This is a genomic window from Gilvimarinus agarilyticus, from assembly GCF_000832015.1.
Classification (GTDB): Bacteria; Pseudomonadota; Gammaproteobacteria; order Pseudomonadales; family Cellvibrionaceae; genus Gilvimarinus; species Gilvimarinus agarilyticus.
On the sequence record NZ_JXCJ01000001.1, the window covers coordinates 2,004,671 to 2,120,013 of the forward strand.

At 53.8% G+C, this 115,343-nt stretch carries 97 protein-coding genes and 1 riboswitch (2 of these 98 running past the window's edge); of the genes, 67 read left to right on the plus strand and 30 right to left on the minus strand.

Annotation, left to right across the window (positions count from 1 at the left end):
- Positions 1-1,331, minus strand: the 5' portion of a protein-coding gene (gene metG, locus SD69_RS08520; protein ID WP_041522877.1) for a methionine--tRNA ligase. It extends 688 nt beyond the left edge of the window; 1,331 of the gene's 2,019 nt are visible here — the first part of the coding sequence; its start codon is at positions 1,329-1,331; its stop codon lies beyond the left edge, outside the window.
- A 240-nt stretch (positions 1,332-1,571) separates the two neighbouring features.
- On the opposite strand from metG, the gene apbC reads away from it, so the two are divergent.
- From apbC to SD69_RS08535, 3 genes are all read left to right on the plus strand, one after another.
- Positions 1,572-2,663 carry an iron-sulfur cluster carrier protein ApbC gene (apbC, locus tag SD69_RS08525; RefSeq protein WP_052481005.1) on the plus strand — a complete coding sequence of 364 codons (1,092 nt, stop codon included), beginning with the start codon at positions 1,572-1,574 and terminating at the stop codon, positions 2,661-2,663.
- A 490-nt stretch (positions 2,664-3,153) separates the two neighbouring features.
- On the plus strand, positions 3,154-4,044 hold the full coding sequence (locus SD69_RS08530) for a lytic polysaccharide monooxygenase auxiliary activity family 9 protein (protein WP_052481006.1): 891 nt from the start codon (positions 3,154-3,156) through the stop codon (positions 4,042-4,044).
- A 175-nt stretch (positions 4,045-4,219) separates the two neighbouring features.
- Positions 4,220-5,644 carry a mechanosensitive ion channel family protein gene (locus SD69_RS08535; protein ID WP_052481007.1) on the plus strand — a complete coding sequence of 475 codons (1,425 nt, stop codon included), beginning with the start codon at positions 4,220-4,222 and terminating at the stop codon, positions 5,642-5,644.
- Positions 5,645-5,659: 15 nt separating this feature from the next.
- On the opposite strand, the gene SD69_RS08540 is transcribed toward SD69_RS08535, so the two are convergent.
- The gene (locus SD69_RS08540) at positions 5,660-6,571 is read right to left on the minus strand and encodes a ChbG/HpnK family deacetylase (RefSeq protein ID WP_084591520.1); all 912 of its coding nucleotides are present in this window, start codon (positions 6,569-6,571) and stop codon (positions 5,660-5,662) included.
- A 242-nt stretch (positions 6,572-6,813) separates the two neighbouring features.
- On the opposite strand from SD69_RS08540, the gene dcd reads away from it, so the two are divergent.
- A complete protein-coding gene (dcd, locus tag SD69_RS08550) occupies positions 6,814-7,383 on the plus strand; it encodes a dCTP deaminase (protein WP_041522879.1) in 570 nt (189 codons plus the stop codon).
- A 251-nt stretch (positions 7,384-7,634) separates the two neighbouring features.
- Positions 7,635-8,447: a putative porin gene (locus tag SD69_RS08555; protein WP_041522880.1), complete on the plus strand. Its 813-nt coding sequence runs from the start codon at positions 7,635-7,637 to the stop codon at positions 8,445-8,447.
- Between the two features lie 78 nt (positions 8,448-8,525).
- Here SD69_RS08555 and aroA read toward each other — a convergent pair whose 3' ends face one another.
- Together aroA and SD69_RS08565 are read right to left on the minus strand one after the other, a co-directional pair.
- Positions 8,526-9,809, minus strand: coding sequence for a 3-phosphoshikimate 1-carboxyvinyltransferase (gene aroA, locus SD69_RS08560; protein WP_041522881.1), 1,284 nt, complete (start codon positions 9,807-9,809; stop codon positions 8,526-8,528).
- A 107-nt stretch (positions 9,810-9,916) separates the two neighbouring features.
- Positions 9,917-10,909, minus strand: a complete 993-nt coding sequence (locus SD69_RS08565; protein WP_052481008.1) for a Gfo/Idh/MocA family protein — start codon at positions 10,907-10,909, stop codon at positions 9,917-9,919.
- Positions 10,910-10,995: 86 nt separating this feature from the next.
- On the opposite strand from SD69_RS08565, the gene SD69_RS08570 reads away from it, so the two are divergent.
- From SD69_RS08570 to SD69_RS08595, 6 genes are all read left to right on the plus strand, one after another.
- The gene (locus SD69_RS08570) at positions 10,996-11,550 is read left to right on the plus strand and encodes an NUDIX domain-containing protein (RefSeq protein WP_041522882.1); all 555 of its coding nucleotides are present in this window, start codon (positions 10,996-10,998) and stop codon (positions 11,548-11,550) included.
- A gap of 179 nt (positions 11,551-11,729) precedes the next feature.
- Positions 11,730-12,878, plus strand: coding sequence for a hypothetical protein (locus tag SD69_RS08575; RefSeq protein WP_198144076.1), 1,149 nt, complete (start codon positions 11,730-11,732; stop codon positions 12,876-12,878).
- A gap of 33 nt (positions 12,879-12,911) precedes the next feature.
- Positions 12,912-14,906: a BCCT family transporter gene (locus SD69_RS08580; protein ID WP_041522883.1), complete on the plus strand. Its 1,995-nt coding sequence runs from the start codon at positions 12,912-12,914 to the stop codon at positions 14,904-14,906.
- A gap of 50 nt (positions 14,907-14,956) precedes the next feature.
- Positions 14,957-15,667 (plus strand): ZIP family metal transporter, encoded by a 711-nt coding sequence (locus SD69_RS08585; protein ID WP_041522884.1) that lies wholly within the window; start codon positions 14,957-14,959, stop codon positions 15,665-15,667.
- Positions 15,668-15,707: 40 nt separating this feature from the next.
- Complete coding sequence (locus SD69_RS08590) at positions 15,708-16,451, plus strand: TIGR01458 family HAD-type hydrolase (protein WP_041522885.1); 744 nt, start codon at positions 15,708-15,710, stop codon at positions 16,449-16,451.
- Positions 16,452-16,480: 29 nt separating this feature from the next.
- Complete coding sequence (locus SD69_RS08595) at positions 16,481-17,383, plus strand: Gfo/Idh/MocA family protein (protein ID WP_041522886.1); 903 nt, start codon at positions 16,481-16,483, stop codon at positions 17,381-17,383.
- A gap of 12 nt (positions 17,384-17,395) precedes the next feature.
- Here the strand turns inward: SD69_RS08595 and SD69_RS08600 are convergent, their stop codons facing one another.
- The 3 genes from SD69_RS08600 to SD69_RS08610 form a co-directional block, all read right to left on the minus strand.
- Entirely contained in the window at positions 17,396-17,782 is a 387-nt protein-coding gene (locus SD69_RS08600; protein ID WP_041522887.1) for a hypothetical protein, read from the minus strand.
- A gap of 27 nt (positions 17,783-17,809) precedes the next feature.
- Entirely contained in the window at positions 17,810-19,018 is a 1,209-nt protein-coding gene (gltS, locus tag SD69_RS08605) for a sodium/glutamate symporter (protein ID WP_041522888.1), read from the minus strand.
- A gap of 165 nt (positions 19,019-19,183) precedes the next feature.
- Positions 19,184-21,262, minus strand: coding sequence for a TonB-dependent receptor domain-containing protein (locus SD69_RS08610; protein ID WP_041522889.1), 2,079 nt, complete (start codon positions 21,260-21,262; stop codon positions 19,184-19,186).
- Between the two features lie 128 nt (positions 21,263-21,390).
- On the opposite strand from SD69_RS08610, the gene SD69_RS08615 reads away from it, so the two are divergent.
- From SD69_RS08615 to SD69_RS08625, 3 genes are all read left to right on the plus strand, one after another.
- Positions 21,391-22,350 carry a helix-turn-helix domain-containing protein gene (locus SD69_RS08615; RefSeq protein ID WP_041522890.1) on the plus strand — a complete coding sequence of 320 codons (960 nt, stop codon included), beginning with the start codon at positions 21,391-21,393 and terminating at the stop codon, positions 22,348-22,350.
- Positions 22,351-22,490: 140 nt separating this feature from the next.
- A complete protein-coding gene (locus SD69_RS18065) occupies positions 22,491-24,386 on the plus strand; it encodes a metallophosphoesterase (RefSeq protein ID WP_052481009.1) in 1,896 nt (631 codons plus the stop codon).
- 326 nt (positions 24,387-24,712) lie between these two features.
- Positions 24,713-25,693 carry a malate dehydrogenase gene (locus tag SD69_RS08625; RefSeq protein ID WP_041522891.1) on the plus strand — a complete coding sequence of 327 codons (981 nt, stop codon included), beginning with the start codon at positions 24,713-24,715 and terminating at the stop codon, positions 25,691-25,693.
- A 77-nt stretch (positions 25,694-25,770) separates the two neighbouring features.
- Here the strand turns inward: SD69_RS08625 and SD69_RS08630 are convergent, their stop codons facing one another.
- Positions 25,771-26,862 (minus strand): CvpA family protein, encoded by a 1,092-nt coding sequence (locus SD69_RS08630; protein WP_041522892.1) that lies wholly within the window; start codon positions 26,860-26,862, stop codon positions 25,771-25,773.
- Positions 26,863-26,987: 125 nt separating this feature from the next.
- On the opposite strand from SD69_RS08630, the gene SD69_RS08635 reads away from it, so the two are divergent.
- From SD69_RS08635 to dkgB, 3 genes are all read left to right on the plus strand, one after another.
- Positions 26,988-27,791: a putative RNA methyltransferase gene (locus SD69_RS08635; RefSeq protein ID WP_041522893.1), complete on the plus strand. Its 804-nt coding sequence runs from the start codon at positions 26,988-26,990 to the stop codon at positions 27,789-27,791.
- Between the two features lie 135 nt (positions 27,792-27,926).
- Positions 27,927-28,220 carry a type IV pilin protein gene (locus SD69_RS08640; protein ID WP_052481010.1) on the plus strand — a complete coding sequence of 98 codons (294 nt, stop codon included), beginning with the start codon at positions 27,927-27,929 and terminating at the stop codon, positions 28,218-28,220.
- A 250-nt stretch (positions 28,221-28,470) separates the two neighbouring features.
- Positions 28,471-29,286 carry a 2,5-didehydrogluconate reductase DkgB gene (gene dkgB / locus SD69_RS08645; protein ID WP_041522894.1) on the plus strand — a complete coding sequence of 272 codons (816 nt, stop codon included), beginning with the start codon at positions 28,471-28,473 and terminating at the stop codon, positions 29,284-29,286.
- Here the strand turns inward: dkgB and SD69_RS08650 are convergent.
- Positions 29,280-29,537: a DUF7218 family protein gene (locus tag SD69_RS08650; RefSeq protein WP_041522895.1), complete on the minus strand. Its 258-nt coding sequence runs from the start codon at positions 29,535-29,537 to the stop codon at positions 29,280-29,282. The two genes, dkgB and SD69_RS08650, sit on opposite strands and share 7 nt — an antisense overlap.
- Positions 29,538-29,860: 323 nt before the next feature.
- Here SD69_RS08650 and SD69_RS08655 point away from each other — a divergent pair, with 323 nt between their 5' ends.
- The 11 genes from SD69_RS08655 to SD69_RS08705 all read left to right on the plus strand — a co-directional run bounded on the left by SD69_RS08655 (position 29,861) and on the right by SD69_RS08705 (position 42,881).
- Positions 29,861-30,394, plus strand: coding sequence for a sigma-70 family RNA polymerase sigma factor (locus tag SD69_RS08655; RefSeq protein WP_041522896.1), 534 nt, complete (start codon positions 29,861-29,863; stop codon positions 30,392-30,394).
- A complete protein-coding gene (locus tag SD69_RS08660) occupies positions 30,391-31,095 on the plus strand; it encodes an anti-sigma factor (RefSeq protein WP_041522897.1) in 705 nt (234 codons plus the stop codon). Before SD69_RS08655 ends, SD69_RS08660 begins: the two co-directional genes overlap by 4 nt.
- A 390-nt stretch (positions 31,096-31,485) precedes the next feature.
- Positions 31,486-33,075: a DUF4331 domain-containing protein gene (locus SD69_RS08665; RefSeq protein ID WP_041522898.1), complete on the plus strand. Its 1,590-nt coding sequence runs from the start codon at positions 31,486-31,488 to the stop codon at positions 33,073-33,075.
- A 10-nt stretch (positions 33,076-33,085) separates the two neighbouring features.
- Entirely contained in the window at positions 33,086-33,613 is a 528-nt protein-coding gene (locus SD69_RS08670) for an Ig-like domain-containing protein (protein ID WP_041522899.1), read from the plus strand.
- Positions 33,614-33,673: 60 nt separating this feature from the next.
- Positions 33,674-34,921 carry a hypothetical protein gene (locus tag SD69_RS08675; protein ID WP_041522900.1) on the plus strand — a complete coding sequence of 416 codons (1,248 nt, stop codon included), beginning with the start codon at positions 33,674-33,676 and terminating at the stop codon, positions 34,919-34,921.
- A 2-nt stretch (positions 34,922-34,923) separates the two neighbouring features.
- A complete protein-coding gene (locus tag SD69_RS08680) occupies positions 34,924-36,045 on the plus strand; it encodes a HupE/UreJ family protein (protein ID WP_052481011.1) in 1,122 nt (373 codons plus the stop codon).
- 113 nt (positions 36,046-36,158) lie between these two features.
- Positions 36,159-36,521 (plus strand): hypothetical protein, encoded by a 363-nt coding sequence (locus tag SD69_RS08685; protein WP_157471641.1) that lies wholly within the window; start codon positions 36,159-36,161, stop codon positions 36,519-36,521.
- Between the two features lie 72 nt (positions 36,522-36,593).
- Complete coding sequence (locus SD69_RS08690) at positions 36,594-37,874, plus strand: TolC family protein (protein WP_041522903.1); 1,281 nt, start codon at positions 36,594-36,596, stop codon at positions 37,872-37,874.
- Complete coding sequence (locus SD69_RS08695) at positions 37,871-38,809, plus strand: efflux RND transporter periplasmic adaptor subunit (RefSeq protein WP_052481012.1); 939 nt, start codon at positions 37,871-37,873, stop codon at positions 38,807-38,809. The genes SD69_RS08690 and SD69_RS08695 overlap by 4 nt, the downstream gene beginning before the upstream one ends.
- Before the next feature lie 14 nt (positions 38,810-38,823).
- Positions 38,824-41,907: an efflux RND transporter permease subunit gene (locus SD69_RS08700; RefSeq protein ID WP_041522904.1), complete on the plus strand. Its 3,084-nt coding sequence runs from the start codon at positions 38,824-38,826 to the stop codon at positions 41,905-41,907.
- A gap of 95 nt (positions 41,908-42,002) precedes the next feature.
- The gene (locus SD69_RS08705) at positions 42,003-42,881 is read left to right on the plus strand and encodes a chemotaxis protein (RefSeq protein WP_041524612.1); all 879 of its coding nucleotides are present in this window, start codon (positions 42,003-42,005) and stop codon (positions 42,879-42,881) included.
- 21 nt (positions 42,882-42,902) lie between these two features.
- Here the strand turns inward: SD69_RS08705 and SD69_RS08710 are convergent, their stop codons facing one another.
- A complete protein-coding gene (locus SD69_RS08710; RefSeq protein ID WP_041522905.1) occupies positions 42,903-44,165 on the minus strand; it encodes a DUF2254 domain-containing protein in 1,263 nt (420 codons plus the stop codon).
- A gap of 193 nt (positions 44,166-44,358) precedes the next feature.
- Here SD69_RS08710 and SD69_RS08715 point away from each other — a divergent pair, with 193 nt between their 5' ends.
- Entirely contained in the window at positions 44,359-46,392 is a 2,034-nt protein-coding gene (locus SD69_RS08715; RefSeq protein WP_052481013.1) for an alpha/beta hydrolase family protein, read from the plus strand.
- Positions 46,393-46,433: 41 nt separating this feature from the next.
- Here SD69_RS08715 and SD69_RS08720 read toward each other — a convergent pair whose 3' ends face one another.
- Both SD69_RS08720 and SD69_RS08725 read right to left on the minus strand, forming a co-directional pair.
- A complete protein-coding gene (locus SD69_RS08720) occupies positions 46,434-46,925 on the minus strand; it encodes a hypothetical protein (RefSeq protein ID WP_041522906.1) in 492 nt (163 codons plus the stop codon).
- A 486-nt stretch (positions 46,926-47,411) separates the two neighbouring features.
- On the minus strand, positions 47,412-47,903 hold the full coding sequence (locus tag SD69_RS08725) for a hypothetical protein (RefSeq protein WP_041522907.1): 492 nt from the start codon (positions 47,901-47,903) through the stop codon (positions 47,412-47,414).
- A 488-nt stretch (positions 47,904-48,391) separates the two neighbouring features.
- On the opposite strand from SD69_RS08725, the gene SD69_RS08730 reads away from it, so the two are divergent.
- The 9 genes from SD69_RS08730 (at position 48,392) to SD69_RS08770 (ending at position 59,040) form a co-directional block, all read left to right on the plus strand.
- Positions 48,392-51,322: a TonB-dependent receptor gene (locus SD69_RS08730; protein WP_198144077.1), complete on the plus strand. Its 2,931-nt coding sequence runs from the start codon at positions 48,392-48,394 to the stop codon at positions 51,320-51,322.
- Between the two features lie 172 nt (positions 51,323-51,494).
- Positions 51,495-52,673: a Wadjet anti-phage system protein JetD domain-containing protein gene (locus tag SD69_RS08735; RefSeq protein WP_198144078.1), complete on the plus strand. Its 1,179-nt coding sequence runs from the start codon at positions 51,495-51,497 to the stop codon at positions 52,671-52,673.
- 115 nt (positions 52,674-52,788) lie between these two features.
- Positions 52,789-53,100: a helix-turn-helix domain-containing protein gene (locus SD69_RS08740; RefSeq protein ID WP_157471642.1), complete on the plus strand. Its 312-nt coding sequence runs from the start codon at positions 52,789-52,791 to the stop codon at positions 53,098-53,100.
- On the plus strand, positions 53,100-54,311 hold the full coding sequence (locus SD69_RS08745) for a type II toxin-antitoxin system HipA family toxin (RefSeq protein WP_041522910.1): 1,212 nt from the start codon (positions 53,100-53,102) through the stop codon (positions 54,309-54,311). The genes SD69_RS08740 and SD69_RS08745 overlap by 1 nt, the downstream gene beginning before the upstream one ends.
- Positions 54,312-54,566: 255 nt before the next feature.
- Positions 54,567-55,610 (plus strand): NADP-dependent oxidoreductase, encoded by a 1,044-nt coding sequence (locus SD69_RS08750; protein WP_041522911.1) that lies wholly within the window; start codon positions 54,567-54,569, stop codon positions 55,608-55,610.
- 50 nt (positions 55,611-55,660) lie between these two features.
- Positions 55,661-56,338, plus strand: coding sequence for a type 1 glutamine amidotransferase domain-containing protein (locus SD69_RS08755; protein ID WP_041522912.1), 678 nt, complete (start codon positions 55,661-55,663; stop codon positions 56,336-56,338).
- 138 nt (positions 56,339-56,476) lie between these two features.
- The gene (locus SD69_RS08760) at positions 56,477-57,457 is read left to right on the plus strand and encodes a hypothetical protein (RefSeq protein ID WP_041522913.1); all 981 of its coding nucleotides are present in this window, start codon (positions 56,477-56,479) and stop codon (positions 57,455-57,457) included.
- Positions 57,458-57,694: 237 nt separating this feature from the next.
- On the plus strand, positions 57,695-58,165 hold the full coding sequence (locus SD69_RS08765; protein WP_041522914.1) for a hemerythrin domain-containing protein: 471 nt from the start codon (positions 57,695-57,697) through the stop codon (positions 58,163-58,165).
- Positions 58,166-58,179: 14 nt separating this feature from the next.
- Positions 58,180-59,040: an SDR family oxidoreductase gene (locus tag SD69_RS08770; protein ID WP_041522915.1), complete on the plus strand. Its 861-nt coding sequence runs from the start codon at positions 58,180-58,182 to the stop codon at positions 59,038-59,040.
- A 98-nt stretch (positions 59,041-59,138) separates the two neighbouring features.
- Here the strand turns inward: SD69_RS08770 and SD69_RS08775 are convergent, their stop codons facing one another.
- The 4 genes from SD69_RS08775 to coxB are packed head-to-tail and all read right to left on the minus strand — an operon-like array spanning position 59,139 to position 63,842.
- Positions 59,139-59,945 carry a cytochrome c oxidase assembly protein gene (locus tag SD69_RS08775; RefSeq protein WP_052481015.1) on the minus strand — a complete coding sequence of 269 codons (807 nt, stop codon included), beginning with the start codon at positions 59,943-59,945 and terminating at the stop codon, positions 59,139-59,141.
- On the minus strand, positions 59,936-60,322 hold the full coding sequence (locus tag SD69_RS08780) for a hypothetical protein (protein WP_041522916.1): 387 nt from the start codon (positions 60,320-60,322) through the stop codon (positions 59,936-59,938). The genes SD69_RS08775 and SD69_RS08780 overlap by 10 nt, the downstream gene beginning before the upstream one ends.
- Positions 60,322-62,838, minus strand: a complete 2,517-nt coding sequence (gene ctaD, locus SD69_RS08785; RefSeq protein ID WP_041522917.1) for a cytochrome c oxidase subunit I — start codon at positions 62,836-62,838, stop codon at positions 60,322-60,324. The genes SD69_RS08780 and ctaD overlap by 1 nt, the downstream gene beginning before the upstream one ends.
- The gene (coxB, locus tag SD69_RS18435; protein WP_157471643.1) at positions 62,835-63,842 is read right to left on the minus strand and encodes a cytochrome c oxidase subunit II; all 1,008 of its coding nucleotides are present in this window, start codon (positions 63,840-63,842) and stop codon (positions 62,835-62,837) included. The genes ctaD and coxB overlap by 4 nt, the downstream gene beginning before the upstream one ends.
- Here coxB and SD69_RS18750 point away from each other — a divergent pair.
- Positions 63,834-64,289 carry a DUF2231 domain-containing protein gene (locus SD69_RS18750; protein WP_041522919.1) on the plus strand — a complete coding sequence of 152 codons (456 nt, stop codon included), beginning with the start codon at positions 63,834-63,836 and terminating at the stop codon, positions 64,287-64,289. The two genes, coxB and SD69_RS18750, sit on opposite strands and share 9 nt — an antisense overlap.
- A 64-nt stretch (positions 64,290-64,353) precedes the next feature.
- Here the strand turns inward: SD69_RS18750 and SD69_RS08800 are convergent, their stop codons facing one another.
- On the minus strand, positions 64,354-64,788 hold the full coding sequence (locus SD69_RS08800) for a CopD family protein (RefSeq protein WP_041522920.1): 435 nt from the start codon (positions 64,786-64,788) through the stop codon (positions 64,354-64,356).
- A 617-nt stretch (positions 64,789-65,405) separates the two neighbouring features.
- On the opposite strand from SD69_RS08800, the gene SD69_RS08805 reads away from it, so the two are divergent.
- From SD69_RS08805 to SD69_RS08815, 3 genes are all read left to right on the plus strand, one after another.
- Positions 65,406-65,840 (plus strand): hypothetical protein, encoded by a 435-nt coding sequence (locus SD69_RS08805; RefSeq protein ID WP_041522921.1) that lies wholly within the window; start codon positions 65,406-65,408, stop codon positions 65,838-65,840.
- A gap of 96 nt (positions 65,841-65,936) precedes the next feature.
- A complete protein-coding gene (locus SD69_RS08810; protein WP_041522922.1) occupies positions 65,937-67,913 on the plus strand; it encodes an ATP-binding protein in 1,977 nt (658 codons plus the stop codon).
- Between the two features lie 160 nt (positions 67,914-68,073).
- Positions 68,074-69,576 (plus strand): AAA family ATPase, encoded by a 1,503-nt coding sequence (locus SD69_RS08815; protein ID WP_041522923.1) that lies wholly within the window; start codon positions 68,074-68,076, stop codon positions 69,574-69,576.
- Positions 69,577-69,748: 172 nt separating this feature from the next.
- On the opposite strand, the gene SD69_RS08820 is transcribed toward SD69_RS08815, so the two are convergent.
- Positions 69,749-70,846: a Gfo/Idh/MocA family protein gene (locus tag SD69_RS08820; protein ID WP_041524616.1), complete on the minus strand. Its 1,098-nt coding sequence runs from the start codon at positions 70,844-70,846 to the stop codon at positions 69,749-69,751.
- 165 nt (positions 70,847-71,011) lie between these two features.
- A riboswitch (cobalamin riboswitch) is annotated at positions 71,012-71,170 on the plus strand.
- A gap of 103 nt (positions 71,171-71,273) precedes the next feature.
- Between SD69_RS08820 and SD69_RS08825 the strand changes: the two genes are divergently transcribed.
- The 15 genes from SD69_RS08825 (at position 71,274) to SD69_RS08895 (ending at position 85,464) form a co-directional block, all read left to right on the plus strand.
- A complete protein-coding gene (locus tag SD69_RS08825; protein WP_041522924.1) occupies positions 71,274-73,112 on the plus strand; it encodes a TonB-dependent receptor plug domain-containing protein in 1,839 nt (612 codons plus the stop codon).
- Positions 73,113-73,534: 422 nt separating this feature from the next.
- Positions 73,535-74,140, plus strand: coding sequence for a cob(I)yrinic acid a,c-diamide adenosyltransferase (cobO, locus tag SD69_RS08830; RefSeq protein ID WP_041522925.1), 606 nt, complete (start codon positions 73,535-73,537; stop codon positions 74,138-74,140).
- 499 nt (positions 74,141-74,639) lie between these two features.
- Entirely contained in the window at positions 74,640-76,178 is a 1,539-nt protein-coding gene (locus SD69_RS08835; RefSeq protein ID WP_041522926.1) for a cobyric acid synthase, read from the plus strand.
- Positions 76,175-77,197 carry a FecCD family ABC transporter permease gene (locus SD69_RS08840; protein ID WP_041522927.1) on the plus strand — a complete coding sequence of 341 codons (1,023 nt, stop codon included), beginning with the start codon at positions 76,175-76,177 and terminating at the stop codon, positions 77,195-77,197. Before SD69_RS08835 ends, SD69_RS08840 begins: the two co-directional genes overlap by 4 nt.
- Complete coding sequence (locus SD69_RS08845) at positions 77,194-78,030, plus strand: heme ABC transporter ATP-binding protein (RefSeq protein WP_052481016.1); 837 nt, start codon at positions 77,194-77,196, stop codon at positions 78,028-78,030. Before SD69_RS08840 ends, SD69_RS08845 begins: the two co-directional genes overlap by 4 nt.
- Positions 78,027-78,554: a bifunctional adenosylcobinamide kinase/adenosylcobinamide-phosphate guanylyltransferase gene (gene cobU, locus SD69_RS08850; RefSeq protein WP_041522928.1), complete on the plus strand. Its 528-nt coding sequence runs from the start codon at positions 78,027-78,029 to the stop codon at positions 78,552-78,554. Before SD69_RS08845 ends, cobU begins: the two co-directional genes overlap by 4 nt.
- 4 nt (positions 78,555-78,558) lie before the next feature.
- A complete protein-coding gene (gene cobT, locus SD69_RS08855) occupies positions 78,559-79,608 on the plus strand; it encodes a nicotinate-nucleotide--dimethylbenzimidazole phosphoribosyltransferase (RefSeq protein ID WP_041522929.1) in 1,050 nt (349 codons plus the stop codon).
- On the plus strand, positions 79,598-80,191 hold the full coding sequence (locus SD69_RS08860) for a histidine phosphatase family protein (protein WP_041522930.1): 594 nt from the start codon (positions 79,598-79,600) through the stop codon (positions 80,189-80,191). The genes cobT and SD69_RS08860 overlap by 11 nt, the downstream gene beginning before the upstream one ends.
- A 3-nt stretch (positions 80,192-80,194) precedes the next feature.
- Complete coding sequence (locus tag SD69_RS08865; protein WP_052481017.1) at positions 80,195-81,007, plus strand: adenosylcobinamide-GDP ribazoletransferase; 813 nt, start codon at positions 80,195-80,197, stop codon at positions 81,005-81,007.
- Positions 81,001-81,939: an adenosylcobinamide-phosphate synthase CbiB gene (gene cbiB, locus SD69_RS08870; RefSeq protein ID WP_041522931.1), complete on the plus strand. Its 939-nt coding sequence runs from the start codon at positions 81,001-81,003 to the stop codon at positions 81,937-81,939. The genes SD69_RS08865 and cbiB overlap by 7 nt, the downstream gene beginning before the upstream one ends.
- A complete protein-coding gene (locus tag SD69_RS08875; RefSeq protein ID WP_041522932.1) occupies positions 81,936-82,994 on the plus strand; it encodes a threonine-phosphate decarboxylase in 1,059 nt (352 codons plus the stop codon). Before cbiB ends, SD69_RS08875 begins: the two co-directional genes overlap by 4 nt.
- Positions 82,995-83,000: 6 nt before the next feature.
- Positions 83,001-83,945 carry a cobalamin-binding protein gene (locus SD69_RS08880; protein ID WP_041522933.1) on the plus strand — a complete coding sequence of 315 codons (945 nt, stop codon included), beginning with the start codon at positions 83,001-83,003 and terminating at the stop codon, positions 83,943-83,945.
- 59 nt (positions 83,946-84,004) lie between these two features.
- Complete coding sequence (yghU, locus tag SD69_RS08885; RefSeq protein ID WP_041522934.1) at positions 84,005-84,868, plus strand: glutathione-dependent disulfide-bond oxidoreductase; 864 nt, start codon at positions 84,005-84,007, stop codon at positions 84,866-84,868.
- 4 nt (positions 84,869-84,872) lie between these two features.
- On the plus strand, positions 84,873-85,223 hold the full coding sequence (locus SD69_RS08890; protein ID WP_157471644.1) for a hypothetical protein: 351 nt from the start codon (positions 84,873-84,875) through the stop codon (positions 85,221-85,223).
- A gap of 55 nt (positions 85,224-85,278) precedes the next feature.
- Positions 85,279-85,464: a hypothetical protein gene (locus tag SD69_RS08895; RefSeq protein ID WP_041522936.1), complete on the plus strand. Its 186-nt coding sequence runs from the start codon at positions 85,279-85,281 to the stop codon at positions 85,462-85,464.
- A gap of 123 nt (positions 85,465-85,587) precedes the next feature.
- Here the strand turns inward: SD69_RS08895 and SD69_RS08900 are convergent, their stop codons facing one another.
- Complete coding sequence (locus SD69_RS08900; protein WP_198144079.1) at positions 85,588-88,851, minus strand: LamG-like jellyroll fold domain-containing protein; 3,264 nt, start codon at positions 88,849-88,851, stop codon at positions 85,588-85,590.
- Between SD69_RS08900 and SD69_RS18935 the strand changes: the two genes are divergently transcribed.
- Complete coding sequence (locus tag SD69_RS18935; protein ID WP_198144080.1) at positions 88,799-89,299, plus strand: hypothetical protein; 501 nt, start codon at positions 88,799-88,801, stop codon at positions 89,297-89,299. The genes SD69_RS08900 and SD69_RS18935 overlap by 53 nt on opposite strands.
- A 198-nt stretch (positions 89,300-89,497) precedes the next feature.
- On the opposite strand, the gene SD69_RS08910 is transcribed toward SD69_RS18935, so the two are convergent.
- The 4 genes from SD69_RS08910 to purM all read right to left on the minus strand — a co-directional run bounded on the left by SD69_RS08910 (position 89,498) and on the right by purM (position 92,518).
- Entirely contained in the window at positions 89,498-89,980 is a 483-nt protein-coding gene (locus SD69_RS08910; RefSeq protein ID WP_041522939.1) for an FKBP-type peptidyl-prolyl cis-trans isomerase, read from the minus strand.
- Between the two features lie 61 nt (positions 89,981-90,041).
- Entirely contained in the window at positions 90,042-90,788 is a 747-nt protein-coding gene (locus tag SD69_RS08915) for a DUF3108 domain-containing protein (protein WP_041522940.1), read from the minus strand.
- A 6-nt stretch (positions 90,789-90,794) separates the two neighbouring features.
- Complete coding sequence (gene purN, locus SD69_RS08920) at positions 90,795-91,463, minus strand: phosphoribosylglycinamide formyltransferase (protein WP_041522941.1); 669 nt, start codon at positions 91,461-91,463, stop codon at positions 90,795-90,797.
- 2 nt (positions 91,464-91,465) lie between these two features.
- A complete protein-coding gene (gene purM, locus SD69_RS08925) occupies positions 91,466-92,518 on the minus strand; it encodes a phosphoribosylformylglycinamidine cyclo-ligase (protein WP_041522942.1) in 1,053 nt (350 codons plus the stop codon).
- A gap of 329 nt (positions 92,519-92,847) precedes the next feature.
- Here purM and SD69_RS08930 point away from each other — a divergent pair, with 329 nt between their 5' ends.
- The 3 genes from SD69_RS08930 to SD69_RS08940 all read left to right on the plus strand — a co-directional run bounded on the left by SD69_RS08930 (position 92,848) and on the right by SD69_RS08940 (position 96,590).
- A complete protein-coding gene (locus tag SD69_RS08930) occupies positions 92,848-93,873 on the plus strand; it encodes a DUF2066 domain-containing protein (RefSeq protein WP_041522943.1) in 1,026 nt (341 codons plus the stop codon).
- 9 nt (positions 93,874-93,882) lie between these two features.
- Positions 93,883-94,593 carry a DnaA regulatory inactivator Hda gene (gene hda / locus SD69_RS08935; RefSeq protein WP_041522944.1) on the plus strand — a complete coding sequence of 237 codons (711 nt, stop codon included), beginning with the start codon at positions 93,883-93,885 and terminating at the stop codon, positions 94,591-94,593.
- 197 nt (positions 94,594-94,790) lie between these two features.
- Entirely contained in the window at positions 94,791-96,590 is a 1,800-nt protein-coding gene (locus tag SD69_RS08940) for a glycoside hydrolase family 9 protein (protein ID WP_041522945.1), read from the plus strand.
- A gap of 200 nt (positions 96,591-96,790) precedes the next feature.
- Here the strand turns inward: SD69_RS08940 and SD69_RS08945 are convergent, their stop codons facing one another.
- Both SD69_RS08945 and SD69_RS08950 read right to left on the minus strand, forming a co-directional pair.
- Positions 96,791-97,318, minus strand: coding sequence for a rhodanese-like domain-containing protein (locus SD69_RS08945; protein ID WP_084591526.1), 528 nt, complete (start codon positions 97,316-97,318; stop codon positions 96,791-96,793).
- Positions 97,319-97,334: 16 nt separating this feature from the next.
- The gene (locus SD69_RS08950) at positions 97,335-97,640 is read right to left on the minus strand and encodes an ArsR/SmtB family transcription factor (RefSeq protein ID WP_041522946.1); all 306 of its coding nucleotides are present in this window, start codon (positions 97,638-97,640) and stop codon (positions 97,335-97,337) included.
- A gap of 165 nt (positions 97,641-97,805) precedes the next feature.
- On the opposite strand from SD69_RS08950, the gene waaC reads away from it, so the two are divergent.
- Together waaC and gltX are read left to right on the plus strand one after the other, a co-directional pair.
- A complete protein-coding gene (gene waaC, locus SD69_RS08955; RefSeq protein WP_041522947.1) occupies positions 97,806-98,849 on the plus strand; it encodes a lipopolysaccharide heptosyltransferase I in 1,044 nt (347 codons plus the stop codon).
- A 14-nt stretch (positions 98,850-98,863) separates the two neighbouring features.
- On the plus strand, positions 98,864-100,357 hold the full coding sequence (gltX, locus tag SD69_RS08960; RefSeq protein WP_041522948.1) for a glutamate--tRNA ligase: 1,494 nt from the start codon (positions 98,864-98,866) through the stop codon (positions 100,355-100,357).
- A 160-nt stretch (positions 100,358-100,517) separates the two neighbouring features.
- Here the strand turns inward: gltX and SD69_RS08965 are convergent, their stop codons facing one another.
- The 5 genes from SD69_RS08965 to SD69_RS08985 all read right to left on the minus strand — a co-directional run bounded on the left by SD69_RS08965 (position 100,518) and on the right by SD69_RS08985 (position 111,017).
- A complete protein-coding gene (locus SD69_RS08965) occupies positions 100,518-103,616 on the minus strand; it encodes an error-prone DNA polymerase (protein ID WP_041522949.1) in 3,099 nt (1,032 codons plus the stop codon).
- A 21-nt stretch (positions 103,617-103,637) separates the two neighbouring features.
- Complete coding sequence (locus tag SD69_RS08970; protein ID WP_052481018.1) at positions 103,638-105,077, minus strand: Y-family DNA polymerase; 1,440 nt, start codon at positions 105,075-105,077, stop codon at positions 103,638-103,640.
- Entirely contained in the window at positions 105,034-105,711 is a 678-nt protein-coding gene (gene imuA / locus SD69_RS08975) for a translesion DNA synthesis-associated protein ImuA (RefSeq protein ID WP_041522950.1), read from the minus strand. The genes SD69_RS08970 and imuA overlap by 44 nt, the downstream gene beginning before the upstream one ends.
- A 518-nt stretch (positions 105,712-106,229) precedes the next feature.
- Entirely contained in the window at positions 106,230-109,940 is a 3,711-nt protein-coding gene (gene metH, locus SD69_RS08980) for a methionine synthase (protein WP_041522951.1), read from the minus strand.
- 168 nt (positions 109,941-110,108) lie between these two features.
- A complete protein-coding gene (locus SD69_RS08985) occupies positions 110,109-111,017 on the minus strand; it encodes a D-hexose-6-phosphate mutarotase (RefSeq protein ID WP_041522952.1) in 909 nt (302 codons plus the stop codon).
- 229 nt (positions 111,018-111,246) lie between these two features.
- On the opposite strand from SD69_RS08985, the gene rapA reads away from it, so the two are divergent.
- The 4 genes from rapA to SD69_RS09005 form a co-directional block, all read left to right on the plus strand.
- Entirely contained in the window at positions 111,247-114,198 is a 2,952-nt protein-coding gene (gene rapA, locus SD69_RS08990) for an RNA polymerase-associated protein RapA (RefSeq protein WP_041522953.1), read from the plus strand.
- Positions 114,199-114,278: 80 nt separating this feature from the next.
- Complete coding sequence (locus tag SD69_RS08995) at positions 114,279-114,566, plus strand: hypothetical protein (protein ID WP_041522954.1); 288 nt, start codon at positions 114,279-114,281, stop codon at positions 114,564-114,566.
- 76 nt (positions 114,567-114,642) lie between these two features.
- Positions 114,643-115,179 carry a PH domain-containing protein gene (locus tag SD69_RS18070; protein WP_052481019.1) on the plus strand — a complete coding sequence of 179 codons (537 nt, stop codon included), beginning with the start codon at positions 114,643-114,645 and terminating at the stop codon, positions 115,177-115,179.
- Positions 115,166-115,343 carry the 5' portion of a PH domain-containing protein gene (locus tag SD69_RS09005; RefSeq protein ID WP_041522955.1) on the plus strand. Its footprint extends 1,316 nt past the window's final position, so only the first 178 of its 1,494 coding nucleotides appear in the window; it begins with the start codon at positions 115,166-115,168; its stop codon lies beyond the right edge, outside the window. The genes SD69_RS18070 and SD69_RS09005 overlap by 14 nt, the downstream gene beginning before the upstream one ends.

Genomic DNA, 115,343 nt, shown 5'->3' on the forward strand with positions numbered 1-115,343 from the left:
AGCGCCATAATCTCGCGCATGGCCTTGGAGAAATTACGTGCCTCATAGTGCCCGGCGATGCTCTCGCTGGCCGTCACAAACCGCTGCCACAGCTCGGTATCGGTGGGGGCGGCGCTGAGCTCGCCACCGGCTTTACTGACAAACTTAGCGGTGCGGCTGGCGATATTTACCACCTTGCCCACCAAATCCGAGTTCACCCGCTGGACAAAGTCGTCCAGATTTAGATCCAGGTCGTCCACATTGGCGGTGAGCTTGGCGGCAAAGTAATAGCGTAAATACTCCGGGTCCAGGTACTTTAAATAGGTCTGACCGTTAATAAAGGTGCCGCGCGACTTGGACATCTTTTTGCCGTTAACGGTGACAAAGCCGTGCACGTTAACTTTGGTGGGCGTGCGCATATCGGCGGAGTGCAGCATGGCGGGCCAAAATAGCGCGTGGAAGTTAACGATGTCTTTACCAATAAAGTGGTGCACCTCGGCCGTGGAATCTTTGTGCCAGTACTCCTGCCAGTCGATGCCTTTTTGGTCAGCGAAGTTTTTTAAACTGGCGATGTAGCCGATAGGGGCATCCAACCACACGTAAAAGTACTTGTTGGGGTGGCCCGGGATTTCAAAGCCAAAGTAGGGCGCGTCGCGCGAGATGTCCCACTCTTGCAAATCGGCGTCGAGCCACTCGGCCACTTTATTAGCTACTTCAGCTTGCAGGTGACCGGCGCGGGTCCACTGCTTTAAAAAGTCGGAAAACTCTGGCAGCTTAAAGAAAAAGTGCTCCGACTCTTTAGGCACCGGGGTAGCGCCGGTGAGTACCGATACCGGGTCGATTAAGTCCATGGGTGCGTAAGTCGCGCCACAGGCTTCGCAGTTGTCACCGTACTGGTCGTCGGTTTTACACTTGGGGCAGGTGCCTTTGATGTAGCGGTCAGCCAAAAACAACTGTTTCTCTGGGTCAAACGCCTGCACGATCGAGCGCTGGGCAATATGGCCGTTGGCCTCGAGTTTTGTGTAGATCTGCTCGGCCAGCTCGCGGTTTTCGGGCGAGTGGGTGCTGTAGTAGTTGTCGTGCGCGATTAAAAAGCCCTTAGAAACCTCAAGGTGCGCCGCGTGCATATTTTTAATGTGCTCTTCAGGGCTAATGCCTTGCTCTTCGGCCTTAAGGGTAATCGCGGTGCCGTGGGCGTCGTCGGCACAAAAGTAATGGCACTCGTGACCGCGCAGGTTTTGAAATCTCACCCAGATATCGGTTTGGATCTGCTCCATAATATGGCCCAGGTGCAGCTCTCCATTGGCGTAGGGCAGCGCGCTGGTGACCATAATCTTGCGGCGTGTGCTCATAGTCTCGACGTTTACTCTCGTTAGTGGCTGTGGTGCGCGGCCAATCAGCCGGCAAGGCCAGTCGCACGGCGGCAACGGGCGCAAAAATGGAGCGGCACTATACCATTTTCATGCTGTTTTTGCTCGGCGTTTCAGGGCTTTAGCGTTGGGTTTAGGTTTCTGTGGTTGGATTTTGCAACTGTGCCCCCACCAATAGGGCAACAATTTCTTTCAGGGCGCTTGCCAGAGGTTACCCACACTATGACTGATCAGACCGAAATTGCACGAGTACTCGGTGCTATTGTCGACCCACACAATGGCGCCAGCCTAGAGAGTTTAGGCGCAATTCAGTCAGTGTCGGTGGCCGGCGCTAAGGTAAGTGTTGCCATCGAACTTGGCTATCCGGCGGCCCGCGACGAGTGTTTGGCGCAGTTGGTACAGCAAACGCTGCTGGCGTTGGACGGTGTCGAGGCGGTGGATCTCGATTTAGGTTGGCAAGTGACAGCGCATCCGGCGGCCAACTCTGCTCAGGCGGTGCCGGGTGTTAAAAATATTATCGCCGTGGCCTCGGGCAAAGGCGGGGTGGGTAAATCCACCACCGCTGCGAATCTGGCGCTGGCGCTGGCGGCTGAAGGTGCCCGGGTTGGGGTGTTGGATGCCGACATCTATGGCCCAAGCCAGCCGCAAATGCTGGGCGTGGGGCAGCGCCGGCCGCAAATAATCGGTGAGGGCAAGGCGCAGCAAATGCTGCCCATCGAGGCCCACGGCCTGCAAACTATCTCAATGGGGTATCTGGTTACCGAGCAAACCCCGATGGTGTGGCGCGGGCCGATGGTAAGCGGCGCCCTAAAGCAACTGCTGACACAAACCCGCTGGGATGAGCTGGATTACCTGATTATTGATATGCCTCCGGGCACGGGTGATATCGCCTTGACGCTATCGCAAAGCGTGCCGGTTACCGGTGCGGTTATTGTTACTACGCCGCAAGATATCGCGCTGCTTGATGCTATTAAAGGCATTGAGATGTTTCGCAAAGTGCATGTGCCGGTACTGGGTGTGGTGGAGAACATGGCCACCCATGTGTGCAGTAACTGTGGGTATGAAGAGGCGATCTTTGGCGCAGGAGGCGGTGAGCGCATTGCAAAAGATTACGACACTCAGTTGCTGGGCTCGCTGCCTCTGTCGTTAGATGTTCGTCAGCAAGCTGACGGCGGAGCACCTTCAGTGGTGGCCGAACCGGACGGGAAGCCGGCGCAGGCATACCGGGCCATCGCGTTGTCGCTGGCGGCTCGCCTGTGGCGTGTTGCTGCTCAAGCGGCTCCTGCCACGGTGTTCAGTCAGGTGGATGATTAGCTGCCGAAAATAAGGTCCAAATAAAACTTATGGAGATATAGCGATGATTTTATATCTCCATAAGTACTTAATTAAATTTGAAATAAAATTTATTTTGTATATTTCATTTCGTGATTAAAACTCCGCCTCTTTGTGATTTCCAGCACGTATATTTCTACGTTGATGCATTTTTGGGGTGTTAAGTAGCGTCCCGCCCTCTATTGTGTCTGTTAGTAAATACCGTTCCGATTATTCATTGTTGAAACTAAGTAACCTGTGTGATTACATCAAGTCTCCCTGAGGTATAGGGGCCTGACGCGTTCGCATACCGATGAGGTGTGTGACTTAACGCTCAGGCTTGCAATGCTTTACTTGGCATGAGTGACGGTTTCGCCAGACAACGTTGTCTGGTGTGTTCGGTTAGCGCAAACCATGGAAAGTAACAGAAAGGATTTTAGTCATACGCCCGAGTAAAGCACCCGTTAGTGATAATGTTAAGAGGGTATTACGGATGAATGCAAAATGGTTAAGTCAAAAAGCTTTTAAAGGTATGTTGGTTGGTTGCGTTACGGTAGCTAGTCTAAGCGCCACCTCGATGGCGAGCGCTCACGGCACCATCACCTCGCCCGCGAGCCGTATCTGGAACTGTAAGTCGGAGGGTGCCGAAACCTTGACCTCGGCGGCTTGTCAGGCGGCAAAAGCCGAAAGTGGAACTCAGCAGTTTTACGATTGGAACGGTATCCGTCAGGGTGCGGCTGGAGGCAACCACACCTCGGTAGTACCAAACGGTGAGTTGTGCTCCGGTGGTGATCCGGGCACTTTTGGTGGTATGGATCTGGCGCGTAACGACTGGGTTGCTACCGATGTTGGCGGCTCGCAAACCTTTAGCTGGTATAACTCGGCGGCTCACGCGACTGAGTACTATCGCTATTACATTACCAAGCCGGGCTACGATTCAACTCAGCCTTTAGGTTGGGATGATCTTGAGCTAATGCTGGAAACACCACCCGAAGCAGCTGAGCACTATCCGTCACACTTGGTTAACTTGCCAGCTCGCAACGGTCGTCACGTGGTTTACGCCGTATGGCAGCGCTCAGACAGCCCGGAAGCCTTCTACGCTTGTGTGGACGTGAAGTTTGATAATGGCGGTGGCAACTCAAGCTCGTCGACCAGTTCAAGCTCTTCCTCTGTGTCGTCTAGCAGCTCGTCTTCAAGCTCGCAAACCGGCAACACCTGTGTGGGCATTCCTAACTGGGGCACCCGCGATACTTACACCCAGGGCGATCAAGTGCGTTACAACGATAGCCGCTTTGAAGCTAAGTGGTGGACTCGCGGTGACGTGCCGACCGAGCACGATGGTCAGTGGGAAGTGTGGATTAATCAGGGCTCTTGCGCAAACTAATAGCGCGATTTGAAATAACACGGATGTTGTAAAAAGCCGCCCCTCGGGGGCGGCTTTTTTGTGCCCCATTACTTTTGTCGGGGACGTTAGGGTTATTTGTGTAGCAGTGGCCAAATGCAACCATTACCACGTAGTATTAACGCTATTCTAAAGAGCTGATTAGAGCGGTAAAGGCATGATAAATAACAGTGGTCGTCTGGTGAAATGCGCAGCTGCGGTGCGGATACTTGTATTGCTGACCCTGATCGGCTCAGGGTTTGGCTCGCTACAAGCGGTCGCCCAAGAGCTTGACCCAAGGGAAGATGCCAAACTCGACAATGCGGGTCGCGTTATTGAGCTCTCGGCGCCGTCGCAAGATGCCGCGATACAATCTCGCCTGAGGGCGATATTGATCAGTTCCGAGCAATTTACAGAGCTGGAGGTCAGGGTCGACAATGGCTTGGTGTTTTTACATGGCACCAGTACCGAGACGGACTTTATTGGTTGGGCGAGCGAGGTTGCTAAAAATATCGATGGTGTGGTGGCGGTGGTGAATAATATCTCGGCGGCCCCGACCGATTATTTTAGCACCGATACATTAACCGCTGAGTTCTCGAAGGTGTGGGGGCAGTTTGTACAGGCACTTCCGTTATTGCTGGCGGCGGTTGTGACTTTTTTGTTTTTCTTTTTTGTTTCGCGCCCCGTGGCCGCCTTTTTGGTTCGTCCGGTGGGATTTATGACCGATAGCTCGTTATTGCGGGTTGTTATGCGACGGCTTGTGGCCGTTTTTATATTATTGTTAGGCTTTTATTTCTTTTTGCGTATCGCCGGGCTAACGCAATTTGCTCTGGCGTTAATGAGCGGCACCGGCTTGCTGGGCTTGGTGGTTGGCTTTGCGTTTCGCGATATTGCCGAGAACTTTATTGCCAGCTTGCTGTTAAGCGTACAGCGGCCGTTTCGCTTGGGCGAGGTGATCGATGTCTCGGGATTTCGTGGGGTGGTGCAAAAGGTAACGACCCGCGGCACAACGTTAGTGGATTTTGATGGCAACCATATTCAGATTCCCAACGCCATTATTTATAAAAGCGTGATCCAGAATTTTTCGGCCAACCCGAACATACGTGGGAGCTTTGATATCGGTGTTGGCTACGATGCCAAAGTGCGGTTTGCCCAGGAAACCGCGATGGCTTTACTGCTAGAACMCCCCGCCGTATTGACTGATCCAGAACCTCAGGTGCTTATTGATAGCTTAGGTTCGTCGACCATTAACCTGAAGGTTTATTTTTGGGTTGATGCCACCGAATTTAGTGTGGTCAAAGTGGCCTCGGCACTGATGCGTGAGGTAGTTCGCGCCTTTGAGGCGGCGGAAGTATCCATGCCGGATGACGCCCGGGAAGTTATTTTCCCTCAAGGGGTGCCTTGGGTGGGCCCGGAAGGCGATGCTGAACAACCGGCGGATGCTTCGGTGGGCACGGCAGAGGTGCCCCCAGAGGCTCCCGCGCCGGACGCCAAGGCAGCAGACGCCGGCAGGTTGTTGGATGACCTTGCGAGCGATACCGACGATATTCAACAGCAAGCCCAGCGCTCCCGTGACCCAGAGGGTGGGGCCAATATCATTTAGCTCGCGCTGTGTGATTTATTTGTGCGCAAACGGATTGTCGGTATCGGCGTAATTGATGAGAGTAATATCCCCGCGACTAAAGCGTTTTTGAACGGCGGGCGATAACAGCATATCGAGCTCGGTGGCCCGGTGCTGAGACACCAACGGTGCCATATCGGCGGTGTTCATAATCGGGTTGTTTAAATCGATCAGTGCCTGCATCTCGGGGTTAGGGCGTGCGGCGTGCAAAATCACAACATTCACCTTGCTGGCATCCAGCTCGTTATCTAAGTGCGCTAAAAAGGTATCCGCTTTGTCTTCGATGGGTACGTCAAACATAGTGCTGTATGCCTCGCCCATGCGCATCGACATCCGCAGCTGATACTGTTGCGCCAGTTCGGTCACCACCTTAACCATCTCGTCCGTGGCCAGTGCGGTGCGCATATGGTAGTCCACATAGGTGATTGGTAGTCCGGTGTCGATAGCGCGCTTAATTTGCGCCTCTAACTCCAGCCTTACCTCGTCAAGATTAATATCCTGGGCCAGAAACTCCGCCGTCGACGGATAGAAGTAGCCGGTGTCATTGATTAGGCTAGGCACCTCATTGCGCCCGGCGATGGGGCCCCAGCGGTAATGGCGCCACTCAGCGTTTAGCGTTAAGTGTACTCCCACGGAAATTTGCGGGTTTGCCCGCAGGATCTCGACCGCCTCCTGATACCAGGGCGTGGTGAACATAACCGAGGCGGCAAACGGAATTTTTAAGTCGGCAAGATCCTGCAGGCCTTGATTGGTGGCGTGGGTCATGCCGATGTCGTCCACGCGAAGAATCAGTTTGGCAGGCTCGGCGGCGAATGCCTTGAGGCTCACCAGTGAGGCTGCCAGTGCAAAAGCGATAGCGCCGATGGGGGCGAGCCAAGTGCGCCTCGAGAGGGTGGGTAGGTTGCTCATAATGGCGGTTCCTTTGTTATGTTGGTCTCCGGAAGTGTCAGCATGAAATGACCGGACAACGTTGTCAATGGGCGTTAGGTAAAGTACTGTTGAGCTTCAGCGGTATAAAGCCGTCAGTCATCACGGGCACACCGGGCTGCGCAGGGCGGCGTGCGGGTGAACCTTGCCGGCGGTGCTCCCAATATGAGCCAAAAACCGCTATCATGCGCGCCGGAATAACATCGTAATCTAAGGGGGTCACAATGAGCATCAAGTCCGATAAGTGGATGCGCCGCATGGTCGAGCAACAGGGCATGATCGAGCCGTTTGAGCCAGGGCAGGTACGTTATGGGCCCGACGAGAAGCGCATTGTCTCCTACGGMACCTCTAGCTATGGCTACGATGTGCGCTGCGCCGATGAGTTTAAAATTTTTACCAATGTCTATTCCTCGGTGGTCGACCCCAAGAACTTTGATGAAAACAGTTTTGTCGATGTCAAAAGCGATGTGTGTATCATCCCGCCCAACTCCTTTGCGTTGGCTCGCACCGTCGAGTACTTTCGCATACCGCGCTCCGTGTTGACGGTTTGCCTGGGCAAGTCGACTTACGCTCGCTGCGGCATCATCGTCAACGTCACTCCGCTAGAGCCCGAGTGGGAGGGCCATGTGACGCTGGAGTTCTCCAATACCACGCCACTTCCCGCCAAAATTTACGCCAACGAGGGTGTGGCTCAGATGCTGTTTTTTGAGTCTGACGAAGAGTGTGAAACCAGCTACCGCGACCGCGGTGGTAAATATCAAGGTCAGCGCGGTGTTACCTTGCCAAGGACGTAAGTCCTTGGTGAGCCTTTGAGTTTGTCGTTGAGCTACGAAGATCACGGCTATTACGAGCTCCGCTATGCACTCTTTGAAAGTGCACTTTTAATCGAATTTTTTGCAATAGTGACGTTAGTTAACGGCGCCGGGTAGTTACACTGGCGCGTTTTTCGGGCAGCCCATACCCGAGCGCAAAACCCAATAAAAACAAAAAAAACAGAGATATACTGTCCTCCATGGAGAGCGTTTAATTACGATAAGGAGTTTGTATGAAACGAGTATTCTATGGCGCACTACTCAGCGCCGTTAGCCTGTCTGCGATGGCAGATCCCTATAGTTATCAAACTGAAATTGGTGGCCGTTATAGCTACATAGATGGCGGTTATTTTGATGGTGACGACAGCTACGGTGTGTTTGGTACCTATTATTTTTCGTCGGTGCAGTTAAGAAACCACGTATATGGCGAGGCGGCTTTTCTGGAGCGTGCAAGTTCCATTACTTTGAATACGCGCTTTTCCGACAATTCGCGATCCGACGATCGAAATTGTATCGGTACATGCTCTGCAGTGCTCACGAATGAGTCTTCACAGCATTACTCACTGACCTCAGAGGGCTATGTTCTAGACTCTATCGTCTATGCTTCGGCTACGTACAACTATTGGTCCGGTGATGCCGAGTATTCGAACGGCCATGAAGCCTCATATTCTGATTCAAGCTGGTCGGGCAAGTTGGGGGTGGCGCCACTGGCCGGGTGGCTGTTGACTACAGGCTTCTCTGACTCTTCGGCGCTGTTTGAAGATGAGTGGAATGTGCAAAGCAAATATGTGGGTGAGCTGGCAGGCGGCCGTGCGTATAATCTGGAGGCGGGATATACCGATTGGCATGACGGCGGTAGTACCTGGACCGCAAGCGGAGACTTTTACTTTACCCGCGGGTTTAGTGTAGGTGGCAGTGTTGGCGAGAATGATGTCTATTCGTTGCGGGCCCGTAACTTTTTTACCCCCGACGTGAGCCTGAGCCTGGTAATGGGAAGCTACGAAGAAACGGACTCTTATTCGGTTGAGTTAATTGGACGCTTTTAGGTCACGCCTGGATACTATTTGAGAATCAAAAAAGCCGGCGGTATCGCCGGCTTTTTTGTGCGCGTAAGTTTTGTTGCGTTACCGGGTAATCCGCGCGAACTCATCAAAGTAGGTCGGGAAGGTCTTAGACGTACATTTGGGGTCGTTAATAACAATCTCGGCATCGCCAAAACTTGCCAGCGAAAAGCACATCGCCATGCGGTGATCGTTGTAGGTGTCGATGGCCGCGGCTGTTAGCTGCTCGGGCGGTTCGATGTATATATAATCCTCGCCTTCATCGACTGCGGCGCCCACTTTGCGCAGCTCGGTGGCCATGGCTGACAAGCGATCCGTCTCTTTAACGCGCCAGTTGTAGATGTTGCGAATGCGGGTTGGCCCCTTGGCAAACAATGCAGCGGTCGCGATGGTCATGGCGGCATCGGGGATGTGGTTTAAATCCACATCGACACCTTTAAGGTTGCCGGTGCCGGTAACCTCAATCCACATATCCGAGTAAGTCACCTCGGCGCCCATTTGCTTTAGCACCTCGGCGAATTTTGCATCGCCCTGAATGCTGTCGCTGCCGGTGCCGTGTACTTTGACCGGGCCACCACCGATTGCGGCAGCAGCTAAAAAGTAGGAGGCTGACGAGGCGTCGCCTTCGACCATAATCTCGCCAGGCGATTGATAGGTTTGCTGGCCGCTTACGGTAAAGCTTTGATAATTGTTGTTGGCGACGGTGACGCCGAATTTTGCCATGGTGTCGAGGGTAATATCGATGTAAGGCTTTGAGACCAGCTCGCCGTCGACCTTAATGACCGTATCGCCATGCAGCAGCGGCGCTACCATCAGTAGTGCGGTAAGGTATTGGCTGGAGATGTTGCCCTTGATGCTGACCTCGCCACCGGCCAGCGCTTTACCTTTAATGAGCAGCGGCGGGAAGCCATCGTCTTGCTGGTAGCTAATGTCGGCGCCCAGTTGGCGCAATGCGTCGATGAGATCGCCAATCGGGCGCTCGTACATGCGCGGCTCACCGGTAATGGTAAATTCGCCAGCGCTGGCGGCCAGGGCGGCGGTGAGCGGGCGCACCGCTGTACCGGCGTTGCCCAGATATAAAATGGCGGCCTCGTCGATGGCAAATGTGCCGCCTTTACCGGTAAGGGTGCAGGTTTGTTTATCGGCGCTTAACTGGTAATCCACCCCTAGCGCGGTAAGCGCTGTGAGCATATGGCTGACATCGTCACTGTCGAGCAAATTGGTAATGGTGGTTTGACCCTTGGCCAGCGCTGCCAACAACAGGATGCGGTTGGACAGGCTTTTGGAGCCCGGCAGGGTTACTTCGCCCCGAGCGGAGGTAACGGGTGGTAGGGTCAAGGTTTCCATAAATAGCCGGCTCGCGTCAGAAAAAGGCGATATTTTACCGGAAACCGCCTACTTTGCGCTACGGGCAGGGGCGAATCATTCGCCCCGCGCGACGCCTACTGTTTTTGCTATTCAAAGTCATATTTAAGCGGCAGTTGCTCGCGGATACTATCCAGTACCCGCATGATGCCTAGCGTCTCACCCAGCGGAATAATGGGGCTCTCTAGCTCGCCGGCGCGGATGCACCGGGCCGCTTCGCGCACCTGAAAGATAAAGCCATTGTCGGCGTTGGTGTGAGTATGCTCTTTGTGTTCTGCCCACTCGCGCCCATCCAGACTACGCATTGAGAAGGTGCCCGATGATTGAAAGTTGGGATAATCAATGCGGCCGGTTTCGCCAAATAAACTGACCTCTTGCCCCAGCAGTAAATTAAAACTGGTGTTGATGGTGGCGATACAACCGGAGGGAAAGACCAGCTGGTAAGAGGCAATTTCATCGACGCCGGTATCGCTAAAATGGCAGTGACTGTGGATTGTGCGTGGCAGCTCGCCCAGCCAGTAACACAGCATGCTGATTGGATAGATGCCCATGTCCAGCGTTACACCGCCGGCGAGCTTAGGGTCGATTAAACGCGGTAGGTAGTGGTCGGGGGCGATTCCGCCGAAGTTAACATTGGCAATTTTAACCTGACCGATACAGCCGCCGTGCAGCGCATCGCGCAGCGCCACCATCGAGGGCAAAAAACGGGTCCAGATCGCCTCCATCAAAAAGACACTGTGACGCCGGGCGCAATCGATTAAAACCTGTGCCTGTGCCGCATTTACGGTGAAGGGCTTTTCGATGACCACGTGCTTGCCATGGGCCAGTGCGAGCAGCGCGTTATCGGCGTGAAAATTATGAGTGGTCGCAATGTAGATCACGTCTATATCGTCGCGCGATACCAGCCGGGCGTAGGTTTCGCTGGCTATGCCGTGCTGCCCTGCAAAGGCCTGAGCGCGCTCAGGGGATTTCGAGGCAATGGCCACTAGCTCGTTATCGGGCTCTAGCGCTATGGCCTCGGCCATTTTATGGGCAATAATGCCGGCACCAATAATGCCCCAGCGAATTGATTGGTTGGACACAGGATCTCCCTATTGTAGTGTGAAGTTAGCCGACGCATCGGCTCTAAGCGCAGCAAAGCGTGGCGTAATTTAGCTCAGGAGTAAATATGAGTGATGCAAAGATAGCTCAGTTGAGTAGTAAAGAAGTGTATAAAAATCATTGGTTGCGAGTACGTGAAGACCGTATTCGCCGCCCCAGTGGTGCTGAGGGTATTTACGGCGTGGTCGAAAAGCCCGACTTTGCCGTGATCGCAGCGATTGAAGACGATCATATTTATTTGGTGCAACAGTACCGCTACACCGTGGGCGGGCGTTTTTGGGAGATGCCGCAGGGGGCGTGGGAGCAAAGCCCCGATGCCGATCCAGCCCTATTAGCCGCCGGCGAGCTGCGCGAAGAGACAGGCCTGGTGGCCGATAAAATGACTCAGCTGGGCTATCAATATTTGGCTTATGGCTTTTGCGACCAGGGTTATCATATTTATTTGGCCGAGCAGCTCACCCAGGGCGAGCGCAAACTGGATGCCGAGGAAGAAGATCTGGTGGTGCAACGCTTTAGCCTGAGCGAGATGCGAGAAATGATTCTTAACGGTGAAATACGCGACGCCACCACGGTTAACGCTTATGGCTGGCTCCACTGGCGGGGTTACCTGTCGCTCGGCTAATGGCGTTGCAAGTGCGAGGTGGTGGTCTATAGTTTTAAGATGGACGTATAAGTAAACGGTTACGTCATTCTACGATTGGGGCCCTATATCGACATCTCTTATTGTCGCCAGTGATAAAGCCAGGTGACCAAGGCTCCGTATCACGCTCACACAATCGCCTACGGAGCTGTTGAGACCCCATGAGATTACCTGCGTCGCTGCTACCTCAGAATGCCTCTCAAATTGCTAGGTTAGGCGCGCTATTACTGGCGGGGTTGCTCTTTGCTTGTTACACGCAGGCTGACGATACCCCACAAAGTGACGATACCCCCAACCCTGCCAGCAACGTGCTGTCGGCGGGTGTGTGGGGCACCTATCAATACTTACCGGACAACCCGGCTAATAAAAATAGCGGTGGTGAGTTTACCGGTGAGGCGCTCATTTTGTACGCCGACGGCGATGCCGCCGATAGCGGTCGCTGGCTGTACTCGGCCGAGTTTCGCGCCGGCCCCGGCAGCTTTACCGATCCGGCTAACAACTCTAGTGGCGATGAGTTTGCCCTGCACAAAGCCTGGGTGGGATGGCGGCTGGGGCAAAATCATACGCTCCGTGTGGGTAAGTCTCAGGTCCCTTTCGCCTGGAAGACCGTAAACTTTTGGCCCGGTGACATGCTGTTAGGCGGGTACGGTGACCAGATGGATGTGGGGGTTAAGCTGACAGGCAACGCCCACAAGCTCCACTATGATGCCGCCTATTTTCACGCCGATGACTGGGGCAGTACCAGTACCGACACATTAGACGACAACGGCCACTGGGGTAGCTCTAGCACCTACCGTAAGGTGAAAACCTGGGTGGGTAATGCTGCCTACGATCTCACTGATAACCACACGCTTGGCATGTCGCTGCAAAGCGGCAGACTACAAGATTTAAGCGGTGACCCAGAGCGCCCCGTTGACGGTAGTCATGAGGCGGCGGCGGTGTATTACCAGGGTCAAGTGGGCGACTTTTTTTCTAAAGCTTCTTACATCGCAAGCTCGCGAGAGGTGCCCGACGCCTATGGGGCGAGCGTCCCTTTGGCGTCTAACATCAAAAACCAGCGGTTCGCCGCTGAGGTGGGGTACAACCTCGGTCCCTGGGCCATTTATCTCGACGCATCCGCCGCTGAGCCAGACACCGAGGGCAGTGAGGCCGGCCGCATTAAAGCGTTGGCCCCAGGGGTGCGCTACGATTACGGCCCGGGGTGGATATATTTAGAGTACCTTAATCAAGACGGCTACATTGACCGCAACGGGCAAGTGGGCGAGGGCGATTTTGAAGCGCTGTATTTGTCATTAGATTTTTATTTGTAATCCTATAAATTATCGTTTGTCAGTGGGGGAATTATGGCGTCTGAAGACGTGTCAGAGCGCAAGCAAGAGTCGTGGATAAAAATAAACCCGCCGGTGTTTTTTGGTGCCGGCGGTTTATGTTTTCTGTTTGTGTTGTTTACCGTGTTGGTGCCGGAAACGGMCGAAACTCTGTTTGGCGCGGTGCAAGGCTGGATTATAAATTCGGCCGGTTGGTTTTATATTTTGGCGGTAGCGCTTTTTTTACTGTTTGTGGTCTTCTTAGCTCTCTCGGACTTTGGCCGAATCAAGCTGGGCCCGGACCACAGCGAGCCGGATTACAGTTATGGCTCGTGGTTTGCCATGTTGTTTTCGGCCGGCATGGGCATTGGCCTTATGTTTTTTGGTGTAGCTGAGCCTGTGATGCACACCATGAGCCCGCCAGTAGGTGACCCGGCAACAGCCGAGGCCGCTCGCGAGGCGATGCGCATTACCTTCTTCCACTGGGGTGTACATGCCTGGGCAATCTACGCCGTGGTGGCGCTATCGCTGGCGTACTTTGCGTTTCGGCACAACCTGCCTCTAACGATTCGCTCGGCGCTATACCCACTGATTGGTGATAAAATTTACGGCCCGATTGGGCATGCGGTCGATATCTTTGCGGTGCTTGGTACCTTATTTGGCGTGGCGACATCGCTGGGCTTTGGCGTTATGCAAGTTAATGCCGGGTTGAATTATTTGTTTGATATCCCCATTGGCACCGGCATACAAATTTTACTGATTGCCATTATTACGGTGTTTGCCACTATTTCTGTGGTGCTTGGGCTTGATGGCGGTATTCGGCGCGTGTCTGAGCTCAACCTTATTTTGGCTGTGGTGTTGCTGGTGTTTGTGATTGTCGCAGGCCCTACGGTTTATTTATTGCAAACGTACGTACAAAATATTGGTTATTACTTATCACGCCTCGTCGATACCACATTTAATTTATACGCCTACGAGCCAACGGGCTGGCTGGGTGGCTGGACGTTATTTTATTGGGGGTGGTGGATCGCCTGGTCGCCGTTTGTGGGCATGTTTATCGCGCGGGTGTCGCGCGGCCGCACGATACGCGAATTTGTGGTTGGCGTGTTGATGGTCCCGGTGGGCTTTACCTTTTTATGGATGACTTTTTTTGGCAATACTGCGATCCATATGATTGTTGACCAGGGGATCACGCAACTGGCGGATGCGGTGGCCGCTGACACTTCGGTGGCATTGTTTCAGTTCTTCGAGTTTTTACCTTTTTCTACCATCGCCTCAGTCCTGGCGACTGTGCTTGTCATTACCTTTTTTGTAACCAGCTCCGACTCCGGATCGCTTGTCGTGGACATGCTCACCTCCGGCGGTGAGGGTGATGAAACTCCCGTGTGGCAGCGAATATTTTGGTCGGTGGCCGAGGGCTTTATCGCGGCAGCGTTGTTATTGGCGGGTGGTTTACAGGCCTTGCAAACGGCAACCATTGCCAGTGCCTTACCCTTTACCATGGTTATGTTGCTGATGTGCTGGGGATTGCTGCGTGCGTTGCGACTTGAGATTGTAAAACGCGCCAGCTTGCGCGACACGATGTTGGCGCCCCGGGTGGCGCACAATCCGGTAAGTTGGGAAAAGCGCTTGTCGCGCATTGTACGCAACCCGAAACGTGATGAGGTGCTTGCCTTTTTACAGTCAACGGTTAACTCAGCTATGGCGCGTGTGGCCGAGGCACTGGGTGAAAAAGGTATACGTGCACAGGTGGAAAGCGACGAGAGTGATCGCGTTTGGCTAACGGTAAACCATGGCGACGAGACTGACTTTTTTTACTCCGTTCATGTGCGCCCCTACACGCCACCGTCGTTCTCGATGAGAGATACGCGTGCCAATCGTGGTGAAAAGCTGCGCTATTTTCGGGCTGAGGTGTACCTCCAAGAGGGAGGGCAGGATTACGATGTGATGGGCTGGACCGAGGAGCAAGTGATTGCCGATGTTCTTGATCAGTATGAAAAGCACATGCATTATCTGGACGCTGTTCGATAGCACCGTGCAGACTAATGCATTACTCACCGTAACGTTTTAAGGATGTTGACGTGCCACAAGAGTTAATAATAGTCCTCATCACCTGGGCGGCCGGCGTCACCGTATTAGCGGGTGGGCTGGCCGCTCGGTTTGAAACCTTTAAAGAAAGTGTCGCCAAACAGGAGTTTATTCATGCCACCGTCGCCTTTGGTGGCGGCGCATTATTGGCGGCCGTGGCATTTGCCTTAGCGCCTCACGGCATGGAAACCCTGTCTCCCTGGGTGCTGGCAATTAGTTTTTGTGCCGGGGCGTTAATTTTTTGTGGCTTGGATGCTTTTCTGGCGAAGCGCGGGGGGACCTTTTCGCAGTTCCTGGCCATGCTGATGGATTTTATTCCTGAGGCGTTATCCCTGGGTGCCATTTTTTCTGAGAATCGACGGATGGGGTTGGTACTGGCGGCTTTTATCGGCATACAAAACTTACCCGAGGGTTTTAACGCTTTCCGTGAGTTGAAGAAAAGTGGTGTGTCGGGGGCGATGATACTGTGGGTGTTTTTGGGGGTAAGCTTTTTAGGGCCCGTTGCCGCTCTAGTGGGTTATTATTGTTTGCAGGGGCGCGAAGAATTGACGGCCATTATTATGACCTTCGCCTCCGGTGGCATTTTGTATTTGATTTTTCAGGACATTGCGCCGCAGGCGGTGATGCGCCGTCACTGGTCGCCACCGCTCGGGGCGATTTTGGGCTTTTTAGTAGGTATGTTAGGTACGGTTGTTATTGCTTAAAGCGAAATTTTTGTGCTGCGATGACGGGCGGGGAGCTACCATGGCGATTAAAGCAATCTTCTTCGATTTGTCGGGCGTTATCTACGATGGCGACAGCTTGCTGCCGGGCGCTTTAGATACTTTGGCATTTCTTCGGGCGCAACACTACACGCTACGGTTTGTCACCAATACTGCGACTAAGTCGCGCGAGCAGATACTCACTAAGCTGCAAAACCTTGGCGTCTCTTTGGCCCCATCTGAATTGTTTACCGCACCGGATGCTGCCTGCGCGTTTGTCCAGCAACATCAATTAAAGCCGTTTGCGCTGGTCCACCCCAGTATCGAGCCTTTGTTTGCGGTACACAGTGAGCCCGATTGTGTTGTGCTGGGGGATGCCCGAGAAGCGCTTAATTACCACAATCTTAATAAAGCGTTTCGGTTGCTGCTTAAGGGCTGCCAGCTATTGGTTATTGGCGATAATAAATATTTCCGTGAGAATGGCGAGCTCAGCCTTGATGCCGGGCCATTCGCTCATGCTTTGCAGTGGGCGGCCGGCTGTGACGCTCGCGTGTTTGGTAAGCCCAGCGCTGATTTTTTTGATCAAGTGGTTGCCACTACACCATACCGTGCCCAGCAGTGTTTAATGGTAGGTGACGATGTTCTCGGGGATGTAGGGGGCGCACGCGAGGCCGGTTTACAGTCCGTATTGGTGGCTACCGGCAAGTATCGCCCGGGCGACGAGGCGACGCTAACCCCCGCGGCCACTTTAATACCGGCAGTCGCAGAGGTTACGGGGCTGCTGTAGTATAAGCGCCTTTTATCGGGGACTAATCCATGCGTATTGCAATGATCGGGCTTGGCGATATCGCCCAAAAAGCCTATTTGCCCGTGGTGGCACGCCACAGTGCTGTATCACCGATACTCTGTACCCGCAATACGGCCGTTTTGCAGCGCCTGGCCAGCCAATATCGCATTGCCGAAGCCTATACCGACTACGAGTTACTGTTAGCCGCTAAGCCCGATGCGGTGATGATTCACTCCAGCACCGATAGCCACTATGCGCTTGCCCGGGGGGCACTGGAGCGCGGCATTGGTGTGTTTGTGGACAAGCCAATAAGCTATCAGTTAGCGGAGGCGGAGACCTTAATCGAGCTGGCACAACGCGGCAACACGCCGTTGTTTTGTGGCTTTAACCGGCGCTATGCCCCCTTGTATCAGGCGCCGCTTGCGACCAATCCGATACACGTGCACTACCAAAAAAACCGCCATAATTTATCGGATGATGCCCGAGTTTTTATATACGATGATTTTGTTCATGTGTTGGATTTTGTCCGGCATGCGGCGGGCGTAGAGCAGGTGGCAGAGCCTGAACTTTATGTCAGTGCCTACACCGAGCAAGATAAGCTTGGTAGCGTAAACGTGAGTTTTACGCTGCAAGGGCGGCACTTTAGCGCGGCCATGAACCGTCTGAGCGGTAAGGCGCGGGAGCGTTTGGAATACAGCACGGTAAATGGAAGTTGGCAAATTGATAATCTTGCCAACGGTGTGCACTACAACAACAACCAAGCCTTTGCCGAGGGCTTTGGCGACTGGGATGACACGCTATACAAGCGCGGTTTTGTGGGTATGTTTGAGGCGTTCGTCAAAATGCTACAGCGAGGCCACGCCGATAAACCGTATTTAGACGGAGTGCTGGCTAGCCACCGGCTGTGTGAACAAGTGTTACGGCGTTTATAAAGCGCTATTCGCCTAAGGCTGCATAAAGCTATCCGACTCTGAACGATCTTCGATTTTAAGCTTTAGTTCGAGCTCACCGTCTTTTACCGAGCTCTGCTCGCCGACAATAATGGTGAGCTTGGGCTCTATCGTGCGCCCGGCGGCGGTTAAGCGAGTCTCGGCAAAGGCGGTGTTGTCGTTGTCCGAGGTAACGGTCAAGCTCAGCTCATAGCCCTTATCACCGCCGGACCGGGTCACCGCCTTCTTACCTTTGGTTACCAGCATGGAGGGGGTGCCGAGCACTTCACCCTTTGAGATAATCGTTGCCGAGACCATATAATCATTGGCGGCCTGGGCGTTAAAGGCAAAGCTGAGTAGAACGGCACAGAATAAAAAGCCGGTTATCGTTGTTCGATCCATGACAGCTCCGGTGTGTTGTATTAAATGCTACCAGCTGCCCATCAAACCGAGAAACAGCTTGATAGTGGCGGCATTGAGAATATCGATAAAAAAAGCACCCACCAAAGGCACCACAATAAATGCCTTGGGAGAGGGGCCATAGCGATGAGTGGTCGCGTCCATGTTGGCAATAGCCACCGGGGTGGCGCCCAGGCCGAGCCCGGCAAAACCCGACGAGATAACCGCGGCATCGTAATGACTGCCCATGACTTTAAACACAATGTAGATTGCAAACAGAGTCATTGCCAGCGTCTGGATCAGCAGCGCAAAAATGATCGGGGTGAAACTGTTGGCCAGTGACCACAGCTGTAGGCTCATTAAGCTCATACCCAAAAAGATACTGAGCGATACCTCGCCAAATTTGGCGACAATGGCATTGCTGAGTGGCAATCGCAAACGGTCGGCGCTGTTGGTAAGTACAATGCCGACAAACATCGCGGTTAAAAACCCCGGCAGTAATATATCGCGCTTTGAGAGCAGTTGATTGGCCAGCTCGCCCAGCTGTACGCACAGCGCCAGCATTAAAATAACCCCCAATACTGAGCCGAGGCTCCAGGGTTTGTGGTCGATCTCGGCGACTTCAACCTCTATGTCGTGCTGATCTTGTGCATCAACAAGCGTAGGCGACAGCTGATTTTTTTCAATCAGCCACTTGGCGATAGGAGAGCCGATAATGCCGCCAGCGACTAACCCAAAGGTGGCAAAGGTGATGCCGATGGCCCCGGCTTCGCGCAACCCCGCAGCTTCGGCCTCGGTGCCCCAGGCGATGGCGGTGCCGTGCCCGCCGGCCAGGGACACGCTGCCGGCCATAAGCCCGTAACCTAAGTGCACATCCAGCAGTGCGGCGATGCTTACCCCGATAATATCCTGCAGCAGCAAAAAAACGGCGGCAATGACCACCAACTTTGCCAGCGCGCGGCCGCCGCTGGCAAGGGTACTAAGCTTGGCGCTAAGGCCAATGGTGGAGAAAAACACCAGCAGTAAGAAATCGCGTATTTGCATATCAAACAGCAGCTGAATGCCGCCGGCAAAATACAGTAGGGCTGTAAGCGTACTAAACGTAATGCCGCCGGTGACCGAGGGCGGAATGTTACTGTTGCCCAGAAATCGAAACCGTTGGTTCAGGTAGAGCCCGAGATAAAGCACCAAAATACAAATAATTAAGGTGGGAATTGGCGGTAATGTCAGTGTAGTCATAGCGTCCCTTGCGTCTCTGAGCTGCCATCGCGCTCGACTGAGTGTCAAGTATTGAGTTGATTATAACCAGTTTACCTGAGGATGAAACGCTTGCGGGGTAATGGGCTGGGTGCTTGGTTGCAGGATAAAAAAAGCCCCGACAGAGCCGGGGCAGAGGAGAGGTTTTTAGAATTGGTACGCCACTGTCGCTTTAATGTTTCGGCCGGGTTCGTAATYGGTTAGGAACAGTTCACCAAAGCGTGGGTGAAAACTGGTGCCCGTGCGCGATGACTGAGAGGCGTAAAACTCGTCAAACACATTGTCGACACCCGCGGTAAGCTGCAGGCGGTGATGCGGTTGCCACTGCACAGAGAGGTTGTGCACGGTAAAACCGTCTTTGGCGTTGTCGAGTGTGGCGCCGTCCAGGTCGGGGCCGGCCGCAACATCACCTACCCACAAGGCGTCATAATGCAAAGTAAGGTCTAAGCTGCTAAAGCTATAGTCCAGGTTTAAGCTCCAGGTATCGCCCTGCTGACGGTCGATGCGGGCGCCGTCAAACTCGCTGTACTCGTCGTAAGCGTCCAGCTCGCTCTCGGCATCGGAGTATGTGAGCAACGCACGCAAGCCGCCGATGTCGTAACCAACGTAGGCTTCGACCCCTTCGATTTCCATGTCCCCCACGTTATCCATGGCGGGGCCAGCGTACTGGTAGATGTAGCCGTCGATCTCAGTGCGAAAGAACGTAGCGCCTACGCTAAAGGTATCGGCACCGAGTATGGCGTCGCCGTAGGCAAACGCCAGCTCGTTGTTCACCCCGGTTTCTGCGTCCAAATCCGGGTTGGGGGTTTCAAATAAACCGGCACCGGTAAAGACTTCTGATAGTTCCGGGCCTTTAAACAACTCGGTGCTTGAGGCTTTAAATACCAGCGAGTCGATAGGCTGAAATTCGGCGGCTAATGAGCTGGTAAAATCATCGAAGCTGTTATCGACGACGACCGAATTTACATCGTATTCGTCGTAGCGCACGCCGGGAATGAAGGCAAACATGCCAAATTCGATGCGATCCTGGATAAAGATGGCGGAGTTGGTCGCATCCTCGCCCGAGGTGTCGACACCGCCTTCAAGGTAGCTTGCCTGATACTCAGTTTCATAGTCGATAATGTCGACGCCGTAGGTGAGTGTCTGGCTTACGCCTGAGCCAAAGGTTGTCTCACCGATGATATTGAAGCCGGTATTTTGGGCGTCGCCTTCAACAATCGCCGCCCAAGAGGTAAACCCCGGGTTCTCGGCATAACCGCTTTCATCGCGCCAAAGGTTGCTGTCGTTTTGAAACAATGCCGCCTTAATGTGTGTGTGGCTGCCAAGGGTTAGATCGTAGTTGGCGGTAATGGTGTCGCGGCTAAACTCTGTGGGCCACAACAGCGGAACACCCAGTGAATCGGTAATGGCCAGGTCGGTTGCCAAGCCCATGTCGGGGCGGTAGCTGTAATCGCCCTGATCTGTGTATGACTCATAGCCAATTTCGAGCCGCTGATTGCTGGTGAGGTCAAAACCCACTTTAAACAGGGCGTCATCAATATCGCCCTTAAGGCCGCGTACCGTACCGTCGGTGCCGGGTATTTCGTTGCCTTCGCTGTCGGTAATTTCACCGCCGCCGACGTCGTAGTTGTCGCGCTCTACGTGGTTGTAATAGGCCAGCAGGTCCACGCGCTCACCCAGCTGAGCAAAAGCCGTGGCCGAATAATTGTAGCCTGAGTTGTCGCTTGCGGTACCCTGCACGCGAGCGCCAAAGGTTTCTCCAGCGGCCAACATGTCTTTCGCTTCTTTGGTTTCAAAGCGCACAGCGCCGCCCAAACCACCATTGATAACTGAGTTGGTACCTACGTCGATATCGACCGACTTGAGAATGTCGGCGTGAATTTGCAGGTTACCCATGTGGTGGTACATATAAGTATTTTGATTGGCGCCATCGATACTGATGCGCAGATCTTTATCGTCCATGCTGCGGATGGTGATGCGCTGGTTCATCGAGTGCGCACCGCCTACGTCTACCCCAGGAATAGTACGCAGTAAGTCACTGATGTGGTCGGCTTGGCGCATAGTAATGTCGGCGGTGTCCATATATACCGACGACGCAGTCACCTCGGTGCCCCAGACCACCACTTGCTCGATTTCGGCTGGAGCCTCGGTGCTGGTGTTTTGGGCGTGCGTAAGTCCTGATGCGGCCAGCAATACAGCGGCGGCGCAGGTAGATTTGATCAACATGGGATGTCCTTTGGCTTAGGCTAGTGTACTTTGTGAGTGATGATGAGAATAATTGTTATTTATGTTACATTCTCTGAATGGATTAAGCAGCATGCAAAATCGTCAAGCTGTTATGCAGGGTAGTCACCATGAGCCATATCGATACGCCGCAGCTGGATCACAACCAGCTGCTCAAACAAATTGTTCGGATTAGTCCGGAGCACAGGCTGCAAACCGAGCAAAATAGAGGGCCCGTGCTGGAGGGGCACATTGACTTTAGAGCCATTGGCCCTGATCTCTCGATTCACTGTGTGGATGCCACTGAGCTGTGTAACTCCCGTAGTACCGGAGACTGCAAGCCCGGTTTGAGCGTGAATATTTTACTGGCAGGTGAGGTGCAGTTCGCGCTGGGAGCCGATCGTTATAGTGTGGCAGCCGACCAGCAGCCAATAGGCTTAGCGTTAGCCGTTAATAAAGCCGAGCCGTTTACGCGTTTTTTGCAGGCGGGCCAGTGTGTTCGCAAGGTGAATATTAGTGTTAGTTTTACGTGGCTTGAGAGCCGGCTGAGCGGCGAGCAAATTTCGCAGTTATTTCAGCGTCGGGTGTTTACCTGGGCTCCGGATGCCGAACAAACAGCCACGGCAACGCGTTTATTGACGTTGAGTCGTCAAGCGGGCCCGCGCCTGCTGCAACAAGAATCGGACGCCATTCAATTATTGGCCGCTGTCACGGCCCGTGGTGTACTTGGCGCCGAGACGGTGCCCGTGAAGGCTCACCGGGCCGAGCAAGACATCCTGCAGCAACAGATCTTGCCCCTGCTGCAGGGGGAGTGTGACTTGGCGGCATTGGCGCAACGACTGGGGATGAGCGTAAGCACCCTGCAGCGTCGGTTTAAAGCAGTGCACGGGGTTACCGTAATGGAGTACGCGCGCGCGCAACGGCTAGAGGCATCGCGCCGAGCCCTGTTGGTTGATGGCGTAAGCGTAAAGGCGGCGGCGTATATGGCCGGATACGAGCACCCCTCTAATTTTATCAGTGCCTTTAAACGTGAGTTCTTGGTCACGCCGGCGGCGCTTGTACGCACTCATTTAAATGTCTCGGACGATTAATTCATAGCGTCCCGCAAGTAACAATCGTAAAGCGAGCGCCCTAATCGGCCTCCACGAATAGCGGCGCGATAGACATTGTCATCTTTGATCGATTACGCTCGGCTGTTTAACGCTCTGACGATATCGCTCAAGGATTGATTATGCCTACGTTATTAGCCTGTAATGGCTGCCGCCTGGCCGTGCTGCTTGTTTCTATTTTTGCCTCGGTTGCGTGGGGTCATGGCTCTGATGAACACCGCCACGATGGTGTGGCAGATAAGACGGGCGATATTGTCCAAATCCATGCCAGCGATTTGGTTCACCCCTGGACCCACCTAAAATTCAACAACGACCCGGATGCTTTTCAGTTTGCCATTGTCACGGACCGCACCGGTGGCTTGCGCCCTGGGGTTTTCTCTGAGGCGGTGGATAAGCTCAACCTGCTGCAGCCCGAGTTTGTTGTCAGTGTGGGTGACTTAATTGAAGGTTACACCGAAGACCGTGCGCAACTGGCCACTGAGTGGAACGAGTTCGACTCTATGGTTAAGCGTTTAGCTATGCCGTTTTTTTATCTGCCCGGTAACCACGATTACACCAACGACGTTATGGCCGACGTGTGGCGCGAGCGCTACGGTGCCAGCTACTACCACTTTGTCTATCGCGATGTACTCTTTGTTATGCTCAACTCCAACGATGGTGGTAGCACTCACTCGATGTCGGGTGAGCAAATAAAATGGCTGCAAGGCGTGTTAGCCGATAACCCCGAGCCCAAGTGGACCTTGGTGTTTACCCATGCTCCATTGTGGGATCGCGAGAACCAGGATCGTTGGCGCGAAGTAGAGGCGCTGCTTGACGCGCGCCAGTACACAGTGTTTGCCGGCCATCACCATCGCTACGTCAAAACCGAACGCAAAGGGCACAAGTACTTTACCTTGGCTACCACGGGTGGCATCAGCAGTATGCGCGGCACCCGCTTTGGCGAGTTTGATCATCTGGTGTGGGTCACCATGAGTGAACAGGGGCCGATTATTGCCAACCTGATGCTCGACGGTATATGGGATGAGGACGTACGTACGGCGGCCATGCGCGATAACCAAATCAATATGATCGATAAAGGCCGGCTAGCAATGCCGGCACTGCTGCATCGCGGTAATTTTACCGAGGGCACCGCCGAGATGCGTTTTACCAACGACTCCGATTTACCCTTTACCGTGAGTACCACCGCGCGCAGCAACACGGGGTTTAGTGTCGCTAATGGGGCTAAGCAACGCCTTACGGTGCCGCCCAATGAGGTGCGCACCATACCGTTTACACTGACAAGCTTTGAGCCTGCCGAGGGCAACCATGCGGCGGCCGAGATCGAGTGGCAACTCGAGTATCTTGAAGATGATAAACCCATCACCTATAACGGTAGCCGAACACTGGCCCTCAGCCGTGAGTACCCGATTCCTGTGGTTAACGGCCTTAAAATAGACGGCAAACTCGACGAATGGGCGAGTCAGGCGTTTTTTAGCGCGGCGGATAACCAGTACTTTCAGGCCGAAAACTGGAGCGGTTTAAGCGATGCCGACTTTAGCTGGTCCGTGGTAGAGGGCGATCAGCACATGGTGATAGCTCTGAAGGTGGAGGACGATCAGCTGGTACGCAACGACAGCCAGAATGTCTGGAGTCAGGATGCGATGCTCATTACCCTGGACGCACGCCCCAAAGCGCGCCGCTTACTCAAACAAACCTACGACAACCGTGTGCCGGGCGAGCGCTCTATGGTGTTGCAACCTCCTGCCAGCGGTTTTGCCAGCGATGTTAAGGGCAAACCTAAGCCTGACACGGTACGCGAGCAGGTGGTGCTAACCGATACCGGCTATACCGCCGAGATTGCCATCCCTTTTAGCGAGCTCGATGCGGACCATGGCAGCGAGTGGGACGGGGTGCGCCTTAATGTGCTGCTGCGCGATGTCGATCCCGGCGAGCCCGGAATGGTCGGGCGCGAGTGGCTGTCGGCCTGGGGCTATGAGTCGACAGTGGCCGGCAGCGGCAGTTTTTATCGGGTTAAATAGGCGAGGGCCGGTATAAATCGTGCTCTAGCGGTGTATACCCCAACGCCTGATCGGGCGGGCGGGCTCGCCATAGATGAAATTTTCTCTCAATAGCCTATAATACCGGCCCGTCCAGACGTGGTAATGCCTTAACGCCCTACTTGTCATTCCCGTTCTGGTCATCAGGCTAGCGCAACTCTTGCCAGCCTTGCGAGAACCCGGCTGCGCCCTCAACCTTGGGCGCCGGTTAGGGGTTCTGCGAGGCTCGCCGCCTTAGCCCGATCAATTACCTCACTGACAGGTGGTGCGGCAACCCCGCTTAAGCCTGCAAACTACGGAGAAATAAAGTGAAAGCACCCGTTCGAGTTACCGTCACCGGCGCCGCTGGTCAAATCAGCTATTCCCTGTTGTTCCGCATCGCCTCTGGCGCCATGTTGGGCGAAGACCAACCGGTTATTCTGCAATTGCTGGAAATCACTCCTGCGCTGGAAGCCCTAAAAGGCGTCGCTATGGAGCTGGACGACTGCGCTTTCCCGCTGCTGGCCGGCATGGTGTGCACCGACGATCCAAACGTTGCCTTTAAAGACACTGATTACGCATTGCTGGTAGGCGCGCGTCCTCGCGGCCCAGGCATGGAGCGTAAAGACCTGTTGTCTGCCAACGCCGCTATTTTCTCGGTACAAGGCAAGGCCATCAACGATCACGCCTCTCGCGACATTAAAGTGCTGGTAGTGGGCAACCCTGCAAACACCAACGCTCTGATCGCGCAGCGCAACGCCCCAGACATTAACCCCCGTCAGTTCACCGCTATGATGCGTCTGGATCACAACCGTGCTCTGACTCAGCTGGCGCAAAAAACCGGCAAAACCATCTCAGACGTTAAAAATCTGGTGGTGTGGGGTAATCACTCGGCGACTCAGTATCCGGATGTTCACCACGCTACTGTCGCGGGCGAAGATGCCATGAGCCTGATCGACCAAAGCTGGTACGAGAACGACTTTATCCCCACAGTACAACAGCGCGGCGCGGCGATTATCAAAGCTCGTGGTGCGTCTTCTGCCGCCTCAGCGGCTAACGCGGCAATCGATCACATGCGCTCTTGGGCGCTGGGCTCGGCCGAAGGCGACTGGGTCAGCATGGGCGTATACAGCGATGGCAGCTACGGCATCGAAGAAGGCCTGATCTACTCGTTCCCATGCGTTTGCAAAAACGGCGACTGGGAAATCGTGCAAGGCGTAGAGAACAACGAGTTCTCGAAAGGCCGTATGCAGGCTACCGAGCAAGAGTTGCGCGAAGAGCGTGACGCGGTTGCCGACTTGCTGCCATAAGCGGCAAGAAGCACGTTAAAAAGCCCGCCTGAGTTTGCTCAGGCGGGCTTTTTTATTTTTGTGCGGCTCGGTGAGGGCTACTCGCCTTGAGGGCGATCTGAATAGTAGGTGCGACCATTTTCGTCGGTGTGGCGGTAGATGGTTTTGCCCGACTCATCCACCGTGCCATCGCTTTCACCGGCGTCCTCAATCCGGTATTCGCTGTCTTCCTGCACTTGTCCCAGGGTGCTGGCGCCCTCAACAAAGATAATCTCCGCCAGCTGATTTACCTTGGGGTTCATCAACAGTGGCAGTTTGTTATCGGCCTGTACCTGACGCTGGAACTCCGGGTCCTGCAAAATCGCTTGCACGCGCGGATCGTCTTTTTTAATTTGATACTGCTGCCAGCCCATGGCGATTTTTTTAGCCGTCTCGCGTGCATCGTTGCGGTTGTCGATGTCCATGCCGGCATCTTGCATTAAGCGGCGTAGGTCGTCGTCTTCCATTAGGCGTCTAAACGCCGGTATGCGCATTAGCTCATCTACCTTGCCTTGCTGCATGAGCCGTTGTGCGCGCGGGTCCTCTATTAGCTGGCGCATATCGGGGTTGTTGCTCACCCGGGCAACCCGGTCGAGACTTTCTACCGGCGTGGCAACCATCGACTCGGTAATGCGCACGGCATTGTCACTCTTACCCGAGAGCGCTACTAAACCACCGGCCGACTTACTGACCAGTTTACGGGCGGCATCGTCTACCGGGGTCGCGGCCTGAGAGGGTTGATCTTTTTTCAGATTTTGCGCGGCATCGTATACGCCAAACAAATATACCAGCAGCAAGCCTACCAAAGCGCCAGCCAAGGCGCCCACCGCAGCGCCTCCCAAGCGTGAAAGCGGGCCGGGAGAGTCCTCCCCCTGAGAGGGGGTGAGTTTTACCAGTATCCAAAACACCAGGCGAATGGCCACGAGTACAGCAAAAAACAGCGCCAGAGAAGCGGCAATGTAAGCGGCGATACCGTCCAGCGGGGTGTGCTGTTTTACCTGTTCGGCAACGTCTTTGCTGTAGTAAAAAGTGGCTGCATAGGCGCCGGCCAACGAAACGATGCGTGCCAGGGACCCCCAAAAGCCATTAAAATATCCGCGAATGGCAAAAAATGCCGTGGCGATGCCAAAAATTACGGCCGATACACCCATAGGTTTGTCCAGTTCATTGTCGTTATAGGAGCGGGAATCTTATCTCACGCTAACCCAGTGTTCCAGACATGATGTTTAAAAGCTTAGCGCCACAGCCGCCCCAAAAACCTTTGTCGAGACAGGATATGAATCAGTACCGTTGCCCCAGCTGCCACGCACCACTTGAGCGCGCTGGTGCTAGTTACCGCTGCGCGGCCAATCACAGCTTTGATATTGCCCGCAAAGGCTATGTTAATTTGCTGTTGGCACATCAAATGAGTTCGAAGCAGCCGGGTGACAATAAAATGATGATTAACGCCCGGCGCGAGTTTTTGTCAGCGGGGTTTTACCAGCCACTGGCCGATCGCCTGCAGCAATTGTGTAGCCAGCATAAAGTACAACGACTGCTGGATGCCGGTTGCGGCGAGGGCTATTACGCGGCTTATATTGCCGGGCAGGGCGTGAGTGTGGCCGGCGTAGATATCTCTAAAGAGGGGATACAAGCCGCTTGCCGGCGCAGCAAGAGTATAGACTGGTGTATTGCCAGCGTCGCGGAACTGCCCTATCTGGATGCGGCATTTGAAGCGGTGCTCTCGGTGTTTTGTTTTGTCGATGAGGCGGAGTTTGCCCGGGTGCTACAGCCGGGTGGGGTGGTTGTGTTTGTCGGCCCGGGGGAGGATCACTTGCCTCAATTACGTGCGGCGCTATACGACGAGGTTCGGCCGTACCGCAGTGCCAAGCAAGAGGACTATTTTGCCGGGCTAAACTTGGTGAGTCAGGAGCGCTTGCGCTTTGCTATCACCATTGACGGCAGTGAGCAAATCGCCAACCTACTAAAAATGACGCCCCATTACTGGAGTTCTAACCCGGCGCAGCAGGCGTCTTTATTGGCGCTTACTCAGCTGCAGGACACCGTCGATATGAGCATTCAGGTGTACCGTAAGAACTAAGGTGCATATGGCAGCGTGCTTTTTGCCTAACGTGTGTATAATGGCGCCACGGTAAATCGATAATTTTATAAAAATAGCCTGTGTCGACTATGCTTGAGCAGGTAATTGCGGATCAATCGGTAACGTGGGGGCGCTATGAAGCAAGCTAACCGATTAAAAAGCAACGGCTTTACGCTGATTGCTGTGATCGTCATTATTGGTATTTTGGCCGCGGTGACGATTCCCCGGCTGAGTAACCTCGAGCGAGAAGCGCGCATTGCCTCGGTGCAAGGCTTATTGGGGGCGGTTAAGTCGGCCTCCTCGTTAGCGCACGCCACCTCGTTAGTGCCGGGCGAGCCCGCCATTATCACCATGGAAAGCCAAACCGTTGCTACGGTTAACGCGTACCCGGCGACTGGTACCGGCGATTGCCGCGGCGGTCGTGCTTGACGCAATCGACTATACCTTTTCCGCCGGTGATTGCGGTGGTAACCACAGGCTGTTAACAGCGCGCCACCGCCTCAGAAGCCTCAGTTTTTGTAAAACCCTCTTGCCGAGCTCGCTCGGCTTTTTTATGCCTGACGTTTTTGCCCCGTGGCTTTTAGGCCGCCCGGGAGTATTAATGAATGTAAAGGGCCCTTGTGTTAAGGCAGCGCCGTCGCCACTTATTAGGTAATAGTAAAATTTTCAGGAGAAGAGTATGTCGGTTTCTATTGCCTTACCTCAGCCCGGTCTGGGGACATTCCGGTTACAGGATGATGTGGTGATCGCGTCGGTTAAGTCGGCGCTCGAGTTGGGGTATCGCCACATTGATACGGCCGCCATGTACGATAATGAGGCCGCAGTGGGGCGCGCGATAAGCGAGAGTCAAATCCCCCGCGAAGAGATTTTTGTTACCACCAAAATATGGTTTGACCGACTCTCCGGGGAGGGGGTTATTGCCGCGCTGCGCGAGAGCCTGGCGAAACTTGACATGGACTACGTCGACCTGGCGCTTATCCACTGGCCATCGCCGGACAATGAAGTGCCTATGGCGGAGTATTTAGCGGCGTTGGATAAAGCCCGCGAGATGGGCCTAACCCGGGCAATAGGTGTATCCAACTTTACCATTGCACAAATTGATGAGGCGCTGAGTTTGCCTGCAGGTAAGCACATAGCGACCAACCAAATTGAGGTTCATCCGCTGTTGGCTAACAGCAAACTGGTACAGCACTGCCAAGCAAAAGGTATTCAGGTGACAGGTTATATGCCACTCGCTGTGGGTAAAGTCATGGATGAGTCAGTCATACAAAATATTGCTGCACAGCATAACGCTAGCGCCGCGCAAGTGGCGCTGGCGTGGGTGGCCAGTAAAGGCATTACAGTGATTCCGTCCTCTACAAAAGCGGATCACCAAAAAGCTAACCTCGACGCCCTCGACTTGACCCTAACGGCTGAGGAGGTAGCACAAATCGACCAGCTGGATCGCGGCGAGCGAGTGGCTAACCCGCCATTTTCTCCGGTTTGGGATCAGTGATTGCGTAACGCATGAATCAACCCCTGCTTGTCCAGTGTGGAGCGGCCGCTAATATCGAGCTCGGCCGCTCGCTGGTACAACGCTTTTTTCGTCCATTCCTCGTAAGAGGGCGCGTGCCCGCCCCGCACGCCTGTGCGGTGGCGTGGTGAGTTGGCAATACGCGCTGCCTTTTCTTTGCTGGCCCCCTCGCGGCGCAGCGCTTGATACTGCTCATCGTCTTTAATACTGGGGCCGTGATCTTTGGTCTCCATCGTACTTCTCCCGCTATCTGTGTCAGCTCGTCAACCGCTTAATATTGTGATCTAGCATTACCGCTAACCGGTGTTTAACGGTAGATGCATAATTCTTTCCAGTTTTTTAGCGTGGCTATAGCGTCCGTGAGCACTGTTCTAGGGGGGGCAAGGCCGTTGAGATCGGCTTAGATCATTGACCTTTTACAAGTCTGTGCAAAGTTTTCATCGCTGTGGCTCTGGCCTACTCGGGCTGCCACGTGCATCCAAAAGCCTATGGCGTGCGTAGTAAGTTCAAAGCCACAAAAAAGAGCAGCCTCAACATAATAGCGGTGGGAGCACCCATGGAATCGGATCATATTAAATTGCTTAGCGCCACGGCGACGGGCGACCAGCAGGCCTTTGCCAAATTGTATCAAAGTACCTCAGGGCGCTTGTATGCCGTGTGCTTACAACTGTTGCAACGCAAAGACCTTGCCGAAGAGGCAATGCAAGAAGCGTACGTAAGGGTTTGGCACAACGCCTGTGACTATCACAGTGATAAAGGGTCGGTGATTGTTTGGATGGTGAGCATCGCCCGTTACCGGGCGCTGGATATTTTGCGCTCGGCAGCGCACAAGCGAGAGCGCGGCGGCTTAGATCATGAAGAGAGTAGTGACCACACCCCGGAGGTTTCATTGTTTGATTCGCGTGAGCGAGCGCGTATCGATGAGTGCATGGATACATTGGATGAAGCGCAGCGACAAACCATACAGCTGGCGTACTTTCGCGGTTTAACTCACTCCGAGTTGTGCGCGCATACAGGGTCGCCGTTGGGGTCGATTAAAAGCTGGATACGTCGTGGACTGCAAACGTTAAAGAGGTGCCTTGAGCGATGAACTATCTTACTGAAGAGCGAAAAAACAGCCTGTCCGCCGAATACGTGCTCGGTACCTTACACGGAGCGGCACGCCAGCGTTACCAGGGTTTGCTTATCGCACACCGGCCTATGCGTCAGGCGCTATGGCGCTGGGAGCGGCATTTAAACGCCCTCGGTGCGGCGTTGCCAGAGCGCCAGCCCGCGCCAACAGTGTGGCACGCGATACAGCGCCGGCTTGGGTTTGAGCAAAGCACCGCGAGTACGGTGACGTCACTTCCTGGCAGGCAACCCCGCCCCGGTGGAGCCTGGCCCTGGTTGGCCTCTGTCGCGAGTATTGTTGCAGTGGCTTTGGCCGTTACCCTATGGTGGGGGCAGGTGGGGGTGCCCAGCGCTCCCTCGCAAGTTGCCGTGATTCAAGGGACGCAATCGGAGGCACTGTGGCTGATTGAGCTAACCGAGCGCGATATTCGCGTACAGGCCACAGAGCAATTTAGCCCGGTGTCGGATAAAGACTACGAGTTGTGGTTAGTGGCAGCCGATGGCCGTGCGCCTGTCTCGCTCGGGTTACTGCCTAAAGATGGTGAGCTTACGCTGGCCCGCAATCAGCTGTTTGATCAGGTGCAAGTGGCGGCGCTGGCGGTAAGCCTCGAGCCGCTAGGCGGCTCGCCCAACGGCTCGCCGACCCAGGTTCTGTACACCTCGCAGTTGGTAACCCTCTAACGGCGCTGTGCGTTAAACGCTTTTTGTTGCGAGCATCGTCTCTATTCAACGCGCCCCACGTGCCGACAACGTAAGTGAGGCGCTAAGGGGCGGTAGCTCGCAAAATTTTTATAATCCGTAATCCGTAATCCGTAATCCGTAATCCGTAATCCGTAACCCGTAACCCGTAACCCGTAACCCGTAATCCGTAATCCGTAATCCGCTCTCTACTTAATGATTTCGATTCGAAATGTTAAAGCCTAAAGCGCAACCTTAATGTTATTAAAAACCTAAAATATTTTTTACAGGTAGTTTTTTAAAAGAAAGTTCGATGTTTTTTAAAAAAAAGGCATCCAATTGCAGATCTCATCCGTTAGGACAGTGACGTTCATGAAATTTAAGGAGAAGATCATGCAAAAGTATAAATTAACCTGCGCCATTGCCGCGATTTGCGGCAGCCTAGCCATGGGCGCAAACGCCTCCAGTCACCGTGAAGCACCAAACATCACGCGAATGCCAACCGTAGATTCGACCGACTTCTACGCGTTTAACAGTTATGAAGAAGGGCGGGGCGATTATGTCACCATGATTGCCAACTATATCCCTTTGCAAGATGCCTACGGCGGCCCTAACTACTTTGCCATGGATCCGGCGGCGGTTTACAGCATTCATGTGGACAACGACGGCGATGCAGTAGAAGACATTACCTTTCAATTTCGCTTTTCATCCATGCTGCCAGCCGATGGTGAAGGTGTTGCGCTGGAAGTTGGCGCGGAAGGTGAGAAAAAATCCATCGCTGTACCGCTTAAAAACGTCGGTGGTATTTCGGCCGGCAATGAAGCCAACGCCAACTTTTCTGAGCATTACTCTGTCACCATGGTCAGCGGTGATCGTCGTACCGGTACGGCGATGGAGCTGGAAGAGGCCAACGGTGGCGGCGCAATGTTCACTAAGCCGCTCGATTACATAGGCAATAAAACCTTTGGCTCCGAAGCCGGTTACTCTGACTATGCCGATAGCTTTGTGCACGAAGTCGCTTTGCCTGGCTGCGATATGAACGCCCGGGTGTTTGTTGGTCAGCGTAAAGATCCCTTCACGGTGAACCTCGGTAAAACCTTCGATTTGGTTAACTATGTACCGGTAGAAGGTGACAGCGCCGCTGGTGCTGGCGATGGTGGTGGCTTTCCCGGCGGTATTACGCAGTCGATGGACAACGATGATTTGCGCTGGAAAAACGTCACAGCGCTCGCTATCGAAGTGCCCAAAAGCTGTGTGACCGGCTCGGGTAATGGTGTGATTGGTAGCTGGACCAGTGCCAGCTTGCCGCAAGCGCGCATTCTTAACCCCATGGCCGATTTTGATAAGCCTGAAGTCAACGGCGGCGCCTTGACGCAAGTGTCGCGTCTGGGTAGCCCGCTGGTTAATGAATTGGTGATCGGCTTAAAAGACAAAGATACCTTCTCGGCCAGCGAGCCTAAAGACGATGGCCAGTTTGCGGATTACGTAACACACCCAAGTTTGCCGGAGCTGTTAAATATTTTGTTTAAAGATGCAGTGAACCAGACACTGGGTACTGATTTTGCGACACTGGCACCCACAAACTTCCCACGCTTAGATTTAGTCACCGCATTCTTAACCGGCTTCGAAGGGGTTAACCAGCAGGCTATGGTTACGCCATCAGAGATGTTGCGTTTAAATACCGGTATTGCGGCGGTACCGGCTGATCAGCAATCGGCTTTTGGTGTTGCCGGTGATGATTTGGCGGGCTTCCCTAACGGCCGTCGCCCTGGTGATGACGTGGTAGATATTGCTCTGCGTGTAGTCATGGGCCGCTTGTGTCACCCAGTACCGGTCGCGGGCGAGAACACGGATCTTGGCCTTTGTGCCCCGGATGATGCGGTCGTAGGTACTGTGCCATTTACCGATGGCGCACCGCTTAATGCTGGCATGATGGACACGTCATTCCCCTATCTGGCCGACCCAATTGCCGGGTCTGAGTAAGGAGGACACTATGAACAGCATGACACGCACGGCACTTATTGCGCTGACCGGTAGCCTGCTCTTGGCCGGTTGCGGCAGCGACGATGACGACGACTACAACCCCGAGCCTATGCCTGAGCCGGAAAACCAGGCGCCGATGGCAGAGACGGCAAACTTTACCACCGAGGCCGATACTGTGCTGACGGATAACTTGTCAGCCACGGACGCCGATGGTGATGCGCTGAGCTTTATGTTGATGGATGAGCCGAGCAATGGTGAAGTTATGATTGAGGCAGACGGCAGTTTTATGTACACGCCGGCGGCAACCTTCACCGGCACCGATAGCTTTAGCTTTACCGCATCCGATGGAGAGGCAACCTCCGGCGCGGCAGAGGTAAGTATTACTATCGACGCCATGCAGGTATCCTTCAGTACCTACAGTCGCTCCGTGTTTAATCAGCAAGCAACGGACGAGCCTTTGCCGGTTAATGGTCGCGAGTTTGAGCAAGACGTTATGCAAGACAACGCTTATGACGACTTGATTCAAGCCGCTGACTAAACGGACGCGATTGGGCGACTCCGGGCCTGCGGGCCCGGAGTCGCCATTACGGAGATATGCATGCAATATAAAAATCAGTTAAGCCGTTGGTGGTCGGATTCACGGTTGCGACTAAGCCGTTTACCCGTTGCCTGCGGTGCAGTGCTGCTAAGCACCGCTGCCCCTTCAATGGCGGCACCCTATACACCCACCAGTGCTGATGAAGTTCTCGCAGACTGGGGCGAGGCGGTTGAGCGAGTTGCCGCACCACTTAAAAGTTCTGACAATAATACCGACACCACCAAGCTTGCTTTAACCCGAGCCGCCGAGCAATTAGCCGTTGCCGCTAAGCCGGGTCAGAGTTTTCGTTATCAATTAGCCGAGCGCTCGTTGGCGCCGCTAAGCAATAAATCCCTGAGTGCGCCGTCGCAACAGCAATACTGGCTGTTGCGTGCCAATGTTTTGCAGCACGGGCATCGTTTTAATGAGGCGTTACAGGAGTTGGATACACTGTTTGAACAAGCACCTAATCATGTTGCGGGCCGGCTTATGGCGGCGCGTATTAACCTGGTGATGGGGCAGCCTCAGATTGCCCGTGAACACTGCCTGGCACTGTTAGGTCAATCGGATTTAGTCACCGCTGCTGGCTGCTCGCTAGAGGCTCGCTCTTATATTGATTCAGATCAAGGCGGCTCGCTTAACGATAGTTACCGTGAACTAAGCGCCCTAATCGAACGCGAGGGATTACCCAGCGACACAAGAGGCCCTTGGTTGGCACAAGTGTTAGCCGAGATGGCGACCCGTCTTGATAAACCGCAACAGGCGGTTCAGTGGCTGGATAATTTCAACCCCCGGGTCAGCACTAACTACCTAGCTCAGTGGGCGGATGCCCAACTCGCATTAGGTAACAGTGCCGAGGTGCTAAAAAGCGTAGCCGCGGTCGTGGAATCTACTTCGGTGGTAGATGATGCTTTACTACTACGGTTAGCCATTGCAGAAAAGTCGTTGGCGTTAACAAGCGATAAACTGGCCGCGGATACAGACAGCAATTACCCACAGCCGCAAAGTTTACAAGGTGCAACCAGTCGGGCGGCGTCATATTGGCAAGATTTGATGCAGGCGCGGGTTGCCTTGCGTGAAGAGCGGGGCGATCGTGAGCACGCGGCGCAAATGGCCCGTTATTACTTAGATATACAACCCGATGCAGACCGTGCGCTGCACTGGGCAAAGTTAAACACGCTGAGCTCGCGTGAGTACACCGATAACAAACTACTGCGTCGCGCCGAGCAATTGGCCGGCCGTAAGACTCACACTCAAAGCGAGGGTTAATTGTGCGGATTGTTTTAACACTGCTTGTTTTATTGCTGAGCTCTCAGGCGTTGGCTCACCAAATCAGTACCGGTTATCTAACGTTGCAGCCAGACGATCAACAAGCCGGCCTCTATAGCGGCGAGCTGCAGTGGCGGTTATTTGATTTAGAGCGTGCGCTAGGGCTCGATCAAAACCGCGATGGAAAACTTACCTGGGCCGAAGTTCAGGCAGCGGATAACGTTATTACGCCGTTGGTGATGCGGGCGTTTTCGGTCCGTACCGATGACGGGGCCTGCGATTTAACAATGCTGCCTACACGGCAGATCGACAAGCATTACAATGAGGCCTACTTGTGGTTGCCTTTGCAGGTGCATTGCGAGTCATCGGCGCCGGTTCAGATAACCTATCAAGGGTTGTTTGATATCGACCCGGATCATAAGTTGCTGCTTAATATGGTTTCCTCTGATCAAAGTTCGACCTTAAGTCGGGTGCTGAGTGAGCGCTCTCCAACGGCCGATCTGTCGTTTACCAATAGTCAGTGGCCAGGCTTTGTGGAGTATGTGTATCAAGGCGTTATTCATATTTTAATTGGCCTCGACCATATTTTATTTTTATTGTGTTTGCTGCTCGGATGCGTGTTGGTTCGGCGCCACGATCATGGCCGCTCACCTTATTGGGAGGGGCAGCACTCAAAGCGCACCATACTTTGGCAAACACTGGGTGTTGTGACCGCATTTACCTTGGCGCACTCCATTACCTTAACGGCAACGGCTCTGGATTTGATCAGTTTGCCGAGCCACTGGGTAGAGGTAAGCATTGCCGCCACGGTGATTTTGGCGGCCTTAAACAATGTGTTTCCCCTTGTGTTGCGCCTTGGCTGGATAACTTTTGGCTTTGGTTTGCTTCACGGCATGGGTTTTGCCGGTGTGCTGGGCGAGCTTGGGCTACCGCCTAATGGTCGGTTTTTGGCGGTACTGGGCTTTAACCTGGGGGTTGAGCTAGGCCAGCTGGCAATTATCGCACTGGTGTTACCGGTGTTAATTCTGGTGCGTAACTCTCGTTGGTACTGGCGCTATGCTATGCCTGTTGGTTCGCTGATGATTGCCTTGGTGGGCACCAACTGGTTACTCGAGCGGCTTTAGCGGTCGATGGGAGAAGCCTAGCTCACTGATCAACTGGTAATCGTGGGGTGGGTTTGATAAAGTCTTGGCGATTATTTGATGAACGCCATAGGCACCGGGACGTTACCCCACACATGTATCGACGGCTAATACAGTTATTGATGTTGATTATTCTGGCGCAGTCTACGTTGGCTGCGGCGGATGCCCATGTGTTGCACGAAGTATCCGGTGAGGCGTCTCATCAGCATTTGGTTGGTGACAGTGGGTTAGATACACACGGCACGGCATCAACCGATGCACTCGACGCACCGGTTGATCATGACGGCAACGAAGAGCAAGCCTGCCATCACCACTGTTGTCACGGCCACAATTTTAAATACCTTAATGAATCCTTGGCATTGCCCGGTATTGCCCCCGAGCTTATCGTGGGCTGGGGTTATAGCGCGCATTATGTGCCGCCTCTGGTAGCCCCTGAGTTTCGCCCTCCCATCGTTTAATCCTCTGATTGTTTAACACTATGTTTTGCGCATCGCTCATGGCGGTGCGTCCGTTAATCAGTGGATATTATTATGAAATTTTACGCGATACTGCTGCTGGCTTTTGCCGCAGGCAGTGCAACGTCGAGCGCGCACGCGTTTACGTTTGAACAAGTTTGGCAAAAGGTCTTACAACAACACCCCTTGGTAAATGCCGCTAATAATAGGCTAAAGGCTGCCGATTTTAACCGCGAGGCGGCGGGGCTGAGGCCTAATCCAAGGTTGCTTTTTGAGGCGGAAAACCTCTACGGCTCGGGAGAGTATGAACGAGCGGGGCAGGCCGAGACGGCGTTAATGGCCGAGCAAACCTTTGAGCGCGGCGGCAAGCGTGCCGCCAGAAGCCGCGTATCGGAGCAGCAATTGACGGCGCAACAATTAGAGTCCAGGCGGCAGCTGCGGGAGTTACGCCAAGAGGTACGCCATCAGTTTAATGAAGTGTTACTGGCACAAGAAAGGCTGCAGCTTACGCAAACTCAGCAGCAGCTTGCCAGGCAAAATACGCAAGCCGTGGCTCGCTTGCACGAGGCCGGTGCCGCCACCTCTGACGATCTGGCTCGCGCCCGGTTGCAGCTGCAAAGTACCGAGCTGGAGCTAACACGAGTGCGCCAGCAACGGCTTAATGTGTCGCAACAGTTGGCGGCCCTGTGGGGTGACATGGTTCACGCCGATGTGATCGAGGTGACAGGCCCCCTGTTGTTTATAAGCGAGCCCTTAACCATCAACCAAACGTTAGCACCGCTTGACTCTGGCATTGACCAACAAATTGCCGAGCAGTACATACGCGCGCAGCAGGCTGAGGTCGATTTGGAAAAGGCCAACGCCAAAGTGGATGTCACTGTGGCCGCAGGGGTTCGCCGTTTTAGCGCATCGGATGAGTACGCCTTTACCGTCGGTGCCAGTGTGCCGCTGCAAATTTTTAATAATAATCAGGCCAATATTGATAGTGCTTACGCTGAAGTGCGAGCGGCGCAACAAGACGCCGATTATTTAAAGCGTCAAGTCAGTACTACGGTGTTGACGGCATTTCGCCGCTGGCAACAGGCCGATCAGGCGCTTACCACCCTGGAGACTGAGATTTTACCGGCGGCTGAAAAGGTGCTTAGCGCAACCCGCCAAGCTTACGAGCGAGGTAGCTACAGTTATCTGCAAGTGCTGGATGCTCAAGACTCCCTCCTGCGTGCGCAACGGCAACGGCTCGATTTGCGCGCCGATGCCGCCGATGCCATGACCACGTTAGAGCGCTATATCGAGCCGCTCGATCCGATAGAGGCTCTATCGCTCACCACTATTGCCCGGCAGGAGACAACCCCATGATCCGTTTACTGTGCTTGATTTTAATCGTGCTTAATACCATGACCGCTATGGCCGCCAATGATACTCACGAGCGCGAACACGCTGGTGACGATAAGGGTGAGCAACACCTTGAAGGCCAAGTAAGTTTGCCCCTCGACGTGTTTAACGAGCTGGGTGGAAAACTGGCAACGGCCTCGCCTGGGCGTATCCGCGACGAGCGTGCATTACCCGCCGAGGTGCGTTTAAACGCCGAGGCGGTGGCTCATCTAACGCCACGTTTTGCCGCGCAGATTACCGAGGTTAATGCCAGCACTGGCGATACGGTCACCGCGGGGCAAGTGCTGGCGCGGGCGGAAAACTCCGACACACTGGCAAGCTTTGAGCTTAAATCGCTGATTGATGGTGTGGTGATAAACCGCCACGTCACCTTGGGCGAGCACCTTCAGACGACCGATACCGCCTATGTCATCGCCGATTTAACTCGTCTTTGGTTGGATATAGCGCTGTACCCCAAGCAGCTGGCGAAGGTTAAAACCGGCATGGCGGTGCATTTAACTACCGCTTATGGGCTCGAGCCTGTAGACAGCAAAATTGACTATGTGGCTCCGCTAGTCAATGAAGCGACCCGCACCGGTTTGGCCCGGGTGTTTTTATCCAACCCCGACGGGCGCTGGAAGCCCGGAATGTTCGTTACGGCTTACATAACGCTGTCGGATGTTTCGGTTGCGGTGCGGGTGCCACAAACAGCGGTCATCGACATGAAAGGTCAAAAGATCGTGTTTGTGCGAGAACAAAACCATTGGCGAGCGCAGTTGGTAAAACTTGGTCACGCTGATCGCGATTATGTCGAAGTGACAGAGGGGCTAGCCACTGGGGCGAAATACGCGGCTGAGGGCGGGTTCTTTTTAAAAGCTCAGCTAGAAAAAGACGAGCTTGAGTCGGGCCACCACCACTAATCCGCGGGGACTTTATGCGATTAATACTAGAAAGTGCGCTGAATAAACGCGTATTGGTGCTGTTGTTGTCACTGGCGGTTTTGCTCAGTGGTTACGCGGCTTACCGCAACTTAGCGGTGGATGCCTACCCGGATATTTCGCCGGCGTTAGTGCAGGTATTTGTAGAAACCGAGGGGCTTGCCCCCGAAGAGGTAGAAAAGTATGTCACTTACCCCATAGAAAGTGCCATGAACGGGTTGCCAAAGCTTGATCATGTGCGCTCGGTATCTAACTTTGGCCTATCCGTGGTTAATATTTACTTTAACGATAATACCGATATCTACTTTGCCCGCCAGCTCGTGGCCGAGCGGCTACAGCAGGCGCGCGGTCAGATTCCCGACGGGTTTGGCGAGCCGGTAATGGGGCCTATTAGTAGCGGGCTTGGCCAAGTTCTATTTTATGTGTTGGAGGACGTCAGCGGTCAATACAGTGAAGTGGAACTGCGCGAAATCCAGGATTGGATTGTTAAATTTAATTTGCAAACAGTGCCTGGTGTGACCGAGGTGCTATCTATTGGTGGTGAGGTCAAGCAGTTTCAGGTGCAGCTGGACCCATTCGCTTTAGTCCGTTTTGACGTCTCTTTGCCCGAGGTAAAAGCGCGTATCGAGGCGAACAACGCGAATGCGGGCGCGCAGTTTTTAGTTAAAAATGACGAGCAGTACATAATACGCTCAGTGGGGCTGGCGGGTAGTTTAAATGACCTTGGTAAGATCGTCGTAAAAACCATTGACGGCACGCCGGTGTATTTAGAGCAGTTGGGTGAATTGGTTATCGGCGGAGAAATTCGCCGAGGCTTAGCCATTAAAGATGGCAAAGGCGAAGTCGTGGTGGGCATGGTATTAAAGCTGCTCGGCAGCAATACCGCCGCGGTGATCGACTCGGTAAAAGCCGAGTTATCCAGCATTAATGCCAATTTACCCGAGGGCGTTAGTGTTGCCCCTTATTACGATCAGGCGCAATTGGTGCGCGCGGCACTTACTACGGTTACCAGCGCCTTGATCCAGGGGGTGGTGTTAGTTCTGTTGGTGCTGGTGGTCTTTATGCGCGGTATAAGGCCCAGTCTGGTGGTGGCCTTATCCATCCCGTTTTCGGTGGCGGTAGCGTTAATGGCTATGCCCTGGCTGGGCATTTCCGCCAACCTGATGTCCCTTGGCGGCCTCGCCATTGCGATCGGTCTGATGGTTGATGGGGCGGTGGTGGTGGTTGAGCAAGTTGACCAACAGCTGAAAAATGACGCCAACCAATCGCGGAAAAAAATAATACTCGATGCCTGCGAGATGGTAGCCCGCCCCATACTGTTTGCGATAAGCATTATTATTATTGTGTTTTTGCCACTGTTTAGCTTGCAGGGAGTCGAGGGGGCCACCTTTAAACCGCTGGCGTATACCTTAGCCTTGGCGATGGCTGGCTCGCTGATTTACGCACTATTGGTAGCGCCGGTAGCGGCTTATTTTTTCATGCAAAAACCCACACCAGAGGCGCAGCCGGCCAATAGCAAAAACTCGCGCTTGCGCCACGGTTATGAGTCGTTGGTGAGTTTTGTGGTGCAGAGGCGACCGCTAGCGGTTGCCATTGCAGTATTGATGCTGGTGCTGGGCAGTCTTATCGCGCCGCGCTTAGGCTCTGAGTTTGTGCCGCGCTTTAATGAGGGCGATTTGCTTATTAGGGCCACTATGTCGCCGTCTATCTCGTTGGAAAAGGCCCGGGCCTCTATGCTGTTATTTGAGAAACAGCTGTTGCAGCGATTCCCTGAGGTTACGCAAGTGGTAACCCGAATTGGCCGCGGTGAGGTAGGTGCGCACGCCGACCCGACCAACAATGCCGAAATATTTGTCGCGCTTAAACCCGTCAGTGAATGGCAAAGTGCCGACTCGTTGGATGGGTTGTATCGCGCCATGAGTGAGTCGTTTGCGGATTTTCCGGGCGCTAAGTTTAACTTTACTCAGCCAATCGCCGCCGCTGTCGATGAATTGCTAACCGGCACCAAAGCTGAGTTAGCCGCTAAGTTGTTTGGCGATGATTTGACAATTCTGGATGATAAGGCGCAACAAATTGCGCAACTGTTGCGCACTATCGAGGGCGCGCAAGATGTACAAAAAGATCAGGTCGCCGGAACCGGCCAGCTAAAGGTGACGTTGCATCGCGAACAAATTGCGCGCTACGGGTTAAATGTTAGTGATGTGCAGGAGACCATAGCCTTAGGTGTTGGGGGCGCACAGGCCGGGCAAGTGTTTGACGGCGTGCGCCGCTTTGATATTTATGTACGCTTAAATGAACAGGCCCGTGCCAGCGCCGAGGCAATTGCGCAGCTTACGGTGCACACTGATGCGGGTATGCAGGTACCACTGCAGGAGCTTGCCACACTGGAGTACGTCACCGGGCCACGGCAAATAACCCGCGAAAACAGTCAGCGGTTTATTACTGTGCAGGCTAACGTTCGCGAGCGGGACATCGGCTCGTTTGTGCAAGAGGCCAATGCCGCTATTGCCCGCGAGGTTGATTTACCACCGGGCTACTACGTTAAGTGGGGCGGTCAGTTTGAGTTACAGCAAAAAGCTAACCAGCGCTTGCTGGTTGTTGTGCCGATTACCTTGGCGCTGGTGTTGCTTATGCTGTATCTCAACTTTGGCTCTGTCGCAAACGCATTGTTAATTATGCTGAACATTCCGCTCGCGCTGGTGGGTGGGGTGGTTGCCCTGTGGTTGGCTGGCTTGAGTATGTCGGTACCGGCCTCGGTGGGGTTTATCGCTTTGTTTGGCATCGCGCTGGAGAATGCTCTGGTATTGGTAAGTTACATTAATGCCCAGATCCGCGAGGGTGTGCCAGTCGCCCGTGCCTGTGTGGCCGCCGCCAGTGCCCGGCTGCGCCCGGTGTTGATGACCGCGGCAACTACTGCGCTGGGGTTAATACCCCTGTTATTTGCCTCGGGTACGGGCAGTGAGGTGCAACGGCCCTTAGCAACAGTGGTTGTCGGTGGGCTCGTGAGTGCCACGGTGCTAACGCTGCTGTTAATTCCGGCGTTGTACCCGTGGTTTGCCGGCACAAAATCGCGCAACTGAGTCGCACGTAAAGGAATGCAAGGTTGGCCGCCGCAAGCCTAACAGCGGCGCCAAGCTTGTTATACTGGCAGTGTCCTACGGATAATGAGTCGGTTATGAGCACGAATTCGCAATCAATCTCGCAGGGTTTACTGTTGTTTTGGCTAACCCCAACACAACGCTTTGCATTGGGAACCTTTAAAATTAAAGAGATCGTTCCTTTTACGCCGATCCGACCCATGCCAGAGTCGGCCCCGGCGGTGATGGGAGCGGCCAATATTCGCGGCGCCACGATACCCGTTGTCGACTTAGCCGCGGCCATGGGGGGTAAAGCCCTGGATGATGCCGAGCAATCTGGCGGGTTTATTATTGTGTCCGATTGCCAGCGCCAGCGAGTAGGCTTTTTAGTGCGCAAGCTCGACCGGATTGTGCAGGCGCAAGGCAAAGATATCGAGCCGCCACCTCGGCAGCTTGGCCGCAGCGCCTTTTTAACGGGCGTAACCCGGGTAGACGATACCTTGGTGCAGCTGGTGGATGTCGAGCGTATATTTGCCAACCTGGCTATGGCTGAGCCAACCCCACCAGCAGATAATTTAGCTGCGCAAGCCAGCGCGTTAAAAGCGCTGAATATCTTAGTGGTTGATGACTCATCGGTGGCGCGCAAGCAGCTGGGCGATGCGCTACAGGCGCTGGGGGTTACCTTTCGGATAACCGACGATGGCCGCGATGCGTTGGAGATAATGCAGGCTGACGCCCGCAATGGCCGACCGGTCGATTTGTTGGTGAGCGATATTGAAATGCCTGGGCTGGATGGTTACGAGTTATCGTTTGCTGTACGCGATGACCCGGCGTTGGCGGGTGCGTACCTGATTTTACACACCTCGATTTCCAGCGAAATTAGCGTCAGCCAGGCGCATCAGGTGGGGGCCGATGAAGCCCTAACTAAATTTGATGTGAACGAGCTGATTAGCGCGATGCTGCGGGCGGTTAAGTAAACCACGTTGGCCGTGGGTTTATTACTTAAGTACCAGTGCCTCCAGGGTGGCGATATCATCGGCCAGCGGCAGCTCGTGTTTAGCCAGTGCCAGCGCCCGCTGTGAATGAGCGCGGGCCTGCTCGGCAAACTCCCCACCTTTGCACGCCAGTGCAGCCAAGCCTTTTTGCAAACGGATATGGACTTCAATCAGGCTGGCGCCATCGCGGGATATGGGGGCAAAAAAGTCATTGAATAACTCCCCGAGCTCTATGCGTTGCACCCAAACATGGGGGCAGGGAATATCCTCTAGGGCAGGCTCCTCGTCATTGGGGGTAATGTGCCAGCCGGAGATCACCCGCACCCCGCGGCCAATCACATCGATCGCCGTGCCTGGATCGTTTACGGCCGGCGACAACGCCCGCGAGGCGATCTCGGCCAGCACTAACACGCCAAAGCGCGGGTCCTGATCAAACGAGCGTTCATCGTGAATGGTGTAGGTGCGATCGATAACCGCCGTTGCCTGCTCGAGAGTTTCCTCTGAGTGGTTGAGGCAGTAGGCCAGCGCGCGCCCCGGGTGCACAAACGCGCCGGGTAAACTGGCGATATACACCTTAGCGTCGTTTTCCTCTGCCCAGCGGTTAATGGCTTTGATGTCGATGTGCTGCACATAGCCGATACGCTCGGAGTAAATGGCCACGGCTTGCTCTGGAATATCGTCGATACTTGCGAGCTTGCGCCCGTCCAGCCACGGGTGAGCCACCCGGCGTTTTACAGCGGCCTCGGCGGCTTGCTCGACGCGGTCGGTCGTTTCACCCACACGGCCTAAACTGGATAAATGATTAATCCACAGTAAAATAGTGCCCACGATCAACACCACAACGGCAATGGTCACGACGAATAAAATAACCCGGCCTTGGTCACCGTACACGCCTGTGTGCAGCGCGATAATCCCTACCAGCGAGTACACAAACGAGCCCACAAAAGTCGCCAGAGCGTTTTGCGTGGTGGAGTCTTGCATCAGTAGGCGAGTGGCGCGCGGGGTGATATTGCTGGTGGCGGCGCTGTAAGCGGCCACCATCACACTGAGCGAGAAGGTAGTAACCGCCAGCATGCTGGAGGCCAGGATGGATAAAATTCGATCAACCGCTGGTGCGCCAATCGCTCCGGACAATTCACTGGGAATCCACCCTTTAAAGGCAATGGCGATTAACGCGGTTGCCACCGCTAATACCGCGAACAATACGGTTCGCATCCACAACTGCCGACTGAGTTGTAATAGCTTCCAGGCCCACTGACTCAACATCTCACGCTCTCCGGTAAAGTGCCCTAAGTGTGTGGCTCCTAGCTCGTAAATGCAATCGGTGATAGTGAAAGTTGAGCATATTGCGGGTTTGAGGCCGCAGGGGGAATCACGTAAACTGGCCCGCCTTTTGTTTTAACCATAACTCAATAATAACGGGCGACACGGCTAACGCCCTAACAGTAAGGATGCTGCCATGCATAAATCCGTAACCCGCCCCATTAACATTACACGCTCTTTTGCGCGCCTTTTTGTTGCGGCTCTTTTGCCAGCTCTGTTTGCTGTGCCGGCAATAGCGGCAGAGCCAGCTCCGTCCAGTGAGGCCATTGCGCAACAATACGGCGCCTTACCGGTAACCTCGATGCTTGAGATCTCACCCAATGGTGAGCTTATTGCCTTTCGCAAAGTGCAAGACGGCCAGGATTTAGTGGTGGTTTACTCGCTTGAGCAGCGCAAGGTATTGACCGGCGCCAATGTTAACGAGATAAACCCACACGATTTGTATTTTATTAACGATGATTACTTAGTGTTGGTCGCCTCGGAGCGTCGCCGGATGTTGGATTACCGCGGCGAGATGGATGTTAGTACGGCGTTTGCCTTGAATGTTAAATCCGGCGAGCTCGAGCAGTTACTGCGCCCGGGCGATAATATCTACCGTGGGCAGAGTGGGCTGGGCGCTATCTCCGGTATCTCGGCCGATCATCGCTATGTTTATATGCCGGCGTTTGTGGGTAGTAGCGAGCACGACCAAAGCCCCGAGCGCTCGTTAATGAAGGTTGACTTACAATCTCCCAGAAGGCCAAAAGTGGTGGTAAAGGGCGATCGAGATACGCTGGATTACTTTTTAGATGGCAACGGTAATGTACTAGCACAAGAGATCTACGATAACCGCTATGACAAGTATGTTATTAAGGTGCCGGACGGTAACGGCTGGCGCAATATCTACGAAGAGTCCACCGACATTATTACTCGCACGGGCGTTGGTTTAACGCCCGATCGTCAATTCCTGATTATACTTGCGACTAACGAGCATACCGGTCGTGTGGTTTATTACAAAATGTCGCTGGCCGACGGCACCATTGCCGATGAACCTTATGGCCGCGATGACGCCGACATCGAAAGCGTTATCAGAGATATTAACGGCGTTGTATACGGTTTGCAGTACTCGGGCTTTACACCCAGTTATGAGTTGTTTGAACCGCACAAAGACGCCATTGTTAAAGAGGCTGTGGCGAGCTTTGAAGGGCACTCGGTTAGCCTGAGTAGCTGGAGCGACGACTGGCAAGAGTTAGTGGTATACGTCGAGGGCCCCACCACAGCGGGCAGTTATTATTTGGTTAAATCGGGTAAGCCGGCACAGTTTTTAGCCGGTGCCAGAGGCAACATAAAGCCAGACACCCTTGCGCCGCGTGTGGTTTACAACGCTAAGGCTCGCGATGGTATGAAAATCCCCACCATCTTAACGCTGCCATTACAGTTTGCCGGCGACCCGAAAAATATGCCAACCATTATGCTGCCCCACGGCGGGCCAGAAACCTATGACCGCCTGGGTTTTGACTGGCTGGCGCAAGCGTTTGCCGCCAGTGGCTATTTAGTGCTGCAGCCGCAGTTTCGCGGTTCGAGCGGTTTTGGCCTGGATCATATCGTTGCTGGGCGGGGTGAGTGGGGCCGCAAAATGCAAGATGACCTCACCGATAGTCTGGCTTACTTTGCCAAAGCCGGTTTAGTCGATGACTCACGGGTGTGTATTGTCGGCGGTAGCTATGGCGGCTATGCGGCTTTGGTGGGGGTTTCCATGACGCCCGGCCTGTATCGTTGCGCAGTCTCCATAAATGGCGTGAGTGATTTAAACGAAATGCTTGATGAGGACCGCAGCAAGGCGGGTGACGATCACTGGGTGATAAGTTACTTTGAGCAATCCATCGCCAACGGCGAATACACCAAAGAAGATCTCGCGGCAATCTCGCCGGTGAATCACGCCAAAGCCGTTAAAGTACCGGTGTTATTGATTCACGGTGAAGATGACGAGGTAGTCTCGGTCGATCAATCCGATGAGATGTACGATGCGCTGAAAGATGAAGGTAAGCAAGTGACGTTTTTGGAATTAAAAAACGAAAACCATTATTTAATGCAGGGTGAAACTCGCACTAAGGCTCTGGCTCATGTGCTTAAGTTTTTGCAGCAAAATCTTAGCAATACGACGTTGGCAGGTGGCGCTCTGCCCAACTAATACTGAAAGTAGGCCCCGCACTCAGCGGGGCCTTAACAGGCTTATTTAGCGCTGTACTTTAAGGTCACAAACTGACCCTCTTTTAAATCTGAGGTTTCAGCTCCGTCGTGTAAGCCAGAAATCGCCACGGCCTCTGGCAAGTCAATTACCCTTGGCGCACCGCCGTCGGCGGGGCGTATCAAAGCAATATTCTGCTCTAAGTTCACCTCTAAGATCTCAGCTTTAACGACCTTTTGTGCTGGCTGTGGCGCGACTACTTTATTAATTTTTAACTTGACGTTTTGGCCGACTTCAACCGATGCCATATCGGTAGACTTATAGCCGTCCAGATCAATTTTTGGTGTACCGGTAAAACCGTAAGTCACCAACTCGCCGGTTTTATCGGTTAGCACAGTTAGGCTGTTAGTGTCGTAATCCACTGACTGAACAACACCTTTTAATGTGATGTCGGCGGCCAGGGCAACGCTGCTAGCTGTCAGTGCCAGGCCCGCAATCAGCGATGAAACAGTAGTACGTGCAGTAAAAATAGACATATTCAAATCCTCTAAGCTGTCTAAGTCATATCAGTTAAATAACGCTGTAAAAGGCGAGTGGGCAAATCTCATCCTTATTGCTTGCGCAAACCTTTGTTAACGATGTGTTGTCTGCGCAGGAAACATATTACTGATACTTTCTAACTTTTTGTTACTTAAAGTTACTGTATTTTATATCAATTACTTATTTAAATCTAAGAAGTTCAATTAATATAATATAAGGAAATAAAAAAGCCTTTTTATGGTGCGTGGACTTAACTTGTGCCTGTTTTTGGGTGATCGTTGTGATAATTAGTAACACTTTTTTGGTGCGTTACGGCTTTTTGTTGCCCCTAAACGTGGCGACTGACGGCGCCGTTACTACGGGTGGCTAATGGGCTTGGTGCTACATAAGGGGGGGCGTTACGGAGGGGGTTACTGCTACGTGGTGTGGTTGCTGGCGCAGGCGGGGTAATAAGTGGGCCTCTGGCGAGGCCCACCGAATCATTATTGTGGCGCGTACTTAAAGGTAACCTGCTGGCCAGCCTCTAAGTCTTCGATACCAGCGCCTTTATGCAGGCCTGACACACGAATAGCGTCTGGCAGGGCGATAGTGCGTGGGGCGCTACCGTCGGCCGGGCGAATCAAAGCAATGTTCTGCTGTAAGTTTACTTCCAGAATCTCACCCTGAATAACACGGCTCTTGGGCTTCTCTGGCTCAATGCTAGAAAGCTTCAGGGTAACGTTTTGGCCTGGTTGTAAGTTAGACATGTCGCGCACTGGGCGACCGCCTACACGTACCTTTGGGGTGTCGGGAAAGCTGTAGGTCAGCTTCTCGCCGGTTTCGTCGGCGATAATTGAAACACTTTTATTCTCTAGGTCGACAGACTCGACAACGCCTGGCACTTTGCGGTCCGCGGCGCTGGCGCCGGCGGCAATAGTTAAGGCAAAGCCGGCAATAATGGTTTGTAGGCTCGAGCGGCTAGTGAAATTGAACATGGTTGGTTACCTCGTATCAGTCAACGCTAAATCAGCTTAAGGAGGGGATCACCCTCCCGGGTAAAGCAAGCGTTATCACCTGCTCGGTCACTATTTTACATATCAAGGTTACATTGATGTTACTTCGGGTAACGGATGTGCGATTTTTTTGAAATTGTTGCGTATTTCTATAACGTGCTGTTTTTATATAAATAAATTGATTCTATTTTGGCAGACAAAACGCCGTTTAAGACGAATGTAACTCAAGGTAACGAACTTGTCTGTCTCCGCACAACGTAACCTCAGTCGGCAAACCAAAGCATAAGGTTCGTAAAAATAATTAAACGCCCCTTGCCATATCTAAATTTTACGATTAGCCTGATACAAACTATCACAAAGTATCCGCATAAAAGTTACTGGATAACATTTTCGGTATGGAGGCTGACACTGGAATTGGGTGTGTTTGCCTAAGCAAGCACAAAAAGTAGTACATTGGGGGAGATCGTATTTTGAACCGGTTTAGTTTTAAGCGCAGTGCGCTTGCAGTAAACGTTGCGCTGGTGGTCAGTGGTATGTCGTTAAGTGGGGTTGCCGCGGCGCAACAAAACCTTGATGAAGCGCCTATTGAAGAGGTAACCGTTGTCGGTGTGGCGGCAAGTCAGGCCCGCAACTTAGATCAAAAGCGCTTTAATGTCGGGGTGAGTGACACGATCACCGCCGAAGACATTGGTAAGCTTCCTGATACCACCATTGCCGATACATTACAGCGTGTTCCCGGGGTGCAAATTCGCCGTTCAGCGGGTGAAGGGTCGACCATTAATGTACGCGGTATGCCGCAAGTGACCGCGCTGATGAATGGCGAGCAATTTTTAAGCGCAGGCTCAATTACTACCGTACAACCAGATTTTACGGATATTCCCGCGTCGTTGATCTCAGGGATTACCGTACACAAATCACCCACTGCATCACTGCTGGCCGGTGGCGTATCTGGCACTCTGGATCTAAAAACCATTCGCCCGTTTGACCTTGACAGCGGGGTTACGCTGGCAGGCAATGCTGAGTTGGCTCAGGGTAGCGAGTCTAAAGGCGATGACGGCAAAGTGTCGGCATTTGCTGGCTTTAACGGCGATGATTACGGCTTGGTGGTAACAGCGACCTACGATCAAAAAACCATGGCGAATTATCGCAATGGCACCATTCTGAACGGGATGGAGTTAATTGGTGAAGATATTCGCGATCAGCGCGATTTTAATGGCGATGGTGACAACAACGATACCTTTTTATCGCAGCGTTTTTACGGCGTAATGGATCGCGGCACCGAACGGGATCGCTTTGGTTTAAGTGCGAGCTTTCAGGCCAATATTACCGATAGCTTAGAGTTTGTCGGCGATGTGTTTTACACCGAGATGGAAGACGCCGACCGCAAACAGGGCATGATGATCGACAGTGCGCGCGGCAATAACTGGGCTTACTCTGACCAGTATGAAGAGCGCTTAGCGGGCCCTTTGGGGGGCTCGATCTATACCGTCAATCGGGCCGAGCTCAGTGTGCGCCGCGTTAGCTCGTACGCCGAATCCTTAACCAATGACCGCGACTCGACCAACACCAACCTACAGCTTAACTATGAGGGCGAGGGACCTTGGAGTGGTTCTTTGCGTTACCTGCATGGTGATGCCGAGCGCTCGCATACCGAAAATGTAGCCCACGGTTACCTCACCAGTGGTGCGCAGCATGGTTTGTTGCGCAATGACGGCTCTGGAGCCGAGCCTGCTAACCCAAGAGGTTATGGCCCGGAGGATGCACTGGTGCAGTTTGATCGCACGGGCGATTATATTTCGCTGCAGTTTGAACCGGGCTTTGGCTCTGATATTAATCAGTACAACTTGGTCTCAACCTACTCAGAGAATAACTTCCAGGAAGATGCCTCCCTCGATGTACTGCGCGCCGATGCCAGGTACAGCTTCTCCAGCGGCGACATTGCCAGTATTGATTTTGGTGTGCGTCAAGGCGAGCGTGACGTCACTCGGCAGACGCATATTCTGGTTGCGCCTTTTACCACGGGTGACTACTCCGCCGATGTGATGTGGAAGGACTCCGGTGCCTCGCTGGGCGACACCAATGGCGACGGTGAAAACAGTGTTGCCGGTGGCGATATGACACTGGGTAGCACCAACTATTACAGTGACATGCCAGAGGGCTGGGTAAATGAGGTTAGCGACTTTGGGCCGGGCAGTGTGCCGGGTACCTTCTACTTTATTAACCCCGAGGTGATGGACGATAACCTCGGCTTTCAAAACGCCATTTACCCGGGTAATAAAGAGCTGGTTCAACCCTCGCGCTCGTATCAAGTCGAAGAGCAAACGCAAACGGCTTTTGTGCAAATGAACCTTGAAGGTGATATAGCCGGGTTAAACTACGTTGGTAATATTGGCGCTCAATACGTTAAGACTGAGCTGGATATTCTGCAGAACATAATTGGTGGTGATCGTCCTTGTTCGCTCTGTACTGCCTCAAATAAAACCGGCGAAGAAACCATATCACGCAGCTACGACGACTTTTTGCCAGCCGCTAACTTTGCGTTGGATATTACCGAGGATTTAATTCTACGCGCCGGTTACGCTAAAACTCTGACCAACCTTGATATCGACGACTTAGCCGGCGGGTTAAGTGTCGGGCGCAGTCGCGCGGGCGACGTATTGGGCGATCAGCTTGGGGTTAGTCCCGATTTGCTGGTGGCCATCAACGGCACCCAAAATGGCAACCCGCAACTAGAACCCTGGCGCTCGGACAACTACAACCTGTCGCTGGAGTGGTACTTTGACGATGCTAGCCTGTTAAGCGTGGGCGCTTTCTATATGGACATTGAGTCGTTCATCGAGCAGGGCACTATCACTAAAGGCTTGCCTGACGCCGACGGGGTTATTCGCCGTGAATTGCCGGTGACCACGGATATTAATGGTGAGGGCGGCAGCATCGAAGGGTTAGAGTTTGCGTATCAACAAGCCTTTGACTTTTTACCCGGTATTTGGGGCGGTTTAGGGGCAAGCTTTAACTTTACTTACGCGCCTAGTGATAGCTCTAACGTCGATGTTTACGGCGACGAGCTGCCGATTCAGGATAACTCTGAAAAATCCGGTAACGCTGTGCTTTGGTACGACGATTACGGCTGGCAGTTCCGTATTGCCGCTAACTATCGCAGTGACCGGCTCGATCGTTTGGCCGATGCCATTGGCGAAGGGGTTGTTCCCATCTGGACGGATTCGACGGTTTATGTGGATCTGTCGGCCAGCTATGACATTAACGATTACGTCAGTGTCTATGTACAGGGCAGTAACATTACTGACGAGTTTGAAAACCAGTACGCCCAGTGGGATGACTATGTTATTACCCAAAACATCTATGAAAGCCGCTGGTCGGTAGGTGTTCGCGGGCGTTTCTAAACCGCTGTTTTGATTTTGCTAAGTCTCGCTATCGCCTAAGTTCTTAGGCGTACTCTCTTGGCCCCGATGCGTGCATTGGGGCCTTTTTTAAATGTGTGCTGTTGCCGCGAGGAGCGGTTTGCCGGGTCTGTTACACTGTAAGCAATCGCAACCACCCAAACGCTTAATGGCCATGACACACTCGACAAGCGCTAATCCTAAAAAAATAGGGCCGCCGGTTTGGTGGAGCCCAGAGCTGCTGCCCTGGCGTTTGCTGCACCGGTTTCTCGATCAGCTCGAGGCGGGCCACCGCCCTTATATAAAAGTTACGCCTAAATCTGTCCCCGAGTTGTACGATTTTCAGGCGCAAGATGTTGAATTTTTGTGGGCGCTGCTCGATGACCTCGACCGCCAATATCACATGCTAACCATTAAGCGAGCGCGCGTTACCTCTCAGCAAGAGCCTTACGATAACGCCCAAATTTACTTCTTACCCGATAAAGAGCCCATAGTGCGCGAGTGGTTAAAGCGGCCTGCGCTCGACCCCTACGCCATAACCTGGGCGCACGAGCTGCAGAGAGTAGCCGATAAGTTTGAAGACGCCGGCAACGCGCTGGTGAATCGCCACGTTCGCGCTAAGGGTATGTCGGCGGCGCAAGTGGTACGCGCCTTTGCCCGTATCGGTGACGAGTTGCAACAGCCTATGTCGTTAAGGGCGCTTTCGGCGCGCTGCTTCGCCGGGGACTCTAAATTTTTAGAGCCACACGAGTCGCTGGTGCGAGCCCTTTACCCGACATTATCGCAGCGGCTACAGCTGCGCCCGGTGATGCTGGTGGTGCATCTCGGCCAGCCTCTCACGCATTTACTGTTTGTCGAAAACCAAGACACCTTTTTAATGCTGGCACACGCTAATTTGCCGGGCATTACCGTGGTTTACAGTGCCGGCTTTCGTGGTAGCGCGGCACGAGTGCGGGAGCCGGGCCGGGCGGTCTTTTCCTTTCTCAACCCCAATGGGGATATCGCAGAGTTTAAGCAAGCGTGGTTTGACGAGCAGCCTCGCTGGCTACACGTCAGTTTCTGGGGCGACTTAGATTATGCCGGAATGGCAATTTTAAAAGCACTGCGTCAAAGCTTTACCCAGCTGCAGGCATGGCGCCCAGGGTATGAGCCATTATTGCAACGGTTAAACAGCGGTCTGGGCCACGCCCAGGCGTCGGGCGTTAAAAGCCCGCAGTCCGATCCGGATATCACCGGCTGTGAGTATGCCGATACCGTTTTATTACCGGCTATCAGGCGGGAGCAGGGTTACGTGGACCAAGAGGCCATCACTTTGCACGAATTGCTTTCTGATCAACAGAATATACCTATATAAGTTTTATATAGCTAAAAATATACCTTTATAGGTATTTTATTTTGTTTGGTTTGAGCTCTTGTGGTACGCTTACTGTTCGTTTATTAACCGCTTAGCGCTGGTGGGGCGAGTGATTATGCCAAGTACCGACTACCAATTAGGTATCGATGAGGATGCCAAGCGAGCTTTTGAGATCTTTGCGGGCAATCTTAAGCAGGCGCGCAAGGCGCGAGGCTGGACCATTCAGGAGGCTGCCGCACGCGCGCTCTTGTCGGTTAATGCTTACCGTGCCGCCGAGGCCGGCAATCTGGGAACCGCCGCCGGCGTATATCTCGCGGCGCTAAACGCCATGAATTTAGCCGATGCCGTGGCTGATTTAGCCGCACCACATCGCGATGACGTAGGGCGACAAATCCTGCAAGCCAAAGCTAAGTTGCGGGAGCGCTAATGGCTTATCAGTCAGCGTATGTATTTGCTCGTTTGGGTAGCGGTGAGCGTCGCCTGGCCGGCATTATTACGTGTGAGCCGCCGCTAGCCGAATTTGTTTACAGCAAAGAGTGGTTGGCCGAGCCGGAGGCTTACCCGTTAGACCCGGTCAATTTACCTTTAGTGAACCGTACATTCCGCACCCAAAACCCCAAGGGCACTTTTGGTGTTTTTACCGATGCCGGCCCCGATGACTGGGGTACGCGCATTATGTTGATGCATCACAACAGCAGCCCACAAAATGAAGTCGAACGCTTGCTGCGTACCAGTGGCGGTGGGGTCGGGTTGTTGGAGTTTAGTTTGTCGCGCAGCTATCCGCGTAATCCCACTGAATTGCCTGGCATTGAGTTACTGGATGAGTTGGCGGCAGTCGCGCAAAAGGTGCAGGAGCACGAACCGCTTACGCCAGAACAGCTTGCATTAATTGAACCGGGGTCATCCATGGGGGGGGCGCGCCCCAAAGTGGTGGTCACCGATGGCGCCAGCCAGTGGTTGGTGAAGTTCTCGCGCGAGCAGGATTTACTGGATATCCCCGCGCTGGAGCACTTAACCATGGCCTTGCTGCGCGAGGCGGGTATTCGCGTGCCCGCCATCGCTATACGTACATTGGGAGCGGGGCGCAGTGCGTACTTGATCGAGCGGTTCGATCGTATGGCCGGCCAGCCTCTGCATTTTGTGTCAGCCAACAGCCTGTTCAACACTTCTCGGCTGCGCCGTGTGCGCGACTCGCGTAAAAATCCCTATAGCTACGTGAACCTCGCGACTATTTTGCGCAAGCACTCGAGCGAGCCGGTAACCGATTGCCGTGAACTGTTTACTCGCATGGTGTGCAATATTTTATTGGGCAATACCGACGATCACGCCCGCAACCATGCCATGGTGTGTTCAGTTAACGATAGGCAGTGGCGTTTAGCGCCCGTATACGATGTATTGCCCACCTTAGGTGGGGTGCGCGGGCATCAGGCTATGGGCGTGGGTACATTGGGTGCCGATGCCACGCCGGAAAACGCCCGCACACTGTGCAAGCTATTTTATTTGAGCGATACCGAAGCGCAAAGCGAAATAGACAGATTGCGCGGGTTAATAGCCACTTTGCCAGAGCGTGCTGTTAAGGCGGGCATGGCCGCCGGCGAGATTCATATGCTGGAAGGCGTTTTAAACGTTAACGCCTAAAGCGCGCCGGGTTTGCGTTATTCGTCTTACCTGCCGGCGTATATCGTCTAAACTTATGTAAAGTTCGTCACGCCTGCACGCACGCGCTGTCTCATTTGGCGCTGCTATTGCCGTGTAAAACTGTGATGGCATCGCGATCTTCTAACGTGACACTTTTTGCTGGTTGACTCTCCCCTTGTAATAGTAAGTCGGCAACCTCAACTAAGTGGTTGTAGTCAGTGTTTCTTTCATTGTGCAAATTTCTCGAGGTTAGCTATGTCTCAGTCAGCATCAAACAACCGCCAGCTACTGCTTGCGTCTCGACCTCAGGGCCGCCCTGCGGAAAGTAACTTTCAGCTAAGTGAGCAGCCGTTGCCAGAGCCCGCCGACGGGCAAGTTCTGTTGCGCACGGTGTTTTTATCTATCGATCCCTATATGCGTGGCCGTATGAGCGACGCTGAATCGTATGCGGCACCGGTGGCATTGGGGGATGTGATGGTGGGTGGCACCGTGTCCCGGGTTGTAAGCTCCAGACTTGACGGCTTTAGCGAGGGGGACTGGGTCGTGGGCTTTACCGGCTGGCAAGACTATGCCCTGGCCGGCAAAGAGGGCTTGATGAAGCTACCCGAAAGTCTTGCCGAACCTTCTTATGCCTTGGGTATTTTGGGTATGCCGGGCTTTACCGCTTATATGGGTTTGCTGGATATCGGCAAGCCGCAGGCAGGAGAGACCGTAGTGGTTGCGGCGGCCACCGGGCCAGTTGGTGCAACGGTAGGGCAGATCGCCAAAATTAAGGGCGCCCGGGCCGTGGGCGTGGCCGGCGGTGACGAAAAATGCCGCTATGCCGTCGAGACCTTAGGCTTCGATGCGTGTATCGACCATAAAGCGCCAGATTTTGCCGAGCAATTACAAGCCGCTTGCGGCGATGGTATCGATGTCTATTTTGAAAATGTCGGCGGTAAAGTGTTTGACGCGGTAATGCCGCTGCTGAATACCGGTGCACGTATCCCGTTGTGCGGCATGGTGTCTATGTACAACAGCACGGGCTTACCCGATGGCCCCGACCGCCTACCCTTACTGATGGGTACGCTGCTTAAAAAACGTGTATCGGTAAAAGGCTTTATCGTCTTTGACGATTACGGCCCTGAAATGCCTGAGTTTATGAAAGAAATGAGCGAGTGGTTAAGCGAGGGCAAGATCCATTATCGCGAGCAGCGCGTAGAGGGCTTAGAGCAAGCGCCTCAGGCGCTGTCGGATGTGCTTGATGGCAACAACTTTGGCAAGCTTGTGGTGCGTGTTGGCCCTGACGAGTTGAGCTAAATCGGTAAATTATGAGGCACTAGCACACACTTAAACACTATGAGGTTAGTATGAAAGTATTAATGGTTTTAACATCGCACGATCAATTAGGTGATACGGGCAACAAGACCGGTTTTTGGCTCGAAGAATTTACCGCGCCTTACTATACGTTTTTAGACGCAGGCGCCGAGATCACCTTGGCATCCCCCAAGGGCGGTAAGCCACCGTTGGATCCTAAAAGTGATGATCCCGACGGCCAGACCGAATCGACCAAGCGCTATGCCGACGATACTCATGCGCAACAGGCATTGGCAAACACTAAAGCTCTGGCTGAGGTGAGTGCAGATGAGTTCGATGCAGTCTTTTACCCCGGCGGCCACGGCCCACTGTGGGATTTAGCACAAAGTGCTACATCGGTAGAATTAATTGAATCTTTTGCCAAGGCCAATAAGCCCCATGGCTTTGTGTGTCATGCGCCGGCCGTACTGCGTGACGTTAAAGATGCCTGCGGCGCGCCTTTAGTGCAGGGTAAAAAAGTCACCGGCTTTAGTAACAGTGAGGAAGAGGGCGTAGGGCTTACCGACGTCGTGCCTTTTTTACTGGAGGATATGCTAAAGACCAAGGGTGCAACTTATCAAAAGGGCGACGATTGGCAGAGCTACTCACTGATTGACGGTAAACTCGTTACGGGGCAAAACCCCGCTTCATCAGAGCAGGCTGCAAAAGACCTTTTAAGCCTACTTAAGTAGCCCATCACACGTTTACCCCGCATCGGGAATAAAGTTTATCCTGCGTTAGCTGTGTTCTTAGTATGGCGCTGATTTTTCAGCGCCATGTCATTCTGATAGTCTAATAGCGTCTTCAACTTACTACGCGACGAGACTTCTATGCCGCTTCTTTCTCAGTTTCAGGTGCTTCTGGGTGCCCTGATAATACTGTTCACCTTGTTTGACGCCTTTGTCACGATTCTGAGTTTACGGGGCGGCGGCCCGGCCACCTCTTTTATTACACGCAAGTTGTGGCAGCTGATGCTGGTTTATCACGGCGTTAGGCGATCTCACACAATGCTGTCGGCAAGTGGGCCGTTGCTTATGATTGTGGTCGTGGCATTCTGGTATGGCATGCTTTATCTGGGGTGGTTTGTACTGTTTCAATCGGTCGAGAGCAATATTTTTAACAGCAGTACACTGACGGCAGCCAGTGACCTTGATAAGCTTTATTTTACCGGCGTAACCCTCAGTGGGTTGGGTTATGGCGATGTAACCGCTAAACACTTTCCCTGGACACTGCTCAGCGCTTTGGCGGTAAGCACCGGAACCCTGTTAACGTCTTTAGGGCTCTCCTATATCATTGCGGTTGTCCCGGTCGCGCTGGAAAAACGCCAGCTAGCCAGTCAAATCAATTCGGTAGTAGATAACCGCAGCGCGCTTATTGAGCGGCTGGAGGATGCGCCGGACGTCGAGTTTGTTTGGCAAACGTTATTTGATATACAGCTGAGCGGCATGAAGTTTTCCACAAAATACGGTGCTTATCCGGTGGTGGCCTATTTTCATTCGTCACAACAAGAAAACGCGTTTTCAGTGGCTTACCTGAAGGCGGCGGATATTTTGTTTTATATCGCCAATCACCCGGTTAAAGCGTTCAGGCCAACGCCTGTGGCTGTAACAACCTTAAAGAACCTTATTTTTGCCCACTCAGAAAACCTCAAGCATGTTGTTGCTGGCGACGCGACTCATTTCGACGGGTGGCCTGAGCGCTATCAACCGGTATCCAGCCTATCAGCGAGCGATTCAACGGACTTTAGCTGGGATGAGTACAAAAAACTGAGGCGCGTATTAGTAACCGCCTGCCTTTACGACGGTTGGTAGAATATCCCTCTATCAATAATGAATTCGGCTATAGCGTGTTTTCTGCCCGTACCAGTGCTGTAAATAATTCATTGTTTTGTGTCCTTTACGTCAAAACCTTAGATAACCACACAGTTTCTCCTCTTTCATTTTGCTCCAGGTCTCGCTATTGGCGGGCTGTGGGAGTTCGCTTATTTTTGGCACGGCTTCTGCAAACTCCGGCATACGATGATTTAACCTAGCCCATGAGGATTTATTATGTCTATTTACACTTATCTGAAAAAAGACCATGAAAAAATCAAAAACTTAATGGACAAAATTAAGGTGTTGGGGCCCGAGGAATCTTCCGAGCGGAGCGAGCTGTTTAACCAATTGAAAGCAACCATCATTATTCACAGCAAGGCAGAAGAAAAAGCCTTTTACGATCCGCTAAAAAATCACACAAAAACCGAAGACGAAGTAGAGCACGGTGAGGAGGAGCACCAAGAGGCTGAACAGCTCTTATCCGAGCTCACCGATTCGGAGTTAACCGGCGCCGCATGGTACCAGAAGTTTCTATCGCTTAAAGAAAGCCTGGAGCACCATATTGAAGAGGAAGAAAATGAGATCTTCTTCGATGCTAAGAAGGTTCTGGATGGCGAGCAGGCGGACTTCATGGAAACCGCAATGCGCAACGAGAAGCAGCGTCAGGTGGCCGACCAGTCCATTCAAAAGCGCCCTAATATCTAATCGGGAGAGCCGTCATGAGTGATAAACCAACGTCGTTTGCGCGTCAGCACCAGGCTCACCAGCCGGGAGATGAGCGTAAAATGCAGCCGCAGCCCGAGTCTTTTATGAAAGACTATAAGGCCGCAGGAAAGCTCACAGGTAAGATTGCTCTTGTGAGTGGCGGCGATAGTGGTATCGGTCGTGCCGTTTGTATCGGCTTCGCCAAAGAGGGCGCGAAGGTCGCGTTTATTTACAAAGACGAAGACGCCGATGCAGAAATCACTTGTGAGCATATCCGCAAAGCCGGTGCGCCGGTGTTGGCGATAAAGGGAGATATCGCCAGCGCTGAGTTTTGCCGCGATACTGTGCGCAAAACTGTCGCGGCGTTTGGTGGGTTGAATGTGTTGGTCAATAACGCTGCCGAGCAACACGTTCAAGAGGACATTACGGATATTTCAGAGGCTCAGCTGCGCCAAACCTTTGATACTAATATCTTCGGCACATTCTTTTTGACTCAGGCGGCGATGGAACATTTAAGCGATGGGGACAGTATTATTAATACCACCTCTATCGTTGCTTATCGAGGTAAGTCGGTACTGCTGGATTATGCCGCGACTAAAGGCGCGCTTGTCGCCTTGACGCGATCTTTGGCAGGCAGCTTAACTGAGCGCAATATCCGGGTGAACGCCGTGGCCCCTGGCCCCATTTGGACACCGCTGATCCCCGCCTCTTTTAGCGCCGACGAGGTGGAAAACTTTGGCGCTAGCTCGCCGATGGGCCGCGCTGGCCAGCCCGACGAAGTTGCCCCCAGTTATATATTTTTAGCCTCTAATGACGCCAGCTATATGACCGGGCAAGTGCTGCACCCCAACGGTGGCACAGTTATTGGCGGTTAGCGTATCGGGCGGGCCGAGCCGCTTGTTCGGTGGGCGAGTGCCCGACGATCGTTATGCACAGCAGCTAACCGTGTCAGTTTGCCACACAGTAATGGGGCCTATTGGTGTTTTTCGGCCCGGTTAAACCAGCGCCAGCCCAAGTAAAACGCAGCGGTTACGTAGGGAACGCCTCCAAGCACCCACATCAACAAGCCTGCAAGTTGCTGGTGCTGAAGAAGGCGCGACTCTCCGTACCACGAACTCTCTGAAAACGTCAGTAACGCCCCCAAGAAACCTGTGTGCATCAAAGTGACCAAAAGTGCGAGCAGCGCAGGCGGGGTATTATTATGTTGGCTGCGCAGCACTGACCACCAGAACACGCCAGCACTGACTAAAAAACACAGGTGCTCAAACAAATGCCACCATAAATTTTCCAGCGCTAGCACGTACAGTACCGGTGTATGCCACAGCCAAAGGATGCCTCCGTGAATTAGCGTGGCGAGCATTGGGCGGCGGGCGATCAGCAAAAGAGGTTTAAAAACCAAACCCGCCAACGTGGGCTGCAAGGCATACCACTGCGGTAAAGGCCGGGCGATAACCCACAAGGGCGCGATGGCAACCATCATCAGCATATGCTGCACCATGTGCGCTGCAGAGTTAGTTTCGGCCCAGTCATCGAGTGGGCCAAATAAAGTGACAGCACTCAGCGCATTGGCGATGTTAAACAGCCACCAATCGCGCTTGCTGGGGCGTTGCTTTACGCAGCCAAGCCAGTAACTGATCCAAACAATCGCCAGAAGGACGGCGCCGGTTAATACCGCCGCTTCGCCTGGCTCGGTCAAGGGGTTGTGGGCGGCGGCCAGTGCGGGCCAGAGCATAAGCCCCATACCCACAGCACTGGTGTGAAGCAAACGAATTAAATACATGGTACTAACAACACTAAAGGTAGGCCGTTGATAAGCGTTGCCATGGCTGCCACGACATAGACAGATACGGCCACATAGTTAATAAATTGCGGCGTCGATGGAACACTCGCAGATTGTTTGTGATCGGGGGTGGCGGGCCTTGTTTTCTTTGTGAGCTTAATAATATGCCAGCCGCGGCGCGCTTGAAACAACAGCCCCAGGGTGACCGCGAATGTCAGCAACAGTAGCGCGATGTTTACCCAGTTAAAGGCCCCGCTTTGCTCCGGGGGCGCAAAGTGCTGGCAGCTGATCGATAGGCCTGCGTAAAGCGCGACAAAATACAGTGCCCAGATGACTAAACCTAGCGTTAACTGTAAAGGATGAAACGGCGACAGCATTAGGCTAGATTCCACATGTTGGGTAACAAAATCACAACCGCATAAATAAGCCAAAAAGTGCCGGTGGTGTACACCCACCAACGTTGCACCACGTTTGGCTCGTAGGGCGCGTGTATGCCGACGTAATTTCTGCCCATGCGCAGCGCCTGCAATACGGTCATGATAACCGCTAAAGCGCTGTGCAATATTTGGTACAGCAACATAACGGTTATAACGGCGTCGTGAGCGGTATCTTGCGGTGCAAGGTTTGAGCTTAGCCAAACGCCCACCAGTATCACTAAATGGGTAAAGCCTAACCCCGAAATTCCCCACAAGTGCGGCTGCAGGTGAGTGGCTATATCTCGGCGCAAGCGTTTGATCACCCGGTTAAACCAAAAAAGTGAAGCCGTTAGCAAACCCCCAGAGCTAAGCAGCCCCAGCCAGTGTACCGGCGGGTGATCCGGCACCTGCCAGTTGGGGGCCACTGTCCATAAATAGAGCCAGCCAAACAGCAGCGATAAAAACAGCGAGCCGTTAGCCAGCAAGGTGACTTTCATCCCCCATAAGCCCGGGCCATCGTGGGTGCGCGAGTGCAGTGGTGGGTCGCCCTCAACCACTTGTGCGTTGGGCGCGGCGCGTGGGTGAGCGCCGTTCTCCCACGACCAGCGCAATAAAAAAGCGGTGCTGGTCAGTGCCATGATAATGGCGACTGTATAAAACTTGCTGAGCAGGCAGATACACAGGCCGGCCGTCGCCAAGGCGGCAAAAAAAGGTAGCCAGCTGTTGCCGGGTAAATGAATGATCTCACGAACTTTTCCGGTAAGCGGATCGGTGCCCCAGGTTTCCCGGCGGCCGTGATCAATGGTCGCCAGCCCGTGATGGCCGTGCTCAATGGTGGTTTGTAAGTCGGGGTTGTCCCACAGCGGGTGGCGGCTTGAGCATTCAGGCAAAGTGGCAAAATTATAGGCGCTGGGGGGCAGTGAGGTGCTCCAATCCAACGTGTCGGCGTTCCACGGGTTGCGCTTGGCTCGCTCGCCAAAGCGAAAGTGCAAGATAATATCGAGCAAACAAGTGGCGACCCCGGCGGCCATAATAAAGCTACCCACGGAGGAAATCATATTGGGAATATCCCAACCTAAGTTGGCCTCGTAGGTGTAAATACGCCGTGGCATGCCCAGTAAGCCGGTGACATGCATAATAATAAAAGTGACGTTAAAGCCGATAAATATCAGCCAAAAACCCCAGCGCGCCAGTGAGCGGTTGGGCATACGGCCAGAAAAGTGCGGCAACCAGTAATAAATGCCCGCCATAAGCGGGAAGAACATGCCCCCCACCAATACAAAGTGAAAGTGCGCCACCACAAAGTGAGTGTCGTGTACTTGCCAATCAAACGGCACCAGCGCGAGCATAACGCCGGTTAAACCGCCCGCCACAAAAATAAACAAAAAGCCAAGCGCCCAGAGCATGGGGGGCTCGTAAACCGGGCGGCCATTCCAGAGCGTGGCGATCCAGGCAAACACCTGAATCGCAGTGGGGATGGCCACCATCATACTGGCCGCCGAGAAAAACGCCTGCGCCAAGTGCGGGATGCCCACGGTAAACATATGGTGGACCCACAAGCCAAAGCTGATAAAGCCGGTGGTGATAATCGCCATTACCACCCAGCGGTAACCGGCAATGGGCCGCTGGCAAAATACCGGTAAAATGGTCGATATCATTCCGGCGGCGGGCAAAAACAGAATGTAAACCTCGGGGTGCCCAAACAGCCAGAACAAATGCTGCCACAGGATGGGGTCACCGCCGCGCGCTACATCAAAAAAGGGCATGCCAGCCGCCCGCTCAAGCTCCAGCAAAATACTGCCTAAAATCAGCGGCGGAAAACCAAATACAATCATCAGCGCCATGGCGAGGATGTACCAGACAAACAGCGGCATATGCTGTAAACCCATGCTCTTAGTGCGGGTGCGCATGATCGATACCACCAGCTCAACACCGGCCGATACGGCCGATATCTCGACAAAGGTAATACCCAGCAGCCAAAAGTCTGAACCCGGCCCCGGTGCATAAACGGCGCTGCTTAAGGGCGTGTACATAAACCAGCCGGCGGCCGGGGCGATTTCCATCACCAAACTTGAGGTAAGAATAATGCCGCCAAACAAGTAGCACCAATAGCCAAAGGCGCTCAGGCGCGGAAACACTAAGTCGCGTGCGCCAATCATTTTGGGGATTAAATAAATCGCAAAGCCTTCCATCACCGGCACGGCAAACAAAAACATCATAATGGTGCCGTGCATGGTAAAGACTTGGTTGTAAATCTCGGGTGTCAGTAAGTCGTGCCCCGGCAGCGCCAGCTGAGTGCGAATCAGCATGGCAAGCAAGCCGCCAATTAAAAAGAACACGCCACCGGTGATTAAAAAGCGCAGGCCAATCGTCGTGTGGTTGACGATCGTCAAGGCTAATAAGCCGCGCGGGTTGCCCCAGACTTTGTCAAACTGATGGTGAAAGTCTTCGGCCGCTTGTGGGTCGTTACTGTTCAATCTAAAGTCTCCAGCCAGGTGGCAATGGCGTCTTGTTGCTCGGGCGTTATGTCTGAGTGGAGCGGGGTGCTCTCGCGTTGTAGCCACGTGGGGTGAGTGTTAAGCCACCGGGCAATGCTTACCTGTGCACCACCGCGTGGGCTTGCCCCCATTAGCCGCCGTGCTCCGACGTTGCTTAGATCGGGCGCGCCAGTACCTTGGGTAACGCCCTTAACCCGGTGGCACTCCCCGCAGTGCGTGGTAAAGGCTTGCGCGGCGCTCTGGTGCTCGGGCGCGACCACGATGTCTTGCTGCTGGCGCTGCTGCCAGGCGGCATAGTCGCTTTTACTTAACACCTTAACCTGAAACACCATGTGCGCATGTCCGGTGCCGCAAAACTCGGCGCATTGCCCGCGCATGGTGCCCACCTCACTTGCCCGCAAGCGTAGGCGGTTGGCGCGGCCGGGCACCACATCAATTTTACCGCCCAATCGTGGCACCCAAAACGCGTGTATCACGTTGTCACTGTAAACCGTTACTTCTATGGGGGTATCGACCGGTATGGTCAGTTCGTTGGCCGTAATTACGTCTGTGTTGGGGTAGCGAAACTCCCACCACCAACGGTGCGCGTGCACATCAATGTGCAGCGGCTCGGTTTTTTCATCCGCCAGGGTAATAACGTATTGCCCGGCGGGAATCCCCGCGCCCAGTAGTACAATGATGGTAATTAATGGCAGAATGATGCCGCCGCCTATAATCCACCGGTTGGTCGAGCGGATCGCATCGGCAGGGCTTACCTTGGCGTGTTTGCATTGCATGGCGTACAGCCATAAACCCAGCACCACAAACAGCACCAGCGTAAAAAAGCCAAACATGCCCCACCACAGCCAGGCAATCACCTCGGCGGCCGGGCCGGCCGGGTCGAGCGCCGATTGCGGGCCGCTGCAGCCGGTTAACGCGGTGGCAAACGCTACTGCTAACCCTTTTTTTATGGCCTTTGGCTCAGGATAAAACTTATGCCCCATTCGCCCATTCCCAGCCGCACGGCTATTGCCGGCCACCCCATTCACCCCATGCTGATTCACTTTCCGGTGGCCGCGCTGATGGCTTTGGTTGCCACAGACTTCGCGTATATTGCTACTGCCGATGAATTTTGGGCCCGCGCCAGCTTGTGGTTGGCCGGCGTTGGCGCCTTGGGCGGCTGGGGCGCTGGCCTTATTGGTCTGATCGACTTGGTATCGGTAAAGCAAATCCGGCGCCTTATTACCGCCTGGAGCCACGCGCTGGTCGCGGTAATGGCGCTGTCTATCGTTACCCTTAACTGGCTGCTGCGCTATCAGGATATGCTGGCCTGGGTAAGCCCCTGGGGCGTTACCTTGTCGGTTGTCACGGCCTTGCTGATCGCGCTGGCGGGTATTCTTGGGGGGCAGCTGGTGTACGAACACGGTGTGGGTGTCGATACCGACGGTTGATTGAGGCGCTCCTACTCCCATACGCATAGGCATACACATAGGCATCCACATGGATGTAGTCATGCTATAGCTCCTGCAGGGGCTTGGCTAACACCAGCCAGGTTATTGCGGTCATGGTGGCGCCCAGCAGCAGCGCAATGACATAGGCGTATGCTTTTACCCGCTGCACTTTACCTCGCTCGGTTTTCGCAATCAGCAGCCCCGTTAAAAGGTGCAGCACCACCAATAGCGTCACCAGCATTAGCTTAACCATCAGCCACACATCCCAAATACCGTAGCGGTAAAAAACCAGCGTGCCGGCAATTATGGCAGTCAGCGCCGCGGGCGTGGCAATCCGGGTATACACCAAGCGCGGTAATGCTACGTAATTGGCGCTGTGGGCCGGCTGAGTTACTGTGTTTGCACCGCCGGCTCGGCCAACCAGTAAACCCGGTAAATACAGCAAAGTCCCGCACCAGCACAGTAAGGCGGCAATGTGGAACATAAGTAACCAGGGCATGAAGGTCTTCGTCCTTGCGTTGGGGGTTAAAAGCGCTCGCGGTGACACCTAATGTCTCTTGGCTAGTGTCAATATTTTCGCCTTAAAGCGCAAGTGCCATGCACCGTAAGGCACGCCCGGGCGCCTAAAAGCACGACTGATTAACGCCATTTGGAGTGCGCTGCGGTGCTGAAAAGTGGGTGCTGTGAGCCGTTTATTATTGAACAGGGTGAGAAGGTTAGTTTAGTGAAGGTAGACCTTTGCTGTGGGCGGGCTGCAATGGCGATTACAACGCTTGGGGCGGGCTCGCTCAATGAAGGCGGGCGGGAGTGACTTTAAGGGTAAGGCTCTATGAGTAACAAGCTTACTGGTCTTCGTTTCTCCATGAGCCATACTTTAACTGTTTGAAATATAAGCATATTATTTGGCGTCGAGTGTATAAAAGACCCCGTCGGGGTTTCGTTAAACACATGGCTTTGTTTTCACAGTGACAAAACATAGAAATGGATGCGCTAGCCGGTTGAACTTGATATGATTTTTCGAAAATAAATGGAACAAATGGGGTGGGGTTTGGTGTTGTGTAAACGAAATTCTGCCTAATATACTGTCATGGGTAGGGTTAAGATAAAAAGGTTATAATGAAGAAGATCCTGAATGCGACTGTGATTGTCGTGATGTCGCTAGTAATGAGTATCGAGCGATCTCACAAAGAACTGTTTAAGGGAGGGGTTGCTCTCCTTATTGTATACCTAGTTGGAATATCACAGTCTTTTCCTGTTGTACTTGAGCAAGAACATATAGCGAATCAGCTGAAATTTGAATTTGAAGAAGCCTCTGGCCTCGCTTTGAGCGAAGTTGAGTGTGCCGGACTACGTGAGAATCAAGCCTTATGTAGACTTGCCCAATACAAAGCTGATGCTGTAAGTAGCTCTTCTCGCTACGTTTTCGAACTTCTCAATGTGGCCTTAGCTCTAGGTATCCTTTTAATAGCCTTCGCAGCTATTGGATTTCTATCAAAAATCGAAACTGATACAAGAAAGTCTGCCAAAGAAGGAACCATAACAAGCAAATGATGTGCGCGCGTTTCACGCGCTGGACGCCCTCCTGCGTCGGGCACCGCATATTTGAGCGTTATACTTATTAGTGTTTTATTCAAGTTTAGGTGTTAAATGGACGATTTAATTAAAGTAGAAGTAAAAAAGGATCATTTGGATAAAGTCTCTAGGGCACCTGTTTTAAGTGCCTTAACAGAGCTAGTTTGGAATGCTTTTGATGCTGACGCAGATTTAATTCAAGTTTCAATAGAACGAACAGACTTTGGTTTACAAGCCGTCCACGTTAAAGATGACGGAATGGGAATAGCCCACAAAGATTCCAAACAATTATTTAGCTCCCTAGGCGGATCGTGGAAAGGAAAAAAAGGAATTTCACCTAAAGGGCGATTCTTACACGGAAAAGAGGGGCAGGGTAGATTTAAATCGTTCGCAATTGGAAGGATGGTTGAATGGAATACATCTTTTTTTGATGGTAAAAATACACTTTCATACACAATAAAAGGTAAAGCTGATAATAAAGGAGTGTTTTATCCAACATCCCCAAAAATTAGCGGTAACCAGTCTACTGGAACAAGCGTTTCAATTTATGAACTTCATAAAGAGTTTACATCTATAAATAAAGAGCGCTTACTGGAATACTTCTCCTCGGTTTTTGCTATATATCTATCTCAATATAAATCAATAAAGCTCTACGTCGATGGGGAGTTGGTTGACCCTGAAAGTCAAGTCAAGCACAAGACTAATATCCCTTTAGGTAGTGTACAATTTGACGATGTTGATTATCCTTATGAATTACAAATTATTGAGTGGAATTGCAACACAGAAAACGAAGTGCAGCTTTGCAATAACAATGGGTTCCCATTGTTGCCATATGAAAAAACTATTCGAGGCACAGGTGACTTTTCATATACTGCATACCTAAAGTCAGGCCATATCAGCAAGCTAAATACAGTTGGCACATTAGGTCTTGGTGATTTAGAACCCTCTTTATCTAAGCCTATCGAATCAGCAATATCAGCGTTAAAAAATCACTTTATGCTGCGTAGAATTGAATTGTCAGCAGATAAAATTGAAAGATGGAAAAAAGAAAATATATACCCTTATTCAGGCGTATTAAGTGGTCCAGTTGAAGAGGCTGAAAGGCAAGTTTTTGATATTCTGGCTTTAAATGTTAGTGAACAAATTCCAGAATTTGATAGGTCGGATGTCAAACTAAAAAAGTTTCAATTTAGGTTGCTAAAACAAATAGTAGGATCTAACCCTGATGACTTACATGTCATTTTAACTGAAGTTTTAAATTTGACGAAAGGTAAGCAGTCTGAGCTTGCAGAGCTGCTTAAAGAAGCTTCTCTTTCATCGATAATCAGTGCGTCTAAAGTTGTATCTGATCGCTTAAAGTTTGTTGCAGGATTAGAGGAAATACTTTTTCATCCTGAAAAAAAGAAAGTTCTAAAAGAGCGAGCTCAGTTGCATAAAATACTTGCGGAAAATACTTGGGTATTTGGTGATGAATTTTCTTTAACAGTAAATGACCAATCTCTTAGTGCTGTACTTAAAGTGCATTTGAGTAAAAAACGGTTAGACATTCAGCTCGATAATCCAGTAAAGAGAGTCGATGGTCGAGTGGGTATTGTAGATTTAATGCTGACTCGAAGCATTGGGAAAAACCACTCGGATGAAAGAGAGCACTTAGTTGTAGAGCTAAAAGCGCCAAAAGTAAAAATAGGGCAAGATGAAATAAATCAAATTGAATCATATGCATTCGCTGTTGCAGAAGATGAAAGGTTTAATCGTTTGCAAACGAAATGGAATTTTTGGGTTATATCCAATGATCTTGATGCATATGCAAGGAGACGTTTAAAGCAAGATAACAAAGGAAAAGGCATTATATATGATGCGGATGGCATTACTATTTGGGTAAAAACTTGGGGCGAACTGATTCAAGAGTGTAAGCACAGGCTGGAATTTGTCAGAGAGCAACTGGATATTGATATTGATAATTCTGACGGCTTAAAGTACTTACAAGAGTCATACTCTGAATACACAAAAGATGTTGTGTTAACTCATGAAAGTGAAGGTGTCGAGGTGTGACAAGTTTGTCAGTCATCGCCACTTCGTGCTCGTCTTCTGGTTGTAGAGACGTTACACGATAGGGGGGGGATGGTCGGGCGTGGTCCCACTAAGTCCCTTATAAAAAGTAATCTCTAGCCGCTTAGTTTAAGAGAGGGCTAAAAGGACTCACCGTTTTGTTATGAAAGTTACTCTTGAGAAATTAAAAAAAATTAAAAAACTAGAATTTGAAATACCTGGTGAAGGTGTTTGGTTGGTTACAGGCTTAAATGGGTCTGGTAAAACAAGTCTATTGGCCGCTTTGTTTAGAATTGGATCAAGTCATGCGTTTCAGCGTTATTACAGAACGAGCACCTTTGAAAATAGACTTGATTCATTCAGAGATACAAAAATTACCTATCAAATCAACAGCAATCAAGTCTCTTATGCTTATGGTGGGCGGAGGKGGAGAGCAACACCAAGCCGGAATTCTAGATTGTTTAGACAATTCCCCTACAGTTCCGTCAAGTTTATTGAGGCTAACGGAAGTAGAGTAGAGCCTTTCGCGGATGAGATAAGACCTAAGTCTGTTCGGGCCGCATCGGAAGATATAAGAGAGTTTATGAATTGTGTCTTAGACGATGGGAAGTGGGGAAACCTTAAATATGTTAATACTCGAAGAGGTGTTGGGAGCGAAGCTTATCTTTTGCCATATACAAGCAAAAGCGTCACCTATTATTTTTCAGAGAAAAATTTTAGCTTGGGTGAGCTTTGTGTGTTGAGGCTTGCGTGTAAGCTTTCTAATGTCCAAAAGAAAAGTTTAGTATTAATAGATGAAATAGAAATGGCTCTTCATCCTCAAGCACAAGTCCGTCTTCTTGAGAAAGTAAAAGAAATATCAGAAGAAAAGCAGCTTACGACATTGTTTTCTACTCATTCAGCAACTTTAATAAAGAATATTGATCGAAGAAAAATAATCCTACTTCAAGAGCAAGCCTCCAAGGTTTTTAAAAGTGTAAATAATGTCTACCCTGCTCAGGTTTTAGGGGAAATCGCTTTTGATGATGAACTTAGTGCTGATTACATTTTTTTAGTTGAAGATAAGCAAGCTAAAATATTATTAGGTCAAATGTTAGCTTTTTATATATCAGAAACGCGTAATGAAAGAAATTATTCGCCTATGTATAAAATTGTCCCAATAGGTGGGTTTGTGCAAGTTTTGGAGTTTCTAAATAGTTCTAGCCAGGTATTTCCTGATTATGTAAAGCGCTATGCTTTCCTGGATGAAGACGTGAAAAAAGAATCGCTAGTAACTGCTAGAAAGAAGAATATACAGAGTTTGTTAGATTTATTTTCTCAAGCCGCTAATAACATAAAGTATCTACCGTGCACTCCTGAGGTGGGGCTTATGGAAATGATTGAGAGCGGAAATGTAGATTCGACAATTAATCGCCTATTTAATGGTTCTCCTATAAACATCAATAGGATTATTTCTAGCGTTGATTATACTGGCTTAAATAAAGCGAACAATCGCGAGAAAGCAAAAGATAGAGTTAAGTACATAACGGAAAGAATTAATGCCTCTACAGGTGTGATGAAAGATGAAATCTACAAGGCGTTATATAAACTTTATTGTGAGCAAAAGTATAGTGCTTCATTGGCATCATTACATCAAACTTTAGCTCCGATTCTAAATGCGAGGTAGCGTATAAAAAAGCATTTAAAAGCACAATTTACAGTCGGTTGTTTGCTTCTCTCAAGTATAACCAACTGTAAATTATTGCTTAATTCGCCGTGTTATCGGATTGGTAAAAGCAGTGTCGAGCCTGACTGCCAAAATCAACTAAAGCCCTCCACTCGGGAGGGCTGGCAATCACTTACAGCGTAATCCTTTTCTCTTTCTCAGACGATTCAATCGCCGCACGCACAATGGCGATATCCCGCATACCCTCTTCGCCCGGCACCAACACCGGCGAATCATTAATAATCGCCAGGGCATCGTCGTCCATCTGTTTGACTTGCTGGTTGGCGAGGTATTTATCGAGCTTTTTGCCATCGCTGGTGGTGCCTTGCACACCGCTGTATTCCGACATGGGCTTGAGTTGGTACCAACCGTTCTCGGCGTTTACCCGCAGCTGGTTACCCGATTGCACCACCGAGGTCATACACTCGGCGACGATGTCGTTGGGAAACTCCAATGTTAAATGGGTGGTGTTGTCTACCTCGGTAAATTTTGGGTGATCGAACGAGCGCTTGGCGGTAACGGCAATGGGCTCTAGCCCGGTGGCGTAGCGCGCGCCGTTGATGGTGTACACACCCATGTCGTAAAGGGCGCCGCCGCCCATGTGTTTTTGCATGCGCCAGTTATCGGCGGGTAGGCCGTTGCCGCCGTAGGCCGCCTGGGTATTAACGGTACGGATAGCGCCGTAGGGTAAATCCTGGGCGTATTGCATTACGGTTTGGGTATTGGGCTCGTGCTGCATGCGGTAACCCACCGATAGTTTCACTTTGTTTTTACGGCAGGCGTCGATAATGCTTTGGCAGTCTTCGGGTGTTAGCGCCATGGGCTTTTCACACCACACGTGCTTGCCGGTGTTGGCGGCGATTACTGCGTATTTTTTGTGTAACCCGGTGGGCACAACGATATACACCACATCGATCTCGGGGTTGTCGGCGATCTCGTGCATGGTGTCGTAGTTGTACACGTTGGCGTCTTTAATGCCGTACTTTTCTTGCCACACGGGTATTTTGTCGGGGCTACCGGTGACAATGCCTTTAAGCTCGCAGTGCTCGGTGAGTTGCAAGGCAGGCGCAAGCAAATCGCGGCTGTAATAGCCAAGCCCCACCAGTGCCACGCCGAGCTTTTTGCCACCGCTTGCTGCCAGTACTTGTCGCCCGGCGCCAACACTGAGTAGTGTGGCCCCCATGCCCATTTGCTGCAGTAGGCGGCGCCGCGATGTTAGGTAGTTGCTCATAGCCAGTCCCTCGATCATTCGTTTTAGGTAATGGCTATTGCAGCAGGGCTGGCGCCGGCCCGCAATGACCTTTACATAGGTTAATATTTAAACGGTGATGTAGATCAAAGCTGCTGTTGTTTTAGATTGCCCCAATAATTGACAAACCCCCGCGCGCACCGTAAATTGCGCGCCACGATAGCAGGTGCCTACTGCCACCCTAACCGGTGGGCTGAGTAGGTTAAACGGGAAGTCCGGTAATCCGGCGCTGCCCCCGCAACGGTGATCAGAGCATGTGCGCGGCACACTCTGTAAGCCCGATACCGGCCTGGATCGAACCGTGATGGAGCGGAGGGCTACCATCTGGCAATACGACACCCCACGCTTTGCGTGACGCATTGCTATTCCTCCCTCGATCCCAAGCCAATATCGACTTAGGGGTTGAACCTTGAAAAAACTTATTCTTAGCGCGGCTATTAGCGCCGCTACTGCTGCGCCTGTCGTTGCACAAACCGCAGAGCAGGATACCAACCAAAGCCAGGCGCTGTTGCCCACACTGGAAACCATCGTCGTGGTCAGCTCGCGCCAGCCCGAGACCATGCGTCAGGTGGCAACGTCCGTATCGGTACTGGATGAAGCGCAAATTAAAGCCCGGGGTTTTACCGCGCTGGCCGATGTGCTGCGCAGCATGCCATCGGTGTCGGTGACTAACGCCGGCGGTATGGGCAAGGCCAGCTCGATTCGGGTACGGGGTGAATCGGGCTACCGCACCATGGTGCGTGTGGATGGGGTGGATGTGACCGACCCAACCGGCACCCAGGCCGGCGCGCAGATTCAACATATTTTGAGTGCCGATGTGGGTAAAGTAGAGCTGTTGCGCGGCCCGCAGGGCCTGATGTATGGCGCCGATGCCGGTGGTGTACTGAATATCTCCACCGAGAGCGCGAGCGACGATACCGAGGTGAAGCTGGCCGCCGAGGGCGGGAGTTTTAACAGCCAGCGTTACAACGCCAGTGTAGGCGGCACCAGCAACACATTAGATTACTTTGTGGCGGCCTCGTACGCTGAGACAGACGGCTTTAACACCAGCCTGGATGACACCGAATTAGGCGACGACGACGGCTACGACAATACCACCTTACACGGCCGGCTAGGCTGGAACGTGACCCAGGCGCTGCGCTTAGAGGCAGTGGTGCGCGATACCGAAGCCACCAATGAATTTGACCGCTGCGGCTGGCCTTACGCGGACGATTGCGTGGGAGACTTTGATCAGACCAACACGCGGGTAAGTGCCTCTTACAATACCGAGCGCTTTCGCAACGAGCTGGCGTACTCTAATACGGATGTGGCTCGTAAAAATTATGCGTCCGGTGAAGTGTCTTACGACACAGAAGGTGAGATTGAAAAGCTCGAGTGGCTTGGTCGCGCCGAGCTGAATGAAGTGCACACCCTTGCCTATGGCCTGGAGCAGCGCGAAGATACCGTACGGGACATGAGCCGCGACCAGTGGGGCGCCTACGCCGAGTATCAAGGGCACTACGGCAAAGGCCTGTATGTAACCGCTGGCGCTCGCCATGACGATAGCGATGATTTTGGCGACTATGATACCTACCGCGTAAGCGCCGCTTACGTAGTGGAGCTGGCCGCCGGCTCATTAAAATTTAAGTCGAGCTACGGCACTGGGTTTCGCGCCCCGAGTTTGTTTGAGATCGATTACAATCGCCAGTTGGACAACCCACAGTTAGCGCCTTTAACCCCGGAAGAAAGCGAAGGCGTAGACGCGGGCATCGAGTTCTTTGCCAATAACGGCCTGCACCTGGAGTTGGTTTACTTTGATCAAAGCATTGAGCGCGAGATTGATTGGGACTCGGGCTACGTACAAACTGCTGGCACCAGCACCTCTGAAGGTGTCGAGCTGATTGCCGATGTTCCTCTGGCTGACTGGTTGGTGGTAAACGCTAACTACACTTACACAGACGCGACCACGGCTGAAGACGCTGTACGTGCCCGCCAGCCAGAGAACATGGCCAATGTGGGCCTGACCTTCTTGCCTGGCAGTGACCTGCAAATGTCGGTTAACCTGCGCACAGCCGGCGGCACAAAAGATCGCTACGGCGACGCCATCGATAATTACCAGGTGCTGGATGCCAGCGTACGCTACCGTATAAGTCCCGCGCTTACGTTTTACGTGCGCGGCGAAAACCTCACCGACGAAGATTACGTTGAAGTTCCGGGTTACCGCACTGCAGGCGCCTCGGGTTACGGTGGGGTAGAGGTTACTTTTTAGCGATAATGTTAGGCCCCGTAACGGGGCTTTGGGGTAAGTTTGTGAGGAGCTTAATGTCTTTAGGTCTCCTCATCTTGCTACGAAGTGTGGTTTTTAAGCCCCTGCATCCAGCCGAGCGGAGGCCTATTTTAGGGGGTAAGCAAATAGGACATTTGCGCAAGCATCGCCACGCCATGGACGGCGTGTCGATGCGGCCCACTAAAATCGGCTGGAGTGAGGGAACCCGCAGGGCTGAGATGCTGGGGTGGCCTTTCTTTTGGTTACTTTGCTTTGGCCAAGCAAAGAAAAGTCACTCGCCACGCTCGGCGAGACGAGCTTATAAAAAAGCCCGCGTTAGCGGTACCCACTTTCGCTTTTTCGTTGGCTAATTTATAGCTAATTACTGCGTCAAAAATCAATACAAAATGACTATTGGAGGCCAAATGAGCAAGGATAAAGAACAGCGCCATAAAGAGGCGATGAAAAAGCAAAAGGCTAAAGTTGATGCCAATATCGCCGCCGCCGATGAAGAGCGCGGTGTGGCTATTTTGCTTACCGGTAACGGCAAAGGTAAATCCAGCTCGGCCTTTGGTATGGTGATGCGTGCGCTGGGCTACGATCACACCGTGGGTGTGGTGCAGTTTATTAAAGGCGCGCAATTATCGGGCGAGGAGTTATTTGTTAAAAACAAATGCCCCGAGGTAACCCTCTACCAAATGGGTACAGGTTTTACCTGGAACACCCAAGATCGCAGTGGCGATATTGCCGCCGCCGAAGAAACCTGGGCCCAGGCCGAGACCATGCTGCAAGACGAGCGGTACGATCTTGTGGTGCTGGACGAGCTGACCTATATGATTGGCTACAAATATTTAGATGAGCAAAAAATCCTTGATGCCATTAAAAATCGTCCGCGCGAGCAAAGCGTGGTGGTAACCGGCCGTGGCGGCGGTAGCGCGCTGCAAGAGCTGGTTGATACCGTGGCCGAGATAAAAGACGTAAAACACGCGTTTCGCGCCGGCGTTAAAGCGCGTAAAGGCGTGGATTATTAACTGAGTTTTTGCTCTTGGCGAAATCTGTGAGAATTAATACGTACAATATTAATGTCGTGTCGATATGAATATTTTTCGGTGGTGATAGTGGGGCACGAACCGAGATACAGGTGATGCTTGAAAAGGCATCAGAGGAGTTCACCTTATTTTGCTACGAAGTGCTGTTTTAGGTCCCCTGCGACTGAGCCGAACGTAGGCCTATTTTAGGGGGTAAGTGAGCAGGACGCTCACGCAAGTATCGTCAGGCCAGGGACAGCATGTCGATACGGCCCCCTAAAATCGGTTGGAGAGAGGGCCCCGTTAGGGCCAGACGCCGGGGTGGCCTTTCTTTTGGTTACTTTGATTTGGCCAAACAAAGAAAAGTCACTCGCCACGCTCGGCGATGCGAGCTTATAAATAATAGTCCGCGTTAGCGGTAGCTCTGTGGAAACTTGAAGGCAGAGATTCTGCTTAGTTCTCAAACTTTTATGAAAAATCGATTTCAAATAATGGCTACACTATGCGCGCATTCATGGTTCAAGGCACCACCTCGGACGCCGGCAAAAGTACGCTGGTGGCGGGCCTTGCACGCCTGTTACAGCGTCGCGGTATTGCGGTTGTGCCGTTTAAGCCGCAAAACATGGCCCTAAACAGCGCAGTTACTGAAGATGGCGGTGAGATCGGCCGCGCGCAGGCACTACAGGCGCAGGCCGCGGGCCTTGTGCCGCATACCGATATGAACCCGGTACTGCTTAAGCCTTCATCCGATACCGGTGCCCAGGTGATTATTCAGGGTAGGGCGCTGGGCAATATGCAGGCGCTGGATTACCACGCTTACAAAGCCACCGCCAAGGCGGCTGTGTTGGAGTCTTTTGCCCGGTTATCAGATCAGTATCAATGTGTGCTGGTCGAGGGCGCCGGCAGCCCCGCTGAAATTAATTTGCGCGAAAACGACATCGCCAATATGGGCTTTGCCGAGGCCGTCGACTGCCCGGTGATTATTATTGCCGATATCGATAAAGGCGGCGTGTTTGCGCATCTAGTGGGTACGTTAGAGCTGCTTTCGCCCAGCGAGCAAGCGTTGGTTAAAGGCTTTGTGATCAACCGTTTTCGCGGCGATATCGCTTTGCTGCAGCCGGGCCTCGATTGGTTAGAGCAGCGCACCGGTAAACCGGTGCTGGGGGTCGTGCCGTATTTGCACGATTTATATTTAGACGCTGAAGACGCCATCAGCACTGCGCAGGTTAAAGGCGAGCAGCAACTGAATGTGGTCGTGCCGGTACTGCCGCGTATCAGCAATCACACCGATTTTGATCCGCTGCGGTTGCACCCATCGGTTAACGTACAGTTTGTTTCGGTGCGCGACGAATTGCCCCCGTGCGATTTAGTGATTCTGCCCGGCAGTAAAAACGTGCGCGCCGATTTACAACAGCTGCAGTTAAACAACTGGCAAACCAAGCTCGATAAACATCTGCGTTACGGTGGCAAGCTGCTGGGTATTTGTGGTGGCTTACAAATGCTGGGTAAGCGTATTGATGACCCTATGGGAGTCGAAGATACGGCCGGTAGCATCGATGGCTTTGGCTATTGCGATTACGCAACAGAGTTAACCGGCCAAAAGTCACTGTTAAATGTACAAGGCAATTTTAGTTTACGTGGCGCCGGTGAGACGCCGGCGCGCACCGGTTATTTTAGCGGTTATGAAATTCACTGCGGTATTAGCCGCGGGCCGGCGTTTGGCGCGCCGGGTAATGATGTAACCCGCCATGCGCCTTTTACCATTGAATCCGACAAACTCGATGGCCAACCAAGGCCCGAAGGCGTGATGAGTGCCGACGGGCAAATTCTGGCAACTTATATCCACGGTTTATTTGATGCCCCCGAGGCGTTAAGCGCGCTACTACATTGGGCGGGGTTCGATCGCGACGCCAACACCGAGTTTGATTTACAAGCGCACCGGGAGGCTCAGTTAAATCGGCTGGCCGATACACTCGAGCAACACCTGAGCGATGCATGGCTTAGCGAGCTTATGGCCGGTGGCGAGGCAGCGGCGCCATGAGCCTGGCCAAACGCACGGCACCGCGATTCGCCTGGTTTACTTTGAGCGGGCTGTTGGCGTTGAGCTTTTTAGTGGCAATTGCCTTTGGCTCGGTAGATTTGTCCATCGTTGATGTTGTTCGCGCGCTTACCGGTCAACCCCTAGAGGGTTATGGCGCGGCTATCGTGCACTCGATTCGTTTGCCCCGCGCCTTGCTGGCGGCATCCGTCGGGGCGATTCTCGCTATTAGCGGCGCTTACTTGCAGGGGCTGTTTCGCAACCCGCTGGCCGACCCGTCGTTAATTGGTGTTACCGCCGGTGCCTCCGTCGGCGCGAGCGTGGCTATTGTGTTTGGTGCCGGTGGGCTGGGGTTTGTCAGTGGTTTATCGCTTGTCTCGCTGGGTGCATTTGGCGGTGGCTTGTTGGCGGTGTGGTTAGTGTATAAAGTTTCGTCGTCGATCAACGGCACATCGGTGGCCACCATGTTGCTTATGGGGATTGCCGTGAGTGCGCTGGCCGCGAGCCTGACCGGTTTAATGGATTACTTTGCCGATAACGAAATGCTACGCCGGCTAAGCCTATGGCGCATGGGCGGGCTCGATGGTGCCAACTACTGGCGAGCGGGAATCGCAGCGGCGGTACTGTTAGTTATGTTGCTTAGCATGGGCGGCTTTTCTCGTGCACTTAATACGCTTTTGCTGGGTGAATCCCAGGCGCGGCATTTAGGTGTCGATGTCGAGCGCTTAAAAACCCGCTTGATTATTTTGGTCGCCGGCGGCGTCGGAGTGTCTGTCGCCATGGCTGGAAGCATTGCGTTTGTCGGCTTAGTGGTGCCGCACATGGTGCGCTTGTGGGTGGGGCCGGATCACCGCTTATTGTTGCCGCTATCCGCCTTAGGCGGTGCGAGTTTACTGCTGTTGGCCGATACCTTCGCCCGTGTCGTGATCGCGCCCACAGAATTGCCGGTTGGGTTAGTCACCGCTATTTTGGGCGCGCCGTTTTTTATCTCGCTGTTAAAAAGTAGGCGGGATTTACAGTGAATAAAACTAGCCAAAATACTCCGGATAAGGGCGTGCTGACAATCGAGAACCTCTCGGTGAGCATTGGCTCGCGTACGCTGATTAACAATATTAATCTTGCCGTTGATGCCGGCGAGGTGCTGTGTGTTATTGGCCCTAATGGCGCGGGTAAAACCACTTTGCTGCGTACCATTGGTCAGGATCTAACCCCAGACAGCGGCCATATAAGTTTTGCCCAACAGCCGCTCACGCGCATGGCACCCAGAGCCCGGGCCCGCCAGCTTGCCGTTCTCACCCAGCACAATCCGCTAACGTTTGCCTTTACCGGGCGCGAGGTGGTGGCACTAGGGCGCTCGCCGCACAGTACCGGTGTGGTGATCGATGACGACATTTGCCAGGCCGCCATGGCGGCGCTGGATGTTAGCCATTTAGCGCAGCGTTTGTATCCGTCGTTATCGGGCGGTGAACAGCAGCGTATTCAGTTGGCGCGGGTGCTGGCACAAATTTGGCGCGCAGAAGATGCCAGCACCAGTGCGCGATTATTGTTATTGGACGAGCCTGTCACCAGTTTAGATATCGGCCATCAACACCAGCTGATGCAAGCGGTGAGGGAGTTTGCCCGCACCGATGTGGCGGTGGTGATGACGGTGCATGACATCACCCTGGCAGGTGCGTTTGCCGATCGTATCATTGCCCTTAAAAACGGCGAGTGTATCGCCGAGGGTAGCCCCCACGAAGTACTGACGGAATCCTTAATAAGTCACGTCTTCGATACGCCGGTGAGTATTATTAATCATCCGCAAACCGGTAAACCGGTGGTGCTGGGCGCGACCGAAACGGGAACTACAGTATGAGACAATTAATTCTCGGCGGCGCCCGCAGTGGTAAAAGCCGCATCGCCCAGGAGCGCGCCGAAGCGTGGCGCGAGCAAACCGGTGGCGAGCTGTATTATTTGGCCACAGCGGGTGCTGGCGACGACGAGATGCGCGCGCGTATAAGTACGCACCGCGCCGAGCGCGATAGCCGCTGGCAAACCCTGGAGGAGCCTGTTGCTCTGGCCGAAACGCTCAAACAGTATCGCGATCAGCCCGTGTGCATTTTGGTGGATTGCTTAACTCTGTGGATCAGCAATTGTTTGCACCAAAATGTGTGGCAACAAGAGCGCGATGCGTTGCTCGCAGAAATAGAGACTCAAGTGGCGACGGACAGCGCGCTTACGCTTATTTTGGTGAGCAATGAGGTTGGCTCGGGCGTAGTGCCTCTGGGGCAGCTGTCGCGTGAGTTTGTCGATGCCTCGGGCTGGTTGCATCAAGCCTTAGCCGCGCGTTTTAACTCTGTCACTTTGGTAGTGGCAGGTTTACCCCTTTCTTTAAAGTGATGTTATGACCAACGATTTTTTACCCGAATGGTTAACTCGCCCCATCGAGGCGCCCGATGCCAATGCCGAATCTGAGGCGCGTGCGCATCAGGCACAGTTAACGAAACCGGCCGGCTCCCTGGGGCGGCTAGAACAACTGGCCGTTACCTTTGCCGGTTATCAGGGCCGTAGCAAGCCCGCCTTAGAGAACATTATCGTGCGGGTATTTGCTGCCGATCACGGCATCGCTGCGCGCGGCACCTCGGCGTACCCGCAAGAGGTAACGGCGCAAATGGTGGCTAATTTTTGTCACGGTGGCGCGGCGATATCGGTGTTGGCTAAACAGCTCGATGCCGATTTTCGAGCAGTGAACTTAGGTTGTGTCGGGCCTGTTGCAGCGCATAAAAACCTTGTCGATTACGCCATTGCCCCTGCGACTGCCGATTTTTCCCAGGCCCCGGCGATGACGGTAACGCAACTCAACAAAGCGCTCGACGCTGGATTTTTGCAAGCCCAACCCGGTGATTTATTTATTGGCGGCGAGATGGGCATTGGCAATACCACGTCAGCGGCGGCGCTGTTGGCGGCCTTGTTTCAGTTGGCGCCAGAGGCTATTACCGGCAAAGGTACGGGCATTGATGACGCTACCTTAACCCGTAAAACACAATTGATCGCGACTGCGCTTGGTTATCATCGTGAGCATTTGACTCACCCGGCGGCGATACTGCAGCGTTTGGGTGGTTTTGAAATAGCGGCGCTGGTGGGCGCCTATGTTGGCAGTGCCCAGCGGGGTGTGCCGGTGTTGGTTGATGGTTTTATTAGCACGGCCGCCGCAGCTGTTGCCGTAGCATTGCAGCCGACACTTGCTCCGTGGCTTGTGTACGGGCACTTATCCAACGAGGCTGGCCATAAGCTGGCGCTTGAACAGCTCGGAGCTACGCCGCTTTTAGCGCTGGATATGCGCCTCGGGGAGGGCAGTGGTGCCGCGCTCGCCGCTGGTGTGATTCAGCAGGCACTAGCACTACACAGCCAAATGGCCACCTTTGCTGATGCCGGTGTGAGTCATGCAGATTGATTTGCTGCGCCACGGTGAGTGCAAGGGCGGGGCGATTTTTCGCGGCTCGCTGGACGTAGCGCTTACCGATAAAGGTTGGCAACAAATGCAAAACGGTTTGGCTGAATTAAACGCCGGATGGGATGCCATTGTCAGCTCGCCATTAATTCGCTGTAGCCGGTTTGCGACAGCGGTTGCCAAGCAAACTGGCTTGGAGTTACAACAAGAGGCCGACTTGCGCGAAATTTGTTTTGGCCAATGGGAGGGGCAGAGCGTCGAGCGCATTTGGCGCGAGCAAGCCGAGCTGTGCACGCAGTGGAGCCGTGCCCCGGATAAAGTGACGCCGCCGGCGGGCGAGCCGTTTTTGCAGTTTCGTACGCGTGTGTTGCGAGCTGTTGCCGCGCTGGCACAACGCTATGCCCAGCAGCGTGTATTGCTGGTAACCCACGGTGGGGTGATTAAGTTGTTGTTAACCGAGGCGTTAAACACGGGCGCGGCGGGCATGATGCAACTGGATGTGGGTTACGGCTTTTCGGCTTCACTGCTTGTTCGGGGCGACACCTTAACCCTTAAAGAGCCTCTTAACGCCACAGTCGGGCGGTAAAGTATGTCGCGCAGTAAGTTCGAGACGATCACCCAGGCAATGCTCTACGCGTTGATGTTTTTAACCCGTTTACCCGTTGGCCGCTGGCTGACAAACGTTACCGAGCAAACCGCCGCGCGAGCGGTGTATTGTTATCCGCTGGTGGGCATTGTGATTGGCGCATTGCTCGCGCTCGCCGCTTTTGGTTTACAGCCACTGGGCCCGCCACTTAGCGCAGCGCTGGTGTTGGTGTTGTGGGTGGCGGTGACGGGTGCTCTGCACCTCGATGGCCTGGCCGACTGTATGGATGCCTACTACGCCGGCCACAAATGTGGCGACGCGCAGCAGCGGCGCGAAAAGATTTTACAGGTGATGCACGATCCTGCCTGTGGCGCCATTGCGTTAGTGTCGCTGGTGTTATTACTGTTGGTGAAGTGGGCGGCGCTGTCGACTTTATTTACCCTTTTTGCTCATGAATCGGTTGTTTCTGTCACGTCGATTTTAGCCGCTGTGATCGTCACGCCAGTGCTGGCCCGCACCATCATTTTACCTTTTATGACGTTAAACGGTTACGCCCGCCGCGAGGGAACCGTACCACCTGCGAGTGAAACAAACGCGAGACGTTACTGGTCGATTGCTGTGTTGGTATTCGCCCTGTGCGCAATGTGTGTTGGTTTTTTTGTCACGGCGATTTTATTGCTGGGGCTAGTGGTATTTATGCTGTTTTGGGCACGGCTGTGGCAGCGGCAAATAGGTGGCTATACCGGCGACTGTTTAGGGGCGTTGGTGGAGCTCAGTGAGGCGCTGGTGTTAATTGTGTTTGTGGCGCTATGGTAACCGCGTGGGCGTTACTCGTCGGTGTGCTGCTGGATTACCGCTTGGGTGAAGTCAGCCGGTTACACCCGTTGGTAGGATTTGGCTATTGCGCCAACTGGCTCGAGCGCCGCTTAAACGCAAAGGGCAGTGGTAGCCGCGCTGCGGGCTTGCTAGCACTGTTGTTGTTACTGCTGCCCGCTATGGCTGTAAGTGTTGGGCTCTGGTGGGCGCTGCTAGTTCATGCCCCGTGGCTGGCGTTTATAGCGGGCGCGGTAGGTTTGTATTTTACCCTGGGCTGGCGCAGTTTGACCGAGCATGTAACAGCGGTACAAAGGGCGCTGGATGCTGATGATTTACCCGCGGCACGCATTGCTGTGGCACGCATTGTCAGTCGCGATTGCGAGCAAGCCGATGTGTTGCAAGTGCGGCGTGCGGCTATTGAATCGCTACTTGAGAACAGCGCCGACGCGGTTGTGGCGCCACTGTTTTGGTTTGCTGTCGCGGGGCTGCCGGGCGCGGTGATCTACCGTTTAAGCAATACCCTGGATGCTATGTGGGGTTACAAAAATGATCGCTTTTATCATTTCGGCTGGGCCGCCGCGCGTTGCGATGATGTGTTAAATTTTTTGCCGGCGCGTTTAACGGCACTGGCATTCGCGGCCATGGGAGATGCTCACGGCGCATTGCAGAGCTGGCGCACCAGCGCATCTCACTGGGCCAGCCCCAATGCCGGGCCGGTCATTTGTGCCGGGGCGGGTGCTTTACATCTAAGTTTGGGGGGCGGGGCGTCTTATCATCAACGCTGGTGCGATAAACCCACAACGGCCGGAAAGCCACCGCAAGCGGATGCCATTGCTCGGGCGCTGGCACTGGTGCATCGCACGCTTTTGCTGTTGGTTATTATTTTTATAGTGTTCGCATTGGGCATATGGGCGAGTGGGGTCACGGGATGATATTAAGTGATGGCTCGGCGGAGTTACTGCATGGTGGCGACTTAACCTACGCCAGTGCCGTGTTTGGTGAACCCGATGAGCCCTGGCAAGATCTATCCACCGGCATTAGCCCGTGGGGTTATCGGGCGGTTAATATCCCCTCTGATATTTGGCGAGATTTACCCGGCAGTAACCGGCCCTTGTGCGAGGCGGCCGCTGAATACTATCAAACGCAACCTGAGTTTGTTGTGCCATTGCCCGGCAGCCAGTTTGCCATTAGCCACATGCCCCGGCTGCTCGCGCCGGCAACGGTTGCCTTGCCTGCTATTGGCTACGCCGAGCACGCCAAAGCCTGGCAGCAAGCGGGGCACCGGGTGGTTTTTTATGATTGTATCGCCGGGCTGCAGAGTTTGGCCGAGCAGGGCGCTCTACACAGCGCGGTGGTGATTAACCCTAACAACCCCACCGCCGAGGTGTGCCCGCTGACAACCATCGAGCTTTTGCACGGGTCTTTACCTGGTATGGTGGTGGTGGATGAGGCTTTTATCGATACGTTGACGCTACCGAGTGCGGTGTCTTTATTACCCCGCTGCCCGCGTTTATGCGTGCTGCGCTCTGTGGGAAAGTTTTTTGGTTTGGCCGGTATTCGGTTGGGCTTTTTATTGAGTAGTGGTGATTTGCCTGAAAGAATGCTACAGGTGCTTGGCCCCTGGGCCGTGAGCCACCCGGCGCAGTGGATGGGCGAGCGCGCCCTAAAAGACAAGGCCTGGCAGCTTGCACATAAGCTGCGCTTGCGCGATGCACAGCAGCAATTGCAAAAGATCTTGCAACAGGTTGCGCGCGATCGCTTTACCCTTGCCAACGGTGGCTTATTTTTCACATTGCGCGGTAGCTGGAAGCCCTTAATGGTGTTGCATCAAACGCTGGCAGAGAGTGGTATTTATACCCGCTGGTGCTATTGGCCCGAGCCGAACGAGGCCGGCGGTACGCCACCGGCATGGCTGCGCATTGGTTTGCCCGCTGACGGTGGCGTGCGTATGGCTCAGGCACTAAAAACGATAACGTTTTCGGAGTAGCACCCTATGGTACAAATAGAGAGTGGCGCTTGGGTAATGGGTTTGCGCCGTTGCCGTAAATACGCGGTGGCGCTGTGCGGGAGCCTGCTGATGTTGTGGGTGGCCGCGGCGAGCGCTGAGGTTATTGAGGTGGTCGATGCTCGCGGCAAAACCATTCGGCTTGAGCAACCTGCCGAGCGCATTATTGCGCTGGCGCCACATTTAGTGGAAAACGCTTACAGCGCGGGCGCCGGTGGCAAACTGGTGGCGGCGGTAAGCTACAGCGACTATCCCCCAGACGCAAAAGAGTTACCCGAGGTAGGCACCTACAAAACCGTTAGCTTAGAGTCCGTGCTCGCTCTTAAGCCCGATCTGGTACTGGCCTGGTCATCGGGGAATGGGTTAAACGCGGCGGCTCAGTTAGAGCGCTTAGGGTTGACAGTGTATGTGGATGAGCCGCGCACGCTGGACGATATCGCGCGTGAAGTAAGCAACATTGGACGTTTGGCTGGCACCTCAAAAGCCGCTGAAAAGACAGCGGACGCCTGGCTCGCGCGGTTACACAATTTGCAAACCTCACATCTAAACGTACAGCCAGTCTCTGTCTTCTATCAGGTATGGAACCAGCCGCTGCAAACCCTAAATGGTGAGCATTTGGTCAGTGATGTGATTCGCTTATGCGGAGGGCGCAACGCCTTTGCCGATGCCGTATCGCTGGCACCCAAAATTAATGTCGAATCGGTGCTGGGGCGCGACCCGGATGTGATTGTCGCCAGCGGCATGGGAGAAGAGCGCCCAGAGTGGCTGGATGAGTGGAAACAGTATCCGGCTCTGAGTGCGGTCGCAAACAATCATTTGTTTTTTGTGCCACCGGATATTATTCAGCGGCATACGTTTCGCATACTCGACGGTGCCGAGTTAATGTGTCAGATGTTAGATCAAGTGCGCCAGGACACTGTTGCTGACCATTGATACACGTTAAGGTAGTACGCAAGTAAACAGCACTTAATGTAATCAATTAAGAGGTGAGTATGACAGACGAGTATGTACCCCCTAAAGTGTGGAAAATGGATGCCGAAAATGGCGGCACCTGGGGCAAGTTAAATCGGCCGGTGGCGGGCTCAACCTTTGAGCGCACCCTGCCTCGCGGCAAACAGCCCCTGCAGCTGCACTCGCTTGCAACACCTAATGGGCAAAAAGTAACCATCATGCTCGAAGAGCTGCTTGCGCAAGGTGAAGCGGGCGCCGAGTACGACGCCTACCTGATTGATATTGGCGAGGGCGATCAGTTTTCGTCTGGCTTTGTGGCGCTAAACCCCAACTCTAAAATCCCTGCGCTGCTCGATTGCTCGCTCGATACTCCGGTGCGGGTGTTTGAGTCGGGCGCGATTTTATTGTATCTGGCCGAAAAGTTTGGCCATTTTTTACCCAAGGAGTTAACCACACGCACCGAGGCGCTAAACTGGTTGTTTTGGTTGCAGGGCTCGGCGCCTTATTTGGGGGGTGGCTTTGGTCACTTTTATGCCTACGCTCCGGCTAAATTTGAATACCCAATCAACCGCTTCACCATGGAAACCAAGCGGCAGCTGGATGTGCTTGATCAGCGTTTAGCAAACAACTGTTATTTAGCCGGTGGTGAGTACACGATTGCCGATATGGCCACCTGGACATGGTACGGCAATTTAGTGCTGGGTGAGCTGTACGATGCCGCCGAGTTTTTAGACGTAAAAAGCTATAGCCATGTAAAACGCTGGGCGCAGGAAATTCTTGAGCGCCCTGCGGTGCAGCGCGGGCGTATCGTCAATCGCACCTGGGGCGAGCGTTGGGAGCAGCTGCCCGAGCGGCACTCGGCGGCCGACATCGATAACGTATTAGCGCTAAAAAATGCGGACTGAACGTATGGCGAGAACGCCGCCGGTGTTTCTGATGGTTTGGCTGGCACTGCTTGTCTCGTGCAGTGCGAGTGCCCGTGAAATTACCTTAAACGTCGGGCAGGAGTATCAAGTGCCCGACGATAAGGTATGGGTGATTAAGTCCGTGGCGCCGGCGCCTTGTAATATTTGTACCGCGGATGTTTATATTAGTGGTGAGGCCAGTAATGTAGAGATCGCCGGGGTCATCATGCACGGTACGTTTGATTTCTCTATCAGTGACGAGCATCACCATAAGGTTGTACTTTATGGCGGCACTCACGTATCCGTGGGCGATAGTCGCCAAACGTTAGTGGTAAAAGAGCAGCCTATGGAGTAGTAAACGCTCCACGCTTTACACCAGTTATAACACTTCTTTTTAGCAGGCATTGGCCATGACAAATGTCTTACCCTTTAAGCGCCCCAGCCCAAAACAAAAACACAAAGGTAAAACTTTGTGCAAAAGCGGCTTTCATAAATGGAAGGTGGTTACCGCGCAGCAGTTTGACGTAAAGCAGGGCAAGCTAGTAACCAAGTCTAAGTGCGAGCGCTGTGGTGAAGAGAAGGTGGAGGCGAAGTGAGTGGACGGGAAAGGGGGGACGGTTAACGGTGAACGGATTAAAAAAGGAGGGCATTTGCACTCCTTTTTAGTGGCTGAATAACGGGGAGCTGGTGCTTCGCTCCCCGTGAACCGTCTCCCGTTTTTACTCCTCCACCAAAGCTTGAATCACATCAGCGGAAACCGCTTCGTTATAAATAACCAGCTCGTCAATCAAACCGTAGAAGGGAACATCCCAGTAGTTAACGCCCAGTGCAAAGCTATTGCCGCTGGCGGCGAACACGCTCGGGAAGCCTGTGGCATTAAACACTTGCGTACCATTTAGGTACAAGGTGACGGAGCCGTTATCGACCACGGCGGCAAAGTGGGTCCACTGGCCCGGAATAATCTGAGTGCCAGTGTCGCCGTCAAACCAGTTGGTGCCCGACCACAACATGGTGTTACCTGAGGTGCCAGGGCCAAAAGGTACAACACTGAACCAGCTATCAGTTGAGCTTGCGCCAAAAAACGCTGGAGTGAATGCCGTAAGGCTGGTGGGGTTTAACCATAAGCCAAACGAGTAGCGGTTGCCGGTAATCAAATCGTTGGGCAGTAAAACCCCACTGCTACCGTCCAGGCTAATGGCCGAGCCTACTTGGCCGGGCGCATAGCTTAAGCTGCCGCCGGCGTCTCCCAGCAACATTCCGTTCGTCATGCCAGCTGCAAAGTTACCCGCGTCGTCATCCAGGTGGTCGTTAAAGCTGTAATGCGCCATGGGGGTAGGGGGCGCCAGCGAGTCGACCGTCGCAATAAACGCTTTGCTGGTGGTTTGTCCGTCCAGCGTGATGGTCGCGGTCAGGGTGACGTCGCTATCGTAAAGCTCGGGGCGCTGCACCACGGCGATATTGCCTTCAATGCGAATCAAGCTGGCGTCTGAGGTGCTCCAGCTAACGACCGAGGCAAAAGGCCCGGAGGCGGGCAGGGTAACGTTATTTTGCACACCGTTTAAATCGCCCAGGCTTAAGATGTCTGCGGCCGAGGCTAGCAGCTCGCTGGTGGTTTTTGCCTCGATATCCAGCGCTTGTATTTCTTCCGCGCTGAGTGCTGCGTCGTAAACATTGAGCTCGTCAATTAGGCCACTGTAAGGCGTATCCCAAAAATTGACCCCTAAGCTAAACTCGCCTTCTTGTTCACTGAAAAAGTCAGTCAGTGATGCGCCGGTATATTTAGCATCGCCATCAATATAGACGGTGACGGTGCCGTGATTGACGCTAAAGGCCAGGTGGCTCCAGGCGTTGGCCGGAATAAGCTCGCCGGTGGTGGCATCCACCCAGGCCTGGGCGCCGCTCCACAGCATCGTATTGTCATCCCAGCCTTGCGGTTGCAGGCTGATCCACTGATCGGATGCTCCCGCGCCATTGGGTAGCCCGCCAAAAAACACTGTTGCCATCGGCGTGATAACCGTGGGGTTGACCCACAGAGATACCGTGTACTCGTAGTTATCGATTAAGCCGTTGGGCAGTTGTACGCCGTTGCTGCCATCTAATAACAGTGCCTGGCCCTGCTGGCCAGCGGCATAGGTAACCGTACCCAGGGTGTTTGCCCGGTCGGCTGTTGCCTGTCCGTCACTGTAGCGGCCGGTACTGTCGCTTAAGTTGTCTTCAAATTTAAATTGCGCTAAGCGGTTAAAGGCGGAGCGCTCTTGTACCGTAATGGTGAAAGATTTCTGGCTCTGTACGCCATCGCGCTCAATGGTCGCGGTCAGGCTAACCGTTGCGTCACCCTCGCCATCGTTGGGGCGGGTAACGGCGCCAGTGGTACTGATGACAGCCGGGTTGTCGCTCTCCCAGCTGATGCTTGCACCGCGCGCACCCTCGAGCGGCAAGGCAAGCTTGCTGCCCTTAAAGCTGGTGGGCAGTGTCAGAGCGTCATCAATGGCGTCGATGATTTCATCATTGGTTTTGCTTTGCAGTTGTATCCCCCAAAGTGACACACCGGTATCGGACATGGCACTGAAGGTGGGTATTAATTGATTAAGGCGCGGATCCCACTGCCAGGCGGCGACACCGTCAAACACTTCACCGCCATCCAGACTGATGGTGATACGCTCAGGCTGCTCGGGGTACAGCGTGTAGCGGCCGGTTACCTCACCACTGATGGTGCCGTCGTCGTTAAAGTGCGCATCTACTGACTCATGGGCGATACGGTTAATATCTTTTTGGTGATTAACAATCTGGAAGTCACCCACAATATCGGCGTAGTCGACGATATTCTCGCCCTCGATGGGGGCGTAACGCTGGGGCGAGGCCACCAGCCAGCCGTCGTTGTTAAGCCACATCTCGTGCACGCGAATGGCATGGCCTTCACCGCGGTTGGGGAAGCGGGTGTGAGTAATCAGGTAGTGCTTGCCAGTGGCTTCGTCATAGTACGCCGAGTTATGACCGGGGGCCAAATAACCACGGGCCTCGGCATCAGAGCCCGGGTACGAGCCAAAGGTAAAGCCGCCCATTAGTTTTGTGCCGTAAGGGGCAATGTTGTCCCAGCTGCCGCGGGCGTTAGCCACGTCGTTACCGGCAGCATCTAAATAAGGGCCGTCGGGTGTGCGCGAGCGAGCTACACGAATGTTGTACCCTTCGGCGGCCACATAGCCGCCAAATGAGACAAACATATAGTAGTAATCGGATTCGGGGCTGTAGATGACAAAGCTGCCTTCAATCTGGCTGTGATTGCCGCCGATGATGTGCTTGCCATAGCCCTGGTCGGGCTCGGGCTTGCCGGTAGTTTCGTCCATTTTTAGCACGAAAATACCGCCAGAGTAGGAGCCGTAAGACATCCACAAGTCGCCGTTTTTGTCGAAAAAGGCTGTGGGGTCAATAACGTTGGGGTGAATATTGGCGTTAAAACTGTCTAGCCCGCCGACGTTGTACTCGCCTTGCATTTCCGCGTCGGTCTGGCCGGAATAAAGAAACACCCCCTGATCTTCATAGGGGCCTTCTACATGGTCCGATACCGCTACCCCTAAGTAAGAGCGCGGGCCGTCGCACTCGCCGGTAGCGGGCTGGGTGCAATGGTTGTAGTAAAAATAGTAGCGGCCATCGGCCAGGCGAATAATATCTGAGGCCCACGAGCCGACATAACCGCCAGTCCATGCAATGCCCTCGGCAATCTCAGTGGCGTAGGTGTTAAACAGTGGGTTTAAATCGTTTACGTCGTTGGCGACCAATTCCCAGTTTACTAAGTCGCTACTTTTGGCAAAGCCTAAGTGCGAGCCCACGACATAATACGTACCGTCTTCGGCGCGAATGATCGAGGGGTCATGCACCGCAACGTCGTTAAAGTTAACCAGCGCCGGGTTGATGGTTGGATCGGCGTAGGTGGTGAGTGCCGCCGCCGATGAGCTGCTGAAGGAGGGCGCCGAGCTTGATGACACTGCAACACTTGAGGAGCTTGAGGCCACAGAGCTAGAGCTAATTGAACTTGATGACACAACCACACTTGAGGTTTGTGAGCTTGAACTACTGGTTACAGGGTCGCCGTCAGATGAAGAGGACGAGGCCACCGAGGAGCTGGAAGAGGTAACGCTGGATGTCGATGACGCGATGCTGGAGCTAATCGAGCTGGATGATTCGCTGCTCGAGGGTTCTGAGCTGGCGATCACACTGCTGGAAGATGCTGAGCTTGCCGGAACACTGCTGGTTGAGCTGGACGATGATGTGTTGTTATTGCCCCCGTCGGACTCACTACCGCAACCGGCCACAGATAACACACTCACCGCGAGGGCGAGAGCACGTATAGACATAGAGATACCCCTTATTATATTTAGATTAATTGTGAACTGCTTACCGCTAATAAGTAATACAATAATAAAATACTACTGATAAGTAAAGTAAAGCTAACTCAGGCGTGAGGTGCGCTGAGGCAGGGGGCAGTAAATAAGTGCTGGATGGTATCGCGCAGCCGAGCGACCGCGTTGGGGCATAAAGTAATGCTACAGGTGGGTAAAAGCGTGAAAGCCGGCGTTATTTGCGCCGAAGAGGTGGGGTGCCTGACGCGCGGGCGCGCGTCAGGCTGTGGTCTTAGTGCTCGTGGCCGCCAGCACCGTGGGCGTGACCGTGGGTTTTTTCTTCCTCGGTCGCTTCGCGGATGTCGGTGATCTCAACATCAAAGTTCAGGTCAACACCGGCCAACGGGTGGTTGGCATCAACGGTGACCATGTCGCCGTTAACGGCGGCAATGGTTACTACCTGCATACCGTTTTCGGTTTGCGCGTGAAACTCCATGCCTTCTTCTACTTTGTCGACACCGGTGAACATGTTTGATGGCAACTCTTGCATCATCGCATCGTTGCGCTCGCCGTAAGCTTCAGCGGCAGGTACCGCCACTTGCAGCTTGTCGCCAACTTGCTTGCCAACCAGTTCTTTTTCCAGGCCGGGGATAATGTTACCGGCGCCGTGCAGGTACGCCAGCGGCTCGCGGCCGTCAGACGAATCCAGTACCTTGCCTTCCTTGTCGGTAAGGGTGTAATGGAAGCTGGCAACGCAGTTGTCAGAGATATTCATAAAAATAGCCTTTGCTTTTTAGTGAGTGAACTGTGGCGTTTCATCTGCCTCGCAGAGCGCCTTAATTAAATGTCGAGATCTTTTTGTTGTCGACCTCGGCCTCGTCGATGTTGATGGTGTAAACGTCGCCGTCTTCTTCCTGCTGCATACGTACCAGCAAATAATCGTACTTAGGGGCCATCCAGGCATAGGTGACCCGGTCGCTGTCTTTGCGGGTGCGCTTAATTTTCACCGTATCGACTTCCCCCAGCGGGGTCTTCAAGCGCTCGTTGCCGACAATGGCAAACTCGTAACGCTTGGTTTTGCCGCCGTCGGCAATGTTGTACGCCAGATTTTCGGTTTTGCCGGCGATCAGGTCGCGCTGCAGCTGGATCTGAAAACTGACTTTGTCCTGCGTCCCCACGGGGACATCCATCTTCCAGGGGTTGTCATTGATGTCGTTGATTACCTTGCGCGTATCCCAGTCGAAGGTGATGCGCGCTTTACGATCGCGGCCCAGCCCCGAGCGATCGTAGGTGTAAAGCTCTGGTTGCAGTAGCTCGCCCTCGGGTGAGCTAAAGGTGCTGGTTTCTTCGATGCTTGCCACCAGCGAGTCGGCAAAAAAGCGTAATTTGTGGCGGTTGTCATCCAGCGGCGTTAGCTCGTGGGTGACAGTGACGGTCATGCCGTACACCGATGATTTATAAATGTTGCGAAACTGCTCGGGTGGTGTTGCCTCGTCGGCAGCATTGGCTGCTGGTAACCATAAGCCCGCGGTCAGTGTCGCGCCTGTTAGTAACCCTAAGGTCAAGCGTTTAAGTCGAGTCATAAATCCCTATGCTTGCGGTTGTAAGTTCCTTACTTGGTAACCGCCGGGCGGCAAAGGTTCACCGTCAAGCAGTACCCGATTCTCGTTCATGACCAGACGACCTTCACAAAACCAGCGCACGGCCATGGGGTAGATAATATGCTCTTGTTGTTGCACTCGTGCGGCAAGGCTTGCGGCATCGTCACTGGCTGCCACGGGCACCACGGCCTGAATGGCCGCCGGGCCACCGTCGAGCTCGGCCGTTACAAAGTGCACTGTTACGCCGTGCTCGGTATCGCCTGCCTCCAGCGCCCGCTGGTGGGTGTGCAGCCCCTGGTATTTGGGCAGTAGCGAGGGGTGAATATTGAGCATCCGCCCGGCAAAGTGGTTGGTAAATGCCGGGGTTAAGATGCGCATAAAGCCCGCTAACACAACCAGCTGCGGTTGCAGTGTGTCGAGCTGCTCAGTGAGCGCCTGATCAAATGCCTCGCGGCTGTCGTACTCTTTGTGATCGAGGGTAATAGCGTCAATGCCGGCATCGCGCGCGCGCTCCAGGCCGCGTACGTCCGGACGGTTGCTGATGACGGCGACGATATCAATGGGCAGCTCGCCGCTTTGCTGGCCATCAATTAATGCCTGCAGGTTGCTGCCGCTGCCTGAAATAAGCACCGCTACGCGTGTTTTAGGGCTCGTCATGCTCAGTGTAAGCCGTCCAGCTGTACTTGCTCTTCGCCCGCCGCCGCGTCGGCGATGTGACCCACCAGCAGCGCTTGCTCGCCGGCGGCTTGTAGTTGGGCAATGGCCTCGTCGGCGCGCTCGGCGGGCACCGCGATGATCATCCCAATGCCGCAGTTAAAGGTGCGGTACATTTCGCGCGAGTCAACGTTACCGGCCGCTTGTAGCCATTTAAATACGGCTGGCAGCTCCCAGGCGGTGGTGTCGATTACCGCCTTGGCGTTATCTGGCAGTACCCGGGGGATGTTCTCTAGCAGGCCGCCACCGGTAATGTGCGATAACGCGTATACCGGCAGGGTTTTAATCAGCTCGAGCAGTGGTTTAACGTAAATGCGGGTCGGAGCCATCAGCGCATCGGCTAAGCTCTGGTCACCGCAATCTTGCTGTAAGTCGGCGCCTGAGACTTCGATGATTTTGCGAATCAACGAGTAACCGTTAGAGTGAGGGCCGCTTGAGGTAATACCAATTAGAGCATCACCGGCACTGACGTTGCTGCCATCGATGATCTCGGACTTCTCTACCACGCCTACGCAAAAGCCGGCCAAGTCGTAATCTTCGCCTTCGTACATGCCCGGCATCTCGGCGGTTTCGCCACCCACCAGCGCACAACCGGCAAGCTCGCAGCCGGCCCCTATGCCGGTAACTACGTCAGAGGCAACATCCACATTGAGTTTGCCGGTGGCATAGTAGTCGAGAAAAAACAGCGGCTCGGCTCCGGCGACAATCAGGTCGTTAACGCACATGCCGACTAAGTCGATACCAATGGTGTCATGCTTGCCCAAATCCATCGCCAGACGCAGCTTGGTTCCCACACCGTCGGTGCCCGATACCAGTACCGGCTGGCGGTAGCCTTCGGGCAGCTCGCACAGTGCGCCAAAGCCGCCAAGGCCGGCCATGACTTCTGGGCGACGGGTGCGTTTGGCAACGCCTTTAATACGTTCTACCAACGCATTACCGGCATCGATATCGACACCAGCGTCTTTATAACTTAACGATTGCGGGTTTTTCTCGCTCATAGCGGCCTAGGGTCTCTCGTGCTGTGCGCCGGCCTCGACTACCGGAGGGCGTCAATGGGTGGGGCGCCGGGTCTGAAAGGCGCACATTCTAGCAGTTAATAGCCTGTAATTGCAGGTAAGGGCGGCGATATTTCGCCTGTGCGGGCAATTTAATCCCTAAGATTATCGCCACTTACTGCGCGCTATTACAAGAAAAGCGCAGCATTGCCTGTTACAATGCGCGGGCTTTTATTGTCAGAGTTCGGCAGCTGGGAGACGAGACGCTGATTATTCGATACCTATTATTTATCTGCACCCTGATACTGTCCGGCGTCGCTAGCGCCGATCAAGTGGTCGACCTCTATAGTGCTGATGCGCTGGTCAAGTCGCAGTCCGAGGCGCAGCGCGCCGCGGCGGCAAAGCAGGCTCTGGCGGATACTCTGGTCCGGGTGTCGGGCTCGACCTCGGTGGCCGATAACCCCGAGGTGCGCCAAGCTTTGGTGCGCGCGCAAGATTACGTCTACGAATACAGTTATGCCTCGACTGACAAAACTCTAGAGGCGATCGACGGCAGCCTAGTGCCTGCCTCACGTTTGCAGCTTAAGTTCTCGCCACCACTCATCGAGCAGCTACTGCGCGATGCCAGCCTCGCGTTTTGGCCCGCCAACCGCCCCACGGTACTGGTGTGGTTGGTAACCAATACCCCCGCCGGGCGTGACGTGGCAAGTGATTTACCCACATTAACCGTTTTACGTGAGCACGCCGACGAGCGCGGCTTGCCGTTAATGGTGCCCCTGTTTGATTTGGAAGATCATCTGGTTATGCCAGCGGACGCCCTGTGGCAAATGGATGAACGGCAAATTCGAGAGGCCTCGGAACGTTACCGGGCTGACGCTATTGTGGTGGTGCGTGCCTCTGAGTTATCGGGGCAGCGCTGGCGCGCTGACTGGCAGCTAATGCATGCCGATGGCACCCCAAGTTTTGATGCCGAGGGCGAGTCGCTCGAGTCGGTGCTGCCGGCTGTGGTAAACACCGTCGCCGATTTCTTTGCCGACCGTTACGCCATTAGCCCCAGCGAGGCGGGCGATGCCAATGTGGTGCTGCAAGTTAATAATGTCGAGAGCTTTGCCGACTATAAAAAAATTGAGCATTACCTGGCGCAGTTGGCGCTGGTGCGCCGCACGCAGCTGGCAAGCTTAAGCACGGATGGGTTAATTTTACGGTTGTTTACCGAGGGCGATATAGCCCGGCTGCAAAACACCTTGGCTTTAGGCGGCGTGTTGATTCCCGCCTCCGAGAGCGTCAGCTTGCCTAGCAATCGGTATCTGGTACCGGGCACAGAAAGCGCCCCGTTGCAGTACCGATTGGCTCGTTGAGGTCGCTTAATGTCAACTCCGCAGCAGCTGTCATTAGGCGTCAGCTTAAAAGACGACGCCACCTTCGATAACTTTTACGCCCCCGAGGGCTCGAGCAACGAGCAGGTGATTCGCGCCTTGCGCGAGCAAGTAGAGGGTGCGGGTGAACACTTTTTGTATTTGTGGGGCGCCAGCGGTGTGGGCTTAACCCACTTGTTGCAAGCCAGTTGCCACAACGCCGAGGCGCGCCGTATGGCGGTGCAGTACTTGCCCCTGCGTGAGCTAACCGGCTTTGCCCCCGAGGCATTGTTGGATGGGCTAGAGGAGTTAGACATGGTGTGCCTGGACGGTTTGGAAGCCGTCGCTGGCAACCCGGCCTGGGAGCGCGCCCTGTTTAACCTGTACAACGCTTTGCGCGATGCCGGCCGCTTATTGTTGGTGGCGGCGCCGCAAAACCCCCGTGAGCTAAATATTCAGTTGGCGGATTTGCGCTCGCGCTTGCAGTGGGGCGTTATCCTTAAAGTGCAGCCGCTGGACGATACCGACAAACAGCAGGCGTTAATGCGCCGTGCCCGCGAGCGCGGTATGGAGCTAAACGAAGAGGTAGCCAGCTATATCGTGCAGCGGGTACCGCGCGATATGAACCAGCTGTTTTGTTACCTGCACCGGCTCGATCACGCCTCGTTGGCCGAGCAGCGTAAACTGACGATCCCGTTTGTGAAAAAAACGTTGGGATTATAGTTTTTACGGGGGACGGTTGACGGAAAACGGGGCACGAGTGTGTAGGCTACTGTTATTTTCCGTGCGCCATTTCCCGTTCCTCGTACCCCATCCCCCGTACTCCGGTTTAACCATTCTTTGCGAACCCTAATATAGTCTGGCCCTTACTTCGCGCTACACTCGGTGGCGGAAAACAACAATATAACGAGGAAGAGCCCATGAAGACCTTTAGCCCCCATGCCCTGGCGGTTGCCTGCTGCGCTTGTTTAGCGCTTGCCGCGTGCGGCAGCAATAACGCCTCTGATCAAGCCATCAATAGCAGTGAGTCATCACAGGTAAGCTCGGCGCCCGATGCCAGTAGCTCGTCTAGCGCGGTAAACGCCAGCGATCGTATTTTGTTAAATCAGGTGGGTTTTGCCGTGGCAGGGCCCAAAGTGGCGCTTATCCCACCAGTTGATGCCTCAAGCTTCGGCGTGATTAACGTGGCCACCGGAGCCGAGGTGGCGAGTGGTGAAATAGGCGCTTATCAGCAATGGCCCTACGCTGCCGGCCGCGTCGCCCAGGCTGATTTTAGTGAGCTTAATGTGCCGGGTGAATACGTGGTGCGTGTGCCGGGCCTTGCCGACTCGGACACGTTCATCGTGTCCGAGGAGCCTTATCGCGAACTAAATAAAGCCGTGATTAAAGCCTATTACTTTAATCGCGCCAGTACCGCGCTCGAGCCGCAATACGCCGGCGATTGGGCCCGTGCCAGTGGCCACCCGGATACCGAGGTGCGGATTCACCCCTCGGCGGCAAGCGCGGCGCGCCCGGCCGAGAGTGTGATTAGCTCGCCCAAAGGTTGGTACGATGCGGGTGATTACGGCAAGTACATTGTTAATTCGGGTATATCGACGTACACCTTGCTCGCGGCGCTGGAGCATTACCCCGAGCTATACGCCCAGCGCGAGCTAAACATTCCCGAAAGCGGCGACAACGTGCCCGACCTGTTGGATGAAACCCTGTGGAATGTGGATTGGATGTTAACCATGCAAGATCCGGCCGATGGCGGTGTCTACCACAAGTTAACCACCAAAAATTTTGTCGGCAAGGTAATGCCGGCCGATACTCACGAGCCGCGTTACGTGGTGCAAAAGGGCACGGCGGCGACATTAAATTTTGCCGCGGTCATGGCGACGGCCAGTCGGGTGCTTGAACCTTATGACGCTGCCCGCGCAAGCGAGATGCTAACGGCCGCCGAGCGCGCCTGGCAGTGGGCCGGGCAGCATCCCAATATGGCTTATACGCAACCCGATGATGTCAGTACGGGTGCCTATGGCGATAGCGAGTTCTCGGATGAGTTTGCCTGGGCTGCTGCCGAACTCTACATTACCACCGGTAACGATGCCTACTATCAGGCGATTAAAGCCGATGCAATTGGCAACCAGGTTCCCAGCTGGTCGCAATCGTTGGGTTTGGCGTGGATGTCGCTCGCCACGCACGCCGATAGCTTAACCGCTGCCGCCGACACAGCGCTGATCCAGAAACGCGTAACGGATTTGGCCGATACGATTGTGGCCGCCGGTAATGAGTCGGCCTACGGGGTATCGATGACCCGGCCCGATTTTGTCTGGGGCAGCAATGGCGTGGCCATGAACCGCGCCATGATGCTGGTGCAGGCCTATCGTATAACCGGCGAGCAAAACTACATGGCAGCGGCGCAAGCGCTGCTGGATTACGTGTTGGGCCGCAACCCCACCGAATATAGTTTTGTCACCGGCTTTGGTGCGCGGCCGCCCATGCATATTCACCACCGTCCATCGGTAGCCGATGATGTCGTTGCGCCAGTGCCCGGGTTTTTAGCCGGCGGCCCCCACAGCGGTCAGCAAGACGATTGTGACTATCCTTCGGATTTACCGGCCGAGTCATACATTGATCACTGGTGCAGTTACTCTACCAATGAGATCACTATTAACTGGAATGCGCCTTTGGTGTATGTCACCGGGGCGCTGGAGGCGTATTATTCGGTAAATGATTGACGGAGAACGGAGAACGGAGAACGGAGAACGGAGAGCGGAGAACGGGTGATGGGGAGCGATGACACTTCGTCCCCCGTTATCCGTAAGCCGTTCTTCGTTCAAACTTCCCCACAAGCCTGATTCGCCTGTACGAAATAACGCTTGCCGGTTATTTTGCAAGATTTTGGCAAAGTCTTTGGGTACGCTCCTGAGCTACCGTTTTATCGGTTCCAGGGCATGCGCGCAATTAACATTCCCATGGCGCAGGTGTCGGTGATTCCGGCAAACATTAAACCGGTACCGACAAAGCCCGATAAAGCAAAAAACGCTGGGTGTATAAAAAATCCAGTCAGTACCCCCGTGACGACTAAACCACCTGCGGCAATGCGCACTTGGCACTCGAGCGAAATTGCCGTTTTAGTCCCGTTGACTAACGTTGCACTGGTTTCTGTTAAGGCGTTTACACCGCCCTCGATAATAATCAATGGTTCGTCGAGCTGCCCGTTGAGCGTATTGGCGGCCATATCGGCGCGCTTACCACTTTGGCACAAGAGATAAACCGGCTGACCCGTTTTGCCCGCATCGTGTAAGGCGCCGCGCACTCGCTCGGGGGTGATTTCGTTAACCGGAATGTGAATGCTGCCGGGTAGATGGCAAGCTTTCACTTCCGCCGCCGTACGTATATCAATAACGCAGCACTGGTGGTGTTGCTCGGCGGCTTGTTGCGCAGAGTGACGCTCAATAGTCATAGAAAGCTCTCCAATGTTAGGGGCAATAAATGCTCTGTAATACTTCAATAATCCGCACGGCGGCATCGCCGTTTAGGCGGTAGAAAATCTTTTGTGAATCCCGCCGAGTGGCGACCAGCTCGGCCTCGCGTAGGGCGGCCAAGTGTTGCGACAGGGCAGACTGCGACAGCGGCACCTGAGCATTCAGATCGCCGACGCTCATCTCGCCGTTAATCAGGGCACACAAAATCATCAGGCGCTTTTGATTGGCCAGCATTTTTAAAAAACCCGCCGCCTGACTGGCGTTGGCTTTTAGCTGTTCAGGTGTCATGGGTTGGCTCATGTTTATCCCTCCTTGCTATCATAATATTAGATAAGCCTAAAATAGCAATAGCTAAATTAGACTATTCTAATATTTTGGTGAAGTTTTTATCCCTTCTCACGATGGGGCGCCAGTTAACGGCCTGTTAAGGTACAATGCGCGCAGTTTTTCAGTGGCTGGACGGATATGCGGGTATTAATTGTTAAATTGAGCTCTATGGGTGACCTGGTGCAAACGCTGCCCGCTATCAGCGATGCGGTGCGTGCCATTCCCGGTATCCGGTTTGATTGGGCAGTGGATGAAGCCTTTGCCGAGGTGCCTACGTGGCACCCGGCGATCGAACGCACCATCGTATCCGCCCACCGGCGCTGGAAGCGCAGCGTCAAAACCGCTTGGCAGTCGGGCGAGTTAAAGGCCTACTGGCGTAAGTTGCGCGAACGCGAGTACGATTTAGTGCTGGATGCGCAAACGAGCTTTAAAAGCGCTACGGTGGCCCGTATGGCACGCGGTTTACGCGCGGGGCCCGATGCCGACTCGGTGCGCGAGAAGGGCGCCCATCTGTTTTACCAGCGCCGTTTTAAAGTGGCGCAAGATATTCTGGCAGTGGATCGCTGGCGAGATTTATTTGCCGCTGGGCTCGGGTACCCGCGCCCTCAAACCGCGCCCGAGTTTGGTTTGCAGGACAAAGCCTGGCCCGCGCAAACCGTTACCCATAAGCCGTATATAGTAGCCGTAACCAACGCCAGCTGGCCCACTAAGTGCCTGCCCAATACAAGCTGGCAGGGCTTGATTAAACACGCTGCAGCGGCGGGTTTAGAGGTGTTGCTCCCGTGGGGCTCGCCCACCGAGCGCGAAACCGCCGAGGCTATTGCGCGCGACCACGCCAATGCTAAAGTACTCGAGCGTATGAGCCTGACCGAACTTGCCGGGCTTTTACACACAAGCCAAGGGGCCGTGTGTAATGATACTGGCCTGGCCCACATTGCCGCCGCGCTTAATGTGCCTACGGTAACCGCGTATGGCCCGACGGACCCTGCGCTGATTGGTGCCACCGGCCCGCGCTCGAGCCACATTGTTGCGCCTGGCTACTTGTGTGAGCAGTGCGGTAAGCGTTTATGCCGTCACCCGGACGCCAGCGCAACAACGGATTTTGTGGACAACCGCCCACGCACACTGGCCGCCATTACCGGCGACCAATTGTGGCAAGCACTTACCCAAATTCAGAACTGATACAAGAGACACTTATGACCGTTCGCACTCGTATTGCTCCGTCGCCCACCGGCGACCCCCACGTTGGCACCGCTTATATTGCGCTGTTTAACCAATGCTTTGCCCGCCAGCACGGCGGCCAGTTTATTTTGCGCATTGAAGATACCGACCAAACCCGCAGCACGCCAGAATCCGAGCAAGCGATTCTCGACAGCCTGCGCTGGTTAGGCATCGACTGGGACGAAGGGCCGGATGTTGGCGGCGAGCATGGCCCCTACCGCCAGAGCGAGCGCATGGGTATTTACAAACAATACGCCGATGAGTTGATTGAAAAAGGTCACGCCTTTTACTGCTTTGCCACCAGCGAAGAGCTGGATGAAATGCGCCGCGAGCAACAAGCCCGTGGCGAGACGCCTAAGTATGACGGCCGTGGCTTAAAACTTAGCGAGGCTGAGGTGCAAGCCAAGCTCGCCGCCGGCGAACCCTACGTGGTGCGTATGAAACTGCCGGAAGAGGGCGTGTGTGTTATCGATGACATGCTGCGCGGCAACATCGAGATCGAATGGTCGCAAGTGGATATGCAAGTGCTGCTAAAAGCCGACGGCATGCCCACTTACCATCTGGCGAACGTGGTAGACGATCACCTGATGGGCATCACCCACGTGATTCGCGGCGAAGAGTGGATCAACTCTGCCCCCAAACACCTAAAGCTGTACGAATACTTTGGCTGGGAAGCGCCGGTATTGTGCCACCTGCCGCTGCTGCGCAACCCGGACAAATCCAAGCTCAGCAAGCGCAAAAACCCCACCAGTATTCTGTACTACCAGCGCGCCGGCTACCTGCCAGAGGCGGTGCTTAATTACTTAGGCCGCATGGGCTGGTCTATGCCTGACGAGCGCGAGAAATTTACCCTGGCTGATATGCAGGCCAACTTTGACATTACCCGCGTCAGTTTGGGTGGGCCTATCTTTGATGTGGAAAAACTCAGCTGGCTCAATGGCCTTTGGATACGTGAAGACCTAAACACCGAGCAATTGGCCGACCGTCTGAGCGAGTGGGCACTTAACCGCGATAACCTATTAAAAGTGCTGCCACACGCCCAGTCGCGTATGGAAACTCTGGGCGACTTTATGCCTTTGGTGGCGTTTTTAGCCTCGGGCCAGTTGCCGCTGACCGAAGCGCACTTTGCCGAAAACCGCCTACCTATGGACGAGCAAAAGCAACTGCTGCAATTTGCTCTGTGGCGCTTAGAGGCGCTGCGTGTGTGGGAGCGCGATGAAATTTTTAACGCGCTTAAAGAGCTGGCCGGGCAAATGGATATCAAGCTCAAAGACTTTTTGGCCCCTATCTTTATCGCCATCGCCGGCACCACGGCGTCTTTTTCGGTGATGGACTCGATGACTCTGTTAGGCCCGGATATGAGCCGCGCAAGACTGCGTCAGGCGATTAATATTTGGGGCGAGGTAGGTAAGAAGCAGCTTAAAAAGCTGGAGAAAACCTATCAGGGGTTGGGGCAATCGGCTGACTAACCGTAGCGGGTGGCGAAAACTACCTACGTTGCCGCGGCGGTGTTAACAATGGCCTGCTAGCGCTAGTGGCCGGCTCCTGCGTGTTTATCGCAGGGCCGGCTTGTAGCACTTAATAGACAAGAGTGCTTTTGCTGGGCTTTAAGCGGCCTGATTTTTCCAGCTAATGAAAGTCGCGCGATGACAAGGCCAGGCCATCGAGCAGGTGATCCAGGCTTTCCAGTTTACCGGCAATAACATGAATCACTTCCCCTTCTCTTTCTAATATACCTTTAATGCGTAGCAGCTTGGCAGCCAGAAACGGCCCCTTTTGTGCCCGCGCGGTAGCGGACCACACCACAACGTTAATGTTGCCGGTATGATCTTCTAGCGTTACAAAGGTTACGCCCGATGCGGTACCGGGACTCTGCCGGCCAGTGACCACGCCGGTGATGCTAACCGGTGATTGATGCCGTTTATGTATTAAATCGCAGGCAAACGTAAAGGGCGGCAGACGCTGCTCGGCCAGTAGTAGCGATACCGGGTGGTGCTGCAAACTTAGCCCAAGGTTAACGTAATCCTCAAGCATGTTTTCTTGCGCGCTGGGCGCGGGCAGTTGTACCTTTGATGGCTGGTTAATGCTCAGTGGTGCGGTAGACTGTAACGTTTGTTGTAAGGGTTTAGCGGTTTCCGGTGTGCGCTGCATTAGCTCCCAGCGGCTTTGGTAGCGGTTGCCGGCCAGCGTGGCTAAAGCATCGGCGCTGGCAAGCGCTTGTAACGTTTGGCTGTTAAGCCCGCAGGTTTTAAGGGCTTGCAGGCTGGTAAAACCTGTACCGCGTTTATGAATAAGTACCTCGGCCGCCTGGGGCGCCAGGCCTTTTATTTGTCGTAAGCCCAAGCGTATGGCCCAGCTGCCGGAGTATGGCTCCAGCGTGTGGTCATAAATGGATTGATTAACACATACGGGCAGCACGGTATGGCCGTGGCGCACCGCGTCTTGAATCAGTTGGGAGGGCGAGTAAAACCCCATGGGCAAACTGTTTAATAGCGCGCAGTAAAAGGCTTGAGGGTAGTAGTGTTTTAACCACGCCGAGGCGTAAGCGAGCAGGGCGAAACTGGCCGAGTGTGACTCGGGAAAGCCGTACTCGCCAAAGCCGCAAATTTGGGCAAAAAGCTGCTCGGCAAAATCTTTTGTGTAACCACGTTCTCGCATGCCGTTAATGAGTTTGTTTTTAAACCGCATTAGTTGGCCGGTTTTTTTCCAGCTGGCCATGGCGCGACGTAATTGGTCGGCCTCGCCACCGCTGAACCCGGCCGCCACCATCGCCAGTTGAATGACTTGCTCCTGAAAAATAGGCACACCCAAGGTGCGTTCCAGAATCGAGCGAACATCTTCCGATGGGTAGCTTACCGCCTGTTCGCCATGGCGACGTTTTAAGTAGGGGTGCACCATACCGCCTTGAATGGGGCCGGGCCGCACAATGGCAATTTGAATTACCAGGTCATAGTAGCTGGCCGGCTTTAAGCGTGGCAGCATAGACATTTGCGCACGCGACTCTACCTGAAATACACCCACCGAATCGGCTTTTTGCAAATCCGCGTACACCGCTTGATCATCCATACTGCGGGTAATGTGGTATAGCTCATAGCGCTTTTGATGGTGCTGCTCAATCAGGTTTAGTGTTTTACGAATAGCGCTTAGCATACCAAGAGCAAGCACATCGACTTTTAACAGCCCTAAGCTTTCTAAATCGTCTTTATCCCATTGGATCACTGTACGCTCAGCCATGGCTGCGTTTTCTACGGGCACCAGCTCGTATAAAGGGCCGCTGGAGATGACAAAGCCGCCTACGTGTTGTGATAGGTGGCGAGGGAACCCTATTAAAGTTTCGGTGAGTTGAATAAGCTGCTGTGCAGTATGAGATTCGGCATCGATGCCCAGTTCGGTAATTTGCTCTTGCCAGGGGTGGCCGGTATCGCGTCGGTTGATGTTTTTAATGTAAAAGTCTAGTTGGGTGTCGTTAAAACCCAGAGCTTTGCCCACATCACGTAGAGCGCTTTTGAAGCGATAGCCAATTACTGTGGCGGCCAGTGCAGCGCGTTCACGGCCGTATTTTTGATAAATATACTGAATAACTTCTTCGCGCCTTTCGTGCTCAAAATCCACATCAATATCGGGTGGCTCGTTGCGCTCTTTGGAGATAAAACGCTCAAACAGCACGTTGATATGGCGTGGGTCTACGGCGGTAATCTCCAGGCAGTAGCACACCACGGAATTAGCCGATGAACCACGCCCCTGATACAAAATATGCTGTTCACGGGCAAAGCGCGCAATATCATCAATGGTTAAAAAAAAGTGGGCGTAATCCATCTGTTCAATCAGTGTTAGCTCTTTTTTAATAGTGGCGGCAATGTGCTCGGGCACACCGTCTTTAAAGCGTTTTTGGCAGCCCTCGGCTACGCGCTGGCGTAAATAGTCCATGGCAGTTAGCCCGCGAGGTATAACCTCGGATGGGTATTCGTATTTCAGCTCACTCATATCAAATTGGCAGCGTTCGGCAATCGCTAAGCTTTGCTGCAGCCAGCGGGTGTTAAATAAACGCTGTAGCTTGTTAATACGGCGTAGGCTGAACTCGGCATTGCTGAGCAGGTCGAGCCCGGCTTCTTTAACGCTAGTGCCGAGCTTGCGGGCGCTCAGGACGTGCTGCAGCGCAAGGCGCTCGCTGTGATGCATCAATACCCCGCCGCAGGCGACCAGTGGAATCTGGTGGCTGTTGGCCAGTTGTTCTAGTCGCCGGTTGCGGCTCTCTTCGTTATTAGTGAGGTGCCGTTGTATGCCAACCCACAATCGCTTGTTGTGGTATTTTTTTAGCCATTGGGCTTGCTCGCTTTGATTGCCGTCGCCGTTTGGCAACCAAATTAATAAACAGTGTTTGAGTGAGGCGATATCCCAGCGGGTGAGTTCGTAGTGATTTTTGCGGGTGCGGCGCCTCGCGTTAGTAATAATGCGGCATAGCTCGGCGTAGGCTTCACGGTTAGGGCACAGCGCTACCAACTTTATGTCAGCATTAATGTGTAACAGGCTGCCGACAATTAACTTGATCGGTAATTTGTAATTTTTAATAGCCGTATAGGCTTTAACAACGCCGGCCACTGAGCATTCGTCGGTAATGGCCAAGGCGCGGTAGCCTAATTCGCACGCGCGTATCGCCAGCTCCTCTGGATGTGAGGCGCCGGTTAAAAAGGAGTAATTACTTCGGCAAAACAATTCGGCGTAATGCATAGCTTAATCACTGTGTGGGTTTTAACTAAAATAACCGTGGATATACCAATTTTTATCCGGCGGGTTGAGCGACCGGTATACCCACAGCCAGTGTCCTGCCCGGTTGCGGGCGACAAAATAATCGCGCGACATGGGCTGTCGATCCCACCAGCCGGTCACAATGCGCTCGGGGCCGTGCACCAATACCAAAGGCTCTGCCGTGGCTTTGGGTTTTTGGTGTAATAAGCTGGGCCTGAKCCAATGTGGCGTAAGGGCAGAGCGCTTTGCGGTATCGGCAGCTAGTGCATGGCCTGGCCGAAAATCATTGCTTAGCGCGGTTTGAGTAATGGCATCTTGGCCCAGTTTGGCTTGTAAACGCGCCAGTAATTGTGCCGGTGTAATAGCGGCGTGCTCGCCAAATAAATCACCGGCTATGGCCTCGCGGGCAAATGTGCGATGTACGCTTAATGTGTAGGCGTACACGGGCTCACTCAAGCTGACGGACTCCAGCTTAAGCTCAATTAAGCTTTGCCATAATTGCGCCGAGTCTTCACCTATACCTGCGTTAACCTCCAGGTTAACCAGTTGGTCACGGCGCAGGTGCAGCGTAAGGTGCAGTTGATCGGTTAGCTGATCGCGCCGGCGTAAAAATTGCTCCAACGCCTGCAGTGTTAAGTTTAACGCTGGCAGCAACGCCGCCGTGGTATCACTTTCACACACGAGCTCGCGGTAATGTTGAAAGTTCGAAGGCGGAATATAAAACTCTACCGGGTGCGGTTGATGGCCGGTCAGTTGTTGTAAATAACGCAAACTGGCGGTGTCGATACGCTCGGCTAACTCGGAGTGTGGCAGAGCCGTTAGTTGCCCTAGGTTTTTTAAGCCCAGTCTTGCTAATTCATGCTGTGCTCGCGGCGCTAAATCAGCCGCGCTGAGCGGTAAGCTTTGCCATTGTTGGGTTAGCGGTTGTTGCTCATTGGTTATACAGGTGATTCCGCTTCTTGCGATTGCCCGCGCGGTTAAGGGACGCAGGCCTGTGGCGGCAAAGTGGTGCAAGCGCTCTTGTTGCAGTTGCTGTTGGATAGCGTGCCAGTAGGGGCTTAACCCTGCGTAATAACGCAGCATTGTGCTGGCTTTTAGCAGCAAGCCGTCGGGTTCAAATACGCTGATGTCCGCACTTAACGGATAAAGGCTGTGCGCCAGCTCGCGCAAACGCTCGCCCGTAAACTCTGGGCGGTAGGGGGTTACTTGCAAATCACGGCACAGAGAACAAGCCAGCGCCATGCCCATGCCGATGCGCAAGCCCTGCTCATGCGCCGGGGAGTTGAGCTGCAGCACATGAAAGCGCTGCTCACAAACCACCGCTAGCGGCTGCGGGGAGGGGGGCAGGCTGTCCAGCTGCAGGGCCGGAAAGTGAAGGTAAAGCCACAGCATATTATGGCTAGGCTCGCTGACGCCGCCCCGGCTGCGGTAGCGGGTGAACATTGCCGGGCAATGGCTCCAGCACCAGGTCGGGCCAATGTTGGCGCCAGTCGAGCAAAATAGGTCCGGTGGGCCAGCCGCCTTTACGTTTGGTGACGGTCACCTCCAGCCCGCTGGACGCCGGGGCAAGGCTCATGCTTAAGGTTAAAGGCAGTGAAGGGGCATTGCGCGAGTAACCTTGCAGCAACCACAGGGCACACTGGCCTTTATCACAGGCCAGCTGCAGGCGCTTAACGTCGGCTACGGCAAGGTCTGGCTGCCATAGCAGCACGGACAGGCAACAACCACTTTGCAGGCATTGCCCGGCGCACCACAGAGCATGCTTGGGGTCGGTACGTATGGTGTAAAGCTGCTCGCCAGCAAAGCCCGCGCCTACCCAAAAATCGGCGCAGAGGCTGCCCGGTGGGTTGATTAGCACGATCAACTTGCTCTTGCCGTGGCGCAAATAAGGCACTAGCAGGCGCAGCTCACCAATACCGGTATCCGACTGTAAGCGGCATACGCCAGAGCTCGGCAAGCCACCACCCAGCGCGCTGTCTAACTCGGCAAAACCACTGGAGCGCACAGCCGCCGGAGGGCTGAGCTGCCCCCCGCGGTAAATGCGGCGCTCGCGTAGTAGTTGTTCGATATCGGTCATGGTTGGGTACTGATGTGCTGTATGTATATACAGTATAGTGGTTTAGATGGGTAATTCAAGCGTGGTGTTATGGGGTTAAATTATGGATTTTTACGGTACTTTCCTTGTCGCTTTAGGTTCTGTGATTGGGTACTACAGACCTGAAATTAATGACTCTCCACGCTGATATCTGTCTCACGCCTGTATGCGCACTTCTTTCGGGGCCTTCGCTCAGCTTAGAGAGCGCAGCACTGGATGTGTTGAGGTCAGCGATTTGATGTGCATGGATGCACAAATGTCGCGGGCGCATGTGACTCACATGGATGTGAAAAGGTAGAACAGCGCAGGAGCAGTTGTCGAGAGCGCAAGAGCGACCTCAAATTCGCCGGACGGACGAAGCACTTTTTGCTTGATTTCAACCGGTCTGTGCAACACATGCCGCGAATTTATCAGCCAACGCAACCGTATAGCCCCCAAGGCACTTCGTAGCTAACAAAGCCACTGGATACCGGCTCCAGGCCGGTATGACGACCACAAACCTAGTTCCCTAGTTCATACCCTAACACCGGGCTCAACCACCGCTCCATATCCACCAAACTCATCCCCTTACGCTCGGCAATGGACGCGACCTGATCTTTCTCGATTTTGCCGATGGCAAAGTACTCGGATTCTGGGTGCGAGAAGTACCAGCCGGATACGGCGGCGGTGGGGAACATGGCGTAGTGTTCGGTAAGCTCCAGGCCGGTGTTCTTTTCGGCGTCCAGCAGTTTAAACAGGGTGCCTTTCTCGGTGTGGTCGGGGCAGGCGGGGTAGCCGGGGGCGGGGCGTATGCCTTGGTAGCGCTCGCGGATAAGGTCGTCGTTGTCCAGCTGTTCGTCTTGGACGTAGCCCCAAAACTCGGTGCGCACGCGTTTGTGCATATGTTCGGCCAGGGCTTCGGCTAAGCGGTCGGCCAGGGCTTTAACCATAATGCTGTTGTAGTCGTCGCCAGCGTCTTTGTATTGTTGGGCTAACTCTTCGGCGCCGATGCCAGCGGTAACGGCAAAGCCGCCCACGTAGTCTTGCTTGCCGGATTCTTTGGGGGCGACAAAGTCGGCCAACGAGTAGTTCGGTTTTTTGTTGCCGGGCTTTTGCTGTTGCTGACGCAGGTGATGCAGGCGTGCCAGTTCGTTGCCGTCATCGTCGTGTACGGCAATGTCGTCGTGGTTGACGGTGTTGGCGGGCCAAAAGCCAATCACCGCGCGCGCGGTTAAGAGCTTTTCGTCAATCAGCCTTTTGAGCATGGCTTGGGCGTCTTCAAACAAATTGGTGGCGGCTTCGCCGACCACTTCATCGGTGAGAATTTTGGGGTACTTACCGGCCAAATCCCAACTGATAAAAAACGGTGTCCAGTCGATGGTGTCGAGTACATCGGTCAGCGGGTAGTCGTCAAACACTTTAACGCCGGTAAAAGCGGGTTTGGGTGGGGTGTAGTTGTCCCAGTCGGCTTTAAAGCCGTGCTCGATGGCGTCGGGGTAGGTGCGCAGGGTGCCGCGTGGTTTGCGGTTGGCGTTACGCACGCGTACGGCCTCGTATTCATCTTTGAGTTTGGCCACAAACGGGTCACGGGCCGTGTCGGATAATAAGGTGCTACACACACCTACGGCGCGTGAGGCGTCGGCTACGTACACTACTTGGTTTAAATCAAACGCCGGGTCAATTTTAACCGCGGTGTGGGCTTTGGAGGTGGTGGCACCGCCAATCAGCAGGGGTTTGTCGACACCCTGGCGCTCCATCTCGCGGGCGACACTGACCATTTCGTCCAGCGATGGGGTGATTAACCCCGACAAGCCGATGATGTCGCAGTTTTGCTCGATCGCGGTTTGGATGATTTTTTCGCCGGGCACCATAACGCCCATGTCGACCACTTCAAAGTTATTACACTGCAGCACCACACCGACAATGTTTTTACCAATGTCGTGGACGTCGCCTTTTACGGTGGCCATTAAAATTTTGCCGTTGGGGCGGGCGCCCTCAACTTTTTCGGCTTCGATGTAAGGCTGCAAGTAGGCGACCGATTGCTTCATCACGCGGGCCGATTTAACCACCTGGGGCAAGAACATTTTACCGGCGCCGAACAAATCGCCCACCACGTTCATGCCGTCCATTAAGGGGCCTTCAATCACATCCAGCGGGCGCTCAGCTTGCTGGCGGGCCTCTTCGGTGTCTTCGACAATAAAGGTGGAGATGCCTTTAACCAGCGAATGCTCGATGCGTTTTGTAACGTCCCAGCCGCGCCACTCTAAATCTTCTTTTTTGGCGACGCCGCTGCCGCCTTCGCGGTATTTCTCGGCAATATCCAGCAGCGCTTCGGTGCCTTCGTCGGTGCGGTTTAAAATTACATCTTCGACTTTATCGCGCAGCTCGGCGGGCAGGTCGTCGTACACCGCCAGCTGGCTGGCGTTAACGATGCCCATGTTCATGCCGACTTTAATGGCGTGGTACAAAAACACCGAGTGAATCGCCTCGCGCACCGGATTGTTGCCCCGGAACGAGAAAGACACGTTGGACACACCGCCAGAGACGCCGGCGTGGGGCAGGTTCTCGCGAATCCAGGCGGTGGCTTCGATAAAGTCCACCGCGTAGTTGTTGTGCTCTTCAATACCGGTGGCCACGGCAAAGATATTCGGGTCAAAAATAATGTCTTCGGGCGGGAAGCCGACTTTATCCACCAGTAAGCGGTAGGAGCGCTCGCAAATTTCTTTTTTGCGCGCAGCGGTATCGGCCTGGCCGTCTTCATCAAACGCCATTACTACCACGGCGGCGCCGTAGCGCATGCACAGGCGGGCTTTGTCGATAAACTCCTGCTCGCCTTCTTTCATGCTGATGGAGTTAACAATGCCTTTGCCCTGAATACATTTAAGGCCGGCTTCGATGACCTCCCACTTGGAGGAGTCCACCATAATGGGCACGCGGGAGATGTCCGGCTCGCCGGCAATCAGGTTTAAAAAACGGACGATGGCGGCCTCGGCATCGAGCATGCCTTCGTCCATGTTAATGTCGATGACCTGGGCGCCGCCCTCGACTTGCTCTAGCGCCACTTCCAGCGCGGTGTCGTAATCCTCTTCGACAATTAGGCGTTTAAAGCGCGCCGAGCCGGTCACGTTACAGCGTTCACCGACATTCACAAACAGTGAGTCTTTGGTGATGTTAAAGGGCTCAAGGCCGGATAAACGACAGGCGGGTTCGATGTCTGGGATCTGACGCGGCGGGTGTTTCGCTACGGCCTCGGCAATGGCATGAATGTGGTCGGGTCGGGTGCCGCAGCAACCGCCGATGATGTTTAAAAAACCGGCGCTGGCAAACTCTTCGACAATCACGGCCATTTCGTCTGGCTCTTGATCGTACTCACCAAACTCGTTGGGCAGGCCGGCGTTGGGGTGCGCGGATACGTAGCAGTTAGCGACGCGCGACAGTTCTTGCACATATTGGCGTAACTCGGCCGCGCCCAGGGCGCAGTTAAGGCCGATGGAGATGGGCTTGGCGTGGGTCAGAGAGTTGTAAAACGCCTCGGTGGTTTGGCCCGAGAGCGTACGGCCCGAGGCATCGGTAATGGTGCCCGAGATCATAATGGGCAGCTCAAAACCTAATTCGTCAAACACCTCTTGCACGGCAAAAATCGCGGCTTTGGCGTTGAGGGTGTCGAAGATGGTTTCGATAAGAATTAAATCCGAGCCGCCTTCAATCAACGCTTTAGTGGCCTCGATATAGTTCTCGACCAACTGATCGAAGGTGACGTTGCGCGCGCCCGGATCGTTTACGTCGGGTGAGATCGAGCAGGTACGCGAGGTAGGGCCCAGTACCCCGGTTACATAGCGGGGTTTGGCTGGGTTGTCGGCGGTTAACTCGTCGGCCACCTCGCGGGCGATGCGTGCGCCCTGCAAGTTTAATTCGTACGCCAGGCTCTCCATGCCGTAATCGGCCATAGACACCTGAGTCGAGTTAAAGGTGTTGGTCTCGATAATATCGGCGCCGGCCTCTAGGTACTCCCGATGAATTTGTTTCATCATCTCGGGTTGGGTGAGGTTGAGCAGGTCGTTGTTGCCCTTAACATCACTGGGGTAGTCGGCAAAGCGCGTGCCGCGATAATCCGCCTCCGAGAGCTTGTAGCTCTGGATTTGGGTGCCCATACCGCCGTCGAGCACTAAAATTCGCTCGGTTAAGGCTTGTTTTAATTGGGCAATGCGTTGGTCGCGTTCGGTAGCACTCATGCAGAAAACCTTTCTTTCAGCGTCTAAATCAATGTGTCAATCAGGGGGTGTGTGCCAGCGCCCGCAGCTGCGGGGGCGCTGGCCGTACAGTCAGCCGCGCATTTTACCAGTAAATGGCGGCCGATAGGGCGATGATCGGGTGATCGCCGCCGCGAGGGTTAAGTTGCCTTAGCAGGGGGTAATGCTCATGCGCGCCCGGCGGGTTTCTCCGACGCTGATTTGCCAGGTGTCGTTAAGGCAGGCGCCGCGCTCGACACAGACGTAACCGGTATGGTTGTCAGGGCCGATATCGCCCACTTCAGCGGCCAGTGCGGCACCGGTGTTCCACACCACTACACTGGGGCAATGATCGCCCGCGACGCTCAGGCGGCGGTCACCGTCGTCGATGGTGACGGGTGATTGGATATCTTGATACACCCGGTCTACTTCACCGCTAAAGCTCACCGGGCCACATTGACTAAAGGTCTCGCCGCCGGCGACTTTATCGGCGTACTCGCGCCCGTCCAGCCCCTCGACCTGAACGCGGCTAATATCACTGATGGCGAAGTAGGTGTGCATCACCCAGCTTGCACTGAACGCAGATCGGCTATTATTAGTCAAAGCCAGCTCAAGGGTTGGTGTCTCGCCCAGAGTAAATGTCAGCTCGGCGTTAAAGTCGTATTCAAATTCCGCGTCGGCTTCATGGCTAAAGCCCAACGTTAGTACCGCGCGGCCTTGCTCGTCGAGCGTGGCGGCGAGTAAATCCCACGCCTGCGTGCGGACAATACCGTGATTGGGGCGGCTGCTGTCGCTGGGGTGTGGGCCAAACCAGGGTAAGCACAGCGGAATACCACCGCGCAGGCTGGCGCCTTGGCTGAAATCGCAGTTGGGGCTCACCCACAGTAGCTCATCGCCACCAGTGGGGGTAAAGCTCAACAGTTGCGCGCCGTTTAGCGCGATGGTGGCTTGGCAGCTCGGGGTGTCGATGGCAAGCAATGGCAGGCCCTGGCCTGGTCGATCAGGAAACCGGGTGGCGCTATCGGTAAGGGTAAGAAAATCGCAACGCGCAATGATGTCGCGTAGGGAGTCTACAGGCATATAGAGGTCTCGCTATGGATTGGCATGTGGGGCTCGAAAGGCGGCTCTATGGTTTGTTTTGTGCCGGATTTTCCGGCGGTGGCCGCTCACTAGTGTGGTGTTACAGCACACTAAGACAAATTTTAACAAATTCAGTGTGGATTCGCATGCCCGCTGTAACCGGTTTAAGGTTTCGTTATAGGGCCAGTCACAGTATTATGCGCGCCCGTTTAACAATATCGAGGTCAGTGTGTCGCAAACAGCAGTTACCGTCGGTCAGCGCTACGTCAGTGATACCGAGCCCGAACTGGGTTTAGGGGTTGTCTTACAAGTAAGCGGTGGCACGGTGGATATCGGGTTTCCCGCCGCCGAACAACGCCGTACGTATTCACTTAAAGAGGCGCCGTTAAGCCGCGTGCGGTACGCCGAGGGCGAGCGTGTAAAGCATCAGGCGGGCCAGTGGCTGGTGGTGCAGCAAGTGATCGAGCAGGGCGGCTGCCTGTTGTATCAAGCCATGAGCGACGATGGCGAAATTCTGGCGATTCCGGAATTTGAACTCGATAGTTTTGTGCAGTTTAGTAAGCCGCGTGAGCGGTTGTTCTCGGGGCAAATTGACCGTAGCAACCATTTTGCCCTGCGTTTTCGCAGCCAAAACCTGCGCCATCAAATAGAAAGTAGCGATGTTTTTGGCCTGGCCGGGCCTAAAGTGTCACTGTTGCCCCACCAAATGTATATCGCCGAGCAAGTGGCCAGCCGGTTTGCGCCGCGGGTACTGCTGGCCGATGAAGTGGGCCTGGGTAAAACCATCGAGGCGGGGCTTATTTTGCATCGCCAACTGCTTACCGGCCGCACCCAGCGGGCGCTGGTGGTTGTACCGCCGGCGCTGCTGCACCAGTGGCTGGTAGAGATGCTGCGGCGCTTTAACTTGCAGTTTACCTTGCTTGATGAAGAGCGCTGCCGGGCACTGGAGGGCACAGATGAAGAAGACGTGCTCGACTTTGAGTTAGACGATGAGCAATTGCTGGACCGCCTCGAAGAGGACGAAGTAAATCCGTTTGAGTCGGCCCAACTGGTGCTGTGCTCACTGGATTTTTTAACCGGCAATCCGCAGCGCTTGAGCCAGGCACTGGCCGCCGAGTGGGATATGCTGCTGGTTGATGAGGCGCACCATTTAAGCTGGAGCCCAAGCCACGCCAGTGATGCCTACGTCGCCATCGAGCAGCTTGCCGAACGTGCCAAAGGCTTATTGCTCTTAACCGCCACCCCAGAGCAACTGGGCCTTGAGAGCCATTTTGCCCGCCTGCGTTTGTTAGACCCAGACCGTTATTACGACTTTGAAACCTTTATCTCCGAGCAGCAAAGCTATAAGCCGTTGAGCGACTTGGTCGAGCAAATCCTCGCGCTGCGGCCTGAGGAGCCGAACGCGACTGGCAGCTTAGCCGAGCCTCTATGGACCGCCCTGGCGGAGTACCTGGACGCCGATGCAGTGGCGGCGGCAAGACAAAACGCCGAGCAGCAATCGTTGGCGGCCGCCATCGATGAGCTGGTCACGATATTGCTCGATCGCCACGGCACTGGTCGGGTGCTGCTGCGCAATACCCGCCACGCGGTTAAGGGCTTTCCCGAGCGGCATTTGCACGAGCACCCCATCGCTTTAGAGCAGGCCGATGCCGAAGCACTGGCCGAGCGGCCCCTGTCTAGCCAGCTGCACCCGGAGTACTTTTGGGCCAGCGAAGGTGACTGGTGGTTGCGTGACCCACGGGTGCCGTGGTTAAAAGAGTTTATTAAAGCGCGCCGCGGGCAAAAAATATTGGTGATTTGCGCCGACGGTGATACCGCGCAAGAGCTGGAAATTTACCTGCGCTTGCGTCAGGGCATGGCCACTGCTGTGTTTCACGAGAGTATGAACCTAGTGGCGCGAGATCGCGCGGCGGCCTATTTTGCCGATATGGAAGAGGGCGCACAGGTACTCATCGCCTCGGAGATTGGCAGTGAGGGGCGTAACTTTCAGTTTGCGCAAGATTTAGTGCTGTTTGATTTGCCCCTTAACCCGGATTTACTGGAGCAACGCATTGGCCGTTTGGATCGCATCGGTCAGGCGGGTGAGATTCACCTGCACGTGCCTTTGTACACGGCGCCCGATGGTTTAACCGCACAAGAGAAACTCGCCCGCTGGTACCACGAGGGCATCAATGCCTTTACCCACACCTGTGCCATTGGCCATGCAGCGTTTGCCCGTTATGGCGAGCGCTTGCAGCAAGCCATGGAAGCCACCGGTAGCGATGATTTGAATGTGTTGGTTGATGAAACCGCCGCGTTTGCCACGCAGTTAAATACCGAGCTGCAAGCCGGGCGCGACCGCTTACTGGAGCTAAACTCCTGCCGCCCCACTGTGGCAGCGCAGCTGGTAGAGCAACTACAGCAGCAAGACGACGGCGAAGTGCTGCCGGAATTTTTAATGCGGGTGCTGGACAGCTTTAACGTTGAGTACGAGCGCCATAGCGAAAACAGCTGGGTATTGCACCCGGGCGAGCATATGCGGGTGGACCCGTTTCCGGGCTTGCCCGAATCGGGCCTGACCATCACCTTTGATCGCCAGCAAGCGCTAGAGCGCGACGACATTAGTTTTGCCACCTGGGAGCACCCACTGGTGCGCGGTGCGATGGAGCTGATACTGGATACCGAGTTTGGCAACACCGCGGTGGCCACGCTAAAACTGCCACCGCTGAAGCCCGGCACGCTTATGGTAGAGGCGGTGTTTTGTTTGCATTGCCCGGCGCCGCCGCACCTGCAGTTAACACGCTACCTGCAAGACGCTGTGATGCGCGTTTTGCTGGATGTAAACGGTAAAAACTTTGCCGCCGTGCTAAGCCCGGATAAACTGGCCAAAGTTGTGCAAAAAGTGCCACGCGCAACCTCGCAAGAGCTGGTGCGCCATTCGCGCGCGCAAATCGCCACCTTGCTCGACAGCGCCGAAGAGATTATGGCGCCGGAGCGTGATACTCAGGTGAATGCCGCCCTGGCCAGCGCCCGGCAGTTGCTGGGGGCCGAAATCGCCCGTTTGCAAGATCTGGCCAAGGTAAACCCCAATGTGCGCCAGCTGGAAATTGACGAGCTGCAACAACAGCTGGACGATACAGTTAAGCACCTGGAGCAAGCCAGCTTAAAACTCGATGCCGTACGGGTGATTGTGGCGGTATGATTGTACGCCTGAAGTCCGATGTCTGACGTCTGATGCGTCTGACCTCGGGCCTTTGACATCAGACATTTTTAGAGGCCCCTATGTATATATTCTCCGCCGACGCCACTGCGCGCAAAGACATCGATGACGATGTTAAAACGGGGCAGCAAGTGCCTTTTATTGTGTACATTAATTTTACCGACTTATTTGGTGCCGAGCAGCTGTGCAAAATTTATTTAATGCGCGCGGGTTTTACCGACATTAACATCAGTAAACGCAAGGGCGTGCCTGCCTCGCTGCTGGACGATAAGCGCGTTGTGGCTGCCGATAAAGCCTTAAGTGAAGCGCTTGAGGGCGGTTACCATATCCAGATGTACGATGATTTTTAACGCCGGCTTGCCTGTGGCCGGTATTTAAGGCGACAATCAGTTCCTGAAGCACTTAACAATAATGACAGGGACTGCAATGGCACAGCTTGATCCAGTCGTAACCGACGAAACTCTCCCCCCATTACTCGACGAGCCCTGGCGCCCCATTGATCCGCGTTATTGCGGGGTGCTGCGCATTGTTGTTTTTATTTACCTATTCATCATTTGCTTAGCCGGGGCGCTGTTTGTGTGGCGGAGCGGCCTGGTTGCGCTGCCAGTGATTGGCTACCTCCTTGGGGGTGTGTGCCTATTAGGCGCGTTTCTTTTATTTGTGTGGGCCCCTCGCCGGGTACGCCATACTCAGTATTTATTGCGCGAAAAAGATGTGCATATACGGGTGGGTTTTTGGTGGCACTCAACTACCTCGGCGGGCAATAACCGGGTACAGCACACCGAGGTGACTCAAGGCCCCATCGAGCGTTGGTTTGGCCTAAGTAAGTTGGTGGTGTATACCGCCGGTGGAGGGCAATCCGATGTGAAAATACCGGGTTTGCCGACGGATACTGCCCACCGCTTAAAAAATTACCTGACCCAACAGGTGGTTGCCGAGGAGCTGCTCGATGCAGCCGAATAAAGAGTGGCAGCGGGTTTCGCCAATCGCCACGATCTATTTTTTTGTTAAATCTATTCCACACCTGATTAACTTTTGGCCGGCATTGGTGCCTTTGCTCGCCGGGGGCGAAACCCTGCGTCAGCTGGCGTTGATGTACGGCGTGCCAGCCTTACTGGTACTGCTTA

What these genes read in the sequence shown, in the direction of transcription:
- SD69_RS08725 (WP_041522907.1), bottom strand. Translation starts at nt 47,903, where the DNA reads ATGTTCAATTTCACTAGCCGCTCGAGCCTACAAACCATTATTGCCGGC.
- SD69_RS08875 (WP_041522932.1), top strand. Translation starts at nt 81,936, where the DNA reads ATGATATTAAGTGATGGCTCGGCGGAGTTACTGCATGGTGGCGACTTA.
- gltS (WP_041522888.1), bottom strand. Translation starts at nt 19,018, where the DNA reads ATGACTACACTGACATTACCGCCAATTCCCACCTTAATTATTTGTATT.
- SD69_RS08695 (WP_052481012.1), top strand. Translation starts at nt 37,871, where the DNA reads ATGATCCGTTTACTGTGCTTGATTTTAATCGTGCTTAATACCATGACC.
- SD69_RS18070 (WP_052481019.1), top strand. Translation starts at nt 114,643, where the DNA reads ATGGCACAGCTTGATCCAGTCGTAACCGACGAAACTCTCCCCCCATTA.
- SD69_RS08665 (WP_041522898.1), top strand. Translation starts at nt 31,486, where the DNA reads ATGCAAAAGTATAAATTAACCTGCGCCATTGCCGCGATTTGCGGCAGC.
- SD69_RS08880 (WP_041522933.1), top strand. Translation starts at nt 83,001, where the DNA reads ATGGTACAAATAGAGAGTGGCGCTTGGGTAATGGGTTTGCGCCGTTGC.
- SD69_RS08595 (WP_041522886.1), top strand. Translation starts at nt 16,481, where the DNA reads ATGCGTATTGCAATGATCGGGCTTGGCGATATCGCCCAAAAAGCCTAT.
- SD69_RS08630 (WP_041522892.1), bottom strand. Translation starts at nt 26,862, where the DNA reads ATGGGTGTATCGGCCGTAATTTTTGGCATCGCCACGGCATTTTTTGCC.
- SD69_RS08995 (WP_041522954.1), top strand. Translation starts at nt 114,279, where the DNA reads ATGTATATATTCTCCGCCGACGCCACTGCGCGCAAAGACATCGATGAC.
- SD69_RS08675 (WP_041522900.1), top strand. Translation starts at nt 33,674, where the DNA reads ATGCAATATAAAAATCAGTTAAGCCGTTGGTGGTCGGATTCACGGTTG.
- imuA (WP_041522950.1), bottom strand. Translation starts at nt 105,711, where the DNA reads ATGACCGATATCGAACAACTACTACGCGAGCGCCGCATTTACCGCGGG.
- SD69_RS08915 (WP_041522940.1), bottom strand. Translation starts at nt 90,788, where the DNA reads ATGACTCGACTTAAACGCTTGACCTTAGGGTTACTAACAGGCGCGACA.
- SD69_RS08670 (WP_041522899.1), top strand. Translation starts at nt 33,086, where the DNA reads ATGAACAGCATGACACGCACGGCACTTATTGCGCTGACCGGTAGCCTG.
- SD69_RS08650 (WP_041522895.1), bottom strand. Translation starts at nt 29,537, where the DNA reads ATGGAGACCAAAGATCACGGCCCCAGTATTAAAGACGATGAGCAGTAT.
- aroA (WP_041522881.1), bottom strand. Translation starts at nt 9,809, where the DNA reads ATGGAAACCTTGACCCTACCACCCGTTACCTCCGCTCGGGGCGAAGTA.
- SD69_RS08890 (WP_157471644.1), top strand. Translation starts at nt 84,873, where the DNA reads ATGGCGAGAACGCCGCCGGTGTTTCTGATGGTTTGGCTGGCACTGCTT.
- SD69_RS08860 (WP_041522930.1), top strand. Translation starts at nt 79,598, where the DNA reads ATGCAGATTGATTTGCTGCGCCACGGTGAGTGCAAGGGCGGGGCGATT.
- SD69_RS08750 (WP_041522911.1), top strand. Translation starts at nt 54,567, where the DNA reads ATGTCTCAGTCAGCATCAAACAACCGCCAGCTACTGCTTGCGTCTCGA.
- SD69_RS08910 (WP_041522939.1), bottom strand. Translation starts at nt 89,980, where the DNA reads ATGAATATCTCTGACAACTGCGTTGCCAGCTTCCATTACACCCTTACC.
- apbC (WP_052481005.1), top strand. Translation starts at nt 1,572, where the DNA reads ATGACTGATCAGACCGAAATTGCACGAGTACTCGGTGCTATTGTCGAC.
- metH (WP_041522951.1), bottom strand. Translation starts at nt 109,940, where the DNA reads ATGAGTGCTACCGAACGCGACCAACGCATTGCCCAATTAAAACAAGCC.
- SD69_RS08735 (WP_198144078.1), top strand. Translation starts at nt 51,495, where the DNA reads ATGACACACTCGACAAGCGCTAATCCTAAAAAAATAGGGCCGCCGGTT.
- SD69_RS08775 (WP_052481015.1), bottom strand. Translation starts at nt 59,945, where the DNA reads ATGTATTTAATTCGTTTGCTTCACACCAGTGCTGTGGGTATGGGGCTT.
- SD69_RS08590 (WP_041522885.1), top strand. Translation starts at nt 15,708, where the DNA reads ATGGCGATTAAAGCAATCTTCTTCGATTTGTCGGGCGTTATCTACGAT.
- SD69_RS08570 (WP_041522882.1), top strand. Translation starts at nt 10,996, where the DNA reads ATGAGTGATGCAAAGATAGCTCAGTTGAGTAGTAAAGAAGTGTATAAA.
- SD69_RS08950 (WP_041522946.1), bottom strand. Translation starts at nt 97,640, where the DNA reads ATGAGCCAACCCATGACACCTGAACAGCTAAAAGCCAACGCCAGTCAG.
- SD69_RS08660 (WP_041522897.1), top strand. Translation starts at nt 30,391, where the DNA reads ATGAACTATCTTACTGAAGAGCGAAAAAACAGCCTGTCCGCCGAATAC.
- SD69_RS08710 (WP_041522905.1), bottom strand. Translation starts at nt 44,165, where the DNA reads ATGTTGAGTCAGTGGGCCTGGAAGCTATTACAACTCAGTCGGCAGTTG.
- SD69_RS08690 (WP_041522903.1), top strand. Translation starts at nt 36,594, where the DNA reads ATGAAATTTTACGCGATACTGCTGCTGGCTTTTGCCGCAGGCAGTGCA.
- SD69_RS08530 (WP_052481006.1), top strand. Translation starts at nt 3,154, where the DNA reads ATGAATGCAAAATGGTTAAGTCAAAAAGCTTTTAAAGGTATGTTGGTT.
- SD69_RS18065 (WP_052481009.1), top strand. Translation starts at nt 22,491, where the DNA reads ATGCCTACGTTATTAGCCTGTAATGGCTGCCGCCTGGCCGTGCTGCTT.
- SD69_RS08940 (WP_041522945.1), top strand. Translation starts at nt 94,791, where the DNA reads ATGAAGACCTTTAGCCCCCATGCCCTGGCGGTTGCCTGCTGCGCTTGT.
- purM (WP_041522942.1), bottom strand. Translation starts at nt 92,518, where the DNA reads ATGAGCGAGAAAAACCCGCAATCGTTAAGTTATAAAGACGCTGGTGTC.
- SD69_RS08965 (WP_041522949.1), bottom strand. Translation starts at nt 103,616, where the DNA reads ATGCATTACGCCGAATTGTTTTGCCGAAGTAATTACTCCTTTTTAACC.
- cobU (WP_041522928.1), top strand. Translation starts at nt 78,027, where the DNA reads ATGAGACAATTAATTCTCGGCGGCGCCCGCAGTGGTAAAAGCCGCATC.
- SD69_RS08740 (WP_157471642.1), top strand. Translation starts at nt 52,789, where the DNA reads ATGCCAAGTACCGACTACCAATTAGGTATCGATGAGGATGCCAAGCGA.
- hda (WP_041522944.1), top strand. Translation starts at nt 93,883, where the DNA reads ATGTCAACTCCGCAGCAGCTGTCATTAGGCGTCAGCTTAAAAGACGAC.
- SD69_RS08635 (WP_041522893.1), top strand. Translation starts at nt 26,988, where the DNA reads ATGAATCAGTACCGTTGCCCCAGCTGCCACGCACCACTTGAGCGCGCT.
- cbiB (WP_041522931.1), top strand. Translation starts at nt 81,001, where the DNA reads ATGGTAACCGCGTGGGCGTTACTCGTCGGTGTGCTGCTGGATTACCGC.
- SD69_RS08705 (WP_041524612.1), top strand. Translation starts at nt 42,003, where the DNA reads ATGAGCACGAATTCGCAATCAATCTCGCAGGGTTTACTGTTGTTTTGG.
- SD69_RS08715 (WP_052481013.1), top strand. Translation starts at nt 44,359, where the DNA reads ATGCATAAATCCGTAACCCGCCCCATTAACATTACACGCTCTTTTGCG.
- SD69_RS08800 (WP_041522920.1), bottom strand. Translation starts at nt 64,788, where the DNA reads ATGCCCTGGTTACTTATGTTCCACATTGCCGCCTTACTGTGCTGGTGC.
- SD69_RS08720 (WP_041522906.1), bottom strand. Translation starts at nt 46,925, where the DNA reads ATGTCTATTTTTACTGCACGTACTACTGTTTCATCGCTGATTGCGGGC.
- SD69_RS08805 (WP_041522921.1), top strand. Translation starts at nt 65,406, where the DNA reads ATGAAGAAGATCCTGAATGCGACTGTGATTGTCGTGATGTCGCTAGTA.
- SD69_RS08985 (WP_041522952.1), bottom strand. Translation starts at nt 111,017, where the DNA reads ATGCCTGTAGACTCCCTACGCGACATCATTGCGCGTTGCGATTTTCTT.
- cobO (WP_041522925.1), top strand. Translation starts at nt 73,535, where the DNA reads ATGAGCAAGGATAAAGAACAGCGCCATAAAGAGGCGATGAAAAAGCAA.
- SD69_RS08755 (WP_041522912.1), top strand. Translation starts at nt 55,661, where the DNA reads ATGAAAGTATTAATGGTTTTAACATCGCACGATCAATTAGGTGATACG.
- SD69_RS08575 (WP_198144076.1), top strand. Translation starts at nt 11,730, where the DNA reads ATGAGATTACCTGCGTCGCTGCTACCTCAGAATGCCTCTCAAATTGCT.
- coxB (WP_157471643.1), bottom strand. Translation starts at nt 63,842, where the DNA reads ATGGGGCATAAGTTTTATCCTGAGCCAAAGGCCATAAAAAAAGGGTTA.
- SD69_RS08600 (WP_041522887.1), bottom strand. Translation starts at nt 17,782, where the DNA reads ATGGATCGAACAACGATAACCGGCTTTTTATTCTGTGCCGTTCTACTC.
- gltX (WP_041522948.1), top strand. Translation starts at nt 98,864, where the DNA reads ATGACCGTTCGCACTCGTATTGCTCCGTCGCCCACCGGCGACCCCCAC.
- SD69_RS08780 (WP_041522916.1), bottom strand. Translation starts at nt 60,322, where the DNA reads ATGCTGTCGCCGTTTCATCCTTTACAGTTAACGCTAGGTTTAGTCATC.
- SD69_RS08745 (WP_041522910.1), top strand. Translation starts at nt 53,100, where the DNA reads ATGGCTTATCAGTCAGCGTATGTATTTGCTCGTTTGGGTAGCGGTGAG.
- SD69_RS08555 (WP_041522880.1), top strand. Translation starts at nt 7,635, where the DNA reads ATGAAACGAGTATTCTATGGCGCACTACTCAGCGCCGTTAGCCTGTCT.
- yghU (WP_041522934.1), top strand. Translation starts at nt 84,005, where the DNA reads ATGACAGACGAGTATGTACCCCCTAAAGTGTGGAAAATGGATGCCGAA.
- SD69_RS08770 (WP_041522915.1), top strand. Translation starts at nt 58,180, where the DNA reads ATGAGTGATAAACCAACGTCGTTTGCGCGTCAGCACCAGGCTCACCAG.
- SD69_RS08895 (WP_041522936.1), top strand. Translation starts at nt 85,279, where the DNA reads ATGACAAATGTCTTACCCTTTAAGCGCCCCAGCCCAAAACAAAAACAC.
- SD69_RS08685 (WP_157471641.1), top strand. Translation starts at nt 36,159, where the DNA reads ATGTATCGACGGCTAATACAGTTATTGATGTTGATTATTCTGGCGCAG.
- SD69_RS08540 (WP_084591520.1), bottom strand. Translation starts at nt 6,571, where the DNA reads ATGAGCAACCTACCCACCCTCTCGAGGCGCACTTGGCTCGCCCCCATC.
- waaC (WP_041522947.1), top strand. Translation starts at nt 97,806, where the DNA reads ATGCGGGTATTAATTGTTAAATTGAGCTCTATGGGTGACCTGGTGCAA.
- SD69_RS08640 (WP_052481010.1), top strand. Translation starts at nt 27,927, where the DNA reads ATGAAGCAAGCTAACCGATTAAAAAGCAACGGCTTTACGCTGATTGCT.
- cobT (WP_041522929.1), top strand. Translation starts at nt 78,559, where the DNA reads ATGACCAACGATTTTTTACCCGAATGGTTAACTCGCCCCATCGAGGCG.
- SD69_RS08820 (WP_041524616.1), bottom strand. Translation starts at nt 70,846, where the DNA reads ATGAGCAACTACCTAACATCGCGGCGCCGCCTACTGCAGCAAATGGGC.
- SD69_RS08865 (WP_052481017.1), top strand. Translation starts at nt 80,195, where the DNA reads ATGTCGCGCAGTAAGTTCGAGACGATCACCCAGGCAATGCTCTACGCG.
- purN (WP_041522941.1), bottom strand. Translation starts at nt 91,463, where the DNA reads ATGACGAGCCCTAAAACACGCGTAGCGGTGCTTATTTCAGGCAGCGGC.
- SD69_RS08615 (WP_041522890.1), top strand. Translation starts at nt 21,391, where the DNA reads ATGAGCCATATCGATACGCCGCAGCTGGATCACAACCAGCTGCTCAAA.
- SD69_RS08765 (WP_041522914.1), top strand. Translation starts at nt 57,695, where the DNA reads ATGTCTATTTACACTTATCTGAAAAAAGACCATGAAAAAATCAAAAAC.
- dkgB (WP_041522894.1), top strand. Translation starts at nt 28,471, where the DNA reads ATGTCGGTTTCTATTGCCTTACCTCAGCCCGGTCTGGGGACATTCCGG.
- SD69_RS08835 (WP_041522926.1), top strand. Translation starts at nt 74,640, where the DNA reads ATGCGCGCATTCATGGTTCAAGGCACCACCTCGGACGCCGGCAAAAGT.
- SD69_RS18750 (WP_041522919.1), top strand. Translation starts at nt 63,834, where the DNA reads ATGCCCCATTCGCCCATTCCCAGCCGCACGGCTATTGCCGGCCACCCC.
- SD69_RS08655 (WP_041522896.1), top strand. Translation starts at nt 29,861, where the DNA reads ATGGAATCGGATCATATTAAATTGCTTAGCGCCACGGCGACGGGCGAC.
- SD69_RS08810 (WP_041522922.1), top strand. Translation starts at nt 65,937, where the DNA reads ATGGACGATTTAATTAAAGTAGAAGTAAAAAAGGATCATTTGGATAAA.
- SD69_RS08945 (WP_084591526.1), bottom strand. Translation starts at nt 97,318, where the DNA reads ATGACTATTGAGCGTCACTCTGCGCAACAAGCCGCCGAGCAACACCAC.
- SD69_RS08840 (WP_041522927.1), top strand. Translation starts at nt 76,175, where the DNA reads ATGAGCCTGGCCAAACGCACGGCACCGCGATTCGCCTGGTTTACTTTG.
- SD69_RS08700 (WP_041522904.1), top strand. Translation starts at nt 38,824, where the DNA reads ATGCGATTAATACTAGAAAGTGCGCTGAATAAACGCGTATTGGTGCTG.
- SD69_RS08760 (WP_041522913.1), top strand. Translation starts at nt 56,477, where the DNA reads ATGCCGCTTCTTTCTCAGTTTCAGGTGCTTCTGGGTGCCCTGATAATA.